The sequence below is a fragment of the Streptomyces sp. NPDC048603 genome (assembly GCF_043199475.1).
In the GTDB taxonomy this organism is placed as follows: Bacteria; Actinomycetota; Actinomycetes; order Streptomycetales; family Streptomycetaceae; genus Streptomyces.
This window is the reverse complement of the sequence record NZ_JBICVY010000006.1, coordinates 477,805-560,783: the sequence shown is the minus strand read 5'-3', so window position 1 is coordinate 560,783 and position 82,979 is coordinate 477,805. Positions and strand designations below refer to the sequence as shown.

At 70.0% G+C, this 82,979-nt stretch carries 89 protein-coding genes and 4 tRNA genes (1 of these 93 running past the window's edge); 75 read left to right on the top strand and 18 right to left on the bottom strand.

Translation table 11 applies throughout. The features are described 5' to 3' along the window. The 4 genes from ACGFQ9_RS18130 to ACGFQ9_RS18115 form a co-directional block, all read right to left on the bottom strand. The coding region (locus tag ACGFQ9_RS18130; RefSeq protein ID WP_393574755.1) for a hypothetical protein at nucleotides 1-188 on the bottom strand (188 nt) is incomplete at its 3' end. Nucleotides 189-332: 144 nt separating this feature from the next. Beyond that, nucleotides 333-992, bottom strand: coding sequence for a LuxR C-terminal-related transcriptional regulator (locus tag ACGFQ9_RS18125; protein ID WP_393574782.1), 660 nt, complete (start codon nucleotides 990-992; stop codon nucleotides 333-335). A 164-nt stretch (nucleotides 993-1,156) separates the two neighbouring features. Next, nucleotides 1,157-2,500 (bottom strand): sensor histidine kinase, encoded by a 1,344-nt coding sequence (locus ACGFQ9_RS18120; RefSeq protein WP_393574754.1) that lies wholly within the window; start codon nucleotides 2,498-2,500, stop codon nucleotides 1,157-1,159. Nucleotides 2,501-2,628: 128 nt separating this feature from the next. Continuing rightward, nucleotides 2,629-3,840, bottom strand: a complete 1,212-nt coding sequence (locus tag ACGFQ9_RS18115; protein WP_393574753.1) for a sensor histidine kinase — start codon at nucleotides 3,838-3,840, stop codon at nucleotides 2,629-2,631. 148 nt (nucleotides 3,841-3,988) lie between these two features. Here ACGFQ9_RS18115 and ACGFQ9_RS18110 point away from each other — a divergent pair, with 148 nt between their 5' ends. The 12 genes from ACGFQ9_RS18110 to ACGFQ9_RS18055 all read left to right on the top strand — a co-directional run bounded on the left by ACGFQ9_RS18110 (nucleotide 3,989) and on the right by ACGFQ9_RS18055 (nucleotide 15,287). Continuing rightward, on the top strand, nucleotides 3,989-4,396 hold the full coding sequence (locus tag ACGFQ9_RS18110) for an NADH-quinone oxidoreductase subunit A (protein WP_365105583.1): 408 nt from the start codon (nucleotides 3,989-3,991) through the stop codon (nucleotides 4,394-4,396). Beyond that, nucleotides 4,387-4,968, top strand: a complete 582-nt coding sequence (locus ACGFQ9_RS18105) for an NADH-quinone oxidoreductase subunit B (RefSeq protein WP_393574752.1) — start codon at nucleotides 4,387-4,389, stop codon at nucleotides 4,966-4,968. The genes ACGFQ9_RS18110 and ACGFQ9_RS18105 overlap by 10 nt, the downstream gene beginning before the upstream one ends. After that, entirely contained in the window at nucleotides 4,965-6,146 is a 1,182-nt protein-coding gene (locus tag ACGFQ9_RS18100; protein ID WP_393574751.1) for an NADH-quinone oxidoreductase subunit C, read from the top strand. Before ACGFQ9_RS18105 ends, ACGFQ9_RS18100 begins: the two co-directional genes overlap by 4 nt. After that, on the top strand, nucleotides 6,143-7,111 hold the full coding sequence (locus ACGFQ9_RS18095; RefSeq protein ID WP_393574750.1) for an NADH-quinone oxidoreductase subunit H: 969 nt from the start codon (nucleotides 6,143-6,145) through the stop codon (nucleotides 7,109-7,111). Before ACGFQ9_RS18100 ends, ACGFQ9_RS18095 begins: the two co-directional genes overlap by 4 nt. After that, nucleotides 7,111-7,737 carry a NuoI/complex I 23 kDa subunit family protein gene (locus tag ACGFQ9_RS18090; RefSeq protein WP_393574749.1) on the top strand — a complete coding sequence of 209 codons (627 nt, stop codon included), beginning with the start codon at nucleotides 7,111-7,113 and terminating at the stop codon, nucleotides 7,735-7,737. The genes ACGFQ9_RS18095 and ACGFQ9_RS18090 overlap by 1 nt, the downstream gene beginning before the upstream one ends. 41 nt (nucleotides 7,738-7,778) lie before the next feature. Next, nucleotides 7,779-8,348 carry an NADH-quinone oxidoreductase subunit J gene (locus ACGFQ9_RS18085; RefSeq protein ID WP_393574781.1) on the top strand — a complete coding sequence of 190 codons (570 nt, stop codon included), beginning with the start codon at nucleotides 7,779-7,781 and terminating at the stop codon, nucleotides 8,346-8,348. Continuing rightward, nucleotides 8,348-8,704, top strand: a complete 357-nt coding sequence (gene nuoK, locus ACGFQ9_RS18080) for an NADH-quinone oxidoreductase subunit NuoK (RefSeq protein ID WP_393574748.1) — start codon at nucleotides 8,348-8,350, stop codon at nucleotides 8,702-8,704. Before ACGFQ9_RS18085 ends, nuoK begins: the two co-directional genes overlap by 1 nt. Beyond that, nucleotides 8,701-10,686, top strand: coding sequence for an NADH-quinone oxidoreductase subunit L (locus ACGFQ9_RS18075; RefSeq protein ID WP_393574747.1), 1,986 nt, complete (start codon nucleotides 8,701-8,703; stop codon nucleotides 10,684-10,686). The genes nuoK and ACGFQ9_RS18075 overlap by 4 nt, the downstream gene beginning before the upstream one ends. 14 nt (nucleotides 10,687-10,700) lie before the next feature. Then, complete coding sequence (locus ACGFQ9_RS18070; RefSeq protein WP_393574746.1) at nucleotides 10,701-12,287, top strand: NuoM family protein; 1,587 nt, start codon at nucleotides 10,701-10,703, stop codon at nucleotides 12,285-12,287. After that, nucleotides 12,284-13,876, top strand: coding sequence for an NADH-quinone oxidoreductase subunit N (locus ACGFQ9_RS18065; RefSeq protein ID WP_393574745.1), 1,593 nt, complete (start codon nucleotides 12,284-12,286; stop codon nucleotides 13,874-13,876). The genes ACGFQ9_RS18070 and ACGFQ9_RS18065 overlap by 4 nt, the downstream gene beginning before the upstream one ends. Before the next feature lie 158 nt (nucleotides 13,877-14,034). Next, nucleotides 14,035-14,898 carry a zinc metalloprotease HtpX gene (htpX, locus tag ACGFQ9_RS18060; RefSeq protein WP_393574744.1) on the top strand — a complete coding sequence of 288 codons (864 nt, stop codon included), beginning with the start codon at nucleotides 14,035-14,037 and terminating at the stop codon, nucleotides 14,896-14,898. Next, a complete protein-coding gene (locus ACGFQ9_RS18055) occupies nucleotides 14,895-15,287 on the top strand; it encodes a YccF domain-containing protein (protein WP_393574743.1) in 393 nt (130 codons plus the stop codon). Before htpX ends, ACGFQ9_RS18055 begins: the two co-directional genes overlap by 4 nt. Nucleotides 15,288-15,399: 112 nt before the next feature. On the opposite strand, the gene ACGFQ9_RS18050 is transcribed toward ACGFQ9_RS18055, so the two are convergent. After that, nucleotides 15,400-17,661, bottom strand: a complete 2,262-nt coding sequence (locus tag ACGFQ9_RS18050; RefSeq protein ID WP_393574742.1) for a hypothetical protein — start codon at nucleotides 17,659-17,661, stop codon at nucleotides 15,400-15,402. A 284-nt stretch (nucleotides 17,662-17,945) separates the two neighbouring features. Here ACGFQ9_RS18050 and ACGFQ9_RS18045 point away from each other — a divergent pair, with 284 nt between their 5' ends. Then, nucleotides 17,946-18,944 (top strand): glycosyltransferase family 2 protein, encoded by a 999-nt coding sequence (locus ACGFQ9_RS18045; RefSeq protein ID WP_393574780.1) that lies wholly within the window; start codon nucleotides 17,946-17,948, stop codon nucleotides 18,942-18,944. Here ACGFQ9_RS18045 and ACGFQ9_RS18040 read toward each other — a convergent pair. The 7 genes from ACGFQ9_RS18040 to ACGFQ9_RS18010 form a co-directional block, all read right to left on the bottom strand. Continuing rightward, nucleotides 18,928-20,199, bottom strand: a complete 1,272-nt coding sequence (locus ACGFQ9_RS18040; RefSeq protein ID WP_393574741.1) for an APC family permease — start codon at nucleotides 20,197-20,199, stop codon at nucleotides 18,928-18,930. The genes ACGFQ9_RS18045 and ACGFQ9_RS18040 overlap by 17 nt on opposite strands. A gap of 18 nt (nucleotides 20,200-20,217) precedes the next feature. Continuing rightward, a complete protein-coding gene (locus ACGFQ9_RS18035) occupies nucleotides 20,218-21,693 on the bottom strand; it encodes a SulP family inorganic anion transporter (RefSeq protein ID WP_393574740.1) in 1,476 nt (491 codons plus the stop codon). A 127-nt stretch (nucleotides 21,694-21,820) separates the two neighbouring features. Continuing rightward, nucleotides 21,821-23,113, bottom strand: coding sequence for an MFS transporter (locus ACGFQ9_RS18030; RefSeq protein ID WP_393574739.1), 1,293 nt, complete (start codon nucleotides 23,111-23,113; stop codon nucleotides 21,821-21,823). A 102-nt stretch (nucleotides 23,114-23,215) separates the two neighbouring features. Further along, nucleotides 23,216-25,075: a B12-binding domain-containing radical SAM protein gene (locus ACGFQ9_RS18025; RefSeq protein WP_393574738.1), complete on the bottom strand. Its 1,860-nt coding sequence runs from the start codon at nucleotides 25,073-25,075 to the stop codon at nucleotides 23,216-23,218. A 265-nt stretch (nucleotides 25,076-25,340) separates the two neighbouring features. Continuing rightward, nucleotides 25,341-26,765: an ABC transporter substrate-binding protein gene (locus ACGFQ9_RS18020; RefSeq protein WP_393574737.1), complete on the bottom strand. Its 1,425-nt coding sequence runs from the start codon at nucleotides 26,763-26,765 to the stop codon at nucleotides 25,341-25,343. A gap of 112 nt (nucleotides 26,766-26,877) precedes the next feature. Beyond that, on the bottom strand, nucleotides 26,878-27,015 hold the full coding sequence (locus tag ACGFQ9_RS18015) for a hypothetical protein (RefSeq protein ID WP_393574736.1): 138 nt from the start codon (nucleotides 27,013-27,015) through the stop codon (nucleotides 26,878-26,880). A gap of 165 nt (nucleotides 27,016-27,180) precedes the next feature. Continuing rightward, nucleotides 27,181-28,368 (bottom strand): LuxR C-terminal-related transcriptional regulator, encoded by a 1,188-nt coding sequence (locus ACGFQ9_RS18010; RefSeq protein ID WP_393574735.1) that lies wholly within the window; start codon nucleotides 28,366-28,368, stop codon nucleotides 27,181-27,183. A gap of 385 nt (nucleotides 28,369-28,753) precedes the next feature. Here ACGFQ9_RS18010 and ACGFQ9_RS18005 point away from each other — a divergent pair, with 385 nt between their 5' ends. Continuing rightward, the gene (locus ACGFQ9_RS18005) at nucleotides 28,754-28,975 is read left to right on the top strand and encodes a hypothetical protein (RefSeq protein ID WP_393574734.1); all 222 of its coding nucleotides are present in this window, start codon (nucleotides 28,754-28,756) and stop codon (nucleotides 28,973-28,975) included. A 61-nt stretch (nucleotides 28,976-29,036) separates the two neighbouring features. Here ACGFQ9_RS18005 and ACGFQ9_RS18000 read toward each other — a convergent pair whose 3' ends face one another. Further along, the gene (locus tag ACGFQ9_RS18000) at nucleotides 29,037-29,525 is read right to left on the bottom strand and encodes a YajQ family cyclic di-GMP-binding protein (protein WP_393574733.1); all 489 of its coding nucleotides are present in this window, start codon (nucleotides 29,523-29,525) and stop codon (nucleotides 29,037-29,039) included. A 214-nt stretch (nucleotides 29,526-29,739) separates the two neighbouring features. Here ACGFQ9_RS18000 and ACGFQ9_RS17995 point away from each other — a divergent pair. Continuing rightward, nucleotides 29,740-29,821: transfer RNA gene (locus tag ACGFQ9_RS17995), tRNA-Tyr, on the top strand. A 151-nt stretch (nucleotides 29,822-29,972) separates the two neighbouring features. Beyond that, nucleotides 29,973-30,407 carry a DUF3574 domain-containing protein gene (locus ACGFQ9_RS17990; RefSeq protein WP_393574732.1) on the top strand — a complete coding sequence of 145 codons (435 nt, stop codon included), beginning with the start codon at nucleotides 29,973-29,975 and terminating at the stop codon, nucleotides 30,405-30,407. 256 nt (nucleotides 30,408-30,663) lie between these two features. On the opposite strand, the gene ACGFQ9_RS17985 is transcribed toward ACGFQ9_RS17990, so the two are convergent. Next, the gene (locus ACGFQ9_RS17985; protein WP_393574731.1) at nucleotides 30,664-31,320 is read right to left on the bottom strand and encodes an SDR family oxidoreductase; all 657 of its coding nucleotides are present in this window, start codon (nucleotides 31,318-31,320) and stop codon (nucleotides 30,664-30,666) included. 43 nt (nucleotides 31,321-31,363) lie between these two features. Continuing rightward, the gene (locus ACGFQ9_RS17980; RefSeq protein WP_393574730.1) at nucleotides 31,364-32,614 is read right to left on the bottom strand and encodes an amidohydrolase family protein; all 1,251 of its coding nucleotides are present in this window, start codon (nucleotides 32,612-32,614) and stop codon (nucleotides 31,364-31,366) included. 226 nt (nucleotides 32,615-32,840) lie between these two features. On the opposite strand from ACGFQ9_RS17980, the gene ACGFQ9_RS17975 reads away from it, so the two are divergent. From ACGFQ9_RS17975 to ACGFQ9_RS17930, 10 genes are all read left to right on the top strand, one after another. Further along, nucleotides 32,841-32,913, top strand: a tRNA-Thr gene (locus ACGFQ9_RS17975). 48 nt (nucleotides 32,914-32,961) lie between these two features. Continuing rightward, nucleotides 32,962-33,034, top strand: a tRNA-Met gene (locus ACGFQ9_RS17970). 88 nt (nucleotides 33,035-33,122) lie between these two features. Next, nucleotides 33,123-33,287, top strand: coding sequence for a 50S ribosomal protein L33 (rpmG, locus tag ACGFQ9_RS17965; RefSeq protein WP_003956487.1), 165 nt, complete (start codon nucleotides 33,123-33,125; stop codon nucleotides 33,285-33,287). Between the two features lie 103 nt (nucleotides 33,288-33,390). Then, nucleotides 33,391-33,849, top strand: coding sequence for a MaoC family dehydratase N-terminal domain-containing protein (locus tag ACGFQ9_RS17960; protein WP_393574729.1), 459 nt, complete (start codon nucleotides 33,391-33,393; stop codon nucleotides 33,847-33,849). Between the two features lies 1 nt (nucleotide 33,850). Next, a complete protein-coding gene (locus ACGFQ9_RS17955) occupies nucleotides 33,851-34,279 on the top strand; it encodes a MaoC family dehydratase (RefSeq protein ID WP_393574728.1) in 429 nt (142 codons plus the stop codon). Between the two features lie 94 nt (nucleotides 34,280-34,373). Further along, nucleotides 34,374-34,997 carry a TetR/AcrR family transcriptional regulator gene (locus ACGFQ9_RS17950; protein WP_393574727.1) on the top strand — a complete coding sequence of 208 codons (624 nt, stop codon included), beginning with the start codon at nucleotides 34,374-34,376 and terminating at the stop codon, nucleotides 34,995-34,997. Nucleotides 34,998-35,076: 79 nt separating this feature from the next. Further along, on the top strand, nucleotides 35,077-36,531 hold the full coding sequence (locus tag ACGFQ9_RS17945; RefSeq protein WP_393574726.1) for a DHA2 family efflux MFS transporter permease subunit: 1,455 nt from the start codon (nucleotides 35,077-35,079) through the stop codon (nucleotides 36,529-36,531). A gap of 79 nt (nucleotides 36,532-36,610) precedes the next feature. After that, nucleotides 36,611-37,015 (top strand): DUF3291 domain-containing protein, encoded by a 405-nt coding sequence (locus tag ACGFQ9_RS17940; RefSeq protein WP_393574725.1) that lies wholly within the window; start codon nucleotides 36,611-36,613, stop codon nucleotides 37,013-37,015. A gap of 65 nt (nucleotides 37,016-37,080) precedes the next feature. Next, nucleotides 37,081-38,136 (top strand): UDP-N-acetylmuramate dehydrogenase, encoded by a 1,056-nt coding sequence (locus tag ACGFQ9_RS17935; protein WP_393574724.1) that lies wholly within the window; start codon nucleotides 37,081-37,083, stop codon nucleotides 38,134-38,136. Between the two features lie 3 nt (nucleotides 38,137-38,139). Next, nucleotides 38,140-38,565, top strand: coding sequence for a hypothetical protein (locus tag ACGFQ9_RS17930; protein WP_393574723.1), 426 nt, complete (start codon nucleotides 38,140-38,142; stop codon nucleotides 38,563-38,565). Between the two features lie 58 nt (nucleotides 38,566-38,623). On the opposite strand, the gene ACGFQ9_RS17925 is transcribed toward ACGFQ9_RS17930, so the two are convergent. Then, the gene (locus ACGFQ9_RS17925; protein ID WP_393574722.1) at nucleotides 38,624-39,643 is read right to left on the bottom strand and encodes an adenosine deaminase; all 1,020 of its coding nucleotides are present in this window, start codon (nucleotides 39,641-39,643) and stop codon (nucleotides 38,624-38,626) included. Between the two features lie 175 nt (nucleotides 39,644-39,818). Next, on the bottom strand, nucleotides 39,819-41,045 hold the full coding sequence (locus ACGFQ9_RS17920) for a pyridoxal phosphate-dependent aminotransferase (RefSeq protein WP_393574721.1): 1,227 nt from the start codon (nucleotides 41,043-41,045) through the stop codon (nucleotides 39,819-39,821). A gap of 281 nt (nucleotides 41,046-41,326) precedes the next feature. Here ACGFQ9_RS17920 and ACGFQ9_RS17915 point away from each other — a divergent pair. The 12 genes from ACGFQ9_RS17915 to ACGFQ9_RS17860 all read left to right on the top strand — a co-directional run bounded on the left by ACGFQ9_RS17915 (nucleotide 41,327) and on the right by ACGFQ9_RS17860 (nucleotide 55,562). Further along, nucleotides 41,327-41,399, top strand: a tRNA-Trp gene (locus ACGFQ9_RS17915). A 105-nt stretch (nucleotides 41,400-41,504) separates the two neighbouring features. Next, nucleotides 41,505-41,786 carry a preprotein translocase subunit SecE gene (secE, locus tag ACGFQ9_RS17910; protein ID WP_365106142.1) on the top strand — a complete coding sequence of 94 codons (282 nt, stop codon included), beginning with the start codon at nucleotides 41,505-41,507 and terminating at the stop codon, nucleotides 41,784-41,786. Nucleotides 41,787-41,870: 84 nt separating this feature from the next. Then, complete coding sequence (gene nusG, locus ACGFQ9_RS17905; protein ID WP_393574720.1) at nucleotides 41,871-42,785, top strand: transcription termination/antitermination protein NusG; 915 nt, start codon at nucleotides 41,871-41,873, stop codon at nucleotides 42,783-42,785. 166 nt (nucleotides 42,786-42,951) lie between these two features. Then, nucleotides 42,952-43,386, top strand: a complete 435-nt coding sequence (rplK, locus tag ACGFQ9_RS17900; RefSeq protein ID WP_030201618.1) for a 50S ribosomal protein L11 — start codon at nucleotides 42,952-42,954, stop codon at nucleotides 43,384-43,386. 89 nt (nucleotides 43,387-43,475) lie between these two features. Continuing rightward, on the top strand, nucleotides 43,476-44,204 hold the full coding sequence (rplA, locus tag ACGFQ9_RS17895; RefSeq protein ID WP_393574719.1) for a 50S ribosomal protein L1: 729 nt from the start codon (nucleotides 43,476-43,478) through the stop codon (nucleotides 44,202-44,204). Between the two features lie 124 nt (nucleotides 44,205-44,328). Further along, nucleotides 44,329-45,255 carry a hypothetical protein gene (locus ACGFQ9_RS17890; protein WP_393574718.1) on the top strand — a complete coding sequence of 309 codons (927 nt, stop codon included), beginning with the start codon at nucleotides 44,329-44,331 and terminating at the stop codon, nucleotides 45,253-45,255. Nucleotides 45,256-45,341: 86 nt separating this feature from the next. Further along, nucleotides 45,342-46,199 carry a hypothetical protein gene (locus tag ACGFQ9_RS17885; RefSeq protein ID WP_393574717.1) on the top strand — a complete coding sequence of 286 codons (858 nt, stop codon included), beginning with the start codon at nucleotides 45,342-45,344 and terminating at the stop codon, nucleotides 46,197-46,199. Nucleotides 46,200-46,488: 289 nt separating this feature from the next. After that, nucleotides 46,489-47,019: a 50S ribosomal protein L10 gene (gene rplJ, locus ACGFQ9_RS17880; RefSeq protein ID WP_393574716.1), complete on the top strand. Its 531-nt coding sequence runs from the start codon at nucleotides 46,489-46,491 to the stop codon at nucleotides 47,017-47,019. 111 nt (nucleotides 47,020-47,130) lie between these two features. Next, nucleotides 47,131-47,514: a 50S ribosomal protein L7/L12 gene (gene rplL, locus ACGFQ9_RS17875; protein ID WP_393574715.1), complete on the top strand. Its 384-nt coding sequence runs from the start codon at nucleotides 47,131-47,133 to the stop codon at nucleotides 47,512-47,514. Nucleotides 47,515-47,621: 107 nt separating this feature from the next. Further along, nucleotides 47,622-47,885, top strand: a complete 264-nt coding sequence (locus ACGFQ9_RS17870; RefSeq protein WP_393574714.1) for a hypothetical protein — start codon at nucleotides 47,622-47,624, stop codon at nucleotides 47,883-47,885. A gap of 197 nt (nucleotides 47,886-48,082) precedes the next feature. After that, nucleotides 48,083-51,565, top strand: coding sequence for a DNA-directed RNA polymerase subunit beta (rpoB, locus tag ACGFQ9_RS17865; RefSeq protein WP_393574713.1), 3,483 nt, complete (start codon nucleotides 48,083-48,085; stop codon nucleotides 51,563-51,565). 97 nt (nucleotides 51,566-51,662) lie between these two features. Then, on the top strand, nucleotides 51,663-55,562 hold the full coding sequence (locus ACGFQ9_RS17860; protein ID WP_393574712.1) for a DNA-directed RNA polymerase subunit beta': 3,900 nt from the start codon (nucleotides 51,663-51,665) through the stop codon (nucleotides 55,560-55,562). Between the two features lie 216 nt (nucleotides 55,563-55,778). On the opposite strand, the gene ACGFQ9_RS17855 is transcribed toward ACGFQ9_RS17860, so the two are convergent. Beyond that, on the bottom strand, nucleotides 55,779-58,229 hold the full coding sequence (locus ACGFQ9_RS17855; RefSeq protein ID WP_393574711.1) for a YfhO family protein: 2,451 nt from the start codon (nucleotides 58,227-58,229) through the stop codon (nucleotides 55,779-55,781). A 318-nt stretch (nucleotides 58,230-58,547) separates the two neighbouring features. On the opposite strand from ACGFQ9_RS17855, the gene rpsL reads away from it, so the two are divergent. The 37 genes from rpsL to ACGFQ9_RS17670 all read left to right on the top strand — a co-directional run. Continuing rightward, a complete protein-coding gene (rpsL, locus tag ACGFQ9_RS17850) occupies nucleotides 58,548-58,919 on the top strand; it encodes a 30S ribosomal protein S12 (protein WP_007265893.1) in 372 nt (123 codons plus the stop codon). 2 nt (nucleotides 58,920-58,921) lie between these two features. Continuing rightward, nucleotides 58,922-59,392 carry a 30S ribosomal protein S7 gene (rpsG, locus tag ACGFQ9_RS17845; RefSeq protein WP_053731192.1) on the top strand — a complete coding sequence of 157 codons (471 nt, stop codon included), beginning with the start codon at nucleotides 58,922-58,924 and terminating at the stop codon, nucleotides 59,390-59,392. Between the two features lie 39 nt (nucleotides 59,393-59,431). Beyond that, a complete protein-coding gene (gene fusA, locus ACGFQ9_RS17840) occupies nucleotides 59,432-61,558 on the top strand; it encodes an elongation factor G (protein ID WP_393574710.1) in 2,127 nt (708 codons plus the stop codon). 150 nt (nucleotides 61,559-61,708) lie between these two features. Further along, nucleotides 61,709-62,902: an elongation factor Tu gene (tuf, locus tag ACGFQ9_RS17835; protein ID WP_393574709.1), complete on the top strand. Its 1,194-nt coding sequence runs from the start codon at nucleotides 61,709-61,711 to the stop codon at nucleotides 62,900-62,902. A 174-nt stretch (nucleotides 62,903-63,076) separates the two neighbouring features. Then, on the top strand, nucleotides 63,077-64,222 hold the full coding sequence (locus ACGFQ9_RS17830; protein WP_393574708.1) for a hypothetical protein: 1,146 nt from the start codon (nucleotides 63,077-63,079) through the stop codon (nucleotides 64,220-64,222). 450 nt (nucleotides 64,223-64,672) lie between these two features. Continuing rightward, complete coding sequence (rpsJ, locus tag ACGFQ9_RS17825; protein ID WP_003948644.1) at nucleotides 64,673-64,981, top strand: 30S ribosomal protein S10; 309 nt, start codon at nucleotides 64,673-64,675, stop codon at nucleotides 64,979-64,981. A 14-nt stretch (nucleotides 64,982-64,995) separates the two neighbouring features. Continuing rightward, nucleotides 64,996-65,640, top strand: a complete 645-nt coding sequence (gene rplC, locus ACGFQ9_RS17820) for a 50S ribosomal protein L3 (RefSeq protein WP_366474139.1) — start codon at nucleotides 64,996-64,998, stop codon at nucleotides 65,638-65,640. Between the two features lie 5 nt (nucleotides 65,641-65,645). Further along, on the top strand, nucleotides 65,646-66,296 hold the full coding sequence (gene rplD, locus ACGFQ9_RS17815; protein WP_365103993.1) for a 50S ribosomal protein L4: 651 nt from the start codon (nucleotides 65,646-65,648) through the stop codon (nucleotides 66,294-66,296). Continuing rightward, the gene (gene rplW, locus ACGFQ9_RS17810) at nucleotides 66,296-66,616 is read left to right on the top strand and encodes a 50S ribosomal protein L23 (RefSeq protein WP_150209238.1); all 321 of its coding nucleotides are present in this window, start codon (nucleotides 66,296-66,298) and stop codon (nucleotides 66,614-66,616) included. Before rplD ends, rplW begins: the two co-directional genes overlap by 1 nt. A 39-nt stretch (nucleotides 66,617-66,655) precedes the next feature. Next, nucleotides 66,656-67,492 carry a 50S ribosomal protein L2 gene (gene rplB, locus ACGFQ9_RS17805; RefSeq protein WP_393574707.1) on the top strand — a complete coding sequence of 279 codons (837 nt, stop codon included), beginning with the start codon at nucleotides 66,656-66,658 and terminating at the stop codon, nucleotides 67,490-67,492. Nucleotides 67,493-67,504: 12 nt separating this feature from the next. Beyond that, a complete protein-coding gene (rpsS, locus tag ACGFQ9_RS17800) occupies nucleotides 67,505-67,786 on the top strand; it encodes a 30S ribosomal protein S19 (protein WP_007265903.1) in 282 nt (93 codons plus the stop codon). A gap of 43 nt (nucleotides 67,787-67,829) precedes the next feature. Beyond that, the gene (gene rplV / locus ACGFQ9_RS17795; RefSeq protein ID WP_030201575.1) at nucleotides 67,830-68,177 is read left to right on the top strand and encodes a 50S ribosomal protein L22; all 348 of its coding nucleotides are present in this window, start codon (nucleotides 67,830-67,832) and stop codon (nucleotides 68,175-68,177) included. Continuing rightward, entirely contained in the window at nucleotides 68,177-69,010 is an 834-nt protein-coding gene (gene rpsC / locus ACGFQ9_RS17790) for a 30S ribosomal protein S3 (RefSeq protein WP_352193896.1), read from the top strand. The genes rplV and rpsC overlap by 1 nt, the downstream gene beginning before the upstream one ends. Before the next feature lie 5 nt (nucleotides 69,011-69,015). After that, the gene (gene rplP / locus ACGFQ9_RS17785; RefSeq protein ID WP_352193895.1) at nucleotides 69,016-69,435 is read left to right on the top strand and encodes a 50S ribosomal protein L16; all 420 of its coding nucleotides are present in this window, start codon (nucleotides 69,016-69,018) and stop codon (nucleotides 69,433-69,435) included. After that, nucleotides 69,435-69,659 (top strand): 50S ribosomal protein L29, encoded by a 225-nt coding sequence (rpmC, locus tag ACGFQ9_RS17780; protein ID WP_125540842.1) that lies wholly within the window; start codon nucleotides 69,435-69,437, stop codon nucleotides 69,657-69,659. The genes rplP and rpmC overlap by 1 nt, the downstream gene beginning before the upstream one ends. Then, a complete protein-coding gene (rpsQ, locus tag ACGFQ9_RS17775) occupies nucleotides 69,659-69,940 on the top strand; it encodes a 30S ribosomal protein S17 (RefSeq protein WP_109281737.1) in 282 nt (93 codons plus the stop codon). Before rpmC ends, rpsQ begins: the two co-directional genes overlap by 1 nt. Nucleotides 69,941-70,040: 100 nt before the next feature. Further along, nucleotides 70,041-70,409: a 50S ribosomal protein L14 gene (gene rplN / locus ACGFQ9_RS17770; protein WP_003956455.1), complete on the top strand. Its 369-nt coding sequence runs from the start codon at nucleotides 70,041-70,043 to the stop codon at nucleotides 70,407-70,409. Nucleotides 70,410-70,411: 2 nt separating this feature from the next. Continuing rightward, nucleotides 70,412-70,723 carry a 50S ribosomal protein L24 gene (gene rplX, locus ACGFQ9_RS17765; RefSeq protein WP_365104007.1) on the top strand — a complete coding sequence of 104 codons (312 nt, stop codon included), beginning with the start codon at nucleotides 70,412-70,414 and terminating at the stop codon, nucleotides 70,721-70,723. Next, nucleotides 70,723-71,274 carry a 50S ribosomal protein L5 gene (gene rplE / locus ACGFQ9_RS17760; RefSeq protein ID WP_351878340.1) on the top strand — a complete coding sequence of 184 codons (552 nt, stop codon included), beginning with the start codon at nucleotides 70,723-70,725 and terminating at the stop codon, nucleotides 71,272-71,274. The genes rplX and rplE overlap by 1 nt, the downstream gene beginning before the upstream one ends. Nucleotides 71,275-71,279: 5 nt before the next feature. Then, a complete protein-coding gene (locus ACGFQ9_RS17755; RefSeq protein WP_030368403.1) occupies nucleotides 71,280-71,465 on the top strand; it encodes a type Z 30S ribosomal protein S14 in 186 nt (61 codons plus the stop codon). A gap of 220 nt (nucleotides 71,466-71,685) precedes the next feature. Next, entirely contained in the window at nucleotides 71,686-72,084 is a 399-nt protein-coding gene (gene rpsH, locus ACGFQ9_RS17750; RefSeq protein ID WP_030201558.1) for a 30S ribosomal protein S8, read from the top strand. 20 nt (nucleotides 72,085-72,104) lie between these two features. Continuing rightward, entirely contained in the window at nucleotides 72,105-72,644 is a 540-nt protein-coding gene (gene rplF / locus ACGFQ9_RS17745; protein ID WP_393574706.1) for a 50S ribosomal protein L6, read from the top strand. Nucleotides 72,645-72,648: 4 nt separating this feature from the next. Further along, nucleotides 72,649-73,032, top strand: a complete 384-nt coding sequence (rplR, locus tag ACGFQ9_RS17740) for a 50S ribosomal protein L18 (RefSeq protein ID WP_393574705.1) — start codon at nucleotides 72,649-72,651, stop codon at nucleotides 73,030-73,032. 45 nt (nucleotides 73,033-73,077) lie between these two features. Next, a complete protein-coding gene (gene rpsE, locus ACGFQ9_RS17735) occupies nucleotides 73,078-73,683 on the top strand; it encodes a 30S ribosomal protein S5 (protein WP_030201551.1) in 606 nt (201 codons plus the stop codon). Then, nucleotides 73,683-73,865, top strand: coding sequence for a 50S ribosomal protein L30 (rpmD, locus tag ACGFQ9_RS17730; protein ID WP_005313525.1), 183 nt, complete (start codon nucleotides 73,683-73,685; stop codon nucleotides 73,863-73,865). The genes rpsE and rpmD overlap by 1 nt, the downstream gene beginning before the upstream one ends. Before the next feature lie 2 nt (nucleotides 73,866-73,867). Next, complete coding sequence (rplO, locus tag ACGFQ9_RS17725) at nucleotides 73,868-74,323, top strand: 50S ribosomal protein L15 (protein WP_030201548.1); 456 nt, start codon at nucleotides 73,868-73,870, stop codon at nucleotides 74,321-74,323. Between the two features lie 188 nt (nucleotides 74,324-74,511). Further along, nucleotides 74,512-75,831 carry a preprotein translocase subunit SecY gene (gene secY / locus ACGFQ9_RS17720; RefSeq protein ID WP_393574704.1) on the top strand — a complete coding sequence of 440 codons (1,320 nt, stop codon included), beginning with the start codon at nucleotides 74,512-74,514 and terminating at the stop codon, nucleotides 75,829-75,831. After that, the gene (locus ACGFQ9_RS17715; protein WP_393574703.1) at nucleotides 75,831-76,478 is read left to right on the top strand and encodes an adenylate kinase; all 648 of its coding nucleotides are present in this window, start codon (nucleotides 75,831-75,833) and stop codon (nucleotides 76,476-76,478) included. Before secY ends, ACGFQ9_RS17715 begins: the two co-directional genes overlap by 1 nt. 100 nt (nucleotides 76,479-76,578) lie before the next feature. Then, entirely contained in the window at nucleotides 76,579-77,439 is an 861-nt protein-coding gene (map, locus tag ACGFQ9_RS17710) for a type I methionyl aminopeptidase (protein WP_393574702.1), read from the top strand. A gap of 146 nt (nucleotides 77,440-77,585) precedes the next feature. Next, nucleotides 77,586-77,807: a translation initiation factor IF-1 gene (infA, locus tag ACGFQ9_RS17705; RefSeq protein ID WP_003956442.1), complete on the top strand. Its 222-nt coding sequence runs from the start codon at nucleotides 77,586-77,588 to the stop codon at nucleotides 77,805-77,807. Between the two features lie 64 nt (nucleotides 77,808-77,871). Beyond that, a complete protein-coding gene (rpmJ, locus tag ACGFQ9_RS17700) occupies nucleotides 77,872-77,985 on the top strand; it encodes a 50S ribosomal protein L36 (protein ID WP_003956441.1) in 114 nt (37 codons plus the stop codon). A gap of 185 nt (nucleotides 77,986-78,170) precedes the next feature. Further along, entirely contained in the window at nucleotides 78,171-78,551 is a 381-nt protein-coding gene (gene rpsM / locus ACGFQ9_RS17695) for a 30S ribosomal protein S13 (protein ID WP_007265919.1), read from the top strand. A gap of 54 nt (nucleotides 78,552-78,605) precedes the next feature. Continuing rightward, nucleotides 78,606-79,010: a 30S ribosomal protein S11 gene (gene rpsK, locus ACGFQ9_RS17690; RefSeq protein WP_003956432.1), complete on the top strand. Its 405-nt coding sequence runs from the start codon at nucleotides 78,606-78,608 to the stop codon at nucleotides 79,008-79,010. Nucleotides 79,011-79,263: 253 nt separating this feature from the next. Next, nucleotides 79,264-80,286, top strand: coding sequence for a DNA-directed RNA polymerase subunit alpha (locus ACGFQ9_RS17685; protein WP_393574701.1), 1,023 nt, complete (start codon nucleotides 79,264-79,266; stop codon nucleotides 80,284-80,286). Nucleotides 80,287-80,391: 105 nt separating this feature from the next. After that, entirely contained in the window at nucleotides 80,392-80,877 is a 486-nt protein-coding gene (rplQ, locus tag ACGFQ9_RS17680; RefSeq protein ID WP_393574700.1) for a 50S ribosomal protein L17, read from the top strand. Nucleotides 80,878-81,000: 123 nt separating this feature from the next. Then, nucleotides 81,001-81,864, top strand: coding sequence for a tRNA pseudouridine(38-40) synthase TruA (gene truA / locus ACGFQ9_RS17675; protein WP_393574699.1), 864 nt, complete (start codon nucleotides 81,001-81,003; stop codon nucleotides 81,862-81,864). A 40-nt stretch (nucleotides 81,865-81,904) separates the two neighbouring features. Beyond that, nucleotides 81,905-82,979, top strand: partial view of an ABC-F family ATP-binding cassette domain-containing protein gene (locus tag ACGFQ9_RS17670; RefSeq protein ID WP_393574779.1) — the 5' portion only. Its footprint extends 554 nt past the window's final position; the window shows 1,075 of its 1,629 coding nt (coding positions 1-1,075); it begins with the start codon at nucleotides 81,905-81,907; its stop codon lies off the right edge, out of view.

Genomic DNA, 82,979 nt, shown 5'->3' with positions numbered 1-82,979 from the left:
GTCTCCGACGTGAAGCGGTCACCGGTGAGCTGCATTCCGTCACCCGAGTCACCCGCGAAACGGATGATCACTCGGTCGAGGCGGCGGACTTCCTTGGCGCCAGAGCTCCCGGGCGTGCGCTGCCCGCCGACAACAGCCTCTTCGGCCCCGTCGGTCTGCTCGGCTGTGCTACTGACCTGGCTGGTCACTGAACTGGACCTCCTTCGAGGCATGGCATCCCCAAGGCCAACCCTACGTCGCTAAGGGTGTCCTTCCTCGGGGTGCTCATATTCTGGACGGCTTTTTGAGACGGCCGGTTCAATTACGCCTATGTCTGACAGAGTGTCAGTTGATCAGGAATTCAGATAGGTGAGGACCGCCAATACCCGGCGGTGGTCCCCGTCACTCGGCGACAGGCCGAGTTTCATGAAGATGTTGCTGACGTGCTTCTCCACCGCTCCGTCGCTGACCACGAGCTGTTTCGCGACGGCCGAATTGGTGCGGCCCTCGGCCATCAGCCCCAGCACCTCGCGCTCGCGGGGGGTCAGCCCCGCCAGCACGTCCTGCTTGCGGCTGCGCCCCAGCAGCTGGGCCACGACCTCCGGGTCCAGGGCGGTGCCGCCCCGGGCGACCCGTACCACGGCCTCGGTGAACTCGCGGACCTCGGCCACGCGGTCCTTCAGGAGGTACCCCACGCCGGTACTGGAACCCGCCAGCAGCTCCGTGGCGTAACGCTCCTCCACGTACTGCGACAGCACCAGCACCCCTATGCCGGGATGGTCCCGGCGCAGGCGCACGGCCGCCCGCACCCCCTCGTCGGTGTGGGTCGGAGGCATCCGTACGTCCGCCACCACCACGTCCGGCACCGCGTTCTCGGCCGCGAGGTCCGCGACCGTCTTGATCAGGGCTTCCGCGTCCCCGACGCCGGCCACGACGTCATGCCCCCGGTCGGTCAGCAGCCGGGTCAGGCCCTCACGGAGCAGCACTGAGTCCTCGGCGATGACCACCCGCACCCTGTCTTCCACGTCTTGTGCGCTCCCCGTGTCCACTCGTGGTCGCCTCGTTACGGCTTCCTGCTGAGCCAAGCATCCCAGCCTTGCGGCCCGAACCAAGTCAGCCTGACAACGAGACGAATGAGGATCGTGGCGAAGTGCCCGAACGGGGAGGGTGCGGGGTGTCAGCGGCGGGCGGGGGTGGCGGTGCGGTCCCGCCAGGGCAGCTCGGCGGTCGCCGTGGTCCCGCCGCCGGCCGGGGAACGGATGATCAGTACGCCGTCCACGGCGTCCAGCCGCTCCCCGAGCCCCGCCAGCCCGCCGCCGGCCGCGGCCACCGCGCCGCCGCGGCCGTCGTCCGTCACCTGGAGCAGCAGCCGGCCGCCGGCCTTCCACACCTCCACCGAGGCGGCACGTGCCCCGGCGTGCTTGCTGATGTTCTGGAGGAGTTCGGAGACGGTGAAGTAGGCGATGCCTTCGATGGCTTCGGCGGGGCGGGTGGGGAGGTCGACGGTGACGCGTACGGGGACGGTGCAGCGGGAGGCGATGGCGGAGAGGGCGGCGTCGAGTCCGCGGTCGGTGAGGACGGCGGGGTGGATGCCGCGGGCGAGGTCGCGGAGTTCCTGGAGGGCGATCTTCACTTCGCCGTGTGCTTCGTCGACCATGCGGGCGGCTGCCTGGGGGTCTTCGGTGAGTTTTTCCCTGGCGAGTCCGAGGTCCATGGCGAGGGCGACGAGGCGGGCCTGGGCTCCGTCGTGGAGGTCGCGTTCGATGCGGCGGAGGTCGGCGGCGGCGGTGTCGACGACCACCCCCCGGTCCGACTCCAGCTCGCTGACCCGGCCGGCCAGCCGGGACGGGCCGAGCAGGCCCTTGACCAGCAGCGCGTCGACGGCCGTCAGGGCCCGCACCAGCCAGGGCGTGACCAGGGTGAGGGCCAGGCCGAGCAGGAAGGTCCCCATGATCCGGGCCGGACCGTCCAGGTAGTAGGTGTAGTCACCGTTCTGGAAGAGCTGGAGACCGGGCTGGTCGGTGAAGACCGGGAACACCCAGAACCAGAGCGGGTACGTCAGGAACATCCAGCCGTTGGCCCAGAAGGTCAGCGCCACGATGAAGGCGAACACCGACCACGGGAAGTGGAAGACGGAGTACACCACGTGCCGCCAGGCACTGCCGCTGCGGAGGATCGCCCCGATCCAGGGGAAGACACCCGGGCCGGCGGCCCGCACCGGCTCGGGGTCGGCGATGTCCAGGTCCAGCAGGGCGCGGGCCCGCGCCCGCTCGAACCGGCCGATGCCCCGGCACAGGGCCAGCAGGCCCGCGAGCACCGGGACGCCGAGGAAGGTGATCAGCAGGCCGGCGCCGAGGCTGATCCCGGTGATCGCCAGGGAGAACCAGAGGACGCTCAGCGGGAGCCCGAGCATCAGGTACCCGAACCCGCGCCAGGTCCGCCCCTCCAGTGGCGCCCGCAGGATCCGCACCGCCACCGGCACGGGCAGCCCGTCCGCTCCCGCCCTCGTCCTGCTGGTCATCTTCCGGCCCCGTTCTGTCCGTCGTCCTTACGGTCAACACCCTCGCCGCGGGCCCCTGGTCCGGGCCATGCGGCGGGTCGGCGTCCTGTACGGGGGGTTAACCCCACCCCGTGGGCCGGCCCCGCGGGTCAGCCCCGGCTCTGCGCGGCCGGAGCGGTGGCGGTGCGGTCCCGCCAGGGCAGCTCGGCGGTCACCGTGGTCCCGGCGCCCTCGGGGGAGTCGACGACGAAGACGCCGTCCACCGCGTCCAGCCGTTCCGCGAGTCCGGCCAGGCCGGACCCCGTGCCGGGATGCGCTCCGCCCCGCCCGTCGTCCGTGACGCGGAGCATCAGCCGGGTCCCGGGCCCGGTCCCGGACCGCCAGACCTCGACCTCGGCGCGCCGCGCGGCAGCGTGCTTGCTGATGTTCTGGAGGAGTTCGGAGACGGTGAAGTAGGCGATGCCTTCGATGGCTTCGGCGGGGCGGGTGGGGAGGTCGACGGTGACGCGTACGGGGACGGTGCAGCGGGAGGCGATGGCGGAGAGGGCGGCGTCGAGTCCGCGGTCGGTGAGGACGGCGGGGTGGATGCCGCGGGCGAGGTCGCGGAGTTCCTGGAGGGCGATCTTCACTTCGCCGTGTGCTTCGTCGACCATGCGGGCGGCTGCCTGGGGGTCTTCGGTGAGTTTTTCCCTGGCGAGTCCGAGGTCCATGGCGAGGGCGACGAGGCGGGCCTGGGCTCCGTCGTGGAGGTCGCGTTCGATGCGGCGGAGGTCGGCGGCGGCGGTGTCGACGACCACCCCCCGGTCCGACTCCAGCTCCGCGATGCGCCGCTCCAGCTCGTCGGAGGGCGAGAGCAGGCCCCGGACCATCGCCCGGTCCGCGTTCGCCAGGCCCCGCACCACCCAGGGCAGCACCGGCCACAGCACGAACAGCCCGGTCAGCACCACGGTGAAGGTCAGCACGCCCCAGGGCAGCCGGATCAGGTGGAAGAGCACGGTCCGCCAGGCCACCGGATCCTTGATCGCCGCCCACAGCCAGGGGAAGAACCCGCCCGACCGGCCCGGTCCGGGCAGCGGCGAGGGCTCGTCCACCCGGACGCCGAGCAGCATGCGGGCCCGTGCGCGTTCGAACCGTCCTGTCAGGCGGGACAGAAAAAGACCGGCTGCGAGCAGCGGCAGTCCGACGACCGTCACGGACATACCCCCGGCCGTGCCGATCATGAACACCGTGTAAACAAAACCGATGATCGTGACGGGCAGATTCGCCAGCGTGTATCCGATCTCTTTGCACGTATCTACGCTGAAAACAGCACGCACCGGCGAGGGCCGGTCGCTGTCCGGTCCCGGAGTGTTGACGCTCATGCGGCACAGCCTGTCAACCACAGGCTGCCGATGCCATGGGGTGCCCTTGTCTCAGTGAACGGGGGATAACCCCACCCCCCTGGAGGCAGGCCCTAGACTCCCGTCGGTACAGATCGTCGACAGCGGCCAAGAGGAGCGAGGAACGGACGTGCCAGACCCAACGGTATCGACCGTAACCGTGCTCGCGGCGGACTACTTCCGAAGCTATTCGGTCGTCGGCCTGCTCGCGGCTTTCGGTGTGCTCTTCGTGGCCGTGGCCTTCGGCGCGGGACGGCTGCTGCGGCCCGTCGTACCCACCGCCGAAAAGCTGCTGACCTACGAATGCGGTGTGGACCCGGTCGGCGAGGGCTGGGCGCACACCCAGGTCCGCTACTACGTCTACGCGTTCCTCTACGTCATCTTCGCCGTCGACTCGATCTTCCTGTTCCCGTGGGCGACGGTGTTCGACGCCGCCGGCTACGGGGCCACCACCCTGGTCGAGATGTTCATCTTCCTGGGCTTCCTGGCCGTCGGCCTGCTCTACGCGTACAAGAAGGGCGTCCTCGAATGGACGTGACACCGGAGCCCCAGCTGCTCCCGGAGCCCAAGCGCCTGGGAGTCCTCTCCCGCCTCGCCCCGGAGCCCATGAAGGTGGTCCTGAACTGGGGCCGCCGCTACAGCCTGTGGGTCTTCAACTTCGGCCTGGCCTGCTGCGCGATCGAGTTCATCGCCGCGTCCATGGCCCGGCACGACTTCATCCGGCTCGGGGTGATCCCGTTCGCGCCCGGCCCGCGCCAGGCCGACCTGATGATCGTCTCGGGCACGGTCACCGACAAGATGGCCCCGGCGGTCAAGCGGCTCTACGAGCAGATGCCGGAGCCCAAGTACGTGATCTCCTTCGGCGCCTGCTCGAACTGCGGCGGCCCCTACTGGGACTCGTACTCCGTCACCAAGGGCGTGGACCAGATCATTCCGGTCGACGTCTACGTGCCCGGCTGCCCGCCCCGCCCCGAGGCGCTGCTGCAGGGCATCCTCAAGCTGCAGGAGAAGATCGCCCGGGAGTCGCTGGCCGCGCGCTACACCGCCGACCGGCCGTCGCCCTCGGTGGCGCAGCTGACCAGCCCCCTCGTGAAGGGGCCGGACGCGTGAACCTGTACGACTCCCTGCCCGACGCCGCCCCCGAGGTCTTCGGCGCGGAGGCCGTCGCCGACCTCTCCTACGACGTCCTCACCGTAGACGTGCCCGTCGGCTCCTGGATCTCCGCACTGGAGACCGCCCGGGACAAGCTGGGCTGCACCTACTTCGACTGGCTGAGCGCGGTCGACGAGCCGGGCACCGGCTTCCGGATCTGCGCGCACGTGGTCGCCCTGGAGGGTCACCGCGTACGCCGGCTGCTGCTGCGCACCACCGTCCCGCACTCCGCGCCGTCCCTGCCCTCGGCGGTGAACGTCTACGCGGGCGCTTCCTGGCACGAGCGCGAGACGTACGAGATGTTCGGCGTGACCTTCACCGACCACCCGCACCTCGTCCCGCTGCTGCTGCCCGAGAACTTCGAAGGGCACCCGCTGCGGAAGGACTTCGTCCTCGCGGCCCGCGTCGCCAAGGCCTGGCCCGGAGCCAAGGAGCCGGGCGAGGGCGCGGACACCGGCGGCCCGAAGCGGCGCACCATGCTGCCGCCGGGTGTGCCGGACCCCAACGAGTGGGGCCCGCTCAAGGGCCAGCTTCCGCCGGCCCCGGCCCGGCCCGCCCGCACCCCGCGCGCCGCGGGCGACCGTCCGGCCCGCGCCCCGCGCGAGGGCGCGCCGGTACGCCGCGCCCGCTCCGTCGCGGAGGGCTCCGCCAGCCAGGCGCCCGACGCCGTGACCCCGGCCGGGGCGGCCGAGGGTACGGCCCCGGAGGCCCCGGTGCGTCCGGTCCGCCGTGCCCGCACGGCGGCCCAGGGCTCCGCGAGCCAGACGGACGCGGCGGCCGCCCCGCCCGAGGAAAGCGGAGCAACCGCTTCCGACGCCGGCGCGCCGACCGAGCCCCCGGCCCGCCCCGCGCGCCGCACCCGCTCGGCCGCCGACGGCTCCGCGAGCCAGAGTGCTCCCGCCGGAGCTCCCGCCGAGGGCGAGGACGGCACTGCTGCCGAGCGCCCGGTCCGCCGGACCGCGCCGCGCAGCAGCGACGCGCCCTGGCACAACCCGAAGCCCGCCTTCGGCGAGCCGGAAAGCCCGGCCGCACCGGCCGAGCGGCCGGACGAACCCGCCGAAGCCGCAGGCGAAGGCGAGGGCGGCGAAGCCGCCAAGACCACCCGACCCGACCCCGACAACGGAGGCGACGCGTGAACGACGCACTCGACGTCGCGCTGCGACTCATCGTCGTCTTCGCGGTCTTCCTCGTGCTGCCGCTCGTCGTCGGACAGACGGAGCACAAGGTGATGGCCCACATGCAGGGCCGTCTCGGCCCGATGTACGCCGGCGGCTTCCACGGCTGGGCGCAGCTCGTCGCGGACGGCGTGAAGTTCGCGCAGAAGGAGGACGTCGTCCCGGCCAACGCCGACCGGCGCATCTTCCAGCTCGCGCCCGCCGTCGCCCTGCTCCCCTACCTCCTCGTGCTGATCGCCATCCCGATCGGCCCCGGCGAGGGCGCGGTCGGGCAGGTCATCGACGCCGGCGTGTTCTTCGTGCTGGCCGTCATGGGCGTCGGGATCCTCGGCAGCCTGATGGCCGGCTGGGCCTCGGCCAACAAGTTCTCCCTGCTCGGCGGTCTCCGCACCGCCGCCCAGCTGCTCGCCTACGAGCTCCCCATGCTGCTCGCGGCCGCCTCGGTCGCGATGGCCGCCGGCACCGTCTCGCTCCCCGGCATCGTCGGGGCCTTCGAGTGGTGGTGGCTGCCCTGGCAGATCGTCGGCGCGATCGTGTTCTTCACCGCCGGCCTCGCCGAACTGCAGCGTCCCCCCTTCGACATGCCCGTGGCCGACTCCGAGATCATCTTCGGCGCGTACACCGAGTACACCGGTCTGCGCTTCGCGCTGTTCCTGCTCGCCGAGTACGCCGGCATCGTCGTGCTCTGCGCGCTCACCAGCGTCCTCTTCCTCGGCGGCTGGCACGGCCCGTTCGGCGGTGACGACCTCGGCTGGTTCTGGACCCTGCTGAAGACCGCAGTGCTCGCCTTCCTCGTCATCTGGCTGCGGGTCACCTACCCGCGACTGCGCGAGGACCAGCTGCAGCGGCTCGCCTGGACCACTCTCATCCCGCTCGCGCTCGCCCAGATCGCGCTCACCGGCATCGTGAAGGTGGCGATCCCCTAATGCCCATCCCCGGATCCGGTCTGGCCAAGGGCCTGGCCGTCACCCTGCGCACGATGACGAAGCGCTCGCACACCGCGCAGTACCCCGAGGTGCAGCCGGAACTCCCGCCGCGCACCCGCGGGGTCATCGGCCTGTTCGAGGAGAACTGCACGGTCTGCATGCTCTGCGCCCGTGAGTGCCCGGACTGGTGCATCTACATCGACTCCCACAAGGAGACGGTCCCGGCCGCCACCCCCGGCGGCCGCGAGCGCAGCCGCAACGTCCTCGACCGTTTCGCCATCGACTTCTCCCTCTGCATGTACTGCGGCATCTGCATCGAGGTGTGCCCCTTCGACGCCCTCTTCTGGTCGCCGGAGTTCGAGTACGCGGAGACGGACATCCGCGAACTCACCCACGAGCGCGACAAGCTGCGCGAGTGGATGTGGACCGTCCCGGCCCCGCCCGCCCTCGACCCGGCCGCCGAAGAGCCCAAGGAGCTCTCCGCCGCCCGCAAGGCGGTCGAGAAGGCGGAGGCCGAAGCTGCCGCCGCAGCTGCCGCCGCGGCCGAGGCTGCGACCGCCGAGGCCACGACCGCCGACGCGGCGGACCGGACCGACCCCGACGCGCCGGCCGGAGGTGCCGCGTGACCCACACCGCCCTCCTCGCCGCCGCCCAGGGCAACGGCTTCATGTCCCCGACCGGCGTAGAGATCACCTTCCTGCTCGTCGGCCTCGCCACCCTCGGCGCGGCCGTCGTCACCGTCACCACCCGGCAGCTGGTGCACGCCGCGCTCTGGCTGGTGGTGGCGCTGGGCGGGATCGCCGTCGAGTACCTCCTGCTGACCGCCGAGTTCGTCGCCTGGGTGCAGGTGCTGATCTACCTCGGTTCCGTGGTGGTCCTCCTCCTCTTCGGTCTGATGCTCACCAAGGCGCCCATCGGCCGCTCCCCGGACGCCGACTCCGGCAACCGCCCGGTCGCCCTCGCGGTCGCCGTCGTCGCAGCCGTGGCCCTCGTCTGGGTCGTGGTCGACGCCTTCCGCGCCACCTGGATCGACCTCGACACGGTCCAGGGCTCCACCGGGGTGACCGGCGAGATCCTCTTCCGGCACTGGGTGCTGCCCTTCGAAGCGCTCTCCGTGCTGCTGCTGGCCGCGCTGATCGGAGCCATCGTGCTGTCCCGCAAGACCGGCACCGCCGAGACGGGCACCGCGAAGACCGGCACCGCCGCAGGCGACGACACCGTGAAGGGCAAGCGCTGATGCACCTCGCCTACCCCGCCGTGCTGGCGGTGCTCCTCTTCTGCACGGGCCTGTACGGAGTCCTCGCGCGCCGCAACGCCATCCTGGTGCTGATGTCGGTCGAGCTCATGCTCAACGCCGTCAACCTCAACCTGGTCGCCTTCGACGTCTGGCTGCGCGACACCCTGCACGCCGGCCAGGCCCTCACCCTCTTCACCATCGCCATCGCCGCCGCCGAGATCGGCATCGGCCTGGCCATCGTGCTGATGGTGTACCGCAACCGGGGCACGTCCGACGTCGACCGGCTCCGGGACACCACCGAGGGCCACGAGCCCGCTCCGACCGCCGAGACCGCTACCGCCGAGGCCGCCGCGTGACCACCACGACCCTCGCCGCCCTCGTCCCGCTCCTTCCCTTCCTGGGATCGGCGGGCGGATTCCTGCTCGGCCGCACCGCCCCCGGATTCGTCCGGCCGCTCGCCGTGCTGCCCACCCTGGCCGCGGCCGTGCTGGCCGTCCTCGTCGCCGTACGCCAGGGTGGCGGCGACCCGATCCTGGCCTCGACGGAACTCACCCCGACCGGCTCGGTGCCGATCGACCTCGCGCTGAACATCGACGGCTTCGCCGCCCTCGTGGCCGTCCTGGTCGGTGTCGTCGCCACCTGCGTACAGCTCTACTCGACGGCCTACCTGCGCGAGGACCCGCGCTACCCGTCCTACGCCGCCCTGGTCTCGCTGTTCACCTCCGCCATGCTGCTCGTCGTCTACTCCGGCGACCTGATGGTGCTGCTGGTCGGCTGGGAAGTCATGGGCATCTGCTCGTACTTCCTCGTCGGCCACTACTGGGAGACCGAAGCGGCCCGCTCCGCCTCCCTCAAGGCCTTCCTCGTCACCAAGCTCGGCGACGTGCCGTTCCTGATCGGCCTGTTCGCGCTCGCAGCCGACGCCAAGTCCTTCGAGATCACCGAGATCCTCGTCATCGTCCGCGAAGGGGGCCTGGACCACCCGACGCTGATCGCACTGCTGCTGCTGGCCGGCGTCGCGGGCAAGTCCGCGCAGTTCCCGCTGCACACCTGGCTCCCCGACGCCATGGCAGGCCCGACCCCCGTCTCCGCGCTGATCCACGCCGCGACGATGGTCGCCGCCGGCGTCTACTTCATCGCCCGTCTCCTCCCGGTCTTCGAGGCCTCCCGGGCCGCGCTGGTCGTGATGGCGGTCATGGCGGCCGTGACGATGATCGGCTCCGGACTCGCCGCCCTGGCCCAGGACGACATCAAGCGCGTTCTCGCCTACTCCACGGTCGGCCAGCTCGGCTACATGATCGGCGCGCTGGCCGTCGGCGACCGCTCCGCCGCCGTCTTCCACCTCCTGTCCCACGGCTTCTTCAAGGCCCTGCTCTTCCTCGGCGCCGGCGTGATCATCCACGCCGCCGGGACGAACTCGCTGTCCGCCATGTCCCGGATGGACGGCCTGAAGAAGCGCATCCCGGACACCTTCTGGACGATGACGATCGCGCTGCTCGCGCTCGCCGCCCTGCCCCCCTTCGCCGGCTTCTTCTCCAAGGAAGCCGTCCTCGTCGCCGCCGAGCACGCCGCCACCGGACACACCGGGGACGTGCCCGGCGCGGCCGGCTGGCTGGTCCTCGTCGCCGGTGTGCTGACCGCCCTGCTCACCGCCGCCTACGCGATGCGGCTGTGGCTGATGGCCTTCCGCGGCCGGGGCGCCGCGGCCCCCGACCACGGCAGGGAGCCGTTCGCCATGACCGGCGTGCTGTGGCTGCTGGCCGTCCCCACGGTCGGTTTCGGCCTCGCCGCGGGACCGCTCGCCGACTGGTTCGACGGCACCCCGCTCAGCCCGACCCTGACCACCTCGGTCCTCGGCACGGGCGCCGCGGTCATCGGCGGATTCCTCAGCTACGCCCTGTGGCAGCGCGCCTCGGCGTCCACCGTCCGCGGGGTGCCCGCGGCCGTCGCCGCAGCCGAGTCCGAGGCCGAGACCCCCGAGGTCGCCGAGGTCACCCACGACCACCCGGCCGCCCCGGCGGGACCGGTCCCCGACCCCGGCAAGGCACTCCTCGGCCCGCTCTACCCGCACGCGCACGTCGGCTTCCACCTCGACGCCGTCTACGACGTCCTGTTCGTCCGCCCCGTACGCGCCGCGGCGCGCCTGGTCCGCTTCCTGGACCGCGAGGTCGTCGACACCTACGTCCGCGGCGCGGGAACCGGCGCCGGATGGCTCGGCGCCCTGGTGCGCCGCGCCCAGACCGGCAACGTGCAGAGCTACCTGAGCGCCCTGTTCGCCGGTGCCGTGGTCCTGGCGATCGCCACCGCCGTCCTCGCCAACCTCAACGCCGGATCGTGAGCCGTGAGTCAGCCGTGATTGATATCAGCGCATCCGTGATGCAGTTCCTTCTGGCGTTCACCGTGGCCCTGCCGCTCCTCGGCGCGGCCGCGGCCCTCCTGCCGCCCCCGCCCGGACTCAAGGGCCGCAGCCCCGAGCAGGCGGTGCTCCGCCACGGCGTGACCGTGACCGGAGCCGTCCTCGCCGCGGCCGTCGCCCTCACCCTCGGCTTCGACCACGACGACCCGTCCCGCTTCCAGGCGACGACGGACATCAGCTGGATCCCGGCGCTGAACGTCCGCATCCACCTCGGCATCGACGGCATCTCGCTCCCCCTCCTCCTGATGACCGCGCTGCTGTTCTTCCTCTGCGCGGTGTACAGCTACTTCAAGCTCCCCGCGGGCCCCTCCCCGAAGGCCTTCGTCGCGCTGCTCCTGGTCCTGGAGTCCGGCACCCTGGCCACCTTCGCGGTCCTCGACCTGCTGCTGTTCTTCCTCGCCTTCGAGATGGTGCTCATCCCGATGTACTTCCTCATCGCCCGCTGGGGCGGTGCACAGCGGCAGGCCGCCGCCTGGAAGTTCATCCTCTACACGCTGCTCGGCTCCGTGGTCATGCTGCTCGGCCTGCTGCTGATCGGCGTCAACGCGGGCACGTTCGACATGGTGGCACTGGCCTCCGACAACGGCCGCGAACTCAGTCACACCACCCAGCTCCTGGCGGTCCTCGCCATCGGCATCGGCCTCGCCGTGAAGACCCCGATGTGGCCGCTGCACAGCTGGCTCCCGGACGCCCACACGGCCGCCCCGACCGTCGGCTCCGTCCTGCTGGCCGGCGTCCTGCTCAAGATGGGCACGTACGGGTTCGTGCGGATCCTGCTGCCCGCCACCCCCGACGGCATGCAGACCCTCGCCCCCTACCTGGCGGCGTTCGCCGCCGTCGGGATCATCTACGGGTCCCTGGCCTGCCTCGCGCTCGCCCGCAAGGGAGCCAAGGGCGACCTCAAGCGCCTGATCGCGTACTCCTCCGTCGGCCACATGGGCTTCGTGCTCCTCGGCATCGCGACCATGACCCCCACCGGTGTCAACGGCGCGCTGTTCGCGAACATCGCCCACGGCCTGATCACCGGCCTCCTCTTCTTCCTGGTCGGCGCGCTCAAGGACCGCTACGGCAGCACCGACCTCGACACCCTCGCCGGGGCCACCGGCGCCGCCCTCTACGGCCGCGCCCCCCGCTTCGGCGCGCTGCTCGCCTTCGGCGCCGTGGCCTCCCTCGGCCTGCCCGGCCTGGCCGGCTTCTGGGGCGAGATGCTCGCCCTGTTCGGCGCCTTCGACCCGGCCGAGGGCCTGTCCCGGCCCGCCTTCCTCACCTTCATGGCGATCGGCGCGTTCGGCACCCTGCTCACCGCCGCGTACCTCCTGATCGTCGTACGGCGGGTGTGCATGGGCGATCCGGCGGCACTGCCCGAGGCGGCCCCGGCCGCGGTGGCCGACGTCCGGCACTACGAGTTCGCCGCCTGGACCCCGCTCGTCGCCCTCACCGTCCTCGCCGGCCTGTGGCCCGCGGTCCTCCTCGGCCTCACCGACCCGGCCGTCCAGAAGCTCCTCGCAGGAGGCAACGCATGACGGCCCTCGCCGCCACCGGCGCCGCCAGTCTCGTCCAGACCGTCGACTGGCTCGCCATCGCGCCCGTGGTCATCCCGGCCACCGTGGCCCTGCTCGTCCTCGTCGCCGACCTCTTCGCCGACGACAAGCGCAAGCCGCTCCTCGGCTGGATCTCGGTGGCCGGCCTGGCCGCCGCGACCGCCACCCTGCTGCCGCTGCGCGGCGAGGACCGGTCCACCTTCTGCCTGGTCGCCGACCCGGCCGTCTCGGCCACCTCGGCCGGCACCGCCGCCTGCAGCTACACCGCCGACTCGTTCACGCTGGTCATCCAGCTGCTGGTGCTGGGCGGCGCCCTGGTCACCGCCCTGCTGTCGGTCACCTCCGTCCGCGAGACCGGAATGCCCGCCGGCGAGTACTGGTTCCTGCTGCTGTCCTCGGCCGCCGGCGCGGCCCTGCTGCCCGCCTCCCGCGACCTCGCCACCCTGATCGTCGCCCTCGAAGTCGCCTCGCTGCCCGCGTTCGCGCTCGTCGGCCTGCGCCGCGGCGACCGGATGTCCTCCGAGGCCGCCCTCAAGTTCTTCCTCTCCTCGGTCACCGCGACCGCCGTCTCGCTGCTGGGCGTCAGCTTCGTCTACGGCGCCACCGGCACCCTGCACCTCGCCCTGCTCGCCGACCGGCTGGAGGACGTCCCCGGTCAGCTCGACACCCTCGCCATGGCGGGCGTGGCGCTCACCCTCGTCGGCTTCGCCTTCAAGACCGCCGCGGTCCCCTTCCACTTCTGGGTCCCCGACACCTACGTCGGCGCGCCGCTGCCCATCGCCGGCTACCTCTCGGTCATCGGCAAGGCCGTCGGCTTCACCGGCCTCATCCTGGTCACCGTGATCGCCTTCCCGGCGTACTCCGACATCTGGGGCCCGGCCCTGGCCGTCCTCGCCGCGCTGACCATGACCCTGGGCAACGCCGCCGCGCTGCGCCAGTCCCCGGACCGCCCGCACAGCGCCGTACGGCTGCTCGCCTGGTCCTCCGTCGGCCAGGCCGGGTACCTGCTGGTCCCGATCGCCGCGGCCGCGTACACGGAGCGCGACGCGATCGGCTCCACCGTGGCCTACGCCCTGATGTACGCCGCGGTGAACCTGGGCGCCTTCGCCGTCGCCGCGCTGGTGGCCCGGACCAGCCCGGCCAACCGGATCGCCGACTACCGCGGCCTGTACCACCGGCATCCGGCCACCGCCCTCGCGATGGCCTTCTTCCTGCTCTGCCTGGCCGGTCTGCCGCCGGGCATCATCGGGCTCTTCGCCAAGGTCACCGTCTTCCAGTCCGCGGTCGACGCGGGCCTGGGCTGGCTGGCCGTGGTGATGGCGGTCAACGTGGTCATCGCCCTCTACTACTACCTGCAGTGGACGGCGATCCTCTTCCGCGCCCCGGAGACGGCCGAAGGGGAGGCCCCGCAGGCCGGACAGGCCCAGGAGGCCGGCCAGGCCCCGCAGCGGGTCCGGACCCCGGCCCCGGTCACCGTCGCCATCGCCCTCACCGGCGTGGTCGCGGTGGTCCTCTCGGGCGCCCCGCAGATCGTCCTGCGCTTCGCCGCGACCAGCCTCTTCCCGCAGTAGCGGATCACCCGTACGGAGCAACGCCCCTCCGGGGCGGCACGGCAGGGCCCGGGAACCAGGCCCACTCGCCTGGCGTTGACCAGGCAGGGAGGGTCCACTGGACCGTAGCCCCACGGACCCATGACGGGGCCCCTGCCGCACCACCTGGAGGGCGTACCGTGCACCGCCGGCACAACGGGCTGAAGACCGCCGTACTCCTCGGCGGGCTGTCCGCACTCATCATCCTCATCGGGAGCTTCTTCGGACGGACCGGCCTGATCGTGGCCGTCTTCGTCGCCCTGGCGACCAATGCCTACGCGTACTGGAACAGCGACAAGCTGGCTCTACGCGCGATGCGCGCCCGCCCGGTCAGCGAGTTCGAGGCGCCCGCGCTCTACCGGATCGTGCGCGAGCTCTCCACCTCCGCACGCCAGCCGATGCCCCGGCTCTACATCTCGCCGACCGAGGCGCCGAACGCCTTCGCGACCGGCCGGAATCCGCGCAACGCCGCCGTGTGCTGCACCGAGGGCATCCTCCGGATCCTCGACGAGCGCGAGCTGCGCGGGGTCATCGGCCACGAGCTGAGCCACGTCTACAACCGCGACATCCTGATCTCCTCGGTCGCCGGAGCCCTGGCTTCCGTGATCATGTTCCTGGTGAACTTCGCCTGGCTGATCCCGGTGGGCCGGTCCGACGACGACGAGGGCCCCGGCCTGATCGGCCTGCTGCTGGTCGCGATCCTGGGTCCGCTGGCCGCGTCCGTGATCCAGCTGGCCATCAGCCGCTCCCGGGAGTACGAGGCCGACGCCTCCGGTTCCCAGCTCACCGGCGACCCGCTGGCCCTGGCCAGTGCGCTGCGCAAGCTGGACGCGGGCACCAAGCAGCTCCCGCTGCCACCCGAGCCGCGCCTGGAAACGGCCAGTCACATGATGATCGCGAACCCGTTCCGGCCGGGGCAGGGCATCTCGAAGCTGTTCTCCACCCACCCGCCCATGGCCGAGCGCATCGCCCGGCTCGAACAGATGGCAGGTCATCAGCCGTGAAGACGCTCCTCAACATCATCTGGCTCGTCCTCAGCGGATTCTGGCTGTTCCTCGGCTACTGTCTGGCCGGCCTGATCCTCTGCATCACGATCATCGGCATCCCCTTCGGCATCGCCGCCTTCCGGATCGCCGTCTACGCGCTCTGGCCGTTCGGCTACACCACGGTCGAGCGGCGTGACGCGGGCGCTCCGTCCTGCGTGGGCAACGTGCTGTGGCTGGTCCTCGCGGGCTGGTGGCTGGCCCTCGGGCACATCGTCACCGGTATCGCCCTGTGCATCACCATCATCGGGATCCCGTTCGGCATCGCGAACTTCAAGATGATCCCGATCTCCCTGCTGCCGCTGGGCCGCGAGATCGTCCGTACGGACGCGCCCTTCGCCTCCCGCTGACGCCGCTCCGGGCACTGCCCGCCTCCGGCACCCGGGCCCTGTGGTCCGTCCGCCGGACGGACCACAGGGCCCGGGTGCCGCGCGTCGTGTGCCGCGGGTCGAGATCCGCGGCTCAGCGGATCTCGTAGATCCCGATCCGGCCGTTGTCGAGCACCTTGGTGGTCAGGCCGGCCAGCTCCGGGGCCTCCTTGCCGGCCTTGCGGTTGACGAACAGGAAGCGCACCCCGTGGCGGTCCCGCAGCTCCGCGAGCAGGCCGGCGGTGGGCCGGGTGAAGGCCTCGTCGTTCTTCCGCAGCAGCTCTTGGTCCCAGAAGTCCGGGGAACCGGTGGCCATCAGGCGCGGGGCGAACGCCCATCCCTCGACCAGCACCGAGCGCTCCGCGTAGCCGCTCAGCGCGAAGGCGTTGCGGTTGGCGCACGCGGACTGCGGGGTCTTGAAGTCGTCCTGCGACCAGCAGTGCTCGTTGGTCGCGACGACGTCCTCCGGGCGGCTGTGGTCGCGCAGCCAGCGGGCCGCTTCCACCTTGGAGGCCGGCAGCGGGAAGCTGCCCCAGACGGTCGGGTCCATGGCCGGCTTGCTCCGCAGGTCCGACACCAGGGCCGGGGCGCCCGCCAGCAGTGCCGCGGTCAGCACCACGATGCCGAAGCGGCCCCGCAGGCCGGTCCACCTGCGGCCGGCCACCCACCACAGCAGCCCGACGACGGCCAGGGCGAGGGCCCCCAGCAGCGCGGCGGCCAGGATCGGGACCAGGGCCCGGGCGGGCCCGGCGCCCGCGGCGAAGAGCGAGTGCCGGTCCGGGTTCCACTCCTTCAGCCCGCTCGCGAGGCGTTCGGCGAACGCGGTGCCGCGGAAGACCACGAGGTAGGTCAGAGCGAGCGTGAAGACCGCGGAGGCGAGGGCCAGCAGCAGGACGCCGCGCCGGGAGAGCCGGGCGCGCTCGAAGGACTCGCAGTAGCCCCAGGCCGAGAGGATCACGCCGAGCGCGAGGCCCGCGTGGGTGAAGTAGCTGGAATTCCAGCCGTTGAGCGTGAGATAGACGCCGGGGCCGGCGATCGCGCCACCGAGCAGGAACCACTGGACGGCGTCGAGCTTGAGGCGGCCGCGCCACAGGAGCGGAAGGACGCCGGCCATGCGCAGCTGGGTGTTGAGCAGGAACCCGAGGAACACCAGGGCGCCCAGGACGATCTGGGTTCCGGTCGAGCGGAGCTCCTGGGAGTTGTTCCAGAAGACCTGGAGGTTGGAGAACGGCGTGGCCTGCAGGCCGTAACTCTTGAACCGGAAGATGACGGCGGTGGCGAAGAGCTGTGCGGCACCGACCGCGGCACCCATGCCCACCACGGTCCACGGGATCCTGCGGGTGCGGATCAGCAGGGCCAGGCCGGCCACCGCCAGACCGGCCAGCACCACAGGCAGCGACGTGGCCTTGGCCGCCGAGGAGGCCAGCGCGAACAGCGCCACGAGCACCAGGACCGCACGCCGGCCGAGCACCGGAACCCGGTTCTCCGGTCCGCCGTTGCGCAGCCCGTCGCCCGCGACACCGATCAGGGCCAGCAGCAGCGGCTGGCTGTACGTCATCGAGACGCTCGCCCACACCATCAGGGTGGTCTGCGGGGAACCGAACGGGGTCCACGCGGGCGTGGCGTTGAACTCGCCGATCGCGAAGATCAGCAGCGCGGCGACCGGGCCGGCCCAGGCCCTGCCGGTCAGCCGCCAGGCGACCACCGCGGTGACGGCCATGGTGAGCGCGCAGAGCATCGGCAGCATCAGCCGCAGCTGGACGACCGTGAGGTCCAGTCCGCCGACCATGCCGGTCATGGCCTCGTGGACGAAGGAGAACCAGTGGTACTCGTGGGGTTCCCCGGCGACCTGGGGGAGCGTCAGGGGGAAGTTGTGCTTGGCGTTCCCGGCCAGCGACATCTGGTACGGGAGGTCGACGAAGATCTTCGTCGTCTCCGACGTCGGCAGGATCGGGTTCCGGCTGAGGTAGGTGCGGTAGAGGTAGCCGGAGGTGATCACCGTGGTCGCGGCGACCGCCCAGGACCAGCCCAGCGGCGCCCGGGCGTAACCGCGCACCCACCAGTGCCGCCGCAGCCGGGGCACCGCGGCGAACGGCACCACCACGGCGAGCGGCCACAGGACGGCCACCGACTGGATGCCCAGGGACATGAGCACGGCCCAGGCGGCGAGTTCCAGCGCCAGGCCGGTGACGGCGCCGAGGGCGAGGTCCTCGATCAGGGTGTGCGGGGTGCGCCGCAGCGCGCGGTAGACCAGGGTGCCGGGCAGCAGCACCCCCCACAGCACGTAGAACGCGTACCGGGCGATGTCGGCGACCGGGGTGTCGGAGGCCACCAGCGTGCCGGCGAGCACCGCCACGGCGACGACGGCCGGAAGGAACCGCGGCAGAAGGCCGCCCCGTTGACTGTCTCCCTCACCCGCGCGCGGGTCCGCATCCGGAATTCGCCCACCCGTTTCCCGGGGGGCGGCGTGCAATGTGCCCATGTAGAGGCCCGCGCTCCTGTTATATCGATCGATCTCGTACAAGATTATTAGATCTCGTGTACTAGGATTTCCGGGCCGCGATCAAACGAGGAACCAAAAGAACAGGGGCAACTGTGCAGGGCGCGTCCACCACGCCGGTGCTTTCGGTCGTCGTACCCATGTACAACGAGGAAGAGGCCCTCCCGGCCCTGGTGGCCAGGCTCCGCCCGGCCCTCGACGGCACCGGAGCCGGCTACGAGGTCATCGCCGTGGACGACGGCAGCGCCGACCGCACCGCCGAACTCCTCGAGGAATTCCGCACCGGCTGGCCCGAGCTCCGCATCGTCAGTCTGCGCGGCAACTCCGGCCACCAGGCCGCCCTCACCGCGGGCCTGCACAGCTCCAAGGGCGCCTACGTGGCCAGCATCGACGCCGACCTCCAGGACCCGCCGGAGAAGATTCCGGAGATGCTCGACCTGGCGCGCGCCGAGAACCTCGACATCGTCTACGGCGTCCGCGACGACCGCAGCACCGACACCGGCTTCAAGCGGAACACCGCCGGCGCCTACTACTGGCTGATGCGGCGTCTGGTCGGCAAGCAGGTCCCCTCCCAGGCGGGCGACTTCCGCCTGCTCAGCCGCGAGGCCGTCGAGGCGCTGAAGCGGCTGCCCGACCAGCAGCAGGTCTACCGCCTGCTGGTGCCGTGGCTCGGCTTCCCCAGCGGCCAGGTCACCTACCACCGCGACGAGCGCGTGGCCGGCGAGACCAAGTACCCGCTCGGCAAGATGATCCGTCTCGCGGTCGACAGCATCACCAACTTCTCCGCCGCCCCGCTGCGCATCGCGACCTGGCTCGGCGCGGGCACCTTCGTGGTCTGCCTGCTGCTGATGGCCGTCACCCTGGGCATCTACCTGACCGGCCAGACCGTGCCGGGCTGGACCTCGCTCTTCATCTCGATGCTCTTCCTCGGCGGCGTGCAGCTCATCTGCGTCGGCCTGCTCGGCGAGTACATCGGCCGCATCTACACGGCCGTGCAGCGCAGGCCCACGTACTTCATCGGCTACGACTCCGACGCACCGGCCGGCCGGACGGCGCGGCCGGCCGCGGATTCCACCAGGGACTCCACCGCGGATTCCACCGCGGATCCCGCCGGGGAGCGCGTCACCGCGGGCGTCTGACGCCCCCGCGGCGCGCCGCGTACGCCAGCGCCCCGAGTCCGAGCACGGCCGCCCCGGTGACCACCGAGGCGGCCGGCAGTGCGAAGGCGACGACCACGCAGCCGGCCAGCCCGACCCCGGCGCGCACCCGTCCGGGCCTCCTCCAACCCGCTCCCTCCGCCGGCAGCGTCCACGCGGACGCGTTCGCGATCGCGTAGTAGACGAGCACGCCGAAGGAGGAGAAGCCGATCGCGCCCCGGAGGTCCGCGGTGGCGGCCAGCACCGCCACCACCGCACCCACCGCGAGCTCGGCGTGGTGCGGCACCTGGTACCGCGGGTGTACGGCGGCCAGAGTGCGGGGCAGGTGCCCGTCGCGCGCCATGGCCAGGGTGGTCCGGGACACCCCGAGCACCAGCGACAGCAGCGCGCCGAGGGCCGCCAGCGCCGCGCCCGCCTGGACCACGGGCGCGAGCCCCGGCCGTCCGGCCTCCCGGACCGCGTCGGCCAGCGGGGCCGCCGAACCGGCCAGGCCGGGGGCGCCCAGCACGGACAGCACGGCCAGTGCCACCGCCGCGTACACCGCAAGCGCGATCCCCAGCGCGATCGGGACGGCGCGCGGGATCGTCCGCTCCGGATCGCGCACCTCCTCGCCCAGGGTGGTGATCCGCGCATAGCCGGCGAAGGCGAAGAACAGCAGCCCGGCGGCCTGCAGCAGACCCCAGGCCCCGCCGGGCTCGCCCGCCCCGCCGTCCCACAGCCGGTCCGTCCCGGCCGCCCCGGAGCCCAGGCAGACCACCACGACCCCGGCCAGCACGGCCAGCACCACGGCGACGATCACCCGGGCGATCCGCGCCGACTTCTGCACACCGCCGTAGTTCGCGGCGGTCAGCGCCACCACGGCGGCCACCGCCACCGCCTGCGCCTGCTCCGGCCACAGGTACGCGCCCACGGTCAGCGCCATCGCCGCACAGGACGCGGTCTTGCCGACCACGAAGGCCCAGCCCGCCAGGTATCCCCAGAACGGGCCCAGCCGTTCGCGCCCGTACACGTACGTCCCGCCGGAGGACGGGTAACGGGCCGCCAGCCGCGCCGAGGAGTGCGCGTTGCAGTACGCCACGACCGCGGCCACCGCCAGGGCCGCCAGCAGCGCTCCGCCCGTGCCGGCCGCCTTCGCCGCCGGCCCGAACGAGGCGAAGATCCCGGCGCCGACCATGGCCCCCAGTCCGACGACGACCGCGTCGGACACCCCCAGAGTGCGTCTCAGCTGTTGTTCCACGGGCGGAGGGTAGCCCGGCTAGGTTGCGCCTTCGTGGCCGGGTGCCATCGGTCCCGGGGCCATCGGGCCGGGCGGCACCGGGCCGGGCGGCAGCGCGGTCCGCTGCCGCTCCCACCCCTCCAGGGCCGTCAGCCAGGCGTGGTCCATGTGGCGCAGCCCGCTCAGGTCCAGCCGCACCGGCCGGTCCCCCGGCAGCGCGTCCAGGACGTCCAGCAGTTTCGGCAGCCGCAGGAAGCTGGCGTTGCCCGCCACCCGCAGACACAGCCCCTCGCCCTCCCGCACCTGCTCGACCTGCACGTGGGAGGTCTCCCAGGCGGCCTTCGCCACGGCCAGGCCGAGGCCCACCAGCACCCCCTCGAACAGATTGGTGGCCACGATCGCCCCCGCGGTCACCACCAGGACCACCGCCTCGCCCCGGTGCGTCCGCCACAGTGCGGCCACCGCCCGCCCCGGGACCAGCTTCCATCCCGCGTGCAGCAGCACCCCCGCCAGCGAGGCCAGCGGAACCGCCCGCAGCAGCCCGGGCAGGAACACCGCGAAGAGCACCAGCCAGCCGCCGTGCAGCACCCGCGAGGCCCGGGTCCGCGCGCCCGCCTCCACGTTGGCCGAACTGCGCACGATCACGGCGGTCATCGGCAGGGCCCCCAGCAGCCCGCACACCGAGTTGCCCAACCCCTGCGCCACGAGCTCCCGGTCGTAGTCCGTACGCGGCCCGTCGTGCATCCGGTCCACGGCCGCCGCGCTGAAGAGGGTCTCCGCGGACGCGATCAGCGCCAGGGCCAGTACGGTCCCGGCCGCCCCGGTGCCGGCCAGCACCGCGAGGTCCGCCGGGCCCGGCGGGTCCACGGCGGCCCACACGCCCTCCACCGTGACCCGCTGCACCGGGAGGTGCAGCAGTACGGCGCTCGCCGAGGCCGCCGCCACCCCGGCCAGGGCGCCGGGTACGACCCGGACCCGGGCGGGCATCCGGCGCCAGCCCACCGTGACGAGCACCGTGCCCGCGCCCAGCCCCACCGCGGCCCAGTCCCACTGCGCGAGGAGCCCGGGCAGGGCACCGATCTTCTCCAGGGTCCCGCCCGGCGCGGTCACGTCCCCGACGGCGTAGAGCTGCCCGGCGATCAGCACGAGACCGATCCCGGCCAGCATCCCCTGGACCACCGCCACCGAGATCGCCCGGAACCAGCGGCCCAGCCGGAGCATCCCCATGCCCAGCTGCACCAGGCCGGCCGCGAGCACCAGCACGCCCAGCGCCCGTGGCCCGTGTGCCAGCAGCGCCTCGTACACGAGCACCGTCAGCCCCGCCGCGGGCCCGCTGACCTGGAGCGAACTCCCGCGGAACCAGCCCGTCACCAGGCCGCCCACGACCCCCGTGACGATCCCCAGCTCGGCGGGCACACCGGAGGCGACGGCCACCCCCACGCAGAGCGGCAGCGCGACCAGCGCGACGACCACGGACGCCCCGAGATCGTCGCGGAACGTATCGGCCCCGGTCATGAGAACCCCCCTCCTCGTGGTGACGGCTGCCACCAGCGTGGCGGGAGCGCCCACGTACGCGTAAGTGGCCACTGGGGGTTCACTCGGGGCGCGCGCCGCACGCGCGCTGTTCACGCCCTGTGCTGGATCACTCGCGCTCCGCTGCCACCCGGGGGCGGTCGGCATCCGGAGTCCTCCCGTCGCCCGCCGGGAGCGTGCGCAGCTTCCCGGCCGGGCCGAGGAGCGGCCACAGGCCGGAGGCGAGCAGTCCCGCCGCGGAGACCACGAGCGTGGTCCGCAGGCCCAGGGGGCCCGCGCCCAGCGCCCCGGCCAGCAGCGCGCCGAAGGGCTCCACGCCCCAGCTGACGAACCGCACCGAGCCGGTGACCCGGCCGAGCATGTGGCCGGGCACCAGGGCCTGCTTGATGGACTCGCTCAGGACCAGGTTCACCACCACCGCCAGCACCCAGCCGAACTGCGAGAGCCCGACCAGCACCAGCGCGGTCGCCGTCCCCCGGCCCTCGGCGAGCGGCACCAGCAGACCGGCGACACCGGGGGCCGCGTACGCGAACGCGAGCGGCAGGCCGTAGCCGAACCGGCGGCTGATCCGGGCCGCCGCCGCCGAGCCGAGCAGCGCGCCGACGCCGCCCGCCGCGCCGAGCACACCCAGCAGTGCCGGGCTCAGGTCCAGCGTCTTCACCACGTACAGCACGTACAGCGCGTAGAACATCGAGGTGAAGAAGTTGAAGTGGGCGGCGGCCAGCGCCAGGGAGCGCTGCAGCGGGTCGCGCATCAGCAGCTTCAGCCCGGCCGATGCGGCCCGGAAGCGCTTCTCGAGGGGCTCTTCCGGAGGCGTCGGGTCCGCCTTCGGCAGGCCGCGCAGCGCCAGGGCGCTGCCGGCGTGGCTGACCGCGTCGACCAGGATCGCCAGCGGTGCGCCGAGGACCTGCACCAGCACACCGGCGAGACCGGGACCGGCGACGTCGCCGACCGCCGAACTCCCCTCCATCCACGAATGGGCGTCGTCGAGCTGCTTCCTGCCGACGAGCCGCGGCAGGTAGGCGGACATGGCGCTGTCGAACAGCAGGCTGAATGCGCCGACCGCGAAGGTCACCGCGAGCAGCGCCCAGACGGTCAGCAGGTCCGTCAGCCACAGCACCGGTACCGCGGTCAGCGCCAGGGCCCGGGCCGCGTTGCAGAACTGCAGGACCCGGCGGCGCTCGAAGGAGTCCGCCCACACACCGGCCGAGAGGCCGAAGAGGAGCGTCGCCGCCGAGCCGGCGGCACCGAGCAGGCCCATCTCCCAGCTCCCCGCGTCCAGGACGAGCACGGCGATCAGGGGCGTCGCGAAGTACGTGATCTGCGAGCCCGCGAGGGAGAGGGTCTCTCCGGTCCAGAGCCGGAAGAAGCCGGTCTCCCGGAGCTCGGTGAAGGTGGGCATCGGGGTCCTCGGCAATCGGTGGTGCGGATGGTGCAAGTCCTGCAGAAGGTGCAGATGGCGCAGGTGGCGCAGGTGGTTTGAGTAGTGCAGGTGGTGTGGCTGCTACGGGGCGCCTCGGCCGAGGCCGGCCTCCGCGAGCAGCCCGGACCGGCCCAGGTCGTCCAGGAGCCCGTCGGTGATCCGCTCGCCGTGTACGGAGGCCAGCTCGCGCCGGGTGAACGGCCGGCCGTCGAGGAGGTGCCCGAGCCGGGCGCGGGCGGCCGGCGGCAGGGTGATCCGCTCCCTGGTACGCAGGTTGACGGCGCGCAGCGGCCCGGCGGTGCCGTGCCCGCCGTCCGCGTCGGCCACGGTGCCGTCCGCGCCGGCCACGTAGAGGTCGAACTCCTCGACGGGAATGCGCAGGACGGCGTCCGGGGTGACCGGTACCCCGCGCGGCGGGGCTCCGGAGGTGCCGTTGATCCGGTCGGCGAAGGCGGCGTACCGGCGGTGGACCTCGGCCCGCTGCTCCGGGGACATGGCGGGATCGGCCCGGCCGGCCCGGCCGGCCCGGAACGGGAGGACCGACACGGCCCGGACGCAGTCCGCCACCTGCTCGACGTCCGCCAGGACCCGGAGCGCCTCCTCGTAGGTGGTGGACGGCAGGTCGGGGACCAGGCTTATGACCAGACCGACCCCCGCCGCGTGGGCCTCGCGCAGGAAGCGCCGGCTCTTCTCGCGGGCCGCGGACCCGCGTGCCGGCCCGGGCGGCCGCGTGCCGGTGGTCTCCATTCCGATGCTCAGGAACTCGCAGCCCGACTCGGCCATCAGCGACAGCAGTTCGCGGTCGAAGCGCCGGTCGGCCGTCACGGACGAGGACCAGGTGATGTCCGCCCCGCGCTCGATCAGGAGTCCGCTCATGCGCCGGGCGAAGGCGGGCGGGATCGACTCCGTGACGAAGCTGAAGCGGCGGGTGCCGTGTTCCTCCGCCAGGTGTTCCAGTTCGTCCACGAACCGGTCGGGGTGCCGGCCGCGGAACGGCGCCGAACCGCCGTACAGCCCGACGGCGCCGCGATGGTCGCAGGTGCTGTTCCGGTAGCAGCCCCGGGCCTGGGTGACGCCCAGCACCGGGTCGGACAGCCGGGCCATCGCCTCGGCCGGGAACACCGGCAGCGGCAGCGTGTTGAGGCCGGGTCCGGGCGCCGGGTCCCTGGTGTGCGGGGTGCCGTCCGGGAGCAGGCAGGACGCACCGGCCACCAGTTCCGGCTCCCACCGGCCCGCCTCCGCCTGCCGGGACAGGGCGAGCAGCGGGAACTCCCCGTCGAACCGGACGACGGCGTCCACCTCCGGGAAGTCGGTCAGCAGGGTTTCCAGCAGGTGCAGCGGCATCAGGCTGAGACAGGGGCCGCCCAGCACCACCCGGAGGTCCGGCCGCTCGGCCTTCAGCCGCAGAGCCAGCAGCAGCGCGGGCACCAACTGCGGTCCCATCGGCACCGATACGCCGACCAGCGCGGTCCGCTCGGGCACCACCGGGCGGCCTCCGGCCCCGGCGTCCGTCCCGCCCGGGTACCGGTCGTAGAACCGGCCGAAGATGCCGGATCCGGCGCGCTCCACGGCCGCACGGGACGGAGGCGCGCCGTCGGTGTCGATCCGGAAGGGCGCCGCCAGGGTCTCCACGATCCGCCCCGTGTACCGCCCCGCCCCGAACAGGTGCCGGCCGTCCCCGGCGAGCAGCCGCCCCGGCCGGCGCAGGGCCCAGCGGGCCGCCGAAGCGGTGTACGAGTCGCCGGGCACGCCCGGAACGCGGCCGGCCGCGAGCGGTTCCAGCTCCGTGGGGGAGAGCAGGAACTCGGCGAAGTCCTCGTTCATGTCGCGCTGCCACACCTCCACGCCGCGATGGCGCAGGAAGCCGGCGAGGACCGCGGTGGACGGGTAGAAGCTGCCGAAGTTGGACTCGGCCAGCGGCGGGAAGACCAGGCCGATCACCGGGGACCCGCCCAGCGGACCGGGGCCGGGCGGTGCCCGCCGGCGAACGGTCGGGCACCGGCGGGGAATTCTTCGGGGAATCCTTCGGGGAGGGAGGGAACGGCGGGGAGGGGCATGTCGGCTTCGCAATCCGGTCGGTGCGTCCGGGACGGACGCCGGGTGGGTGGGGGGATGCGTCTCAGGGGCGCGGTCAGCGGAGCGAGGTGTGGGGTGCGCGGCGCGGTGCGTGGCGCGCGGTCGGCGGCGCACGGTCGGCGGCGCACGGTCAGCGGTGCGCGGCCACCGCTCCGAAGCCGAGCGGCGGGATGATGCCGCTCGCCGTCATCCCGGCCGCCCGCACCCGGGGATCCGCCAGGTAGTGGGCGCGGACCCGGAACAGGGGCACCCGGGGTAGCAGGGCCAGCCACCGCTCCTCCGCCGCCAGCCAGGCGCCGGCCTCGGCGTCCCCGGTGGTCCGGCACGCCTCGTCGAACAGCCGCGTGAAGGTGGTGTCGGAGAACCCGGCGGCCCGGCCGGACCTCCCGCCCGGGGCCCACGGCCCCAGGAGCGCCGCCGGGTGCGGGAACCCGGCGGACGCCGGCGCGTACAGGAGGGCGTGGTCCCCGGTCGCGGCGGCGCGCACACAGGCGGCGCGGGGCAGGGCCCGCGGTCGCACGTCGAGCCCGAAGGCCTCCCGCAGCCGCGCGCAGATGCCCTCCACCACCGTGCCGTCGGGCACGGAATCCGCGTGGACCACCTCCAGCGGCCCGCCGCCGTAGGCGGCCCGCACCTCCCGGACCTCCGCCGGACCGGGCCCGGTCCCGGCCCGGCGGCCCTGGCCGCCCGGCCGGGCCGGACCGCCGCCGAGCAGCGCGGCGACCGGAGCGGGGGCCGCTTCGAGGAGCCCCCCGGTGCCGGCCGCCAGCGCCTCCGGGTCCAGCGCCGCCGCCAGGGCGGCCCGCAGATCCGGGTCGCGGCGCACCGCCGGAGCCCGCCGCCCGAACTCCAGGCCGGTGAAGACCGATACGGGCACGGTGACCAGGGCCGGATCACCGGCGTACCGCTCGGCGTCCGCGACGTCGAAGCCGGTCCTGGGAGTGGCCTGCACCCGTCCGGCACGGAAGGCCGCCACCGCCTCCGCCGGACCCGGTACGACGGGGAACTCCAGCCGCTCGGGCAGTGCGCCCCCGCCGGCCGCGTGGGGGTGCCGCCGGAACCGGGGACCGCCGTCCGGGCCGGTCCCGTCCGGCGCGTACGGACCCAGCACGGCCTCGGACCCGGGCCGCAGCGGAGCGAACCGGGGGAGGGTCAGCAGGGCGGGGAGGAAACCGGCGGCCCCGCCGGTCCGGACCTCGACCCTGCCGTCGGGGAGCTCCGCCGCGGCCGCGTCGCCCTCCGCCAGGAACCGCCCCGCCTGCCGGTCCCGCGCGGCGCCGTCGCGGATGCCGGCCACCAGGTCCCCGGCCCGCAGCGGGACTCCGTCCGACCAGCGCAGCCGCTCGTCGGGAGAGAACAGCCAGCGCCGGCCGCCGTCCACGGGTTCCAGGCCGCGCGCGGCGTAGGGCAACAGGCCGGTGCCGTCGGGCGCCTCGCGGCAGGGGGTGGCCAGCACGGCTTCCGCGACGAGACGGGCGTTGTGGTCGGCGGGGCGCCGGGGATCGTCGCCGAGAGGTACGGCGTCCAGCGCGAGGGCGAGGGCGTCAGGGGCCATCGGTCGGTCCTCCAGCGGGGCCGGCCGGCGCTCCGCGACCCCTGAGGAAACAGCGGGAGCAGCGCGAGCATCGGGAGCGGCGGACGGACACCATCTGGGTTCCAGAGGTGTCTCAGATGCGGTGCTTGCCGGCGGGCGGACCGGTCGGGATCCCGCGGCCGGAACCCGGCTCCTCCGCGAGCGCCTCCGCGGCGTCCTCCGGCACCCGGGCGGCCCGGGACCGGGCGGTCCCGGCGAGCTGGTGCGACACGGTTCCTCTCCTTCCGGAGTCCAGGGACGGAAACATCGGCCGCGGAGCGGAAGGGTCATTCCGCTCGGCGGCCGGCCCTGCCCACTCTGCCTCCGGCACGTGGCCCGAACCAGGAGTCCGCGCTGGCCCGAACCGGCCCTGACCCGAAACGTCCGGCCCGACCCCTTACGCCACCTCGGTCGCGCCCGTGTCCCGCTCCGGCAGCCACCCCTGGGTCGCCGCCAGCGCACCCGCCTGGAAGCGGCTGCGCGCCCCCAGCCGCTCCATCAGGGCACTGGCCAGCCGCCGGGCGGTACGCGGGGACACACCCAGCCGCTTGGCGATGGCCTCGTCGGTGAGCCCCTCCGCCAGCAGCCACAGCACCATGCGCTCCTGCCCGGTCAGCGCCTGGGCGTGCCCTCGCGGCTTCGGCGCCTCCCCGAGCGGGTCCGCCTCCTGCCACACCTGCTCGAAGAGCGCGCACAGCGCGGCGAGGACCCCGGCGCCGGACAGGATCGTGGCCCCCGCAGAGGAGTCCTCCGGATCCACCGGCACCACGGCCAGCTTCCGGTCCACGATGATCATGCGGGTGGGCAGCGAGGGCACGGTCCGCACCTGCGCGCCGCGCTCGGTCAGCCAGGCCGCGTGAGCCACGGTCGGCGGGCTGTTGCGGATGCTGTCCAGGTACACCGTGCGCATCCGCACACCGCGGTCCAGCAGCTGCTGGTTCAGCGGCTGCGCGGCCGTCCGGTTGGCCTCGGTCTGCGCCCCGTCCGGCGCGAAGGACAGCACTTCCTCACGCACGTCCCGGGTGATCTCCGCCAGCCGCAGCCGTACGGTCTCCACGCCGATCAGCACCTCGGCCGCGCGGTGCTCCTCGTACGGGCGCATGCGGTGGTACTCGGCGGCCAGCCGCGAGGCGAGCGCCTGGGTCTCCGCCAGCCGCTGCTGCTGGGCGGCGAGCTCGGCCCGCTGCCGGGCGAGCAGCGCGTCCATGCCCGCCTCCGGGTTCACCACGTGCACCCCGCCCGGGATCTGCGCCGAGCTGCGCAGCAGCGCCAGCGCGCTCAGCCGGTCCCGGGCCCGGCGTATCCGTTCCGGATCCCGGCCCAGCCGCCGGGCCAGGTCGGCCACGCCGTCGTGCGGGTGGAGCAGCATCGCCCGGTACACGTCCTGGGCGTCCTGGTCGAGTGCGAGCGCGGACCGGCCTCCGGGCTCCGCGGGTCTGCCGGGATGCCCGTCCGGCTGTCTCTCCGGGGGCCCGTCCGGGTGTGGGCCGACATGCGCCTCCGGCCGCGGCGGCGTCGCCCCGGTCTCCTCGGGTGCCCGCTCGGAGCGGTCGCTCCTGCGGGTCTCGGCCACGTCTCCTGGCACGCGTCTCAACCCCCCTTGCCGTCCGGGCAGGTCACGGCCGGGTCGGCCTGGCGCCCGCGTGCCCGTAGGTCGAGGCGGCGTTCGCTGATGTGATTCGCCCGGGGTCCCCCAGTAAGGAGTCAGCATCATGTCACGTCCGGCCTGTTCCGGTCCCGGCCGGAAAAGGCCACCGCCACGGCCTGTCCGCAGGCCGCCGCCGCCCGGCACAGTCTTCCGGGTGCTCCCGGTGCCCCCCACCGCCGGGGGCCCCGCCGGTGCACCGGCCGTCCGGGACGACTTGGGACATGACCCTTTGTGGCCAGGGCTTTCCTCTTCTCATGGGGCCCCGTCCGGCCGAGACTCCTGTCCAGTGCCGATGCTCGGCCCTCCCGGAAAGGTTCTGCCAGTGACACGCGTGAATCGCCCCTCCGCCCGCCGTGTGCTCGCCACCGCGACGCTTCTGCTGGCGGCTGCCGGGGCCGCCCTGGCCGCCCCCGCCGCGGCCGCCGAATCCCCGGCTCTCGAAACCCCGGCCGCCGCACAGCAGACCCAGCAGACCCAGCCCGCCGAACACGGGCAGCGGGGTCAGGTCCAGCACGAGCCCAAGCAGGACATGGGCTGGCAGTAGCCCGACGGGCGGCCGGGCCCGTGGCCCGGCCGCCCGTCACAGGCGCGAAGCAGGCGAAGCGTCAGCGGTAGTTCACGAACTGGATCGCGAAGTCCAGGTCCTTGCCCTTGAGCAGCTGCTGGACGGCCTGCAGGTCGTCCCGGCTCTTGGAGCTGACGCGCAGCTCGTCGCCCTGTACCTGGGCCTTGACGCCCTTGGGGCCCTCGTCGCGGATCATCTTCGCGACCTTCTTGGCGTTCTCCTGGGAGATGCCCTCCTCGATCGACGCGAAGATCTTGTACTCCTTGCCGGACAGCTGCGGCTCGCCGGCGTCCAGCGCCTTCAGCGAGATGCCGCGCTTGACCAGCTTGGTCTCGAAGACGTCGAGGACGGCCTTGACCCGCTCCTCGGAGTTCGCCTCCATGAGGATCTTCTCGCCGGACCAGGAGATGGAGGCCCCGGTGCCCTTGAAGTCGTAGCGCTGCGAGAGCTCCTTGGCGGCCTGGTTGAGGGCGTTGTCGACCTCCTGCCGCTCGACCTTCGAGACGATGTCGAAACTGGAGTCGGCCATGTGCTGTGGCTCCTTGAAGTCGGCTGCGATGTGTCCACGGGGGCGCGGACAGGAGTCCCCGACCCGCTCCGCAAAGCCTAGGGGGTCCCCTCCCCGCGGCGTCCGTCCCCGGCACTGATCAATCCGGTGGCGAAGCACCCCCGAGCATCGGGTATCGTTTACGTCGTTGCCGGAGAACACCGCGGAAAAGCGGGAAGCGAAGGCGACATCCCATGGCGGTGTGCCCGAGTGGCCAATGGGAGCGGACTGTAAATCCGTCGGCTTAGCCTACCCAGGTTCGAATCCTGGCGCCGCCACGCGATGTGAGACCCCCGTACACCTGCGGAAACGCAGTGGACGGGGGTCTTCTCGTATGCCCGGACGCATGCGTGCACGGACGCGTGCACGGGCGCGTGCCCGGACGGACGCATTCCCGCATCGTCGGCGGAGCCGGGTCGTTGACCACGCGTGAAATGGACTTCTGAGGCGCGAGGCGCCGTCGGTACCGGGGTGCTGGCCGCCCTGATCGCAGCCGGGGTGCCCGCCCTGGTCGGCGCACTGGACCAGGCCGAGAGCCGCCCGTACGCGGAGACCCGGCTCTATTTCGGGACGCAGCGGGCCGGCGGCGCGGAGATCGGGAAGGCGGAGTTCATGAGCTTCCTCGACCGCCAGGTCACCCCGGCCTTCCCCGAGGGGCTCACCCTCCAGGAGGGCTACGGGCAGTGGCGGGGCGAGGACGGGAAGATCGTGCGCGAGGCCTCCTACGAGCTGATCCTCCTGTACCCCGAGAAGAGCGCCGAGGAGCGCGGCCGCAGCATCGAGCGGATCCGCACCGCCTACCAGGACGAGTTCCAGCAGGACTCCGTCGGCCGGTCGGACGACCGGGTGTCCGTGGACTTCTGACGGCGGGCCCGCCCGGCTGGCGCGACCGGTCCGCACGCCGCCGGGCGCACGGCCGGCGCCCGGGCCGGACCTGACGGATTCCGCGCCGGTGCGGGCGGAGGCGTGCGCCGGCCCGGGCGGAGGCGCGGGCCGGCCCGGGCGGACGCGGTCCGGCCCGGCGGGCGTGCGGGCAGCCGGACCTGACGGATTCCCTCCCGCCCCCGCCCACCCCCGCCCACTTCACCCTCGCCCCGGGGGCTCCGGCGGAACCCCGGGGTCAGTTGCCGGCCACGTCCTTCACCGCGACGTCCACCGGCGTGCTCCCCGAGACCAGTTCCAGCGTCAGACCGGCCGTCGCCGGGGTCTCGACCAGCTCCGCCAGCACCGCTGCCACGTCCTCGCGCGGAACCGGGCCGCGGCCGGTGAACGCCTCCAGGCGGACCCGGCCGGTGCCCGGATCCTCCGTCAGCATCCCGGGGCGCAGGATCGTCCATTCCAGCCCCAGGCGGGTGCGGACGTGGTCGTCCGCCGCACCCTTGGCGCGCAGGTACACGTCGAACACCTCGGCACCCGGATGGTCCGCGTCCGCACCCATCGAAGAGACCATCAGGAACCGGCGCACCCGCGCCCGTTCGGCCGCGTCCGCGAACAGCACCGCCGCGTCCCGGTCCACGGTGTCCTTGCGCCTGGCCCCGCTGCCCGGACCGGCTCCCGCCGCGAACACCGCGGCGTGCGCGCCCTGCAGGACCGCGGCCACCTGCTCCAGGGACGCCGACTCCAGGTCGCAGAGCACCGGTTCGGCACCGGCCTCCCTCAGGTCGCCGCCCTGGGCCGGATCGCGGATGATGCCCGCGACCTCGTACCCGCGCGCCGACAGCAACCGCTCCAGCCGCAGCGCGATCCGACCGTGTCCACCCGCGATGACGATGCGCATGCCCCGACCGTACGACGACCGGCCCGCCGCCGCCCGGGAACACTCAGGGGCCTGGCTCCATACGGCCCTGCCGGGGGAGGTCCAGCGCCGCCGCCACCGCCGAGTCGCAGTACTCCCGCACCGCGCTGGTCCGCGCCACCACCCGGCCCCGGTGGATCACGATCCGGCTGTACGCCAGCGACAGGACCCCCGCGATCCCGTCCCCGCGCACGGCGAGCAGCTCCGCCGGGAACCCCGCCTCCACCCGGACCTCCGGCAGGCCCATCGCCGACCGGGCCGCCGCGCTGACCGCCTCGTACGCGTCGGCGGGCCGCAGCCCGCCCTGCGAGGAGAGCAGGTACGCCGCTTCGAGCGGATCCCCGCGGCCCACCGGATTGGCGGCGTCGCGCAGCGCCCCGCTGCCGGCCGCCACCCGCACCCCGGCCGCCCGCAGCAGCCGTACCGGGGCGCCGCGCGGGCCGCGCCGCTCCAGGGCGGCGCAGTCGCCCTGCGGCAGACAGGTGACCCGCACCCCGGCCGCGGCCAGCCGGTCGGCCGTGCGCGTCGCCATGTCCAGCGGGAGCCGGGACATCCCGCCGCAGGGGCCGATGGTGACCCCGGGGCGCAGTCCGCCCGCCATGGCCGCCAGCCGGGCCAGCCGGGCCGGATCGTCCCCGTCGGTGTGCAGGTCCACCGGGCAGCCGTGCTCGGCCGCGAGCTCCAGCACGGCCTCGATGAACCCGGTCGGGTCGGGGTCCAGGTCCGGGCAGCCGCCGACCACCGCCGCGCCCATCTTCACCGCGTCCCGGAGCATGGCCAGGCCGTCCGCGCCGGCCGCACCGGTCAGCAGCCGGGGCATGGCCACGGCCGTGAGGTCGGTCAGACCGCGCAGCGAGCGGCGCGCCTGGAGCACCGCCTCCATCGGGGCCAGCCCGTGCACGTCGCCGATCCGGACGTGCGAGCGGACCGCGGTCGCGCCGTGGCCGAGCTGCAGCAGGGCCGCCTCGGTGGCGCGGCGCTGCACCTCGTCGGCACCGCAGGCGGCGGGCCCCTGGGTGTCGGCGGTCAGCGCGGTGTCCCCGTGGGCGTGCGGTTCCGCGGGCGCGGGCAGCAGCAGGAAGCCGCTGAGGTCGACCCGGGAGGGGGTGGGGGCGGGCAGGCTCCCGGCGGTGCCCACCGCCTGGATCCGGCCGCCGCTCAGCCGGACGTCGACGGTACGGCCGTCGGTGAGGCGGGCGCCCGCCAGCAGCAGGGAGGTCGGCTCGGCGGCCGATCCGTGCGCGGAGCCGTGTCCGTGCGGGTGGCTGTCGGGCATCGCGCTCCTGCGGTGGCTCGGGCGGTCCCTGGGCCACGGCCCAAGATCACGCAGCGTGGTCAGAGCCTAGGGCGCGGGGCTGCGCCCTTCACGGAAGAGGCCAATAGTCGTACCGGTGTTGCGCCCCGGCCGGAGTGCCGCCGAGGGCGCCGGGACCCCCGTCGGAGGGCCCGCGCGCAAAGGATTTGGGCGATCGGCAGGAGGCCGTGTAATGTCTTCCCTGCTCGCCCCAATAGCTCAGTCGGTAGAGCGTCTCCATGGTAAGGAGAAGGTCTGCGGTTCGATTCCGCATTGGGGCTCTGGTGAGAGAGGTTCCCCGTCTTCGGGCGGGGAATTGATCACATCAAAGCGGCGTAGCTCAGTCGGTAGAGCAAGCGGCTCATAATCGCTGTGTCACCGGTTCAAGTCCGGTCGCCGCTACACGCAGTAGCCGATTGTGGGGTCGGTCCTCCGGTCGGCTACTCTTTTCTGCGTTCATCCGTCCATCTGTCCGTCAAGGAGCACTCACGTGGCTGCCACCGACGTCCGCCCGAAGATCACGCTGGCCTGCGTGGAGTGCAAGGAGCGGAACTACATCACCAAGAAGAACCGGCGTAACAACCCGGACCGTCTTGAGATGAAGAAGCACTGCCCGCGCTGCAACTCGCACACCGCGCACCGCGAGACCCGCTGACCCCAGCGAGTCTTCGGACACAAAAGGCACTGTCATGAGGTCGTCCCCTTTCCGGGGACGGCCTCGTGTCGTTTCCGCAGCACCTACCAGGAGGTAGCGATCCATGGCGCTCGACCAGTCCTTCGTGGGGCGGACCTATCCGCCCACCGATCCGTACGAGGTCGGCCGGGAGAAGATCCGCGAATTCGCGGAGGCCGTGGGTGACACCAACCCCGCCTACGCCGATCCGGAAGCCGCCAAGGAGCTCGGCCATTCCGATGTGATCGCCCCGCCGACTTTTGTGTTCGCGATCACCTTCAAGGCCGCCGGCCTGGTCATCCAGGACCCGCAGCTGGGCCTGAACTACGACCGGGTGGTGCACGGCGACCAGAAGTTCGCCTACACCCGTCCGGTGCGGGCCGGGGACCGGCTCACCGTGACCTCGACCATCGAGGCGATCAAGTCCCTCGCGGGCAACGACATCCTGGACATCCGCGGTGAGGTCCACGACGAGACCGGCGAGCACGTGGTGACGGCCTGGACCAAGCTCGTGTCCCGTGCCGCAGACGCAGAGGAGGCGTGAGATGACCGCGAAGATCGGTTACGCGGACGTCGAGGTCGGCACGGAACTGCCGGCGCAGACCTTCCCGGTGACCCGTGCCACCCTCGTCCAGTACGCGGGAGCCTCCGGCGACTTCAACCCGATCCACTGGAACGAGAAGTTCGCCAAGGAGGTCGGGCTGCCGGACGTCATCGCGCACGGCATGTTCACCATGGCCGAGGCGATCCGCGTGGTCACCGACTGGGCGGGAGACCCGGGCGCGGTCCTGGAGTACGGAGTGCGCTTCACCAAGCCGGTGGTGGTCCCCAACGACGACACCGGCGCGCTCATCGAGGTCAGCGCCAAGGTCGGGGCCCTGCTGGACGACAACCGGGTCCGGGTCGACCTGACGGCCACCAGCGCCGGGCAGAAGGTCCTGGGCATGTCCCGGGCCGTCGTACGGCTCGCCTGAGAGCAGGCGCACGCGCGCGGAGAGGCGCCCCCGCTTCCGGGGGCGCCTCTTTTCTCCCTTGACTAAGTTAGTGATTGAGTACTAACTTCGTTGCATGGTCAGGATGAGCGCAGAAGAGCGACGTGAGAGCGTCATCCGCGCCGCCGTGCGCGAGTTCGCGCAGGGCGGCTACTACGGCACGTCCACCGAGGCGATCGCCAGGCGGGTGGGGGTCTCGCAGCCGTACCTCTTCCGCCTCTTCCCCAACAAGCAGGCCATCTTCCTGGCCGCGTCGGGCCGCTGTCTGGAGAACACCCGCAGGGTCTTCGCCGAGGCCGCGGACGGACTGCACGGCGAGGAGGCCCTCCAGGCCATGGGCGAGGCGTACATCCGGCTGATCGCCGAGGATCCGGCGATGCTGCAGATGCAGCTCCAGATGTACGTCACCGTCGCCGCGTCCGAGGAGGCCGGCGACCACGAGCTCGGCGAGCTCGTGCGGGCCGGCTGGCTGGAGCTGTGGGACGCGGTCCGGATCCCGCTCGGCGGGGACGTCCGGCTGACCACGGAGTTCATGGCCCAGGGGATGCTCATCAACACCCTGTCCGCCATGGGCTTTCCGGCCGGTCACCGGATCTGGGACGGGTTCTCGGACGCGGTCGGCAAGGCGGCTGGTTCGGCTGGTTCGGCCGGTTCGGCCGGGGCCGGTTCCGCCGGTTCCGCCGGTGACGGGCAGGGGTGAGGTGCGGGGCCGTGCGCGGCCCGGCTCTCTTCTGCCCACAAAAGTTAGTCAGCGATAACTAACAACCTCAGGGGGAATCGTGAACGCATCGCAAGACGACCGGCGGAGCACCGGGCTCGGTCCCCGAGCCGTCTGGGCGCTGGTCCTCACCGGCGCCGCCGGCTTCATGGCGGCCCTGGACAACCTCGTCGTCACCACCGCCCTCCCCGCCATCCGGGCGGACCTCGGCGGCGGGCTGGAGGACCTCGAATGGACGGTGAACGCCTACACCCTCACCTTCGCCGTCCTCCTGATGTTCGGCGCTGCCCTCGGTGACCGCTTCGGCCGCCGCCGCCTCTTCATGGCCGGCCTCGCGGTCTTCACCGGCGCCTCCGCCGCGGCCGCCCTCGCCTCCGGCATCGAAGGGCTGATCGCCGCCCGCGCGGTCCAGGGCGTCGGCGCCGCGATCATGATGCCGCTCACCCTCACCCTGCTCACCGCCGCCGTCCCGGCCGCCCGCCGCGGCATGGCCCTCGGCATCTTCGGCGCCGTCAGCGGCCTCGCCGTCGCCGGCGGCCCGCTCATCGGCGGCAGCCTCACCGAACACATCTCCTGGCAGTGGATCTTCTGGATCAACGTGCCGATCGGCCTCCTGCTGATCCCGCTGGCCCGCCTCCGGCTCGCCGAGTCCACCGCCCCCGGCGCCCGCCTCGACCTCCCCGGCACCCTCCTCATCAGCGGCGGCCTCTTCGGCATCGTCTACGGCCTGGTCAACGCCAACGCGCACGGCTGGACCAGTGCCCGGGTCCTCACCGGCCTGATCGCGGGCACCGCGCTGGTCGGCGGCTTCGTCCTCCACGGCTTCCGCGCCAAGCACCCCATGCTCCCCATGCGGCTCTTCCGCGACCGGGGCTTCTTCGGCATCAACATCGCGAGCCTGCTGATGTACCTCGGCATGTTCGGCTCGATCTTCCTCCTCAGCCAGTTCCTCCAGGGCGTCGCGGGCTACTCGCCCACCGAGGCCGGCCTGCGCATGCTGCCCTGGACCGCGATGCCCATGGTCGTCGCCCCGCTCGCCGGCGTCCTCGCCGACCGGATCGGCGGCCGCCCGGTCGTCGCCGCCGGACTGGCCTTCCAGGCGGCCGGCCTCGCCTGGTTCGCGCTGATCCTCGACCCCGCGGTGTCCTACGCCGCCCAGCTTCCCGCGCTCGTCCTCAGCGGCATCGGCATGGCCCTCTACTTCGCCCCCGCCGCCCACGTGCTGATGTCCACCGTGGGCACCGCCGACCAGGGGATGGCCTCCGGCGCCAACAACGCCCTGCGCGAGGTCGGCGGTGCCCTCGGCGTGGCGGTCCTCGCCTCGGTGTTCTCCGCCCGAGGCGGCTACGAGTCGCCGTCGGCCTTCACCGACGGCACCGTCCCCGCCCTGTGGATCGGCGCCGCCGCCGTCGCGGTGGCGGCCCTGCTCGCCCTGCTGCCCGGCCGGCGGCGGACCGCACCGGCACCGGCCGCCGAGCCGGCCGTGGCCCTGGAGAAGGTGACCGCCCTGAGCTGACCCCCGGGACCGTACGACCCGCGAAGCGAAGCGACGTCCGAGAACCAGCACTCCGACACCCGTACGAAGGAGCCCCGCCATGCCCGGCATCCCGTGGATGACCCCCACAGCCCCGGCCTCGCCCGACACCGAGGTCTACGTCATGGCCTCCCGCTTCGAGACCCGGAGCCTGCTCGGCGCCCTCCGGTTCTTCCTCAAGGCGCCCGGCATCATCGGCCAGATCCGCAAGGCACCCGGTGCCCACGGCGCGGCCCTCCGCACCCGTGTCCCGCGCCGCACCTTCCTCACCCTGTCCGCCTGGCAGGACCGCGACGCCCTCTACCGTTTCGCGGCCAGTGAGCCGCACCGCACCAGCTCCCGTGCAGCCGCCGCGTACATGAAGGAGTCGGCCTTCACCTGCTGGACCGCGAAGGCGTCCGACCTGCCCATCGGCTGGGAGGAGGCCGAACGCCGACTCGCCGCGCAGCAGCAGGCCCGGCACTGATCCCCGGGACGTACGGTCCGTGGCCCCGCCGGGAAGCCGGAGCCGCGGACCGTACTCTTGTGCACGTGCAGGAAATCCACCACGCCCCCCTCGCCCCCCTGACCACCTTCCGCCTGGGCGGTCCGGCCGCCCGGCTGGTCACCGCGACCACCGACGAGGAGGTGGTCGCCACCGTCCGCGCCGCGGACGAGAGCGGCACGCCGCTGCTGGTCATCGGCGGCGGCAGCAACCTGGTCATCGGCGACGAGGGCTGGGCCGGAACCGCCCTGCGCATCGCCACCACCGGCTTCCACCTCGACGGCACCACGCTGGAACTCGCGGCCGGCGAGAACTGGAGCGAGGCCGTCGCCCGCACCGTCGCGGCCGGTCTCGCCGGCGTCGAGTGCCTCGCCGGAATCCCCGGCTCCGCGGGTGCCACCCCGATCCAGAACGTCGGCGCCTACGGCCAGGAAGTCGCGGACACCATCACCGAGGTCGTCGCCTACGACCGCACCAGCGGCGAGACCGTCACCCTCGGCCACGACGAGTGCGGCTTCTCGTACCGGCACAGCACCTTCAAGGACCGGCCCGACCGCTACGTCGTCCTGCGCGTCCGCTTCCGGCTGGAGGACGCCGGCGGCCTGTCCGCGCCGGTCAAGTACCCCGAGACCGCCCGCGCGCTCGGCGTCGAGGCGGGCGACCGGGTCCCGGCCGCCACCGCCCGCGAGACCGTCCTGCGGCTGCGCGCCGGCAAGGGCATGGTCCTCGACGCCACCGACCACGACACCTGGTCCGCCGGCTCCTTCTTCACCAACCCGATCCTCACCGAGGAGGCGTACGAAGCCTTCCTCGTCCGCGTCCGGGAGCGGCTCGGCGACGCGACGGTCCCGCCGGCCTACCCCGCCGGCGAAGGCAGGACCAAGACCAGCGCGGCCTGGCTGATCGACAAGGCCGGCTTCACCAAGGGCTACGGAACCGGCCCGGCGCGGATCTCCACCAAGCACACCCTCGCCCTCACCAACCGGGGCGGCGCCACCACCGAGGACCTGCTCACCCTCGCCCGCGAGGTCGTCGCAGGCGTGCACGCCGCGTTCGGCGTCACCCTGGTCAACGAGCCGGTGACGGTCGGCGTCAGCATCTGAGCGATGCACTGTCCCCTGCACGGGGCCGGCACGGACCCCACCCCCCTGGTGGGCCGCACGATCCGCAGAATCGTCGCGTCCTGGCACGTCACCGACGGGGAACGCTCCGAGGCCCCCCTCGACATCTGGCTCGTCGACAGCGAGGGCGAGTCCACCCGGATCACCACCGGCTCCGACGGCTGCCTGATCGTCGAGCGGTCCGAGCCGCACGCGTCGTACGACACCGGAGAGTGGGGCCGCATCGAGGTCGGTGAGGATCTTGGCGACCACCCCTTCCTCCGGCACCTCGGCGACACCGTCGCCACGGTCGCCGAATTCGCCGACCCCGCGGCCGGCCGGACCCTGCTGGAGATCGGCTTCGCCGACGGCGACCGGGTGCGGGCCGACTGCTGGGAGGGCGACCTGCGGCTCACCCGCCGACCCGTCTGAGCCCCACCGCGTCAGGACACGAGGGCGTGCGGGCGGCCGTATGTCAGGCGTCAGGACGTCAGGACGTGAGCCAGTGGTCGATCCCGGTCAGCAGCTTGGCCTGCACGTCCTCCGGAGCCGCCGAGCCCCGTACCGACTGCCGCGCCAGTTCCGCCAGTTCGGCATCCGTGAAGCCGTGGTACCGGCGGGCGATCTCGTACTGCGCGGCCAGCCGCGAGCCGAACAGCAGCGGGTCGTCGGCGCCCAGCGCCATCGGCACCCCGGCCTCGAAGAGGGTGCGCAGCGGGACGTCCTCGGGCCGCTCGTAGACCCCCAGGGCGACATTGGAGGCCGGGCAGACCTCGCAGGTGATCTGCCGCTCGGCCAGCCGCCGGAGCAGCCGGGGGTCCTCGGCCGCCCGTACGCCGTGGCCGACGCGCGCCGCGTGCAGGTCGTCCAGGCAGTCCCGGACCGACGCCGGGCCGGTCAGCTCCCCGCCGTGCGGGGCCGCCAGCAGACCACCCTCACGGGCGATGGCGAAAGCCCGGTCGAAATCGCGGGCCATGCCCCGGCGCTCGTCGTTGGAGAGGCCGAAACCGACCACACCGCGGTCGGCGTACCGCACCGCGAGCCGGGCCAGGGTGCGGGCGTCCAGCGGGTGCTTCATCCGGTTGGCCGCGATGAGCACCCGCATGCCGAGACCGGTGTCCCGGGACGCGGAGTCCACGGCGTCCAGGATGATCTCCACGGCCGGGATCAGCCCGCCGAGGTGCGGCGCGTACGAGGTGGGGTCGACCTGGATCTCCAGCCAGCCGCCGCCGTCCCGGACGTCCTCCTCTGCGGCCTCGCGGACCAGGCGCTGGATGTCCTCGGGGGCGCGCAGGCAGGAGCGGGCGGCGTCGTAGAGCCGCTGGAAGCGGAACCAGCCGCGTTCGTCGGTGGCCCGCAGCCTGGGCGGCTCGCCGGCGGTCAGCGCGTCCGGGAGCCGTACGCCGTACTTGTCGGCGAGCTCCAGCAGCGTCGAGGGCCGCATGGACCCGGTGAAGTGCAGGTGCAGGTGGGCTTTCGGCAGAAGCGTGAGATCGCGTACGTGCTCCATCCGGTGATCCTGCCGCATCCTCACCCGTTCGGCAGCCCGATTCCCTGAACGGGAGCTTGCCCGAACGCGAATACGAGGGGCGCGCGCCGCCCGGGCCCCGGCGGCGCCGTGAAACGCCGGAGCGGCGTCACCCCCGCCGGGGTGACGCCGCTCCGGGACTCGCCGCGGGCCGCTGCTAGGCCTTCGCCTCGGCGAGGAGCTTCTGGATCCGGGACACGCCCTCCACCAGGTCCTCGTCGCCCAGGGCGTAGGAGAGGCGCAGGTAACCCGGGGTGCCGAAGGCCTCACCCGGGACGACGGCGACCTCGGCCTCGTCCAGGATCAGGGAGGCCAGCTCGGCGGAGGTCTGCGGGCGCTTGCCGCGGATCTCCTTGCCCAGCAGGGCCTTGACCGACGGGTACGCGTAGAACGCGCCCTCGGGGGTGGGGCAGAGCACGCCGTCGATCTCGTTGAGCATCTTCACCATGGTCTGGCGGCGGCGGTCGAAGGCCTTCCGCATCTCCGCGACCGCGTCCAGGTCACCCGAGACCGCGGCGATGGCGGCCACCTGGGCCACGTTGGAGACGTTGGAGGTGGCGTGCGACTGCAGGTTGGTCGCGGCCTTGATGACGTCCTGCGGGCCGATGACCCACCCGACGCGCCAGCCGGTCATCGCGTACGTCTTCGCGACACCGTTGACGATGATGCACTTGTCGGCGAGGGCGGGCACCAGCACCGGCAGCGAGGTGAACTTCGCCTCGCCGTAGACCAGGTGTTCGTAGATCTCGTCGGTGAGGACCCACAGGCCGTGCTCGGCGGCCCACTCGCCGATCGCCTTCGCGTCCTCCTCGCTGTAGACCGCGCCGGTCGGGTTGGAGGGGGAGACGAACAGGACGACCTTGGTGCGCTCGGTGCGCGCGGCCTCCAGCTGCTCGACGGAGACCCGGTAGCCGGTGGTCTCGTCGGCGACGACCTCGACCGGGACACCGCCCGCGAGGCGGATGGACTCCGGGTAGGTGGTCCAGTACGGGGCCGGGACGATGACCTCGTCACCCGGGTCCAGGATCGCCGCGAAGGCGTTGTAGATCGCCTGCTTGCCGCCGTTGGTGACCAGCACCTGGGACGCGTCGACCCGGTAGCCGGAGTCGCGCAGCGTCTTCTCGGCGATGGCCTTCTTCAGCTCCGGCAGACCGCCGGCCGGCGTGTAGCGGTGGAACTTCGGGTCGCGGCAGGCCTCGACGGCGGCCTCGACGATGTAGTCCGGGGTCGGGAAGTCGGGCTCGCCCGCGCCGAAGCCGATCACCGGGCGCCCGGCGGCCTTGAGGGCCTTGGCCTTGGCGTCCACGGCGAGGGTGGCGGACTCGGAGATGGCGCCGATGCGGGCCGAAACCCGGCGCTCGGAGGAAGGCGTTGCAGAGGTCATGGTCCCAATCGTCCCAGACGGAAAACGGGCGCGGCACCTTGTTTCAGAGAGCGGACTGATCGCTTCAGGACAACCTTCCGGGGGAGCCCCGGAGACCTTCGGGGCAAGTCCCGGACACCCGCCGGGAGTACCCCGGACACGCTCCGCAGCCGTGCCCGGATCAATGTCGTTCGACGTCGGGCGCAGGAACACGTACACTCACCTGTCGTTGGCCCTCAGCAAGCGACGAGATCGCGTGCACACCGTGCATCCGCTCGGATGCTGTAGGTTGGGGGACGCAAAGGGTCGTAGCTCAATTGGTAGAGCACTGGTCTCCAAAACCAGCGGTTGGGGGTTCGAGTCCCTCCGGCCCTGCTCCACACTCCCTCGCCGGATGTGTGCGCAGGTACGTACTTCGATGCACCGCCGTGCGGCTCAACCGGGCGCGGCACGGCCATGACCCGGATTCAGGTGAGAGACGTGACGGACGCCCTGGGCTCCATCGACATGCCTGATGCCGAGGACGAGACCCGCGAGAAGAAGGCCCGTAAGGGCGGCAAGCGCGGTAAGAAGGGCCCCCTGGGCCGCCTCGCGCTTTTCTACCGCCAGGTCGTGGCGGAACTGCGCAAGGTCGTGTGGCCGACTCGCAACCAGCTGACGACGTACACCACCGTGGTGATTGTCTTCGTGCTCATCATGATCGGTCTGGTGACCGTGATTGACTATGGGTTCCAGGAAGCCATCAAGTTCGTCTTCGGCTGATCCCCGCGGAGGGCGGCGCCTTGATGGGTGCCGCCCGTTTTCGCATGTTCCACCCATTTTTGTATCCAGGAAGAAGCCGCCACCGTGTCTGACCCGAACCTGAACGTGAGCCACGACTCCGTCGAGTCCGTCGAGGACGAGCTCGACATCGTCGAGGCGGCGGACGCTGTGGACCCCGACGAGGCCGAGGCCGCCGACATCGAGGCCGGCGAGCCCGCCGAGGAAGCCGCGCTGCACACCGAGGCCGACGAGGACGAGGCCGCCGACGAGGTCGTCGAGACCGACGAGGACGAGGCTGCCGAGACCGACGAGGACGAGGTCGAGGAGACCGAGGCCGTCGAGGCGCAGGCGGAGGAGGCCCCCGAGGAGCCGGCCGAGCCCGTCGACCCGGAGCAGGCCCTGCGCGAGGAGCTCCGCACCCTCCCCGGCGAGTGGTACGTGATCCACACCTACGCGGGCTACGAGAAGCGCGTGAAGGCCAATCTGGAGCAGCGCGCCGTCTCGCTGAACGTCGAGGAGTTCATCTACCAGGCCGAGGTGCCCGAGGAAGAGATCGTCCAGATCAAGAACGGCGAGCGCAAGAACGTCCGGCAGAACAAGCTGCCCGGCTACGTGCTCGTCCGCATGGACCTGACGAACGAGTCCTGGGGCGTCGTCCGGAACACCCCGGGCGTCACCGGCTTCGTGGGCAACGCGTACGACCCGTACCCGCTGACCCTGGACGAGATCGTCAAGATGCTCGCCCCGGAGGCCAAGGAGAAGGCCGCCAAGGCCGCCGCGGAGGAGGCCGGCCTGCCGGCGCCCGCCGTCAAGCGCGAGATCCAGGTGCTGGACTTCGAGGTCGGCGACTCCGTCACCGTCACCGACGGCCCGTTCGCGACGCTGCAGGCGACCATCAACGAGATCAACCCGGACTCGAAGAAGGTCAAGGGCCTCGTCGAGATCTTCGGCCGCGAGACCCCGGTCGAGCTCAGCTTCGACCAGATCCAGAAGAACTGACCTTCTGGCCCACAGTCGTCCGAACAGGTCGGATCGCCCCGCAAAGGGCGGTCTGACCTGCTCGGTTTTAAGCCCCGCACCGATACCCGTTATCGTGGTGCGGTATGCCTCCATCCGGATGACCGGACGGCGGCTGGAAAACTCTCACTAGGACCCGGAGAGAGCAATGCCTCCCAAGAAGAAGAAGGTCACGGGGCTTATCAAGCTCCAGATCAATGCCGGTGCGGCCAACCCGGCCCCGCCGGTCGGCCCCGCGCTGGGTCAGCACGGCGTCAACATCATGGAGTTCTGCAAGGCCTACAACGCCGCGACCGAGTCGCAGCGTGGCATGGTCGTGCCGGTGGAGATCACGGTCTACGAGGACCGTTCCTTCACCTTCGTCACCAAGACTCCGCCGGCCGCCCGCCTGATCCTCAAGGCCGCTGGTGTGGAGAAGGGCTCCGGCGAGCCCCACAAGACCAAGGTCGCCAAGCTGACGCGCGACCAGGTCCGGGAGATCGCCACCACCAAGATGCCCGACCTGAACGCCAACGACCTCGACGCCGCCGAGAAGATCATCGCCGGCACCGCCCGCTCCATGGGCATCACGGTCGAGGGCTGAGTTCAGCCTCCCTGCATTACCCAGTGGTAGGGCCAAGCGCTGGTCCGCACCACGACTCCACACCTGAAGCAACAAAAACAGGAGCAGAAGTGAAGCGCAGCAAGACTCTCCGCGCTGCGGACGCCAAGATCGACCGGGAGAAGCAGTACGCCCCGCTCGAGGCCGTCCGTCTCGCCAAGGAGCTTTCGTCCGTCAAGTTCGACGCCACCGTCGAGGTTGCCTTCCGCCTGGGTGTCGACCCGCGCAAGGCCGACCAGATGGTCCGCGGCACCGTGAACCTCCCGCACGGCACCGGCAAGACCGCCCGGGTCCTGGTCTTCGCGACCGGTGACCGTGCTGCGGCCGCGGAAGCCGCCGGCGCCGACATTGTCGGCGACGACGAGCTGATCAACGAGATCGCCAAGGGCAACCGCCTGAACGAGTTCGACGCGGTTGTCGCCACCCCGGACCTCATGGGCAAGGTCGGCCGCCTCGGCCGCGTGCTCGGTCCGCGTGGCCTGATGCCGAACCCGAAGACCGGCACCGTCACCATGGACGTGGCCAAGGCCGTCACCGACATCAAGGGCGGCAAGATCGAGTTCCGTGTCGACAAGCACTCGAACCTGCACTTCATCATCGGCAAGGTCTCCTTCACCGATGAGCAGCTGATCGAGAACTACGGCGCGGCCCTGGACGAGATCCTCCGTCTGAAGCCGTCCGCCGCGAAGGGCCGGTACCTGAAGAAGGCCGCCCTGACCACCACCATGGGCCCCGGCATCCAGCTGGACCCGAACCGCACCCGCAACCTCCTCGTCGAGGAGGACCCGGCGGCCGTCTAGCCGGGCCGAGCCCTTCCGGCTCGCTGAGTGGCACCACGGGCCCCGCACTTCCGAACGGAAGCGCGGGGCCCGTTGCGTTGTGCCTGGGATGCGTTCGATTTTGCTCGTGCACAGGGGTGGGGAAATGAACGAGGCAAGCCGCGTCAGGAGCGGTGTGCGTGCCGCCGCCATGGCGGCGGTGGTCGCTCTGACCGCGACCGCCTGCCAGGGTGGGGAAGGCGGCGGGGCCGCGGGGGACACGGCCGTGAGGGCGTCGGCGAGCGCGTCGGGGGACACCGCGCCGTCCGGGGCGGCGGCGCAGGCCTTGCAGGCCGCCTGGCAGAAGACCGGCAAGGCGTACTCGGCCAAGGTCCGCATGACGATCACCCTCGGCGGTGACTCCGGCGGCGGCACGGTCGAGATGGCCGGTGTGCAGGGCTGGGGTGACGTCCCGGCCATGGACGTCACCATGCGGTTCACCGGAGCCATGAAGCCGAAGTCCACCTCGGTGAGGATCCCCGAGAGCCAGCGGATGATCCTGCTCGGCACGAAGCGGTACGCCGACGTCGGACCCGAGCTCGCGGAGCGGACCGGGGGCAAGCGCTGGATGCGGATGCACGCCCCGGCGTCCGCCGCCCCGGGGCCCGACGGTACGCCCACGGGGATGAGCAACGACCCGGCCGAGCAGCTCGGGGTGCTGCTCCACTCTCCGAACCTGAAGCACCTCGGTACCGAGCAGGTGGACGGCACCGCCACCGAGCACTACAAGGGCCTGGTCACGCTGGAGGAGATGGCCGCCGTCAGTCCCAGGGCCGCGGCCATGCCGGCGGAGCAGCGGCAGCGAGTGATCGCCGCTTCCCGAGCGGTCGGGATCACGGGCTACGACATGGACGTCTGGCTCGGCGGTCACGGGTACCCGGTACGGATGAAGGTGATCATGGACTCGCCGGCCGGGACCTTCACGATCGACGGGCATTACTCCGACTTCGGCGCGCCGCTGACCATCTCGGAACCGGACGCCGAGGACGTGTTCGACCCGGCTTCCGGTGACCGGCCGGTCATGCCGGACTGACCGCACGGGTGCGGGAATTCCGCATGAATGTACGGATCCCCGCGTATGGTCGGGGAGGACAGCTGATCACATGGGGTGGGGAAATCATGCGCGACAACGTCAAGAAGCGGGCCGCCGCGGCCGTACTGGCCGCCGTCCTCCTCGCCGGCGGGGCCACCGCCTGCGGGGACAAGAAGGCCGACGGCAAGGCAGGGGACAAGGCTGGGGGTGCCAACACCGTCGTCACCAAGGTCGAGCCGGCCGCGTACCTGGAGAAGGTGCAGAAGAACTCCGTCGAGCTCACCTCGATGCGCTACTCCATGACCGGCTCCTCCGCGGGCCAGCAGGTCGCGGGCGAGGCCTCCGTCCGGCTCAAGCCGACCGTGGCCATGTCCATGAAGATGAGCAACCCGGCGAAGGCCGGCGAGACCGTCGACATCCGTCTGATCGACGGGATCATGTACCTCGGCAGCGAGGACAAGTTCCTGAAGATCGACCTCAAGGCCGTCGACCCGAGCGCGGCCAAGCAGCTCGACGCCCTGGGCAACGGCGGCGGCCAGCAGGCGGAGAACCCCGGTGACCGGGCGAACCAGCTCCAGTCGGCCAAGGACCTCAAGGTGGTCGGCGAGGAGACCGTCGAGGGCAAGAAGACCACGCACCTCAGCGGCACGGTCACCACGGAGGAGATGCGCTCCTCCCTCGCGAAGGCCACTCCCGAGCAGAAGGAGAGCCGCGAGAAGTCCCTGAAGCAGCTGGAGTCCCAGGGCATCAAGAGCCTGCTGACGGACATGTGGATCGGCGAGGACAGCCGGCCGGTCCAGGTCCGCACCCGCGGCGAGGGCACCCAGGGCCCGGTGGACATCACGATCAAGTTCCTGGACTTCAACCAGCCGGTCGAGCTCACCGCCCCGCCGGCCGACCAGGTGGTGGACCTGTCCGAGCTGGCCAAGGCCCAGGGGGCCTGACCCCTCCCGGTGCCGTCGCTCCCCGTGCCGCAGTCCGCGGATTTGCTTCCGCGGACTGCGGTCACGTACAGTTCCCGAGAAGCCAAAGACCGCTGGTCGTTGCCGTCCCCGCAAGGGAACGGTGGCCGAAGGATCCGCTGAAAGCGGGCGACCCGCGCAGGTGAATGTGGAAAGGCTCCCGGGATTCGTTCCTGGTCGAGCGTTGCCCCGTGCGCCTGCGCCCGGGGCGCTTTGTTTTGCCCAGCCCCTTCTGCGCGGTCCTCATCACCCGGAAGGAGGCCGACGCTCTATGGCAAGGCCCGACAAGGCTGCCGCGGTAGCCGAGCTGGAGGACATGTTCCGCAGCTCGAACGCCGCTGTGCTGACCGAGTACACGGGGCTCACCGTTGCGCAGCTCAAGACGCTGCGTCGTTCGCTCGGTGAGAACGCCCAGTACGCCGTGGTGAAGAACACGCTGACCAAGATTGCGGCCAACTCGGTCGGGATCACCGCGCTGGACGAGCACCTTGCTGGTTCGACCGCGGTCGCCTTCATCACCGGTGACCCGGTGGAGTCGGCGAAGGCTCTGCGTGACTTCGCCAAGGACAACCCCAAGCTCGTCATCAAGGGCGGTGTCCTTGACGGCAAGGCGCTGTCCGCCGACGAGATCAAGAAGCTTGCGGACCTCGAGTCCCGCGAGGTTCTGCTCAGCAAGCTGGCCGGCGCGTTCAAGGGCAAGCAGTCCCAGGCTGCCTCGCTCTTCCAGGCGCTGCCGTCGAAGTTCGTCCGCACCGCGGAGGCGCTTCGCGTCAAGCTCGCCGAGCAGGGCGGTGCCGAGTAATTCGGCTCGCGCATTGATCCGCGCCGCCTAGAGCGCGGGTCGTAGCGGGCCGTTACGCCCGCCTTTCGATACATCTCGGCACCAGCCGAATTAGTGGAAGGATCGCCCATCATGGCGAAGCTGTCTCAGGACGACCTGCTCGCTCAGTTCGAGGAGATGACCCTCATCGAGCTCTCCGAGTTCGTGAAGGCCTTCGAGGAGAAGTTCGACGTCACCGCCGCCGCGGCCGTCGCCGTTGCCGGCCCGGCCGGTGTCGGCCCCGTCGCCGAGGCCGAGGAGGAGAAGGACGAGTTCGACGTCATCCTCACCGGTGCGGGCGACAAGAAGATCCAGGTCATCAAGGTCGTGCGCGAGCTGACCTCCCTGGGTCTGAAGGAGGCCAAGGACCTCGTCGACGGCACCCCGAAGCCGGTCCTCGAGAAGGTCAACAAGGAGGCCGCTGAGAAGGCCGCCGAGTCCCTCAAGGCCGCTGGCGCGTCCGTCGAGGTCAAGTAACACCTCTGAGGCCGTCTGACGGCCTCTGCGAAGGGCGATCACCCGAAAGGGTGGTCGCCCTTTGACGTATCCGAAGTGCCTGGCTTGCCCTGCTCTCGTTGAGGAGTATGGTGATCTTCGTTGCTCTGGAGGCGGGTCCGGTGATGATCCGCACGGAGCAGGGGGCCTTGACGAACGGCACGCGGCGCGCAATTCTCAGACCCGTTGCAAGCCGCAGCCCAGATCGATCCGGTTCCGAGGCATGGATCGACTACGAAGAGGGCAGTATCGATACGCGCTCTGTGTTCGGGGCGCGCGAGGGTTGCGGCGCGTTCAACAACACAGGGAAGGTCTTTTGCCGGGCTTCAGAAACCTGGTCTGGACATCAGTGAGCCAAGTGGCTACACTGACCCTTTGCGCTGCCTGTTAGCTGCCCCCTGCCCGTCGCCAGGGGCATGCCCACGCTCGAGCAGACCTGACTGAATGTCTCTGACCTGGCCTTTTGTCCGGGAAAGGAAGCATCCCGTCTCCTGTGTCGGCTGGGACCGGTACGCGCGTAGTGAGTCCGAGCCCTCGGAAGGACCCCCTCTTGGCCGCCTCGCGCAACGCCTCGACCAATACGAACAACGGCGCCAGCACCGCCCCGCTGCGCATCTCCTTTGCAAAGATCAAGGAGCCCCTCGAGGTTCCGAACCTCCTGGCGCTGCAGACCGAGAGCTTTGACTGGCTGCTCGGCAATGCCGCCTGGAAGTCTCGCGTCGAGTCGGCGCTGGAGAGTGGACAGGACGTCCCCACGAAGTCCGGTCTGGAGGAGATCTTCGAGGAGATCTCCCCGATCGAGGACTTCTCCGGGTCGATGTCGCTGACCTTCCGCGACCACCGGTTCGAGCCGGCGAAGAACTCGGTGGACGAGTGCAAGGACCGCGACTTCACGTACGCCGCGCCGCTCTTCGTCACGGCCGAGTTCACGAACAACGAGACCGGTGAGATCAAGTCTCAGACGGTCTTCATGGGCGACTTCCCGCTCATGACCAGCAAGGGCACCTTCGTCATCAACGGCACCGAGCGTGTCGTGGTGTCGCAGCTGGTCCGTTCGCCGGGTGTCTACTTCGACTCCTCCATCGACAAGACGTCCGACAAGGACATCTTCTCCGCCAAGATCATCCCGTCCCGGGGTGCCTGGCTGGAGATGGAGGTCGACAAGCGCGACATGGTCGGCGTCCGCATCGACCGCAAGCGCAAGCAGTCCGTCACCGTCCTCCTGAAGGCTCTCGGCTGGACCACCGAGCAGATCCTCGAGGAGTTCGGCGAGTACGAGTCCATGCGCGCCACCCTGGAGAAGGACCACACCCAGGGCCAGGACGACGCGCTGCTCGACATCTACCGCAAGCTGCGTCCGGGCGAGCCGCCGACCCGTGAGGCCGCGCAGACGCTGCTCGAGAACCTGTACTTCAACCCGAAGCGCTACGACCTCGCGAAGGTCGGCCGCTACAAGGTCAACAAGAAGCTGGGCGCGGACGAGCCGCTCGACGCCGGGGTCCTCACCACCGACGACGTCATCGCCACGATCCGCTACCTCGTGAAGCTCCACGCGGGCGAGGTCGAGACCGTCGGTGAGAACGGCACGAACATCGTGGTCGAGGTCGACGACATCGACCACTTCGGCAACCGTCGTCTGCGCAACGTCGGCGAGCTCATCCAGAACCAGGTCCGCACCGGCCTGGCCCGGATGGAGCGCGTCGTCCGCGAGCGCATGACCACCCAGGACGTCGAGGCGATCACGCCGCAGACCCTGATCAACATCCGGCCGGTCGTCGCCTCCATCAAGGAGTTCTTCGGCACCAGCCAGCTGTCGCAGTTCATGGACCAGAACAACCCGCTGTCGGGTCTGACGCACAAGCGTCGTCTCTCGGCCCTGGGTCCCGGCGGTCTCTCCCGTGAGCGGGCCGGCTTCGAGGTCCGTGACGTGCACCCGTCGCACTACGGCCGCATGTGCCCGATCGAGACCCCCGAAGGCCCGAACATCGGTCTGATCGGCTCGCTCGCGTCCTACGGCCGCGTCAACGCGTTCGGTTTCGTCGAGACCCCGTACCGCAAGGTCGTCGAGGGTGTCGTCACCGACGAGGTCGACTACCTGACCGCCGACGAAGAGGACCGCTTCGTCATCGCCCAGGCCAACGCGCGCCTGGACGAGGACATGCGCTTCTCCGAGAACCGCGTCCTGGTCCGCCGCCGTGGCGGCGAGATCGACTACATCGCCGGCGACGACGTCGACTACATGGACGTCTCCCCGCGCCAGATGGTGTCCGTCGCGACCGCGATGATCCCGTTCCTCGAGCACGACGACGCCAACCGCGCCCTCATGGGCGCGAACATGATGCGCCAGGCCGTTCCGCTCATCAAGGCGGAGGCCCCGCTCGTCGGCACCGGCATGGAGTACCGCTGTGCCGTCGACGCCGGCGACTCCATCAAGGCGGAGAAGGACGGTGTCGTCCAGGAGGTCTCGGCCGACTACATCACCGTCGCCAACGACGACGGCACGTACACCACGTACCGCGTCGCCAAGTTCAACCGCTCCAACCAGGGCACCTCGGTCAACCAGAAGGTCATCGTCAACGAGGGCGACCGGATCATCGAGTCCCAGGTCCTCGCCGACGGTCCGGCGACCGAAGAGGGCGAGATGGCCCTCGGCAAGAACCTGCTCGTGGCGTTCATGCCGTGGGAGGGTCACAACTACGAGGACGCGATCATCCTGTCGCAGCGCCTCGTGCAGGACGACGTCCTCTCCTCGATCCACATCGAGGAGCACGAGGTCGACGCCCGTGACACCAAGCTCGGCCCCGAGGAGATCACCCGGGACATCCCGAACGTCTCCGAGGAGGTCCTCGCCGACCTCGACGAGCGCGGCATCATCCGCATCGGTGCGGACGTCGTCGCCGGCGACATCCTGGTCGGCAAGGTCACCCCGAAGGGTGAGACCGAGCTGACCCCGGAGGAGCGCCTGCTCCGCGCGATCTTCGGTGAGAAGGCCCGCGAGGTCCGTGACACCTCCCTGAAGGTGCCGCACGGTGAGATCGGCAAGGTCATCGGCGTCCGCGTCTTCGACCGCGAGGAGGGGGACGAGCTTCCCCCGGGCGTGAACCAGCTGGTCCGCGTCTACGTCGCCCAGAAGCGCAAGATCACCGACGGTGACAAGCTCGCCGGCCGCCACGGCAACAAGGGTGTCATCTCCAAGATCCTCCCGATCGAGGACATGCCCTTCCTCGAGGACGGCACCCCGGTCGACATCATCCTCAACCCGCTCGGTGTCCCGTCCCGAATGAACCCGGGACAGGTCCTGGAGATCCACCTCGGCTGGCTCGCCAGCCGCGGCTGGGACGTCTCCGGCCTCGCGGACGACTGGGCCCAGCGTCTGCAGGCCATCGGCGCCGACCAGGTCGCCCCCGGCACCAACGTCGCCACCCCGGTGTTCGACGGTGCCCGTGAGGACGAGCTCGCCGGCCTCCTGCAGCACACGATCCCGAACCGCGACGGCGAGCGGATGGTGCTCCCGTCCGGCAAGGCGCGCCTGTTCGACGGCCGCTCCGGCGAGCCGTTCCCGGACCCGATCTCGGTCGGGTACATGTACATCCTCAAGCTCCACCACCTGGTCGACGACAAGCTGCACGCGCGTTCGACCGGTCCGTACTCGATGATCACGCAGCAGCCGCTGGGTGGTAAGGCGCAGTTCGGTGGCCAGCGCTTCGGTGAGATGGAGGTGTGGGCGCTGGAGGCTTACGGCGCCGCGTACGCCCTCCAGGAGCTGCTGACCATCAAGTCCGACGACGTCACCGGCCGAGTGAAGGTCTACGAGGCCATCGTCAAGGGCGAGAACATCCCCGAGCCGGGCATTCCCGAGTCCTTCAAGGTGCTCATCAAGGAAATGCAGTCGCTCTGCCTCAACGTGGAGGTGCTGTCCTCGGACGGCATGTCCATCGAGATGCGCGACACCGACGAGGACGTCTTCCGCGCGGCGGAGGAGCTCGGTATCGACCTGTCCCGGCGCGAGCCGAGCAGCGTCGAAGAGGTCTGACGGGCCCGGCGGGGGCTCCACAAGAGCCCCCGCCGCCCCGGGACCGTTTCAGACCACTGATCAAGAGACACGACCCCGAAAGAGGGATTGACGCACAGTGCTCGACGTCAACTTCTTCGACGAGCTGCGGATCGGCCTTGCCACCGCGGACGACATCCGTACCTGGTCGCACGGCGAGGTAAAGAAGCCGGAGACCATCAACTACCGCACCCTGAAGCCCGAAAAGGACGGACTCTTCTGCGAGAAGATCTTCGGTCCGACCCGGGACTGGGAGTGCTACTGCGGCAAGTACAAGCGTGTCCGCTTCAAGGGCATCATCTGCGAGCGCTGTGGCGTCGAGGTCACCCGCGCCAAGGTGCGCCGTGAGCGGATGGGCCACATCGAGCTCGCCGCCCCCGTCACCCACATCTGGTACTTCAAGGGTGTCCCGTCGCGCCTGGGCTACCTGCTGGACCTCGCGCCGAAGGACCTCGAGAAGGTCATCTACTTCGCCGCGTACATGATCACGTTCGTCGACGACGAGCGCCGTCAGCGCGACCTGCCGTCGCTGGAGGCCCACGTCTCCGTCGAGCGCCAGCAGATCGAGAACCGCCGCGACGCCGACCTCGAGGCCCGCGCCAAGAAGCTCGAGACCGACCTGGCCGAGCTCGAGGCCGAGGGCGCCAAGGCCGACGTGCGCCGCAAGGTCCGCGAGGGTGCCGAGCGCGAGATGAAGCAGCTCCGCGACCGCTCCCAGCGCGAGATCGACCGCCTGGACGAGGTCTGGAACCGCTTCAAGAACCTCAAGGTCCAGGACCTGGAGGGCGACGAGCTCCTCTACCGCGAGCTGCGTGACCGCTTCGGCACGTACTTCGACGGCTCGATGGGTGCCGCGGCGCTGCAGAAGCGCCTGGAGTCCTTCGACCTGGAGGAGGAGGCCGAGCGCCTCCGCGAGATCATCCGTACCGGCAAGGGCCAGAAGAAGACCCGTGCGCTGAAGCGCCTGAAGGTCGTCTCCGCGTTCCTGCAGACCAGCAACAGCCCCAAGGGCATGGTCCTGGACTGCGTCCCGGTCATCCCGCCGGACCTGCGTCCGATGGTGCAGCTGGACGGTGGCCGCTTCGCGACCTCCGACCTGAACGACCTGTACCGCCGTGTCATCAACCGCAACAACCGTCTGAAGCGTCTGCTCGACCTCGGTGCCCCCGAGATCATCGTGAACAACGAGAAGCGGATGCTCCAGGAGGCGGTCGACGCCCTCTTCGACAACGGCCGCCGCGGCCGCCCGGTCACGGGCCCCGGCAACCGTCCGCTGAAGTCCCTCAGCGACATGCTGAAGGGCAAGCAGGGTCGATTCCGTCAGAACCTGCTCGGCAAGCGTGTCGACTACTCGGCGCGTTCCGTCATCGTCGTCGGCCCGCAGCTGAAGCTGCACCAGTGTGGTCTGCCCAAGGCCATGGCGCTGGAGCTCTTCAAGCCGTTCGTGATGAAGCGCCTGGTCGACCTGAACCACGCGCAGAACATCAAGTCGGCCAAGCGCATGGTCGAGCGCGGCCGCACCGTCGTGTACGACGTCCTCGAAGAGGTCATCGCCGAGCACCCGGTGCTGCTGAACCGTGCGCCCACGCTGCACCGCCTCGGCATCCAGGCCTTCGAGCCCCAGCTGGTCGAGGGCAAGGCCATCCAGATCCACCCGCTCGTCTGCACCGCGTTCAACGCGGACTTCGACGGTGACCAGATGGCCGTCCACCTGCCGCTCTCCGCGGAGGCGCAGGCCGAGGCCCGCATCCTGATGCTGTCCTCGAACAACATCCTCAAGCCGGCCGACGGCCGCCCGGTGACGATGCCGACCCAGGACATGGTCCTCGGTCTGTTCTTCCTCACCACCGACGGCGAGCTGCGGAACGTCAAGGGCGAGGGCCGCTCCTTCGGCTCCACCGCCGAGGCGATCATGGCGTTCGACGCCGGCGAGCTGTCGCTGCAGTCCTCCGTCGACATCCGCTTCCCGGTGGGCACCATCCCGCCGCGCGGCTGGGTCCCCCCGGTCGCCGAGGAGGGTGAGCAGGAATTCCAGCCGGGCGACAGCTTCCGTCTGAAGACCACGCTGGGCCGTGCGCTCTTCAACGAGCTGCTGCCCGAGGACTACCCGTTCGTCGACTACTCGGTGGGCAAGAAGCAGCTCTCCGAGATCGTCAACGACCTGGCCGAGCGCTACCCCAAGGTCATCGTGGCGGCGACGCTCGACAACCTGAAGGCGGCCGGCTTCCACTGGGCGACCCGTTCCGGCGTCACCGTGGCCATCTCCGACGTCGTGGTCCCCGAGGCCAAGAAGGAGATCGTCGCGGGCTACGAGGCCCAGGACGAGAAGGTCCAGAAGCAGTACGAGCGCGGTCTGATCACCAAGGACGAGCGCACGCAGGAGCTCATCGCGATCTGGACCAAGGCGACCAACGAGGTCGCCGAGGCGATGAACGCGAACTTCCCCAAGACCAACCCCATCTTCATGATGGTTGACTCGGGTGCCCGAGGAAACATGATGCAGATGCGGCAGATCGCCGGTATGCGTGGTCTGGTGTCGAACGCGAAGAACGAGACCATCCCGCGTCCGATCAAGGCGTCCTTCCGTGAGGGCCTGTCCGTGCTGGAGTACTTCATCTCCACCCACGGTGCCCGTAAGGGTCTGGCCGACACCGCCCTGCGTACCGCCGACTCGGGTTACCTCACCCGTCGTCTGGTGGACGTCTCGCAGGACGTGATCATCCGCGAGGAGGACTGTGGCACCGAGCGCGGTCTGAAGCTGAAGATCGCGGTCCGCGGCGAGGACGGCGTCCTGCGCAAGGCCGACGACGTCGAGACCTCGGTCTACGCCCGCATGCTGGCGGAGGACGTGGTCATCGACGGCAAGGTCATCGCGCCGGCCAACGTCGACCTCGGCGACGTCCTGATCGACGCCCTGGTCGCCCACGGCGTCGAGGAGGTCAAGACCCGCTCGGTCCTGACCTGTGAGTCCGCGGTCGGCACCTGTGCCTTCTGCTACGGCCGCTCGCTGGCCACCGGCAAGCTGGTCGACATCGGTGAGGCGGTCGGCATCATCGCCGCCCAGTCCATCGGTGAGCCCGGTACCCAGCTGACGATGCGTACCTTCCACACCGGTGGTGTGGCCGGTGACGACATCACCCAGGGTCTGCCGCGTGTCGTCGAGCTCTTCGAGGCCCGTACCCCGAAGGGTGTCGCCCCGATCTCCGAGGCCGCCGGCCGCGTGCGGATCGAGGAGACCGAGAAGACCAAGAAGATCGTCATCACGCCGGACGACGGCTCCGACGAGACCGCCTTCCCGATCTCGAAGCGTGCGCGCCTCGAGGTCACCGAGGGCGACCACGTCGAGGTGGGCCAGAAGCTCACCGCGGGTGCCACCAACCCGCACGACGTGCTGCGCATCCTCGGCCAGCGTGCGGTCCAGGTCCACCTGGTCGGCGAGGTCCAGAAGGTCTACAACTCGCAGGGCGTGTCGATCCACGACAAGCACATCGAGATCATCATCCGGCAGATGCTCCGCCGCGTGACGATCATCGAGTCGGGCGACGCCGAGCTGCTTCCGGGCGAGCTCGTCGAGCGTTCGCGCTTCGAGACCGAGAACCGTCGTGTGGTCACCGAGGGCGGTCACCCCGCCTCCGGCCGTCCGCAGCTGATGGGTATCACCAAGGCCTCGCTGGCGACGGAGTCCTGGCTGTCGGCCGCCTCCTTCCAGGAGACGACCCGAGTCCTGACGGACGCGGCGATCAACGCCAAGTCCGACAGCCTCATCGGCCTCAAGGAGAACGTCATCATCGGTAAGCTCATCCCGGCCGGTACGGGTCTGTCCCGCTACCGCAACATCCGGGTGGAGCCCACCGAGGAGGCGAAGGCCGCGATGTACTCGGCCGTCGGCTACGACGACATCGACTACTCGCCCTTCGGCACCGGCTCCGGCCAGGCGGTCCCGCTGGAGGACTACGACTACGGCCCGTACAACGGCTGAGGTCACAGGCAGTAACAACCGCAGGGCGGTCACCCGGAAGGGTGGCCGCCCTGCGGCGTTCCCGGCTGGGCACCACCTGGCCCGGCCCCCGGCCCGGCCCCCGGCCCGCAGCCTGACACCCGGTCCGGCCCCCGGTCCGGAGCACGAAAGAGCCCCCGGTCGTTCCCGACCGGGGGCTCTGCCGTGTCCGCAGCGGAGTTCGCTGCCGCTGCCGGGCTAGGCGGCCGTCGTGACCGCGGGCCGTTCCTCGGCGGCGGCCTCCGTGCTGTCCGGCCGGACGCGCCGGCGGGCGACCACGGTGACCGTGAGCAGCGCCAGCAGGGCCAGGCCGGCGGCTGCGAGGCCGGGACGGAAGCCCTTCGGGGTGAAGGTGCAGGAGACCTTCCCGGTGCCGGCCGGGACCTCCAGGGCGACCAGGCCGTGGAAGGGCTTCATCGGGGCGGAGCACTGCCAGCCCGGGACGGCGGTCATGGCGAAGACCGCGGTACCGCGGGTCCCCTTCGGGAGGGTGGCCCCGATGGTGTGTCCGCCGACGCCTACCGAGGTGGCGCCGGTGGCGGTCAGGGACGCCACGGCCGCGCCGACGGCCCCGGGCTTCAGGCAGCCGATGGGCTGCCCGGGCGCCGCCCCCTGGCTCTTGGTGCGGACGGTGACCTCCACCCGGCCGTTCGCGGGGACCGGGCCGAGCTTCAGCACGCCCGTCTGCCTGTCCTCGATGCGGTGGTCGGTGCCGCCCGTACGGAGGACGCCGTTCAGGGCGGGGGAATACCAGTACGCCTCGGAGCCGGGAGCGCACTGGGCGGCGTACTTCTGTTCGGTGGCGCTTCCCGATCGAGTGGTCCGGGGCACCTGGTACACCGTGCTCCCCAGGACCTCCTCCTGGTTCGCCCAGACGCTGCCGGCCGGGTTGGGGGAGGAGTAGGGGCCGGACCGGACGGTCACCAGCGGGGGAGCCGGGAACTTCGTGCCCTGCCAGGCGTTCTTCTCGCCCGGGACCGGGGAGACCCGCGCACCGATCGAGAAGATCGCGTCGAGGACGGGGTTGTCGGCGCCGAAGAGGGTCCGGCCGTCGTTCTTGTATCCGTAGCCCAGGGGTTCGAGCGCCCGGTACGTGACCTCGGGCAGGTAGCTGCTGTAGTACTGCGGGCCTTCCGCCCGGAGGGCGAGGGCGTCGTTGTACGAGGTCTGCGGCTTCCCCGAATCGGTCCGGTATACGGGCCAGCCGTCCACCTGCCGGACCGCCTCGGCATGGTTGGTGATCGACCGGTTCGAGGTCGCGGCCGGCTTCGCCCACCGCTCCCGGGCCCGCTTCTCGTCCGCGTTGGCGGCGGACAGCGCGGACTCGGCGAAGACCACCGAGACCATCAGCACGGCGGCCACCGGGACCAGCGCGCGGCGCCGCTCACCCAGGTGCAGCAGGAGCAGCGCGAGCAGCGAGAGCGCCCCGCCGCCCAGGACGGCGTACCAGGTCTCGACGGAGAAGTCGTCGGTGTTCCGTAGCAGGAAGGTGGCGAGCACCAGCAGCCCGAAGGTGAGCGCCAGGTGCAGCGGGCGGGGCCGGTTGGCCAGCGACATCCAGGCCAGGACCACCAGCATCGCGCTGAAGACGAAGGCCTCGCGGTACGGGTTGCCGTTCGGGACCGCCAGCCCGTGCCAGAGGTACTGGGTGGGCGGGAACTGGAAGGAGGCCGCCACCAGCACCGCGGCCAGGCCCCACACCAGCCGGGTCTTCCGGGCGACACGCGTGTTGAGCAGGAAGGACCCGGCCAGGATCAGGCCCACGGAAGCGATGTAGAGCCGGGGCCGGCCGCCCCACAGGTGGGTGGCCGGCAGCATCCCGGTGAGGAACACGTCCAGCCGCTGCGGGTCGAACTCGGCGACCGCGGTGGGCTGGGCGGCACCACTGGAGAGGAAGGAAGGGAGCAGTAGCGGGAGGGTCAGGGCGATGCCGGCACCGGCCGCCGTCGCGGCCCGCCCGAGCACGCGGACGCGCTGCCGGGCGGTCATGTCCCGAGTGATGAGACGGATGACCAGAATGACGCTGACGGCCATCGTGGCCATCATCGCCGTGTAGAAGTTGCCCAGCCAGGCGAGCGCGACCAGGGCGGTGGCGGCGGGCCAGCGCCGCTGCTCCAGGCACCACTCGACCGCGATGCCGAGCATCGGGAGGGCGGCCAGGCCCCACAGCCACATCGGGATGTACGAGGCGTCGCTGAGCGCCCACCCGCACAGGCCGTACGCGGCGCCGAGCACCCCGCGCTGCCACCACGGGCCCGGCACCAGCCGGCCCAGGTACACCGCCATCAGCGCGGCGGCGAACCCCATGGTGACCGGGGTGACCAGGAAGACCGCGAGGTCGACGTGGGCCCGCGGGACCAGTACCGCCAGCCAGGAGAACGGGTTGCCGAGGTAGGTGTAGTAGTCGGACAGGAATTGCTGTCCGAAGCCGCCGCGCCAGGTGAAGAGGACGTCGCCGGCCGCCTGGCCGTGCGCCAGGTCCCACAGTGCCCGGTGGAAGGGGACGTACTGGTTCGCCTGGTCGTTGATGGCCCGCCCGGTGTTCCCGAAGGGGAAGCTGCCGCGCCACACCCAGGCGGTGCAGAACGCCGCCGAGGTGATCGCGAAGGCGAGCAGGGGGGCGTACAGCCGCTTGATCCGGCTCGCCAATGCAGTACTCCCTGAAGATCGCTATAATGGCCTGTTCGGTAGTTTATGCAGCCGTTCAGGGGACGGGCGGGGGCGGTTCCCGGGCCCGGGGCATTTGTTTTGACCGGAGTCAGTGCGGTAGGTACGCTCAGACCTTGTGCCTGGGGTGTGCCTGGGCTCCCGTGCGTGTCGATCAACCGCATGAGAGCCGTAGCAGCCACCGTGATCCGAGTGCGTTTCCGCCTTCGCGGAGGCCTGCCGGGTCCGACACACCCGACCGCGTGGGTCGGAGAAGTTCCAGGTTAGTTTCACCAACGGCACACAGAAACCGGAGAAGTAGTGCCTACGATCCAGCAGCTGGTCCGTAAGGGCCGGCAGGACAAGGTCGAGAAGACGAAGACGCCCGCGCTTGAGGCTTCGCCCCAGCGTCGTGGCGTCTGCACGCGTGTGTTCACGACCACCCCGAAGAAGCCGAACTCGGCCCTCCGTAAGGTCGCGCGTGTGCGTCTGACCTCGGGCATCGAGGTCACGGCCTACATTCCGGGTGAGGGACACAACCTGCAGGAGCACTCCATCGTGCTCGTGCGTGGTGGCCGTGTGAAGGACCTGCCGGGTGTTCGTTACAAGATCATCCGCGGTGCGCTTGACACCCAGGCTGTCAAGAACCGCAAGCAGGCCCGCAGCCGCTACGGCGCCAAGAAGGAGAAGTAAGAATGCCTCGTAAGGGCCCCGCCCCGAAGCGCCCGGTCATCATCGACCCGGTCTACAGCTCTCCTCTGGTCACCTCGCTGATCAACAAGATCCTCCTGGACGGCAAGCGCTCCACTGCCGAGCGCATCGTCTACGGCGCCATGGAAGGCCTCCGCGAGAAGACGGGCAACGACCCGGTCATCACGCTGAAGCGCGCCCTGGAGAACGTCAAGCCGTCCCTCGAGGTCAAGTCCCGCCGTGTCGGTGGCGCGACCTACCAGGTTCCGGTCGAGGTCAAGCCGGGTCGCCAGTCGACCCTCGCGCTGCGCTGGCTCGTGGGTTACTCCCGCGCCCGCCGCGAGAAGACCATGACCGAGCGCCTGATGAACGAGCTCCTCGACGCTTCGAACGGCCTCGGTGCGGCCGTCAAGAAGCGTGAGGACACGCACAAGATGGCCGAGTCCAACAAGGCCTTCGCGCACTACCGCTGGTAGTCGCAGTCCACATCGAGACCGAGAGAAGACTGAGCCACTATGGCTACCACTTCGCTTGACCTGGCCAAGGTGCGCAACATCGGCATCATGGCCCACATCGACGCGGGCAAGACGACCACCACCGAGCGCATCCTGTTCTACACCGGTGTGTCTTACAAGATCGGTGAGGTCCACGACGGCGCTGCCACGATGGACTGGATGGAGCAGGAGCAGGAGCGCGGCATCACCATCACGTCCGCCGCGACGACCTGCCACTGGCCGCTCGAGGACGTCGATCACACGATCAACATCATCGACACCCCGGGCCACGTCGACTTCACCGTCGAGGTGGAGCGTTCGCTCCGCGTCCTCGACGGTGCCGTCACCGTGTTCGACGGTGTTGCCGGTGTTGAGCCGCAGTCCGAGACGGTGTGGCGCCAGGCCGACCGTTACGGCGTGCCGCGCATCTGCTTCGTCAACAAGCTCGACCGTACCGGCGCCGAGTTCATGCGCTGCGTCGACATGATCAAGGACCGCCTCGGCGCGGTCCCGATCGTCATGCAGCTGCCGATCGGTGCCGAGGCGGACTTCCAGGGTGTTGTCGACCTCGTCCGCATGAAGGCGCTCGTGTGGTCCGCCGAGGCCACCAAGGGCGAGATGTACGACGTCGTCGACATCCCCGCCACGCACGCCGAGCTGGCCGATGAGTGGCGCGGCAAGCTGGTCGAGGCCGTCGCCGAGAACGACGACGAGATGATGGAGCTGTACCTGGGCGGCGAGGAGCCGACCGAGGAGCAGCTGCACGCCGCCGTCCGCCGCATCATCCTCGGCTCCGGCAAGGGCGAGGGCTCCACGGTCACCGCGGTGTTCTGTGGTACGGCGTTCAAGAACAAGGGTGTCCAGCCCCTGCTCGACGCTGTCGTCCGCTACCTGCCGTCGCCGCTCGACATCGAGGCGATCGAGGGTCACGACGTCAAGGACGCCGAGACCGTCGTGAAGCGCAAGCCGTCCGACGAGGAGCCCCTCTCGGCGCTGGCGTTCAAGATCATGAGCGACCCGCACCTCGGCAAGCTCACCTTCGTCCGGGTGTACTCGGGCCGCCTGGAGTCCGGCTCTTCGGTGCTGAACTCCGTCAAGGGCAAGAAGGAGCGCATCGGCAAGATCTACCGCATGCACGCGAACAAGCGTGAGGAGATCGACTCGGTGGGCGCCGGCGACATCGTCGCCGTCATGGGCCTGAAGCAGACCACCACCGGTGAGACGCTGTGCGACGAGAAGGCCCCGGTCATCCTGGAGTCCATGGACTTCCCGGCCCCGGTCATCCAGGTCGCCATCGAGCCCAAGTCCAAGGGTGACCAGGAGAAGCTGGGTGTCGCCATCCAGCGTCTCGCGGAGGAGGACCCCTCCTTCCAGGTCCACTCGGACGAGGAGACCGGCCAGACCATCATCGGCGGTATGGGCGAGCTGCACCTCGAGGTGCTGGTCGACCGCATGCGCCGTGAGTTCAAGGTCGAGGCCAACGTCGGCAAGCCGCAGGTCGCGTACCGCGAGACGATCCGCAAGGCCGTCGAGCGCGTGGACTACACCCACAAGAAGCAGACCGGTGGTACCGGTCAGTTCGCCAAGGTGCAGATCGCGATCGAGCCCATCGAGGCCGGCGAGACCTCGTACGAGTTCGTGAACAAGGTCACCGGTGGCCGCATCCCGAAGGAGTACATCCCTTCGGTGGACGCGGGTGCGCAGGAGGCCATGCAGTTCGGCATCCTGGCCGGCTACGAGATGACCGGCGTTCGCGTCATCCTTCTCGACGGTGCCTACCACGAGGTCGACTCCTCCGAGCTCGCCTTCAAGATCGCCGGTTCGCAGGCGTTCAAGGAGGCCGCTCGCAAGGCTTCGCCCGTGCTCCTCGAGCCGATGATGGCCGTTGAGGTCACCACGCCCGAGGACTACATGGGTGAGGTCATCGGCGACATCAACTCCCGCCGTGGCCAGATCCAGGCCATGGAGGAGCGCCACGGCGCCCGCATCGTCAAGGGCCTCGTGCCCCTGTCGGAGATGTTCGGCTACGTCGGCGACCTCCGCAGCAAGACCTCGGGTCGCGCAAGCTACTCGATGCAGTTCGACTCCTACGCCGAGGTTCCGCGGAACGTCGCCGAGGAGATCATCGCGAAGGCCAAGGGCGAGTAACTCTCCCGAGTTCACGCTTTAGGCTTGTCACCGGAACCTCTGGGGCAACAAGGGCAACCGCTCCGGTTGCCCCGGAGGGCCGGCATTCCAGCAAAGATCACCTGGCGCCGATGAGTAAGGCGTACAGAACCACTCCACAGGAGGACCCCAGTGGCGAAGGCGAAGTTCGAGCGGACTAAGCCGCACGTCAACATCGGCACCATCGGTCACATTGACCACGGTAAGACGACCCTCACGGCCGCCATTACCAAGGTGCTGCACGACGCGTACCCGGACCTGAACGAGGCCTCGGCCTTCGACCAGATCGACAAGGCTCCTGAGGAGCGCCAGCGCGGTATCACCATCTCCATCGCGCACGTCGAGTACCAGACCGAGGCGCGTCACTACGCCCACGTCGACTGCCCGGGTCACGCGGACTACATCAAGAACATGATCACCGGTGCCGCGCAGATGGACGGCGCCATCCTCGTGGTCGCCGCCACCGACGGCCCGATGCCGCAGACCAAGGAGCACGTGCTCCTGGCCCGCCAGGTCGGCGTTCCGTACATCGTCGTCGCCCTGAACAAGGCCGACATGGTGGACGACGAGGAGATCCTGGAGCTCGTCGAGCTCGAGGTTCGTGAGCTCCTCAACGAGTACGAGTTCCCGGGCGACGACGTTCCGGTCGTCCAGGTCTCCGCGCTCAAGGCCCTCGAGGGCGACAAGGAGTGGGGCGAGAAGCTGCTCGGCCTCATGGCCGCGGTGGACGAGGCCATCCCCACCCCCGAGCGTGACGTCGACAAGCCGTTCCTGATGCCGGTCGAGGACGTCTTCACGATCACCGGTCGTGGCACCGTCGTCACCGGTCGTATCGAGCGTGGTCTGCTGAAGGTCAACGAGACCGTTGACATCATCGGCATCAAGGAGCAGAAGACCACCACCACGGTCACCGGCATCGAGATGTTCCGCAAGCTGCTCGACGAGGGCCAGGCCGGTGAGAACGTCGGTCTGCTGCTCCGCGGCATCAAGCGCGAGGACGTCGAGCGCGGCCAGGTCATCATCAAGCCGGGCTCGGTCACCCCGCACACCGAGTTCGAGGCCCAGGCCTACATCCTGTCCAAGGACGAGGGTGGCCGCCACACGCCGTTCTTCAACAACTACCGTCCGCAGTTCTACTTCCGTACCACGGACGTGACGGGCGTTGTGACCCTCCCCGAGGGCACCGAGATGGTCATGCCCGGTGACAACACCGAGATGACCGTCGCGCTGATCCAGCCGGTCGCCATGGAGGAGGGCCTGAAGTTCGCCATCCGTGAGGGTGGCCGGACCGTCGGCGCCGGCCAGGTCATCAAGATCACGAAGTAATTCGTGTTCTGACCTGGTAGCTCAGCAGTAGCAGAGCTCCTTGAGGGGCCCCGTCCCACCGCTTCGGCGGAGGGACGGGGCCCTTCGCCGTTCCCGGACCCCGGCGGTCGCGGTCGCGCCACCGCGCGTGAGAGGCTCGATTCGGAAGGATCATGGAAGCTCGGGGGTGGGGAAATGACGGGCAAGATCTCCGATGAGGAGTGGGACGAGTTCATCCGGCAGGCGGAGCAGGGGGGCTCGGAGGCGCCGAAGGAGCCGTCCGCGCGGGCGCGGATGGTGACCGAGCGGCTGCGGCAGGAGGAGGCGGAGCGCGCCAAGGCCGCGAAGCGGCGGTTCGGGCGGAAGGCGGCTGCCGCGGCAGGCGATCCGCCCGGCTGGCGGACCGGGCCGGCCTCGCAGGACATGCGCGGCGGGAAGAGGGCGGGCAGGCTCAAGCCGGCGCTGGCGATCCTGCTGATCGCCGGGCTGGCGCTGATCGCACTGCGGCCGGAGCTGCTGATCGACCGGCTGACCGGCGCGTCCGAGCAGCGTGACGCCGGGCCGCTCGCCGCGGAGACCGCGCGGCCCACCGGGGCCCCGCCGGAGGTCCCGGCCGACCGGCCGACGCTCCGGGAGCCGTTCCGGGGTTCCCCCGCGGCTCAGTGGGCCGACGGTGCCGCCGGGATCGAGCTGCCCGAGGCGAAGGCCGTGGGGGGCTTCGGCAAGGAGCAGGTCGCCGACACGCTCGCCAGGGCCCGGCAGTTCCTGATCGACTCGAACCTGGACCCCGCCACCCTGCGGGGCGGGCGTCCCGAGGCGGCGCTGAAGGTCCTCGACCCCCGGCAGCCGGAGCTCCTGTCCGGGCTGGAACGCAAGCTGGCCAAGCCCTCGGTGTCCGACAACCCGACGGGTATGTTCAGCCGCTTCGACCCGGCCGCGGTCAAGCCCGTCGGGAACGTGGTCAAGGTCCGCGGCCGGATGGAAGCCAGGGCGGGGCGGGCCGGCGAGCTTCTCGCGGTGACCGACTACAGCTTCGTCTACCCGGTCACGAAGGCCGCTCCGGGGTCGGAGGAGGTGGCCCGGGTCATCGTGCGCCGCCAGATCACCCTGGCCCTGCTGGATCCGGACCGCTGGGAAACCACCCGGGGCCGGCTGCAGGTGCGGCAGTACCTCTCGGAATCCTCGAACGTGGAGTGCGATTCCGCGGACGGGTACCTGCACCCGGCCTTCCGGCGGGACGAGGGGGCCGGTCCCGCGCCGTCCGGTCCGGCCGCGGACCCGTACGACCGGAGCCGGGAGATCGGCGGGGACGGTGGCTGCGGGGTCAGCTCCCGGAGCTGAGGCGTGGTCGCGCGGGTGCGGTGAGTTTGACGTGATCGCGCGGCGGGGTATTCTCTTCGGCCCCGATTGGCGCACTACGTGTCTCGTATGGCAGACTGTCGGGGTTGCTCGGTTGAGTGCCGATGCTGCGCGCCTCCCGCCGGGAGGACCGGAAGCGAGTCCCACAGTACTCGTCGCCTTTATCTGCCCCTCGGGGCAGCAATGGGGCGGACGTACGGGAATCTTCCGGGAAGCGTGGGCGGGGTGCTCACCAGGCACTCGGTGGGTGTTTCTCCCCCGAAGCGTGGTCCGGAAAGGATCGCAACCCCTCTGAGCAGGGAATTTCCGTATGGAAATTTTCGAAGAGGGAGCGCGACACGCCCGACCGCGTGGGTCGGAGAGAAGCGGTGCGGAAGCACAGCTCGCCGAGTACCAGAGCGTTGTTACTAGACAAAGGACTACTGAGTAGCCATGGCGGGACAGAAGATCCGCATCCGGCTCAAGGCCTACGACCACGAGGTCATCGACTCCTCGGCGAAGAAGATCGTCGAGACGGTGACCCGCACTGGTGCGTCGGTCGCGGGCCCGGTGCCGCTGCCCACTGAGAAGAACGTGTACTGCGTCATCAAGTCGCCGCACAAGTACAAGGACTCGCGCGAGCACTTCGAGATGCGCACGCACAAGCGCCTGATCGACATCCTCGACCCGACGCCCAAGACCGTTGACTCGCTGATGCGCCTGGACCTTCCGGCCGGCGTCGACATCGAGATCAAGCTCTGAGAGGCGCGGAGAAGATGGCTAAGCTGATCAAGGGCGTCCTGGGCGAGAAGCTCGGCATGACCCAGGTCTGGGACGAGAACAACCGGGTCGTCCCGGTGACCGTCGTCAAGGCCGGGCCCTGCGTCGTGACCCAGGTCCGCACCAACGACATCGACGGCTACGAGTCGGTCCAGATCGCCTTCGGCGAGATCGACCCGCGCAAGGTGAACAAGCCCCTCAAGGGCCACTTCGCCAAGGCCGACGTGACCCCGCGCCGCCACCTGGTGGAGCTCCGTACCTCCGACGCCAGCGAGTACACGCTCGGCCAGGAGATCACTGCCGAGGTGTTCGAGTCCGGCGTCAAGGTTGACGTCACGGGCACGAGCAAGGGCAAGGGCTTCGCCGGTGCGATGAAGCGCCACAACTTCCGTGGTGGCAAGGCTTCCCACGGTGCCCACCGCGTGCACCGCAAGCCGGGCTCCATCGGTGGTTGCGCCACCCCGGGCCGTGTCTTCAAGGGTATGAAGATGGCCGGCCGCATGGGTAACGACCGGGTCACCACCCAGAACCTGACCGTTCACGCCGTTGACGCGGAGAAGGGCCTGCTGCTCATCAAGGGCGCGGTTCCTGGTCCGAACGGCGGCCTCGTCCTGGTCCGCACTGCGGCCAAGGGGGCCTGAGGACTATGAGCACCATTGACATTCTGTCGCCTGCCGGCGACAAGACCGGGACCGTCGAGCTCCCGGCCGAGATCTTCGACGCCAAGGTCAGCGTTCCGCTGATCCACCAGGTCGTCGTCGCGCAGCTGGCCGCTGCCCGTCAGGGCACGCACAAGGTCAAGACGCGTGGCGAGGTCCGTGGTGGTGGCAAGAAGCCCTACCGCCAGAAGGGCACCGGCCGCGCCCGTCAGGGTTCGACCCGTGCGCCGCAGTTCGCCGGCGGTGGCGTCGTGCACGGCCCCGTGCCGCGTGACTACTCGCAGCGGACCCCGAAGAAGATGAAGGCCGCCGCTCTGCGTGGCGCCCTCACCGACCGGGCCCGTCACTCCCGCATCCACGTCGTCTCCGGCGTGGTCGAGGGTGCCGCCTCCACCAAGGCCGCCAAGACGCTGTTCGGCAAGATCTCGGAGCGCAAGAACCTGCTCCTGGTCGTCGAGCGTGCCGACGAGGCCGCGTGGCTGTCCGCCCGCAACCTGCCCCAGGTGCACATCCTGGAGCCGGGCCAGCTGAACACGTACGACGTGCTCGTCTCGGACGACGTGGTCTTCACCCAGGCCGCTCTCGAGTCCTTCGTGTCTGGCCCCAAGGCCGATGAGACCGAAGGGAACGAGGCCTGATGTCTGAGGCAACGATCACCAGCAAGACCTTCACGGACCCGCGCGACCTGCTGATCAAGCCGGTCGTCTCCGAGAAGAGCTACGCGCTGCTGGACGAGAACAAGTACACGTTCATCGTCGCGCCCGGCGCCAACAAGACCCAGATCAAGCAGGCCGTCGAGGCGGTCTTCTCGGTCAAGGTCACCGGGGTCAACACGATCAACCGTCAGGGTAAGCGCAAGCGCACCAAGACCGGTTTCGGCAAGCGCGCCAACACCAAGCGCGCCATCGTGACCCTCGCTGAGGGCGACCGTATCGACATCTTCGGCCAGGCCTCCTAACGGAGCGCCCTGGTCCGAATATCGGACGAGGACTGAGAAATGGGTATCCGCAAGTACAAGCCGACGACTCCGGGCCGTCGTGGCTCCAGCGTCGCCGACTTTGTCGAGATCACGCGGTCCACGCCGGAGAAGTCGCTGGTCCGCCCCCTGCACAGCAAGGGCGGCCGTAACAACGCCGGTCGTGTGACCGTTCGCCACCAGGGTGGCGGACACAAGCGCGCCTACCGTGTGATCGACTTCCGTCGTCACGACAAGGACGGCGTGCCGGCCAAGGTCGCGCACATCGAGTACGACCCCAACCGCACCGCGCGCATCGCCCTCCTGCACTACGCGGACGGCGAGAAGCGCTACATCATCGCTCCGCGCGGCCTGAACCAGGGCGACCGGATCGAGAACGGCCCGACGGCCGACATCAAGCCCGGTAACAACCTGGCGCTCCGCAACATCCCGGTCGGTACCACGATCCACGCGATCGAGCTCCGTCCCGGTGGCGGTGCCAAGTTCGCCCGTTCCGCGGGTGCCTCCGTGCAGCTGCTGGCGAAGGAAGGTGCCATGGCGCACCTCCGTATGCCGTCCGGTGAGATCCGTCTGGTCGACGTGCGCTGCCGCGCCACGATCGGCGAGGTCGGCAACGCCGAGCAGTCGAACATCAACTGGGGTAAGGCCGGCCGCATGCGCTGGAAGGGCGTTCGCCCGACCGTCCGCGGTGTCGCGATGAACCCGGTTGACCACCCGCACGGTGGTGGTGAGGGCAAGACCTCCGGTGGTCGCCACCCGGTCTCCCCGTGGGGTCAGAAGGAGGGTCGTACTCGTTCGCCGAAGAAGGCTTCGAACAAGTACATCGTCCGCCGCCGCAAGACGAACAAGAAGCGCTAGGAGCGGGTTTAGATGCCGCGCAGTCTCAAGAAGGGGCCCTTCGTCGACGACCACCTCGTAAAGAAGGTGGACGCCCAGAACGAAGCCGGCACCAAGAACGTCATCAAGACCTGGTCCCGTCGCTCGATGATCATCCCCAGCATGCTGGGTCACACGATCGCGGTGCACAACGGCAAGACGCACGTCCCGGTGTTCGTCACCGAGTCGATGGTCGGCCACAAGCTCGGCGAGTTCTCGCCGACTCGCACCTTCCGCGGCCACGTCAAGGACGACCGGAAGTCGAAGCGCCGCTAATCGCGGGGTGGGAACGACTATGACTTACACCGAAGGGACAACCATGGAAGCCAGGGCCCAGGCGCGGTACATCCGCGTCACGCCCATGAAGGCCCGCCGTGTGGTGGACCTCATCCGTGGCATGGACGCCACGGAGGCCCAGGCGGTCCTGCGTTTCGCCCCGCAGGCCGCGTCTGTGCCGGTCGGCAAGGTGCTTGACAGCGCCATCGCCAACGCCGCGCACAACTACAACCACACGGACGCCTCCTCGCTCTTCATCAGCGAGGCGTTTGTTGACGAGGGCCCGACCCTGAAGCGGTTCCGTCCGCGTGCCCAGGGCCGTGCCTACCGGATCCGCAAGCGGACCTCCCACATCACCGTGGTCGTCAGCAGCAAGGAAGGAACCCGGTAATGGGCCAGAAGGTAAACCCGCACGGGTTCCGGCTCGGCATCACCACCGACTTCAAGTCGCGCTGGTACGCCGACAAGCTGTACAAGGACTACGTCAAGGAAGACGTCGCCATCCGTCGGATGATGACGTCCGGCATGGAGCGCGCCGGCATCTCGAAGGTTGAGATCGAGCGCACCCGTGACCGTGTCCGCGTGGACATCCACACCGCCCGCCCGGGCATCGTCATCGGCCGCCGTGGCGCCGAGGCCGACCGCATCCGCGGTGACCTCGAGAAGCTCACCGGCAAGCAGGTCCAGCTGAACATCCTCGAGGTCAAGAACCCCGAGGTCGACGCTCAGCTCGTGGCCCAGGCCGTTGCCGAGCAGCTGTCCTCCCGCGTCTCCTTCCGTCGGGCCATGCGCAAGAGCATGCAGTCCGCCATGAAGGCCGGCGCCAAGGGCATCAAGATCCAGTGTGGTGGCCGTCTCGGCGGCGCCGAGATGTCCCGCTCGGAGTTCTACCGCGAGGGTCGTGTGCCGCTGCACACGCTGCGCGCGAACGTCGAGTACGGCTTCTTCGAGGCCAAGACCACCTTCGGCCGCATCGGCGTGAAGGTCTGGATCTACAAGGGCGACGTCAAGAACATCGCCGAGGTTCGCGCCGAGAACGCTGCGGCCCGTGCGGGTAACCGCCCGGCCCGTGGTGGCGCTGACCGTCCCGCCGGCCGTGGTGGCCGCGGTGGCGAGCGTGGCGGCCGTGGTGGCCGCAAGCCGCAGCAGGCTGCTGCTGCCGAGGCCCCCAAGGCCGAGGCCGCTGCCGCCGCTCCGGCTGAGAGCACCGGAACGGAGGCCTGACCGAAATGCTGATCCCTCGTAGGGTCAAGCACCGCAAGCAGCACCACCCCAAGCGCCGCGGCATGGCCAAGGGTGGCACTGAGGTGGCATTCGGCGAGTACGGCATCCAGGCGCTGACCCCGGCGTACGTGACCAACCGCCAGATCGAGTCCGCTCGTATCGCCATGACCCGCCACATCAAGCGTGGCGGCAAGGTCTGGATCAACATCTACCCGGACCGTCCGCTCACGAAGAAGCCGGCCGAGACCCGCATGGGTTCCGGTAAGGGTTCGCCGGAGTGGTGGATCGCGAACGTGCACCCGGGCCGGGTCATGTTCGAGCTGTCCTACCCGAACGAGAAGATTGCGCGTGAGGCTCTGACTCGTGCGGCTCACAAGCTGCCGATGAAGTGCCGGATCGTCAAGCGCGAGGCAGGTGAGTCGTGATGGCGGCCGGTACCAAGGCGTCGGAGCTGCGCGAGCTCGGCAACGAGGAGCTCGTTGCCAAGCTGCGTGAGGCCAAGGAGGAGCTCTTCAAGCTCCGCTTCCAGGCGGCCACGGGTCAGCTGGAGAACAACGGCCGGCTCAAGGCCGTCCGCAAGGACATCGCCCGGATCTACACCCTGATGCACGAGCGTGAGCTCGGCATCGAGACGGTGGAGAACGCCTGATGAGCGAGAAGAACGTGACTGAGAAGACTGAGCGCGGTTTCCGCAAGACCCGTGAGGGTCTGGTCGTCAGCGACAAGATGGACAAGACCGTCGTCGTCGCTGTCGAGGACCGCGTCAAGCACGCGCTGTACGGCAAGGTCATCCGCCGTACCAACAAGCTCAAGGCGCACGACGAGCAGAACGCCGCCGGTGTCGGCGACCGCGTCCTCCTGATGGAGACCCGGCCGCTGTCCGCCACCAAGCGGTGGCGCGTCGTCGAGATCCTCGAGAAGGCCAAGTAAGCAATTACCTGAGGGGTTTCCTTCAGGTTCGTTCCGCCAGGCTCGGCCGGGGCTTCCATGAAGCCCCGGCCGGGAACCGGCAGACAAACAGGAGATAGACGTGATCCAGCAGGAGTCGCGACTTCGCGTCGCCGACAACACTGGTGCCAAGGAGATCCTTTGCATCCGTGTTCTCGGTGGTTCGGGTCGCCGCTACGCGGGCATCGGTGACGTCATCGTCGCCACCGTCAAGGATGCGATCCCCGGTGGCAACGTGAAGAAGGGTGACGTCGTCAAGGCGGTCATCGTTCGCACCGTCAAGGAGCGCCGCCGCCAGGACGGCTCGTACATCCGCTTCGACGAGAACGCCGCTGTCATTCTGAAGAACGACGGCGACCCTCGCGGCACCCGTATCTTCGGCCCGGTGGGCCGTGAGCTGCGCGAGAAGAAGTTCATGAAGATCATCTCGCTCGCGCCGGAGGTGCTGTAAGCATGAAGATCAAGAAGGGCGACCTGGTCCAGGTCATCACCGGTAAGGACAAGGGCAAGCAGGGCAAGGTCGTTCAGGCCTTCCCCGCCGACAACCGCGTCCTGGTCGAGGGTGTCAACCGGGTCAAGAAGCACACCAAGGCTGGACCGAACCAGGCCGGCGGCATCGTGATCACCGAGGCCCCCGTCCACGTGTCCAACGTCCAGCTGGTCGTGGAGAAGGACGGCAAGAAGGTCGTCACCCGCGTCGGTTACCGCTTCGACGACGAGGGCAACAAGATCCGCGTTGCCAAGCGCACGGGTGAGGACATCTGATGGCTACCACTCCGCGTCTGAAGACGAAGTACCGCGAGGAGATCGCGGGCAAGCTGCGTGACGAGTTCAAGTACGAGAACGTCATGCAGATCCCCGGCCTCGTGAAGATCGTGGTCAACATGGGTGTGGGCGACGCCGCCCGCGACTCCAAGCTGATCGACGGCGCCATTCGCGACCTCACCACGATCACCGGTCAGAAGCCGGCCGTCACCAAGGCCCGCAAGTCCATCGCGCAGTTCAAGCTGCGTGAGGGTCAGCCGATCGGTGCCCACGTCACCCTCCGTGGCGACCGCATGTGGGAGTTCCTGGACCGCACCCTGTCGCTCGCGCTGCCGCGCATCCGCGACTTCCGCGGCCTGTCCCCGAAGCAGTTCGACGGCCGTGGCAACTACACCTTCGGTCTCACGGAGCAGGTCATGTTCCACGAGATCGACCAGGACAAGATCGACCGCGTCCGGGGTATGGACATCACCGTGGTCACCACGGCGACCAACGACGCTGAGGGCCGTGCGCTCCTTCGTCACCTCGGCTTCCCCTTCAAGGAGGCGTAAGCGAGATGGCGAAGAAGTCTCTGATTGCCAAGGCTGCTCGCAAGCCCAAGTTCGGTGTGCGTGCGTACACCCGCTGCCAGCGCTGCGGCCGTCCGCACTCCGTGTACCGCAAGTTCGGCCTCTGCCGCGTGTGCCTTCGTGAGATGGCTCACCGTGGCGAGCTGCCGGGCGTGACCAAGAGCTCCTGGTAAACCCTTCTGTCCTTTGGACGTTGGGTCTGCCGGTAACTCTCGGTAAGCATCTGGGTCGGCGGAGGCCCACTCCCCATGCCGTAGGCTAGTGGGGTTGGGCGTCCGCCGCCCGTACGACTTACTACGCCGTAGGTCCCCGCGCCGCACCCGTCCCGTCTCTGTACGGGGAGAGGGATGGCGCAGACAGGAAACCACGGCGAGAGAGGCCGAAGGCCACTTCATGACCATGACTGACCCCATCGCAGACATGCTCACGCGTCTGCGTAACGCTAACTCGGCGTACCACGACACCGTCGTGATGCCGCACAGCAAGATCAAGTCGCACATCGCGGAAATCCTCAAGCAGGAGGGTTTCATCACCGGCTGGAAGGTCGAGGACGCCGAGGTCGGCAAGAACCTCGTTCTCGAGCTGAAGTTCGGTCCGAACCGCGAGCGCTCGATCGCCGGCATCAAGCGAATCTCGAAGCCGGGTCTGCGTGTATACGCGAAGTCCACCAACCTGCCGAAGGTCCTCGGCGGCCTGGGCGTGGCGATCATCTCCACGTCCCACGGTCTCCTGACCGGCCAGCAGGCGCAGAAGAAGGGCGTGGGTGGGGAAGTCCTCGCCTACGTCTGGTAGTCGGGAACGGAGGAATAGCTATGTCTCGTATCGGCAAGCTCCCCATCCCGGTTCCCGCCGGCGTGGACGTCACCATCGATGGCCGCACGGTCACCGTCAAGGGCTCCAAGGGCACCCTGACGCACACCGTTGCCGCCCCCATCGAGATCGTTAAGGGCGAGGACGGCGTTCTCAACGTCACCCGTCCGAACGACGAGCGTCAGAACAAGGCCCTCCACGGCCTGTCCCGCACGCTGGTGGCCAACATGATCACCGGTGTGACCACGGGATACACCAAGGCGCTCGAGATCAGCGGTGTCGGTTACCGCGTTGCCGCGAAGGGCTCCAACCTGGAGTTCCAGCTCGGCTACAGCCACCCGATCCTGGTGGAGGCGCCCGAGGGCATCTCCTTCAAGGTCGAGTCTCCGACCAAGTTCTCGGTCGAGGGCATCGACAAGCAGAAGGTCGGCGAGGTCGCGGCGAACATCCGCAAGCTGCGGAAGCCCGACCCGTACAAGGCCAAGGGCGTCAAGTACGCCGGCGAGGTCATCCGCCGCAAGGTCGGAAAGGCTGGTAAGTAAAGCCATGGCATACGGTGTGAAGATCGCCAAGGGCGACGCTTACAAGCGGGCTGCCAAGGCCCGCCGCCACATCCGCATCCGCAAGAGCATCTCCGGTACGGCCGAGCGTCCGCGCCTGGTCGTCAACCGGAGCAACCGTGGCATCACCGCCCAGGTGATCGACGACATCAAGGGTTACACCCTGGCGTCGGCGTCCCACCTGGACGCGTCGATCCGCGGTGGCGAGGGTGACAAGTCCGCGCAGGCCAAGCAGGTCGGTGCCCTGGTCGCTGAGCGCGCCAAGGCCGCCGGCGTCGAGGCCGTCGTGTTCGACCGTGGTGGCAACAGGTACGCCGGGCGCATTGCCGCTCTGGCTGACGCCGCCCGCGAAGCCGGGCTGAAGTTCTAAGCCCCGGTTCCGGGACTAACGGACGTAACAGAGAGAGGTAATCCAATGGCTGGACCCCAGCGCCGCGGCAGCGGTGCCGGTGGCGGCGAGCGGCGGGACCGGAAGGGTCGCGACGGTGGCGCTGCTGCCGCCGAGAAGACCGCGTACGTTGAGCGCGTAGTCGCGATCAACCGCGTCGCCAAGGTTGTCAAGGGTGGTCGTCGTTTCTCCTTCACCGCGCTGGTCGTGGTGGGTGACGGTGACGGCACCGTGGGTGTCGGTTACGGCAAGGCCAAGGAGGTGCCGGCCGCCATCGCCAAGGGTGTGGAGGAGGCCAAGAAGCACTTCTTCAAGGTCCCCCGTATCCAGGGCACCATCCCGCACCCGATCCAGGGTGAGAAGGCGGCGGGCGTCGTCCTGCTGAAGCCTGCTTCCCCCGGTACCGGTGTTATCGCCGGTGGCCCGGTGCGCGCCGTCCTGGAGTGCGCCGGCGTTCACGACATCCTGTCGAAGTCGCTCGGCTCCGACAACGCGATCAACATCGTGCACGCGACCGTGGAGGCCCTGAAGGGCCTGCAGCGTCCCGAGGAGATCGCGGCTCGCCGTGGTCTGCCGCTCGAGGACGTCGCCCCCGCGGCTCTGCTTCGTGCGCGTGCGGGAGCGGGTGCGTAATGGCTCGCCTCAAGATCACGCAGACGAAGTCGTACATCGGCAGCAAGCAGAACCACCGCGACACCCTTCGTTCGCTCGGGCTCAAGCGCCTGAACGACGTGGTCGTCAAGGAGGACCGCCCCGAGTTCCGCGGCATGGTGCACACCGTCCGCCACCTCGTGACGGTTGAGGAGGTCGACTGATCATGGCGGAGAACAACCCGCTCAAGATCCACAACCTCCGTCCCGCCCCGGGCGCCAAGACCGCCAAGACCCGTGTGGGTCGTGGTGAGGCGTCCAAGGGTAAGACGGCCGGTCGTGGTACCAAGGGCACCAAGGCCCGCTACCAGGTTCCGGAGCGCTTCGAGGGTGGCCAGATGCCCCTCCACATGCGCCTCCCGAAGCTGAAGGGCTTCAAGAACCCGTTCCGCACCGAGTTCCAGGTTGTCAACCTGGACAAGCTCGCGGCCCTGTACCCGCAGGGTGGCGAAGTCACCGTGGCCGACCTGGTCGCCAAGGGTGCCGTGCGCAAGAACCAGCTCGTCAAGGTCCTGGGCCAGGGCGAGATCTCCGTGGCGCTGCAGGTTTCGGTTGACGCCGTTTCCGCCTCCGCCAAGGAGAAGATTGCCGCCGCCGGCGGCACGGTCACCGAGCTCGTCTGAGACGAGATCAGTGGCTCATAACGAGTGAAACCGACCGGGGATGCCTCACATTTGGGGCATCCCCGGTTGGTCGTTCCACGGGGGGCGCAGACGCCGCTAAGCTGGCCTGCACCTTTGCTTTGTCGTATACCTCAAACCCTTTAGACCGTCACCTCTGACGCAGTAGCGCGGGGGTCGCAGGAGGCACCGTGCTCACCGCGTTCGCCCGGGCGTTCAAGACGCCCGACCTGCGCAAGAAGCTGCTCTTCACGCTCGGCATCATCGTGCTGTACCGGCTCGGATCACACATCCCGGTACCCGGCGTGAGCTACAAGAACGTCCAGTTCTGTGTCGACCAGGCGCAGGCCACCTCCAACGGCGGACTGTTCGGTCTGGTCAACATGTTCAGTGGCGGTGCGCTGCTGCAGATCACGATCTTCGCGCTCGGCATCATGCCGTACATCACGGCGAGCATCATCCTGCAGCTGCTGACCGTGGTCATCCCGAAGCTGGAGAACCTCAAGAAGGAGGGTCAGGCGGGTACGGCGAAGATCACGCAGTACACGCGTTACCTGACCATCGCCCTCGCGGTCCTCCAGGGAACCGGTCTGGTGGCCACCGCGCGCAGCGGTGCGCTGTTCCAGGGCTGTCCGGCAGCCAGCGAGATCGTCCCGAACCGTTCCATCTTCACCACCGTCGTCATGGTGATCACCATGACCGCGGGCACCGCCGTCGTCATGTGGCTCGGTGAGCTGATCACCGACCGCGGCATCGGCAACGGCATGTCCATCCTGATGTTCATCTCGATCGCCGCCGGCTTCATCGGCGCGCTGTGGCAGATCAAGCTCCAGGGCAAGATCGCCGACGGCTGGGTCGAGTTCGGTGTGGTGATCCTGGTCGGCCTCGCGATGGTGGCCCTGGTGGTCTTCGTCGAGCAGGCGCAGCGCAGGATCCCGGTCCAGTACGCGAAGCGCATGATCGGCCGCCGTTCCTACGGCGGTACGTCGACGTACATCCCGCTCAAGGTGAACCAGGCGGGTGTGATTCCCGTCATCTTCGCCTCGTCGCTGCTGTACATCCCGGCGCTCGTCGTTCAGTTCAGCGGGTCCACCGCGCCTTGGGCCGCCTGGGTCCAGCGCAACCTCGCGGACACGAACGCTCCCTTCCACATTTCCCTGTACTTCCTCCTGATCGTCTTCTTCGCGTTCTTCTACGTGGCGATTTCGTTTAACCCGGAGGAAGTAGCGGACAACATGAAGAAGTATGGTGGCTTCATCCCGGGCATCCGGGCCGGTCGACCTACTGCCGAGTACCTGAGCTTCGTGCTCAACCGGATCACCTGGCCGGGGTCGCTGTACCTGGGTCTCATTGCTCTTGTGCCGACGATGGCGTTGGCCGGCTTCGGAGCGAACCAGAACTTCCCGTTCGGCGGGACGAGCATCCTGATCATCGTGGGTGTGGGTCTGGAAACGGTGAAGCAGATCGAGAGCCAGCTCCAGCAGCGCAACTACGAAGGGTTCCTCCGCTGATGCGAATCGTCCTCGTCGGACCTCCCGGTGCGGGCAAGGGCACGCAGGCCGCGTACCTCGCCAAGAACCTGTCGATCCCGCACATCTCCACGGGCGACCTCTTCCGGGCCAACATCAGCCAGGGCACCGAGCTCGGCGTGCGTGCGAAGGCGTTCATGGACGCCGGTGACCTCGTCCCCGACGAGATCACCATCGGCATGGCCAAGGACCGCATGGAGCAGCCGGACGCCGTGAACGGTTTCCTGCTCGACGGTTTCCCGCGGAACGTCTCGCAGGCCAAGGCGCTGGACGAGATGCTCCAGGCCGCCGGCATGAAGCTGGACGCCGTCCTCGACCTGGAGGTCGAGGAGGACGAGGTGGTCAAGCGCATCGCCGGCCGCCGGATCTGCCGCAACGACTCCGGGCACGTCTTCCACGTGACGTACGCCGCGCCGAAGACCGAGGGCGTCTGCGACGCCTGCGGCGGCGAGCTGTACCAGCGCAGTGACGACTCGGAGGCCACGGTCCGGAACCGGCTGGAGGTCTACCACACGCAGACCGAGCCGATCATCGACCACTACAAGGCCCAGGGCCTGCTGGTGACGATCTCCGCCCTCGGCAAGGTGGACGAGGTCACCCAGCGAGCGATGGACGCGCTGAAGAAGTAGTACCGCTGTAGCAGTAGCTCAGTACGGCCGCGGTGTCCGGTGGACGCCGCGGCCGTACTGTTGAAACGTCCCGATCCACCGTGGAAGGCATGTAGACGAGATGGTCCAGCTGAAGACTCCCGAGCAGATCGCCAAGATGCGGGAGGCCGGCCTGGTGGTAGCCGCGATCCACGCGGCCACCCGTGAGGCTGCCGTTCCGGGTGCGACGACGCGGGACCTGGACATGGTCGCCCGCAAGGTCATCGCGGACCACGGGGCGAAGTCGAACTTCCTCGGCTACGGCGGTTTCCCCGCGACCATCTGCACCTCGGTGAACGAGGTCGTCGTACACGGCATCCCGGACGACAAGACGGTCCTGAAGGACGGCGACATCATCTCCATCGACGCCGGTGCGATCGTGGACGGCTGGCACGGGGACGCGGCGTACACGGCCTTCGTGGGCACCGGTCACGCTCCGGAGCTGGTCGAGCTGTCCCGGGTGACCGAGGAGTCGATGTGGGCGGGCATCGCGGCGATGAAGCTCGGCAACCGGCTGGTGGACATCTCCCGGTCGATCGAGATGTACATCAAGCGCCAGCCGCGGCCGGCCGCCGGTGACCACAGCCTGGGCAAGTTCGGGATCATCGAGGACTACGGCGGCCACGGCATCGGATCCGAGATGCACATGGACCCGCACCTGCTGAACTACGTCTCGCGCAAGCGCGGCAAGGGCATCAAGCTGGTCCCCGGCCTCTGCCTGGCGATCGAGCCGATGGTGTCGCTGGGTACCGCCCGGACCGAGGTGCTCGCCGACGACTGGACGGTCATCACCACCGACGGCACCTGGTCCTCGCACTGGGAGCACTCGGTCGCCCTGACGGAGGACGGCCCGATCGTCCTGACCAGCCCGGACTGCGGCAAGGCGAAGCTCGCGGAATACGGCGTCACCACGGCCCAGGACCCTCTCCACAAGACGGCGTAATGATCTAGAGTGGTGGGCAAACTTTCCGGATTCGTCTTTCTGGGTGCCCTGGCGTAGACTGATGCGTCGGCTCACGTGCACCTTCATGCCCACAGGCGTGGAGGGTGCGGAGCTGATCAAGGTAGCCGATCCCCGAAAGGCGAAGCGTGGCCAAGAAGCAAGGTGCCATCGAGATCGAGGGCACCGTGATCGAGTCCCTCCCGAACGCCATGTTCAAGGTGGAGCTCCAGAACGGTCACAAGGTCCTCGCGCACATCAGCGGAAAGATGCGGATGCACTACATCCGTATCCTCCCGGATGACCGGGTCGTCGTGGAGCTCTCTCCGTACGACCTGACGCGTGGCCGGATCGTCTACCGATACAAGTAGATCTTGCCCCCGCACTCCGTGCTACGGCGCGGGTGGTGGCACTGACCCGGAGAAGACCAGAGACATGAAGGTCAAGCCGAGCGTCAAGAAGATCTGCGACAAGTGCAAGGTGATCCGCCGTCACGGCCGGGTCATGGTCATCTGCGACAACCTGCGCCACAAGCAGCGCCAGGGCTGACGCACGCCGACCGACCTGCACTACGCAGTTCTTCGCGCGACGCAAGCAAAACGTAATTACGCAGAGCCCGCCCAGCCCGCAAGGGTCGGCGGCACCTCCGGCGGGGGCCGGAGACCCGATCGGTACCTCATACGGCCTGTCGGGAGTGGCTTTGCGGAAGACCCCCGAACACACAGGAGCCATTAGTGGCACGCGTTTCCGGTGTTGACATCCCGCGCGAAAAGCGTGTGGAGATCGCACTCACCTACGTCTTCGGTATCGGGCGCACCCGGTCCAAGGAGATCCTCGCCTCCACCGGCGTGAACCCGAACACCCGCGTTCGTGACCTGGCCGAAGAGGACCTCGTCAAGATCCGCGAGTACGTGGACGCCAACCTTCGCACCGAGGGTGACCTCCGCCGCGAGATCCAGGGCGACATCCGCCGCAAGATCGAGATCCAGTGCTACCAGGGTATCCGCCACCGTCGCGGCCTCCCGGTGCACGGTCAGCGCACCAGCACCAACGCGCGTACCCGCAAGGGCCCGCGTCGCGCGATCGCCGGTAAGAAGAAGCCGGGCAAGAAGTAGTCCTGTTCAGCGGTCTTGCGCTGTAGGACCGACCACCTCCCGTAGGAGTTTGACATGCCCCCCAAGGGTCGTCAGGGCGCTGCCAAGAAGGTGCGCCGCAAGGAAAAGAAGAACGTCGCTCACGGGCACGCCCACATCAAGAGCACGTTCAACAACACCATCGTCTCGATCACGGACCCGTCCGGCAACGTGATCTCCTGGGCCTCCGCCGGCCACGTCGGCTTCAAGGGCTCGCGCAAGTCCACCCCCTTCGCCGCGCAGATGGCCGCCGAGTCGGCCGCCCGCCGCGCGCAGGAGCACGGCATGCGCAAGGTTGACGTCTTCGTCAAGGGTCCGGGCTCCGGCCGCGAGACCGCGATCCGCTCCCTGCAGGCCACCGGCCTCGAGGTCGGTTCCATCCAGGACGTCACCCCCACCCCGCACAACGGCTGCCGCCCGCCGAAGCGCCGCCGCGTCTGACGCGTGGTGCCGGCGGTGGGCCGGTGGTGTGCTGGGGGTCCGGGGGTCATCCCCCGGGAATTCGCAGTACGGCTGCCGCCCGCCGAAGCGCCGCCGCGTCTGACGCAGCGGACGCACCTGTGCGTTCTTGAGTGTCCGGGCGGTACGACCCCTTCGGGGGCCGTGCCGCCCGTACCCTTGCAGTACCGCCGTCCCAGGACGGCGTCCCGTCGGGCGTCAAATAGTGGGCGTCCACGACTGAAGGAATGAAGACATGCTTATCGCTCAGCGTCCTTCGCTGACCGAAGAGGTCGTCGACGAGTACCGCTCGCGGTTCGTGATCGAGCCGCTGGAGCCGGGCTTCGGCTACACCCTCGGCAACTCCCTGCGCCGTACGCTCCTCTCCTCGATCCCGGGTGCCGCTGTCACCAGCATCCGCATCGACGGTGTCCTGCACGAGTTCACCACCGTGCCGGGCGTCAAGGAGGACGTCACCGACCTCATCCTCAACATCAAGCAGCTGGTCGTCTCCTCCGAGCACGACGAGCCGGTCGTGATGTACCTGCGCAAGCAGGGTCCCGGCCTGGTCACCGCTGCTGACATCGCGCCCCCGGCCGGTGTCGAGGTGCACAACCCGGACCTGGTCCTCGCCACCCTGAACGGCAAGGGCAAGCTGGAGATGGAGCTGACCGTCGAGCGCGGTCGCGGCTACGTCTCCGCCGTCCAGAACAAGCAGCTGGGCCAGGAGATCGGCCGTATCCCGATCGACTCCATCTACAGCCCGGTCCTCAAGGTCACCTACAAGGTCGAGGCGACCCGAGTCGAGCAGCGCACCGACTTCGACAAGCTGATCGTCGACGTCGAGACCAAGCAGGCCATGCGCCCGCGCGACGCCATGGCGTCCGCCGGCAAGACCCTGGTCGAGCTGTTCGGTCTGGCCCGTGAGCTCAACATCGACGCCGAGGGCATCGACATGGGCCCGTCCCCGACGGACGCCGCCCTGGCCGCCGACCTGGCGCTGCCGATCGAGGAGCTCGAGCTCACCGTTCGGTCGTACAACTGCCTCAAGCGCGAGGGCATCCACTCCGTGGGTGAGCTCGTCGCCCGCTCCGAGGCCGACCTGCTCGACATCCGCAACTTCGGTGCGAAGTCGATCGACGAGGTCAAGGCGAAGCTGGCCGGCATGGGCCTGGCCCTGAAGGACAGCCCGCCCGGGTTCGACCCGACCGCCGCCGCCGACGCGTTCGGCGCGGACGACGACGCCGACGCCGGCTTCGTCGAGACCGAGCAGTACTAAGAATGCTTGCGGGGGGCTCCGGCCCCCCGTACACCCTCCGGCAAAAGTCGGCAGGGACTGACACCGGTACCTGACACGGCCGGTGCAGACAAGAGGAGAAACACCATGCCGCGTCCCGCGAAGGGCGCCCGCCTCGGCGGCTCCGCCGCGCACGAGAAGCTGCTGCTCGCCAACCTGGCGAAGTCGCTGTTCGAGCACGGCCGCATCACCACGACCGAGGCCAAGGCCCGCCGCCTGCGTCCGGTTGCCGAGCGTCTGATCACCAAGGCGAAGAAGGGCGACATCCACAACCGTCGCCTCGTCCTGCAGACGATCACGGACAAGGGCATCGTCCACACGCTCTTCACCGAGATCGCCCCGCGGTACGAGAACCGTCCCGGTGGTTACACCCGCATCACCAAGATCGGCAACCGTCGTGGCGACAACGCCCCGATGGCGGTCATCGAGCTGGTCGAGGCGCTGACCGTGGCCCAGCAGGCCACCGGTGAGGCCGAGGCCGCCACCAAGCGTGCGGTGAAGGAGGCCGAGGCCAAGGCCGACGCCACCGAGACCGAGGCGCCGGCCGAGGCCGAGGAGACCAAGGAGGCCTGAGTGCCCCCTGGCCGGCCGTAAGGCTCGGCAGCCGTAAGGCATGGAACGGGTCCGTCCCCTCGCGGGGGCGGACCCGTTCTGCTTGCTGCGTTGTGTGTGAGTGGTACTTGAGAGGATGAACGGGTGAGTGACGAGGTGGAGCCCGGGTACGTCCGGGTGCGGCTGGACCTGTCGTACGACGGCAAGGACTTCTCCGGCTGGGCGAAGCAGACCGCGCGGCGGACCGTCCAGGGCGAGCTGGAGTCCGCCCTGCAGACCGTGATGCGGCTGCCCGCCCCGGTGGACCTGACGGTGGCCGGGCGGACCGACGCGGGCGTGCACGCCCGCGGCCAGGTGGCCCACTTCGACCTCCCGCAGGCCGTCTGGGACGAGCACCGGGAGGTGCTGATGCGCCGCCTCGCCGGGCGGCTGCCGCACGACGTGCGGGTGTGGAAGGTGGCCGAGGCCCCGGCCGGCTTCAACGCGCGCTTCTCGGCGATCTGGCGCCGCTACGCCTACCGGGTCGCCGACCACCGGGGCGGCGTCGACCCGCTGCTCCGCGGGCACGTGCTGTGGCACGACTGGACGCTGGACGTGGCCGCCATGAACGAGGCCTCGCAGGCGCTGCTCGGCGAGCACGACTTCGCCGCGTACTGCAAGAAGCGCGAGGGCGCCACCACCATCCGCACCCTCCAGCGGCTCAGCTGGGAGCGGGACGGGGACGGCATCGTCACGGCGACGGTCCGGGCGGACGCCTTCTGCCACAACATGGTCCGGTCGCTGGTGGGCGCGCTGCTGCACGTCGGCGACGGGCACCGGCCGGTGGACTGGCCGGGGAAGGTGCTGGCCGCGGGAGTACGGGACTCCGCGGTGCACGTCGTACGGCCGCACGGGCTGACCCTGGAGGAAGTCGGCTACCCGGCCGACGAACTGCTGGCCGAACGGAGCCGGCAGGCCCGGAACCTGCGCGTGCTGCCGGGCCGGGAGTCTTCGCCGGGCTGTTGCTGAACCGATATCGGTTTGGGCGGGGGCGGCTCCGGCCGTGACAATGCCCGGCATGGGACATCTCGAAGCCAGCCATCTGGAGTACTACCTTCCGGACGGGCGGGTACTGCTGCCCGACGTCTCCTTCCGGGTGGGCGAAGGGGCCGTCGTCGCCCTGGTGGGGGCCAACGGCGCCGGCAAGACCACCTTGCTGAAGCTGCTGTCCGGCGAGCTCCAGCCGCACGGCGGTGGCGTCACCGTCAGCGGCGGCCTCGGCGTGATGTCCCAGTTCGTCGGCTCGGTCCGGGACGAGAGCACCATCCGCGACCTGCTGGTCTCGGTGGCGCACCCGCGCATCCGGGAGGCCGCCGAGTCCGTGGACCGCGCCGAGCACCTGATCATGACGGTGGACGACGAGGCCGCGCAGATGGCCTACGCGCAGGCGCTCAGCGACTGGGCCGACGTACAGGGCTACGAGGCGGAGACGCTGTGGGACGTGTGCACCATGGCCGCGCTGGGGGTCCCCTACGACAAGGCGCAGTTCCGCGAGGTGCGCACGCTCTCCGGTGGTGAGCAGAAGCGGCTGGTCCTGGAGGCGCTGCTGCGCGGCCCCGACGAGGTGCTGATGCTCGACGAGCCGGACAACTACCTCGACGTTCCGGGCAAGCGCTGGCTGGAGGAGCAGCTGAAGGCCACCCGCAAGACGGTGCTCTTCGTCAGCCACGACCGGGAACTGCTCACCCAGGCCGCGCAGAAGATCATCAGCCTGGAGGCGAGTCCGACGGGCAGCGACGTGTGGGTGCACGGCGCCGGCTTCGGGACGTACCACGAGGCCCGCAAGGAGCGTTTCGCGCGCTTCGAGGAGCTCAAGCGGCGCTGGGACGAGGAGCATGCCCGTCTGAAGGCCCTGGTGCTGCGACTGCGCAACCAGGCCGCCTCCAGCCCCGACATGGCCTCGCGCTACCGGGCCATGCAGACCCGTTTCCAGAAGTTCGAGGAGGCCGGCCCTCCGCCGGAGCCGCCGCGCGAGCAGGACATCAAGATGCGGCTCAAGGGCGGCCGGACCGGTGTGCGGGCGCTGACCGTGGAGAACCTGGAGCTCACGGGGCTGATGAAGCCGTTCTCCCTGGAGGTCTTCT

What these genes read in the sequence shown, in the direction of transcription:
- ACGFQ9_RS18120 (WP_393574754.1), bottom strand. Translation starts at nt 2,500, where the DNA reads ATGACCAGCAGGACGAGGGCGGGAGCGGACGGGCTGCCCGTGCCGGTG.
- ACGFQ9_RS18115 (WP_393574753.1), bottom strand. Translation starts at nt 3,840, where the DNA reads ATGAGCGTCAACACTCCGGGACCGGACAGCGACCGGCCCTCGCCGGTG.
- ACGFQ9_RS18105 (WP_393574752.1), top strand. Translation starts at nt 4,387, where the DNA reads ATGGACGTGACACCGGAGCCCCAGCTGCTCCCGGAGCCCAAGCGCCTG.
- ACGFQ9_RS18090 (WP_393574749.1), top strand. Translation starts at nt 7,111, where the DNA reads ATGCCCATCCCCGGATCCGGTCTGGCCAAGGGCCTGGCCGTCACCCTG.
- ACGFQ9_RS18085 (WP_393574781.1), top strand. Translation starts at nt 7,779, where the DNA reads ATGTCCCCGACCGGCGTAGAGATCACCTTCCTGCTCGTCGGCCTCGCC.
- nuoK (WP_393574748.1), top strand. Translation starts at nt 8,348, where the DNA reads ATGCACCTCGCCTACCCCGCCGTGCTGGCGGTGCTCCTCTTCTGCACG.
- ACGFQ9_RS18065 (WP_393574745.1), top strand. Translation starts at nt 12,284, where the DNA reads ATGACGGCCCTCGCCGCCACCGGCGCCGCCAGTCTCGTCCAGACCGTC.
- ACGFQ9_RS18045 (WP_393574780.1), top strand. Translation starts at nt 17,946, where the DNA reads ATGTACAACGAGGAAGAGGCCCTCCCGGCCCTGGTGGCCAGGCTCCGC.
- ACGFQ9_RS18035 (WP_393574740.1), bottom strand. Translation starts at nt 21,693, where the DNA reads ATGACCGGGGCCGATACGTTCCGCGACGATCTCGGGGCGTCCGTGGTC.
- ACGFQ9_RS18030 (WP_393574739.1), bottom strand. Translation starts at nt 23,113, where the DNA reads ATGCCCACCTTCACCGAGCTCCGGGAGACCGGCTTCTTCCGGCTCTGG.
- ACGFQ9_RS18020 (WP_393574737.1), bottom strand. Translation starts at nt 26,765, where the DNA reads ATGGCCCCTGACGCCCTCGCCCTCGCGCTGGACGCCGTACCTCTCGGC.
- ACGFQ9_RS18000 (WP_393574733.1), bottom strand. Translation starts at nt 29,525, where the DNA reads ATGGCCGACTCCAGTTTCGACATCGTCTCGAAGGTCGAGCGGCAGGAG.
- ACGFQ9_RS17985 (WP_393574731.1), bottom strand. Translation starts at nt 31,320, where the DNA reads ATGCGCATCGTCATCGCGGGTGGACACGGTCGGATCGCGCTGCGGCTG.
- ACGFQ9_RS17980 (WP_393574730.1), bottom strand. Translation starts at nt 32,614, where the DNA reads ATGCCCGACAGCCACCCGCACGGACACGGCTCCGCGCACGGATCGGCC.
- ACGFQ9_RS17960 (WP_393574729.1), top strand. Translation starts at nt 33,391, where the DNA reads ATGGCGCTCGACCAGTCCTTCGTGGGGCGGACCTATCCGCCCACCGAT.
- ACGFQ9_RS17955 (WP_393574728.1), top strand. Translation starts at nt 33,851, where the DNA reads ATGACCGCGAAGATCGGTTACGCGGACGTCGAGGTCGGCACGGAACTG.
- ACGFQ9_RS17950 (WP_393574727.1), top strand. Translation starts at nt 34,374, where the DNA reads ATGGTCAGGATGAGCGCAGAAGAGCGACGTGAGAGCGTCATCCGCGCC.
- ACGFQ9_RS17940 (WP_393574725.1), top strand. Translation starts at nt 36,611, where the DNA reads ATGCCCGGCATCCCGTGGATGACCCCCACAGCCCCGGCCTCGCCCGAC.
- ACGFQ9_RS17930 (WP_393574723.1), top strand. Translation starts at nt 38,140, where the DNA reads ATGCACTGTCCCCTGCACGGGGCCGGCACGGACCCCACCCCCCTGGTG.
- ACGFQ9_RS17925 (WP_393574722.1), bottom strand. Translation starts at nt 39,643, where the DNA reads ATGGAGCACGTACGCGATCTCACGCTTCTGCCGAAAGCCCACCTGCAC.
- ACGFQ9_RS17920 (WP_393574721.1), bottom strand. Translation starts at nt 41,045, where the DNA reads ATGACCTCTGCAACGCCTTCCTCCGAGCGCCGGGTTTCGGCCCGCATC.
- rplK (WP_030201618.1), top strand. Translation starts at nt 42,952, where the DNA reads ATGCCTCCCAAGAAGAAGAAGGTCACGGGGCTTATCAAGCTCCAGATC.
- ACGFQ9_RS17890 (WP_393574718.1), top strand. Translation starts at nt 44,329, where the DNA reads ATGAACGAGGCAAGCCGCGTCAGGAGCGGTGTGCGTGCCGCCGCCATG.
- ACGFQ9_RS17885 (WP_393574717.1), top strand. Translation starts at nt 45,342, where the DNA reads ATGCGCGACAACGTCAAGAAGCGGGCCGCCGCGGCCGTACTGGCCGCC.
- rplJ (WP_393574716.1), top strand. Translation starts at nt 46,489, where the DNA reads ATGGCAAGGCCCGACAAGGCTGCCGCGGTAGCCGAGCTGGAGGACATG.
- rplL (WP_393574715.1), top strand. Translation starts at nt 47,131, where the DNA reads ATGGCGAAGCTGTCTCAGGACGACCTGCTCGCTCAGTTCGAGGAGATG.
- ACGFQ9_RS17870 (WP_393574714.1), top strand. Translation starts at nt 47,622, where the DNA reads ATGGTGATCTTCGTTGCTCTGGAGGCGGGTCCGGTGATGATCCGCACG.
- rpsG (WP_053731192.1), top strand. Translation starts at nt 58,922, where the DNA reads ATGCCTCGTAAGGGCCCCGCCCCGAAGCGCCCGGTCATCATCGACCCG.
- fusA (WP_393574710.1), top strand. Translation starts at nt 59,432, where the DNA reads ATGGCTACCACTTCGCTTGACCTGGCCAAGGTGCGCAACATCGGCATC.
- ACGFQ9_RS17830 (WP_393574708.1), top strand. Translation starts at nt 63,077, where the DNA reads ATGACGGGCAAGATCTCCGATGAGGAGTGGGACGAGTTCATCCGGCAG.
- rpsJ (WP_003948644.1), top strand. Translation starts at nt 64,673, where the DNA reads ATGGCGGGACAGAAGATCCGCATCCGGCTCAAGGCCTACGACCACGAG.
- rplC (WP_366474139.1), top strand. Translation starts at nt 64,996, where the DNA reads ATGGCTAAGCTGATCAAGGGCGTCCTGGGCGAGAAGCTCGGCATGACC.
- rplD (WP_365103993.1), top strand. Translation starts at nt 65,646, where the DNA reads ATGAGCACCATTGACATTCTGTCGCCTGCCGGCGACAAGACCGGGACC.
- rplW (WP_150209238.1), top strand. Translation starts at nt 66,296, where the DNA reads ATGTCTGAGGCAACGATCACCAGCAAGACCTTCACGGACCCGCGCGAC.
- rplB (WP_393574707.1), top strand. Translation starts at nt 66,656, where the DNA reads ATGGGTATCCGCAAGTACAAGCCGACGACTCCGGGCCGTCGTGGCTCC.
- rpsS (WP_007265903.1), top strand. Translation starts at nt 67,505, where the DNA reads ATGCCGCGCAGTCTCAAGAAGGGGCCCTTCGTCGACGACCACCTCGTA.
- rplV (WP_030201575.1), top strand. Translation starts at nt 67,830, where the DNA reads ATGGAAGCCAGGGCCCAGGCGCGGTACATCCGCGTCACGCCCATGAAG.
- rpsC (WP_352193896.1), top strand. Translation starts at nt 68,177, where the DNA reads ATGGGCCAGAAGGTAAACCCGCACGGGTTCCGGCTCGGCATCACCACC.
- rplP (WP_352193895.1), top strand. Translation starts at nt 69,016, where the DNA reads ATGCTGATCCCTCGTAGGGTCAAGCACCGCAAGCAGCACCACCCCAAG.
- rpmC (WP_125540842.1), top strand. Translation starts at nt 69,435, where the DNA reads ATGGCGGCCGGTACCAAGGCGTCGGAGCTGCGCGAGCTCGGCAACGAG.
- rpsQ (WP_109281737.1), top strand. Translation starts at nt 69,659, where the DNA reads ATGAGCGAGAAGAACGTGACTGAGAAGACTGAGCGCGGTTTCCGCAAG.
- rplX (WP_365104007.1), top strand. Translation starts at nt 70,412, where the DNA reads ATGAAGATCAAGAAGGGCGACCTGGTCCAGGTCATCACCGGTAAGGAC.
- rplE (WP_351878340.1), top strand. Translation starts at nt 70,723, where the DNA reads ATGGCTACCACTCCGCGTCTGAAGACGAAGTACCGCGAGGAGATCGCG.
- ACGFQ9_RS17755 (WP_030368403.1), top strand. Translation starts at nt 71,280, where the DNA reads ATGGCGAAGAAGTCTCTGATTGCCAAGGCTGCTCGCAAGCCCAAGTTC.
- rpsH (WP_030201558.1), top strand. Translation starts at nt 71,686, where the DNA reads ATGACCATGACTGACCCCATCGCAGACATGCTCACGCGTCTGCGTAAC.
- rplF (WP_393574706.1), top strand. Translation starts at nt 72,105, where the DNA reads ATGTCTCGTATCGGCAAGCTCCCCATCCCGGTTCCCGCCGGCGTGGAC.
- rplR (WP_393574705.1), top strand. Translation starts at nt 72,649, where the DNA reads ATGGCATACGGTGTGAAGATCGCCAAGGGCGACGCTTACAAGCGGGCT.
- rpsE (WP_030201551.1), top strand. Translation starts at nt 73,078, where the DNA reads ATGGCTGGACCCCAGCGCCGCGGCAGCGGTGCCGGTGGCGGCGAGCGG.
- rpmD (WP_005313525.1), top strand. Translation starts at nt 73,683, where the DNA reads ATGGCTCGCCTCAAGATCACGCAGACGAAGTCGTACATCGGCAGCAAG.
- rplO (WP_030201548.1), top strand. Translation starts at nt 73,868, where the DNA reads ATGGCGGAGAACAACCCGCTCAAGATCCACAACCTCCGTCCCGCCCCG.
- ACGFQ9_RS17715 (WP_393574703.1), top strand. Translation starts at nt 75,831, where the DNA reads ATGCGAATCGTCCTCGTCGGACCTCCCGGTGCGGGCAAGGGCACGCAG.
- map (WP_393574702.1), top strand. Translation starts at nt 76,579, where the DNA reads ATGGTCCAGCTGAAGACTCCCGAGCAGATCGCCAAGATGCGGGAGGCC.
- rpmJ (WP_003956441.1), top strand. Translation starts at nt 77,872, where the DNA reads ATGAAGGTCAAGCCGAGCGTCAAGAAGATCTGCGACAAGTGCAAGGTG.
- rpsK (WP_003956432.1), top strand. Translation starts at nt 78,606, where the DNA reads ATGCCCCCCAAGGGTCGTCAGGGCGCTGCCAAGAAGGTGCGCCGCAAG.
- ACGFQ9_RS17685 (WP_393574701.1), top strand. Translation starts at nt 79,264, where the DNA reads ATGCTTATCGCTCAGCGTCCTTCGCTGACCGAAGAGGTCGTCGACGAG.
- rplQ (WP_393574700.1), top strand. Translation starts at nt 80,392, where the DNA reads ATGCCGCGTCCCGCGAAGGGCGCCCGCCTCGGCGGCTCCGCCGCGCAC.